104 protein-coding genes (2 of these 104 running past the window's edge) are annotated in these 114483 nt (G+C 72.1%); 59 read left to right on the plus strand and 45 right to left on the minus strand.

Annotated features, from left to right (window positions below; translation table 11 throughout):
- Positions 1-66, plus strand: the 3' end of a protein-coding gene (locus HHX35_RS44570) for a glycosyltransferase (protein ID WP_182898547.1). The gene continues 3357 nt to the left of window position 1, outside the view; 66 of the gene's 3423 nt are visible here — the last part of the coding sequence; the start codon falls outside the window, past its left edge; the stop codon is at positions 64-66.
- A gap of 24 nt (positions 67-90) precedes the next feature.
- On the opposite strand, the gene HHX35_RS09825 is transcribed toward HHX35_RS44570, so the two are convergent.
- Positions 91-498, minus strand: a complete 408-nt coding sequence (locus HHX35_RS09825) for a DUF3592 domain-containing protein (RefSeq protein ID WP_182898548.1) — start codon at positions 496-498, stop codon at positions 91-93.
- A 110-nt stretch (positions 499-608) separates the two neighbouring features.
- Positions 609-1451 carry a hypothetical protein gene (locus HHX35_RS09830; RefSeq protein ID WP_182898549.1) on the minus strand — a complete coding sequence of 281 codons (843 nt, stop codon included), beginning with the start codon at positions 1449-1451 and terminating at the stop codon, positions 609-611.
- 126 nt (positions 1452-1577) lie between these two features.
- Between HHX35_RS09830 and HHX35_RS09835 the strand changes: the two genes are divergently transcribed.
- Both HHX35_RS09835 and HHX35_RS09840 read left to right on the plus strand, forming a co-directional pair.
- On the plus strand, positions 1578-4505 hold the full coding sequence (locus tag HHX35_RS09835) for a bifunctional glycosyltransferase/CDP-glycerol:glycerophosphate glycerophosphotransferase (protein WP_182898550.1): 2928 nt from the start codon (positions 1578-1580) through the stop codon (positions 4503-4505).
- Positions 4502-6178 (plus strand): glycosyltransferase family 39 protein, encoded by a 1677-nt coding sequence (locus HHX35_RS09840; protein ID WP_182898551.1) that lies wholly within the window; start codon positions 4502-4504, stop codon positions 6176-6178. The genes HHX35_RS09835 and HHX35_RS09840 overlap by 4 nt, the downstream gene beginning before the upstream one ends.
- On the opposite strand, the gene HHX35_RS09845 is transcribed toward HHX35_RS09840, so the two are convergent.
- Positions 6145-7725, minus strand: coding sequence for a stealth family protein (locus tag HHX35_RS09845; protein ID WP_182898552.1), 1581 nt, complete (start codon positions 7723-7725; stop codon positions 6145-6147). The two genes, HHX35_RS09840 and HHX35_RS09845, sit on opposite strands and share 34 nt — an antisense overlap.
- Before the next feature lie 154 nt (positions 7726-7879).
- Here HHX35_RS09845 and HHX35_RS09850 point away from each other — a divergent pair, with 154 nt between their 5' ends.
- Both HHX35_RS09850 and HHX35_RS09855 read left to right on the plus strand, forming a co-directional pair.
- Positions 7880-8770, plus strand: coding sequence for a CDP-alcohol phosphatidyltransferase family protein (locus tag HHX35_RS09850; RefSeq protein WP_182898553.1), 891 nt, complete (start codon positions 7880-7882; stop codon positions 8768-8770).
- Between the two features lie 124 nt (positions 8771-8894).
- A complete protein-coding gene (locus HHX35_RS09855) occupies positions 8895-9935 on the plus strand; it encodes a sulfotransferase (protein WP_182898554.1) in 1041 nt (346 codons plus the stop codon).
- A 92-nt stretch (positions 9936-10027) separates the two neighbouring features.
- On the opposite strand, the gene HHX35_RS09860 is transcribed toward HHX35_RS09855, so the two are convergent.
- The 5 genes from HHX35_RS09860 to HHX35_RS09880 all read right to left on the minus strand — a co-directional run bounded on the left by HHX35_RS09860 (position 10028) and on the right by HHX35_RS09880 (position 15386).
- A complete protein-coding gene (locus tag HHX35_RS09860; RefSeq protein WP_182898555.1) occupies positions 10028-11023 on the minus strand; it encodes a sigma-70 family RNA polymerase sigma factor in 996 nt (331 codons plus the stop codon).
- Between the two features lie 170 nt (positions 11024-11193).
- Positions 11194-12186, minus strand: a complete 993-nt coding sequence (locus tag HHX35_RS09865) for a zinc-binding dehydrogenase (RefSeq protein WP_182898556.1) — start codon at positions 12184-12186, stop codon at positions 11194-11196.
- 131 nt (positions 12187-12317) lie between these two features.
- Positions 12318-13415: a LacI family DNA-binding transcriptional regulator gene (locus HHX35_RS09870; RefSeq protein ID WP_182898557.1), complete on the minus strand. Its 1098-nt coding sequence runs from the start codon at positions 13413-13415 to the stop codon at positions 12318-12320.
- 24 nt (positions 13416-13439) lie between these two features.
- Positions 13440-14318: a PfkB family carbohydrate kinase gene (locus tag HHX35_RS09875; RefSeq protein WP_182898558.1), complete on the minus strand. Its 879-nt coding sequence runs from the start codon at positions 14316-14318 to the stop codon at positions 13440-13442.
- Between the two features lie 66 nt (positions 14319-14384).
- Positions 14385-15386, minus strand: coding sequence for an SIS domain-containing protein (locus HHX35_RS09880; RefSeq protein ID WP_182898559.1), 1002 nt, complete (start codon positions 15384-15386; stop codon positions 14385-14387).
- Positions 15387-15773: 387 nt separating this feature from the next.
- Here HHX35_RS09880 and HHX35_RS09885 point away from each other — a divergent pair, with 387 nt between their 5' ends.
- Genes HHX35_RS09885 through HHX35_RS09900 form a run of 4 tightly spaced genes read left to right on the plus strand, consistent with a single transcriptional unit; the run spans position 15774 to position 19664 of the window.
- Positions 15774-17099 carry an ABC transporter substrate-binding protein gene (locus tag HHX35_RS09885; protein WP_182898560.1) on the plus strand — a complete coding sequence of 442 codons (1326 nt, stop codon included), beginning with the start codon at positions 15774-15776 and terminating at the stop codon, positions 17097-17099.
- A 14-nt stretch (positions 17100-17113) separates the two neighbouring features.
- The gene (locus HHX35_RS09890) at positions 17114-18001 is read left to right on the plus strand and encodes a carbohydrate ABC transporter permease (RefSeq protein WP_182898561.1); all 888 of its coding nucleotides are present in this window, start codon (positions 17114-17116) and stop codon (positions 17999-18001) included.
- Positions 17998-18831: a carbohydrate ABC transporter permease gene (locus tag HHX35_RS09895; RefSeq protein ID WP_310738994.1), complete on the plus strand. Its 834-nt coding sequence runs from the start codon at positions 17998-18000 to the stop codon at positions 18829-18831. Before HHX35_RS09890 ends, HHX35_RS09895 begins: the two co-directional genes overlap by 4 nt.
- Positions 18828-19664, plus strand: a complete 837-nt coding sequence (locus HHX35_RS09900) for a sugar phosphate isomerase/epimerase (protein WP_182898563.1) — start codon at positions 18828-18830, stop codon at positions 19662-19664. The genes HHX35_RS09895 and HHX35_RS09900 overlap by 4 nt, the downstream gene beginning before the upstream one ends.
- On the opposite strand, the gene HHX35_RS09905 is transcribed toward HHX35_RS09900, so the two are convergent.
- The 8 genes from HHX35_RS09905 to HHX35_RS09940 form a co-directional block, all read right to left on the minus strand.
- A complete protein-coding gene (locus HHX35_RS09905) occupies positions 19651-20532 on the minus strand; it encodes a pyridoxamine 5'-phosphate oxidase family protein (RefSeq protein WP_182898564.1) in 882 nt (293 codons plus the stop codon). The genes HHX35_RS09900 and HHX35_RS09905 overlap by 14 nt on opposite strands.
- Before the next feature lie 2 nt (positions 20533-20534).
- Entirely contained in the window at positions 20535-20978 is a 444-nt protein-coding gene (locus HHX35_RS09910; protein ID WP_182898565.1) for a VOC family protein, read from the minus strand.
- A gap of 91 nt (positions 20979-21069) precedes the next feature.
- Complete coding sequence (locus tag HHX35_RS09915) at positions 21070-23685, minus strand: FtsX-like permease family protein (RefSeq protein WP_182898566.1); 2616 nt, start codon at positions 23683-23685, stop codon at positions 21070-21072.
- Complete coding sequence (locus tag HHX35_RS09920; protein WP_182898941.1) at positions 23682-24365, minus strand: ABC transporter ATP-binding protein; 684 nt, start codon at positions 24363-24365, stop codon at positions 23682-23684. Before HHX35_RS09920 ends, HHX35_RS09915 begins: the two co-directional genes overlap by 4 nt.
- A gap of 56 nt (positions 24366-24421) precedes the next feature.
- Positions 24422-24958: a PadR family transcriptional regulator gene (locus HHX35_RS09925; RefSeq protein WP_182898567.1), complete on the minus strand. Its 537-nt coding sequence runs from the start codon at positions 24956-24958 to the stop codon at positions 24422-24424.
- Between the two features lie 70 nt (positions 24959-25028).
- The gene (locus HHX35_RS09930) at positions 25029-25616 is read right to left on the minus strand and encodes an ABATE domain-containing protein (RefSeq protein ID WP_182898568.1); all 588 of its coding nucleotides are present in this window, start codon (positions 25614-25616) and stop codon (positions 25029-25031) included.
- A gap of 61 nt (positions 25617-25677) precedes the next feature.
- On the minus strand, positions 25678-25884 hold the full coding sequence (locus tag HHX35_RS09935; protein ID WP_139573565.1) for a hypothetical protein: 207 nt from the start codon (positions 25882-25884) through the stop codon (positions 25678-25680).
- A complete protein-coding gene (locus tag HHX35_RS09940) occupies positions 25874-27835 on the minus strand; it encodes a PspC domain-containing protein (RefSeq protein WP_182898569.1) in 1962 nt (653 codons plus the stop codon). The genes HHX35_RS09935 and HHX35_RS09940 overlap by 11 nt, the downstream gene beginning before the upstream one ends.
- A 142-nt stretch (positions 27836-27977) precedes the next feature.
- Between HHX35_RS09940 and HHX35_RS09945 the strand changes: the two genes are divergently transcribed.
- Genes HHX35_RS09945 through HHX35_RS09960 form a run of 4 tightly spaced genes read left to right on the plus strand, consistent with a single transcriptional unit; the run spans position 27978 to position 32053 of the window.
- Complete coding sequence (locus tag HHX35_RS09945) at positions 27978-29153, plus strand: PspC domain-containing protein (RefSeq protein ID WP_396780095.1); 1176 nt, start codon at positions 27978-27980, stop codon at positions 29151-29153.
- A complete protein-coding gene (locus tag HHX35_RS09950; RefSeq protein WP_030508417.1) occupies positions 29150-29788 on the plus strand; it encodes a response regulator transcription factor in 639 nt (212 codons plus the stop codon). Before HHX35_RS09945 ends, HHX35_RS09950 begins: the two co-directional genes overlap by 4 nt.
- A 57-nt stretch (positions 29789-29845) precedes the next feature.
- Positions 29846-31306 (plus strand): glutamate-cysteine ligase family protein, encoded by a 1461-nt coding sequence (locus HHX35_RS09955; protein WP_182898571.1) that lies wholly within the window; start codon positions 29846-29848, stop codon positions 31304-31306.
- A 60-nt stretch (positions 31307-31366) separates the two neighbouring features.
- A complete protein-coding gene (locus HHX35_RS09960) occupies positions 31367-32053 on the plus strand; it encodes a neutral zinc metallopeptidase (RefSeq protein WP_182898572.1) in 687 nt (228 codons plus the stop codon).
- Positions 32054-32063: 10 nt separating this feature from the next.
- On the opposite strand, the gene HHX35_RS09965 is transcribed toward HHX35_RS09960, so the two are convergent.
- Positions 32064-32648, minus strand: a complete 585-nt coding sequence (locus HHX35_RS09965) for a hypothetical protein (RefSeq protein WP_220505245.1) — start codon at positions 32646-32648, stop codon at positions 32064-32066.
- A 62-nt stretch (positions 32649-32710) separates the two neighbouring features.
- On the opposite strand from HHX35_RS09965, the gene HHX35_RS09970 reads away from it, so the two are divergent.
- Complete coding sequence (locus HHX35_RS09970; protein WP_310739041.1) at positions 32711-33607, plus strand: LysR substrate-binding domain-containing protein; 897 nt, start codon at positions 32711-32713, stop codon at positions 33605-33607.
- Positions 33608-33619: 12 nt separating this feature from the next.
- Positions 33620-34372 (plus strand): CPBP family intramembrane glutamic endopeptidase, encoded by a 753-nt coding sequence (locus tag HHX35_RS09975; RefSeq protein WP_182898574.1) that lies wholly within the window; start codon positions 33620-33622, stop codon positions 34370-34372.
- On the opposite strand, the gene HHX35_RS09980 is transcribed toward HHX35_RS09975, so the two are convergent.
- From HHX35_RS09980 to HHX35_RS09995, 4 genes are all read right to left on the minus strand, one after another.
- Positions 34336-35139, minus strand: a complete 804-nt coding sequence (locus HHX35_RS09980; protein WP_182898575.1) for a response regulator transcription factor — start codon at positions 35137-35139, stop codon at positions 34336-34338. The genes HHX35_RS09975 and HHX35_RS09980 overlap by 37 nt on opposite strands.
- Positions 35136-36296 carry a sensor histidine kinase gene (locus HHX35_RS09985; protein WP_182898576.1) on the minus strand — a complete coding sequence of 387 codons (1161 nt, stop codon included), beginning with the start codon at positions 36294-36296 and terminating at the stop codon, positions 35136-35138. The genes HHX35_RS09980 and HHX35_RS09985 overlap by 4 nt, the downstream gene beginning before the upstream one ends.
- A 9-nt stretch (positions 36297-36305) precedes the next feature.
- Positions 36306-36794 (minus strand): hypothetical protein, encoded by a 489-nt coding sequence (locus tag HHX35_RS09990; protein WP_182898577.1) that lies wholly within the window; start codon positions 36792-36794, stop codon positions 36306-36308.
- A 109-nt stretch (positions 36795-36903) separates the two neighbouring features.
- On the minus strand, positions 36904-37623 hold the full coding sequence (locus HHX35_RS09995; RefSeq protein ID WP_182898942.1) for a PIG-L deacetylase family protein: 720 nt from the start codon (positions 37621-37623) through the stop codon (positions 36904-36906).
- A gap of 66 nt (positions 37624-37689) precedes the next feature.
- Between HHX35_RS09995 and pcrA the strand changes: the two genes are divergently transcribed.
- Positions 37690-39963: a DNA helicase PcrA gene (pcrA, locus tag HHX35_RS10000; protein ID WP_182898578.1), complete on the plus strand. Its 2274-nt coding sequence runs from the start codon at positions 37690-37692 to the stop codon at positions 39961-39963.
- A 107-nt stretch (positions 39964-40070) separates the two neighbouring features.
- Here the strand turns inward: pcrA and HHX35_RS10005 are convergent, their stop codons facing one another.
- Positions 40071-40976, minus strand: a complete 906-nt coding sequence (locus tag HHX35_RS10005; protein WP_182898579.1) for a hypothetical protein — start codon at positions 40974-40976, stop codon at positions 40071-40073.
- Between the two features lie 326 nt (positions 40977-41302).
- Between HHX35_RS10005 and HHX35_RS10010 the strand changes: the two genes are divergently transcribed.
- The 4 genes from HHX35_RS10010 to HHX35_RS10025 all read left to right on the plus strand — a co-directional run bounded on the left by HHX35_RS10010 (position 41303) and on the right by HHX35_RS10025 (position 45756).
- Positions 41303-41704 carry a cobalamin B12-binding domain-containing protein gene (locus HHX35_RS10010; protein WP_076433118.1) on the plus strand — a complete coding sequence of 134 codons (402 nt, stop codon included), beginning with the start codon at positions 41303-41305 and terminating at the stop codon, positions 41702-41704.
- A 157-nt stretch (positions 41705-41861) separates the two neighbouring features.
- Positions 41862-43043 carry an ADP-forming succinate--CoA ligase subunit beta gene (gene sucC / locus HHX35_RS10015; protein WP_182898580.1) on the plus strand — a complete coding sequence of 394 codons (1182 nt, stop codon included), beginning with the start codon at positions 41862-41864 and terminating at the stop codon, positions 43041-43043.
- Positions 43043-43918 carry a succinate--CoA ligase subunit alpha gene (sucD, locus tag HHX35_RS10020; protein WP_079318281.1) on the plus strand — a complete coding sequence of 292 codons (876 nt, stop codon included), beginning with the start codon at positions 43043-43045 and terminating at the stop codon, positions 43916-43918. Before sucC ends, sucD begins: the two co-directional genes overlap by 1 nt.
- Before the next feature lie 176 nt (positions 43919-44094).
- Positions 44095-45756 (plus strand): DUF6350 family protein, encoded by a 1662-nt coding sequence (locus HHX35_RS10025; RefSeq protein ID WP_182898581.1) that lies wholly within the window; start codon positions 44095-44097, stop codon positions 45754-45756.
- Here the strand turns inward: HHX35_RS10025 and HHX35_RS10030 are convergent.
- The 3 genes from HHX35_RS10030 to HHX35_RS10040 form a co-directional block, all read right to left on the minus strand.
- On the minus strand, positions 45735-46142 hold the full coding sequence (locus HHX35_RS10030) for a MerR family transcriptional regulator (protein WP_182898582.1): 408 nt from the start codon (positions 46140-46142) through the stop codon (positions 45735-45737). The two genes, HHX35_RS10025 and HHX35_RS10030, sit on opposite strands and share 22 nt — an antisense overlap.
- Positions 46143-46161: 19 nt before the next feature.
- The gene (locus tag HHX35_RS10035; RefSeq protein ID WP_182898583.1) at positions 46162-47193 is read right to left on the minus strand and encodes an NADP-dependent oxidoreductase; all 1032 of its coding nucleotides are present in this window, start codon (positions 47191-47193) and stop codon (positions 46162-46164) included.
- Between the two features lie 144 nt (positions 47194-47337).
- Complete coding sequence (locus tag HHX35_RS10040; protein ID WP_182898584.1) at positions 47338-47742, minus strand: hypothetical protein; 405 nt, start codon at positions 47740-47742, stop codon at positions 47338-47340.
- Between the two features lie 167 nt (positions 47743-47909).
- On the opposite strand from HHX35_RS10040, the gene purN reads away from it, so the two are divergent.
- The 4 genes from purN to HHX35_RS10060 all read left to right on the plus strand — a co-directional run bounded on the left by purN (position 47910) and on the right by HHX35_RS10060 (position 51283).
- Positions 47910-48566 carry a phosphoribosylglycinamide formyltransferase gene (gene purN, locus HHX35_RS10045; protein WP_182898943.1) on the plus strand — a complete coding sequence of 219 codons (657 nt, stop codon included), beginning with the start codon at positions 47910-47912 and terminating at the stop codon, positions 48564-48566.
- The gene (gene purH / locus HHX35_RS10050; RefSeq protein ID WP_182898585.1) at positions 48563-50104 is read left to right on the plus strand and encodes a bifunctional phosphoribosylaminoimidazolecarboxamide formyltransferase/IMP cyclohydrolase; all 1542 of its coding nucleotides are present in this window, start codon (positions 48563-48565) and stop codon (positions 50102-50104) included. The genes purN and purH overlap by 4 nt, the downstream gene beginning before the upstream one ends.
- A 127-nt stretch (positions 50105-50231) precedes the next feature.
- Positions 50232-50399 carry a hypothetical protein gene (locus tag HHX35_RS10055; protein ID WP_167769247.1) on the plus strand — a complete coding sequence of 56 codons (168 nt, stop codon included), beginning with the start codon at positions 50232-50234 and terminating at the stop codon, positions 50397-50399.
- A gap of 38 nt (positions 50400-50437) precedes the next feature.
- A complete protein-coding gene (locus tag HHX35_RS10060) occupies positions 50438-51283 on the plus strand; it encodes a bifunctional methylenetetrahydrofolate dehydrogenase/methenyltetrahydrofolate cyclohydrolase (protein ID WP_182898586.1) in 846 nt (281 codons plus the stop codon).
- Between the two features lie 130 nt (positions 51284-51413).
- On the opposite strand, the gene HHX35_RS10065 is transcribed toward HHX35_RS10060, so the two are convergent.
- Positions 51414-52667, minus strand: a complete 1254-nt coding sequence (locus tag HHX35_RS10065) for an alpha/beta hydrolase family protein (protein WP_182898587.1) — start codon at positions 52665-52667, stop codon at positions 51414-51416.
- A gap of 174 nt (positions 52668-52841) precedes the next feature.
- Here HHX35_RS10065 and HHX35_RS10070 point away from each other — a divergent pair, with 174 nt between their 5' ends.
- Positions 52842-54626 carry a phosphatidylglycerol lysyltransferase domain-containing protein gene (locus HHX35_RS10070; RefSeq protein ID WP_220505246.1) on the plus strand — a complete coding sequence of 595 codons (1785 nt, stop codon included), beginning with the start codon at positions 52842-52844 and terminating at the stop codon, positions 54624-54626.
- Here HHX35_RS10070 and HHX35_RS10075 read toward each other — a convergent pair.
- Together HHX35_RS10075 and HHX35_RS10080 are read right to left on the minus strand one after the other, a co-directional pair.
- Complete coding sequence (locus tag HHX35_RS10075) at positions 54565-55239, minus strand: hypothetical protein (RefSeq protein ID WP_182898589.1); 675 nt, start codon at positions 55237-55239, stop codon at positions 54565-54567. The two genes, HHX35_RS10070 and HHX35_RS10075, sit on opposite strands and share 62 nt — an antisense overlap.
- Positions 55240-55402: 163 nt before the next feature.
- Positions 55403-56059 (minus strand): FHA domain-containing protein, encoded by a 657-nt coding sequence (locus HHX35_RS10080; protein WP_139573538.1) that lies wholly within the window; start codon positions 56057-56059, stop codon positions 55403-55405.
- A gap of 181 nt (positions 56060-56240) precedes the next feature.
- Here HHX35_RS10080 and HHX35_RS10085 point away from each other — a divergent pair, with 181 nt between their 5' ends.
- From HHX35_RS10085 to HHX35_RS10100, 4 genes are all read left to right on the plus strand, one after another.
- Positions 56241-57362, plus strand: a complete 1122-nt coding sequence (locus HHX35_RS10085) for a citrate/2-methylcitrate synthase (protein WP_182898590.1) — start codon at positions 56241-56243, stop codon at positions 57360-57362.
- Between the two features lie 46 nt (positions 57363-57408).
- Positions 57409-57693: a DUF3017 domain-containing protein gene (locus HHX35_RS10090; protein ID WP_139573536.1), complete on the plus strand. Its 285-nt coding sequence runs from the start codon at positions 57409-57411 to the stop codon at positions 57691-57693.
- Positions 57694-57800: 107 nt separating this feature from the next.
- A complete protein-coding gene (locus HHX35_RS10095; RefSeq protein WP_182898591.1) occupies positions 57801-59018 on the plus strand; it encodes an NADP-dependent isocitrate dehydrogenase in 1218 nt (405 codons plus the stop codon).
- Positions 59019-59347: 329 nt separating this feature from the next.
- On the plus strand, positions 59348-61480 hold the full coding sequence (locus HHX35_RS10100; RefSeq protein ID WP_182898592.1) for a serine/threonine-protein kinase: 2133 nt from the start codon (positions 59348-59350) through the stop codon (positions 61478-61480).
- A gap of 28 nt (positions 61481-61508) precedes the next feature.
- Here HHX35_RS10100 and HHX35_RS10105 read toward each other — a convergent pair whose 3' ends face one another.
- A complete protein-coding gene (locus HHX35_RS10105; RefSeq protein ID WP_182898593.1) occupies positions 61509-62045 on the minus strand; it encodes a PadR family transcriptional regulator in 537 nt (178 codons plus the stop codon).
- A gap of 56 nt (positions 62046-62101) precedes the next feature.
- Here HHX35_RS10105 and HHX35_RS10110 point away from each other — a divergent pair, with 56 nt between their 5' ends.
- Positions 62102-63541, plus strand: a complete 1440-nt coding sequence (locus HHX35_RS10110; protein ID WP_259404948.1) for an MDR family MFS transporter — start codon at positions 62102-62104, stop codon at positions 63539-63541.
- Positions 63542-63762: 221 nt separating this feature from the next.
- Positions 63763-64527: a CARDB domain-containing protein gene (locus HHX35_RS10115; RefSeq protein ID WP_161627935.1), complete on the plus strand. Its 765-nt coding sequence runs from the start codon at positions 63763-63765 to the stop codon at positions 64525-64527.
- A gap of 50 nt (positions 64528-64577) precedes the next feature.
- On the opposite strand, the gene galE is transcribed toward HHX35_RS10115, so the two are convergent.
- Positions 64578-65531, minus strand: coding sequence for a UDP-glucose 4-epimerase GalE (gene galE / locus HHX35_RS10120; RefSeq protein ID WP_182898595.1), 954 nt, complete (start codon positions 65529-65531; stop codon positions 64578-64580).
- A 163-nt stretch (positions 65532-65694) separates the two neighbouring features.
- On the opposite strand from galE, the gene HHX35_RS10125 reads away from it, so the two are divergent.
- The 3 genes from HHX35_RS10125 (at position 65695) to HHX35_RS10135 (ending at position 69200) form a co-directional block, all read left to right on the plus strand.
- A complete protein-coding gene (locus HHX35_RS10125; protein ID WP_182898596.1) occupies positions 65695-67008 on the plus strand; it encodes a hemolysin family protein in 1314 nt (437 codons plus the stop codon).
- A 134-nt stretch (positions 67009-67142) separates the two neighbouring features.
- On the plus strand, positions 67143-68156 hold the full coding sequence (trpS, locus tag HHX35_RS10130; RefSeq protein WP_182898597.1) for a tryptophan--tRNA ligase: 1014 nt from the start codon (positions 67143-67145) through the stop codon (positions 68154-68156).
- Positions 68157-68237: 81 nt separating this feature from the next.
- A complete protein-coding gene (locus HHX35_RS10135) occupies positions 68238-69200 on the plus strand; it encodes a YihY/virulence factor BrkB family protein (protein ID WP_259404949.1) in 963 nt (320 codons plus the stop codon).
- Positions 69201-69210: 10 nt separating this feature from the next.
- Here the strand turns inward: HHX35_RS10135 and HHX35_RS10140 are convergent, their stop codons facing one another.
- Positions 69211-69816, minus strand: coding sequence for a TetR/AcrR family transcriptional regulator (locus tag HHX35_RS10140; RefSeq protein WP_182898598.1), 606 nt, complete (start codon positions 69814-69816; stop codon positions 69211-69213).
- 117 nt (positions 69817-69933) lie between these two features.
- On the opposite strand from HHX35_RS10140, the gene HHX35_RS10145 reads away from it, so the two are divergent.
- Positions 69934-70794 (plus strand): SDR family oxidoreductase, encoded by an 861-nt coding sequence (locus tag HHX35_RS10145; RefSeq protein ID WP_182898599.1) that lies wholly within the window; start codon positions 69934-69936, stop codon positions 70792-70794.
- On the opposite strand, the gene HHX35_RS10150 is transcribed toward HHX35_RS10145, so the two are convergent.
- Positions 70791-72050, minus strand: a complete 1260-nt coding sequence (locus HHX35_RS10150; RefSeq protein WP_182898600.1) for a D-alanyl-D-alanine carboxypeptidase family protein — start codon at positions 72048-72050, stop codon at positions 70791-70793. The genes HHX35_RS10145 and HHX35_RS10150 overlap by 4 nt on opposite strands.
- A gap of 94 nt (positions 72051-72144) precedes the next feature.
- Between HHX35_RS10150 and HHX35_RS10155 the strand changes: the two genes are divergently transcribed.
- From HHX35_RS10155 to HHX35_RS10205, 11 genes are all read left to right on the plus strand, one after another.
- Positions 72145-72345, plus strand: a complete 201-nt coding sequence (locus tag HHX35_RS10155) for an SCO4848 family membrane protein (protein WP_079316017.1) — start codon at positions 72145-72147, stop codon at positions 72343-72345.
- Positions 72346-72411: 66 nt separating this feature from the next.
- Positions 72412-73584, plus strand: coding sequence for a glutamate--cysteine ligase (locus HHX35_RS10160; RefSeq protein ID WP_139573522.1), 1173 nt, complete (start codon positions 72412-72414; stop codon positions 73582-73584).
- A gap of 239 nt (positions 73585-73823) precedes the next feature.
- Positions 73824-75065 carry an amidohydrolase gene (locus tag HHX35_RS10165; protein WP_182898601.1) on the plus strand — a complete coding sequence of 414 codons (1242 nt, stop codon included), beginning with the start codon at positions 73824-73826 and terminating at the stop codon, positions 75063-75065.
- Between the two features lie 44 nt (positions 75066-75109).
- Entirely contained in the window at positions 75110-76516 is a 1407-nt protein-coding gene (locus HHX35_RS10170; RefSeq protein ID WP_182898602.1) for a serine/threonine-protein kinase, read from the plus strand.
- 92 nt (positions 76517-76608) lie between these two features.
- Positions 76609-77649: a BMP family protein gene (locus tag HHX35_RS10175; RefSeq protein ID WP_220505248.1), complete on the plus strand. Its 1041-nt coding sequence runs from the start codon at positions 76609-76611 to the stop codon at positions 77647-77649.
- A 168-nt stretch (positions 77650-77817) separates the two neighbouring features.
- Entirely contained in the window at positions 77818-78885 is a 1068-nt protein-coding gene (locus HHX35_RS10180) for a BMP family protein (protein ID WP_259404950.1), read from the plus strand.
- A gap of 101 nt (positions 78886-78986) precedes the next feature.
- Entirely contained in the window at positions 78987-80522 is a 1536-nt protein-coding gene (locus tag HHX35_RS10185; RefSeq protein WP_182898947.1) for an ABC transporter ATP-binding protein, read from the plus strand.
- Positions 80519-81649, plus strand: coding sequence for an ABC transporter permease (locus HHX35_RS10190; RefSeq protein WP_182898603.1), 1131 nt, complete (start codon positions 80519-80521; stop codon positions 81647-81649). Before HHX35_RS10185 ends, HHX35_RS10190 begins: the two co-directional genes overlap by 4 nt.
- Positions 81650-81837: 188 nt before the next feature.
- Positions 81838-83109 (plus strand): ABC transporter permease, encoded by a 1272-nt coding sequence (locus HHX35_RS10195; RefSeq protein WP_182898604.1) that lies wholly within the window; start codon positions 81838-81840, stop codon positions 83107-83109.
- Positions 83106-83495, plus strand: a complete 390-nt coding sequence (locus HHX35_RS10200) for a cytidine deaminase (protein WP_139573516.1) — start codon at positions 83106-83108, stop codon at positions 83493-83495. Before HHX35_RS10195 ends, HHX35_RS10200 begins: the two co-directional genes overlap by 4 nt.
- A 10-nt stretch (positions 83496-83505) precedes the next feature.
- Entirely contained in the window at positions 83506-84789 is a 1284-nt protein-coding gene (locus tag HHX35_RS10205; RefSeq protein WP_182898605.1) for a thymidine phosphorylase, read from the plus strand.
- Positions 84790-84806: 17 nt separating this feature from the next.
- On the opposite strand, the gene HHX35_RS10210 is transcribed toward HHX35_RS10205, so the two are convergent.
- From HHX35_RS10210 to HHX35_RS10220, 3 genes are all read right to left on the minus strand, one after another.
- Positions 84807-85439 carry a LysE family transporter gene (locus tag HHX35_RS10210; RefSeq protein ID WP_182898606.1) on the minus strand — a complete coding sequence of 211 codons (633 nt, stop codon included), beginning with the start codon at positions 85437-85439 and terminating at the stop codon, positions 84807-84809.
- 70 nt (positions 85440-85509) lie between these two features.
- Complete coding sequence (locus HHX35_RS10215; protein WP_182898607.1) at positions 85510-86055, minus strand: helix-turn-helix domain-containing protein; 546 nt, start codon at positions 86053-86055, stop codon at positions 85510-85512.
- Between the two features lie 30 nt (positions 86056-86085).
- Positions 86086-87066 (minus strand): helix-turn-helix transcriptional regulator, encoded by a 981-nt coding sequence (locus HHX35_RS10220; protein WP_182898608.1) that lies wholly within the window; start codon positions 87064-87066, stop codon positions 86086-86088.
- A 58-nt stretch (positions 87067-87124) separates the two neighbouring features.
- Between HHX35_RS10220 and HHX35_RS10225 the strand changes: the two genes are divergently transcribed.
- Positions 87125-88327, plus strand: a complete 1203-nt coding sequence (locus HHX35_RS10225) for an MFS transporter (RefSeq protein ID WP_182898609.1) — start codon at positions 87125-87127, stop codon at positions 88325-88327.
- Between the two features lie 72 nt (positions 88328-88399).
- Positions 88400-89218, plus strand: coding sequence for a VOC family protein (locus HHX35_RS10230; protein WP_182898610.1), 819 nt, complete (start codon positions 88400-88402; stop codon positions 89216-89218).
- A gap of 19 nt (positions 89219-89237) precedes the next feature.
- Here the strand turns inward: HHX35_RS10230 and HHX35_RS10235 are convergent, their stop codons facing one another.
- Complete coding sequence (locus HHX35_RS10235) at positions 89238-90446, minus strand: sensor histidine kinase (protein ID WP_182898611.1); 1209 nt, start codon at positions 90444-90446, stop codon at positions 89238-89240.
- A gap of 223 nt (positions 90447-90669) precedes the next feature.
- Entirely contained in the window at positions 90670-91128 is a 459-nt protein-coding gene (locus tag HHX35_RS10240) for a MarR family winged helix-turn-helix transcriptional regulator (RefSeq protein WP_182898612.1), read from the minus strand.
- A gap of 103 nt (positions 91129-91231) precedes the next feature.
- Here HHX35_RS10240 and HHX35_RS10245 point away from each other — a divergent pair, with 103 nt between their 5' ends.
- A complete protein-coding gene (locus HHX35_RS10245) occupies positions 91232-92650 on the plus strand; it encodes an MFS transporter (RefSeq protein WP_240808817.1) in 1419 nt (472 codons plus the stop codon).
- 134 nt (positions 92651-92784) lie between these two features.
- Here the strand turns inward: HHX35_RS10245 and HHX35_RS10250 are convergent, their stop codons facing one another.
- The gene (locus HHX35_RS10250) at positions 92785-93663 is read right to left on the minus strand and encodes a GNAT family N-acetyltransferase (protein WP_182898613.1); all 879 of its coding nucleotides are present in this window, start codon (positions 93661-93663) and stop codon (positions 92785-92787) included.
- Between the two features lie 131 nt (positions 93664-93794).
- Between HHX35_RS10250 and HHX35_RS10255 the strand changes: the two genes are divergently transcribed.
- The 4 genes from HHX35_RS10255 to HHX35_RS10270 all read left to right on the plus strand — a co-directional run bounded on the left by HHX35_RS10255 (position 93795) and on the right by HHX35_RS10270 (position 98077).
- Positions 93795-94148, plus strand: coding sequence for a cupin (locus tag HHX35_RS10255; RefSeq protein WP_139573504.1), 354 nt, complete (start codon positions 93795-93797; stop codon positions 94146-94148).
- Positions 94149-94199: 51 nt separating this feature from the next.
- A complete protein-coding gene (locus tag HHX35_RS10260; RefSeq protein WP_182898614.1) occupies positions 94200-95288 on the plus strand; it encodes an adenosine deaminase in 1089 nt (362 codons plus the stop codon).
- Positions 95285-95866 (plus strand): PH domain-containing protein, encoded by a 582-nt coding sequence (locus HHX35_RS10265; RefSeq protein WP_182898615.1) that lies wholly within the window; start codon positions 95285-95287, stop codon positions 95864-95866. The genes HHX35_RS10260 and HHX35_RS10265 overlap by 4 nt, the downstream gene beginning before the upstream one ends.
- Positions 95867-95935: 69 nt before the next feature.
- The gene (locus tag HHX35_RS10270) at positions 95936-98077 is read left to right on the plus strand and encodes a histidine kinase (protein WP_220505249.1); all 2142 of its coding nucleotides are present in this window, start codon (positions 95936-95938) and stop codon (positions 98075-98077) included.
- Between the two features lie 47 nt (positions 98078-98124).
- On the opposite strand, the gene HHX35_RS10275 is transcribed toward HHX35_RS10270, so the two are convergent.
- On the minus strand, positions 98125-98733 hold the full coding sequence (locus HHX35_RS10275) for a DNA-binding response regulator (RefSeq protein ID WP_285781549.1): 609 nt from the start codon (positions 98731-98733) through the stop codon (positions 98125-98127).
- Between the two features lie 98 nt (positions 98734-98831).
- On the opposite strand from HHX35_RS10275, the gene HHX35_RS10280 reads away from it, so the two are divergent.
- The 3 genes from HHX35_RS10280 to HHX35_RS10290 are packed head-to-tail and all read left to right on the plus strand — an operon-like array spanning position 98832 to position 103452.
- Positions 98832-99566, plus strand: coding sequence for an ABC transporter ATP-binding protein (locus HHX35_RS10280; RefSeq protein ID WP_182898617.1), 735 nt, complete (start codon positions 98832-98834; stop codon positions 99564-99566).
- Entirely contained in the window at positions 99563-101959 is a 2397-nt protein-coding gene (locus HHX35_RS10285) for an FtsX-like permease family protein (protein WP_182898618.1), read from the plus strand. Before HHX35_RS10280 ends, HHX35_RS10285 begins: the two co-directional genes overlap by 4 nt.
- 41 nt (positions 101960-102000) lie before the next feature.
- Positions 102001-103452 carry an alpha/beta hydrolase gene (locus HHX35_RS10290; protein ID WP_182898619.1) on the plus strand — a complete coding sequence of 484 codons (1452 nt, stop codon included), beginning with the start codon at positions 102001-102003 and terminating at the stop codon, positions 103450-103452.
- Positions 103453-103458: 6 nt separating this feature from the next.
- Here HHX35_RS10290 and HHX35_RS10295 read toward each other — a convergent pair whose 3' ends face one another.
- The 3 genes from HHX35_RS10295 to HHX35_RS10305 are packed head-to-tail and all read right to left on the minus strand — an operon-like array spanning position 103459 to position 106406.
- Positions 103459-105093 carry a phospho-sugar mutase gene (locus tag HHX35_RS10295; protein ID WP_182898620.1) on the minus strand — a complete coding sequence of 545 codons (1635 nt, stop codon included), beginning with the start codon at positions 105091-105093 and terminating at the stop codon, positions 103459-103461.
- A 9-nt stretch (positions 105094-105102) separates the two neighbouring features.
- Complete coding sequence (locus HHX35_RS10300) at positions 105103-105900, minus strand: purine-nucleoside phosphorylase (protein WP_396779991.1); 798 nt, start codon at positions 105898-105900, stop codon at positions 105103-105105.
- A 53-nt stretch (positions 105901-105953) separates the two neighbouring features.
- Complete coding sequence (locus HHX35_RS10305) at positions 105954-106406, minus strand: gamma-glutamylcyclotransferase (RefSeq protein ID WP_139573495.1); 453 nt, start codon at positions 106404-106406, stop codon at positions 105954-105956.
- Positions 106407-106546: 140 nt separating this feature from the next.
- Between HHX35_RS10305 and HHX35_RS10310 the strand changes: the two genes are divergently transcribed.
- Positions 106547-107941 carry an NAD(P)H-quinone dehydrogenase gene (locus HHX35_RS10310; protein WP_182898622.1) on the plus strand — a complete coding sequence of 465 codons (1395 nt, stop codon included), beginning with the start codon at positions 106547-106549 and terminating at the stop codon, positions 107939-107941.
- Between the two features lie 21 nt (positions 107942-107962).
- Here HHX35_RS10310 and HHX35_RS10315 read toward each other — a convergent pair whose 3' ends face one another.
- A complete protein-coding gene (locus HHX35_RS10315) occupies positions 107963-109132 on the minus strand; it encodes an MFS transporter (protein WP_182898623.1) in 1170 nt (389 codons plus the stop codon).
- Between the two features lie 46 nt (positions 109133-109178).
- Here HHX35_RS10315 and HHX35_RS10320 point away from each other — a divergent pair, with 46 nt between their 5' ends.
- Positions 109179-110207 (plus strand): ROK family transcriptional regulator, encoded by a 1029-nt coding sequence (locus tag HHX35_RS10320; RefSeq protein ID WP_182898624.1) that lies wholly within the window; start codon positions 109179-109181, stop codon positions 110205-110207.
- An 11-nt stretch (positions 110208-110218) separates the two neighbouring features.
- Here the strand turns inward: HHX35_RS10320 and HHX35_RS10325 are convergent, their stop codons facing one another.
- Together HHX35_RS10325 and HHX35_RS10330 are read right to left on the minus strand one after the other, a co-directional pair.
- On the minus strand, positions 110219-111460 hold the full coding sequence (locus HHX35_RS10325) for a pentapeptide repeat-containing protein (RefSeq protein WP_182898625.1): 1242 nt from the start codon (positions 111458-111460) through the stop codon (positions 110219-110221).
- Positions 111461-111650: 190 nt separating this feature from the next.
- Positions 111651-113048, minus strand: coding sequence for a hypothetical protein (locus HHX35_RS10330; protein WP_220505301.1), 1398 nt, complete (start codon positions 113046-113048; stop codon positions 111651-111653).
- A 256-nt stretch (positions 113049-113304) separates the two neighbouring features.
- On the opposite strand from HHX35_RS10330, the gene HHX35_RS10335 reads away from it, so the two are divergent.
- Positions 113305-114483, plus strand: the 5' portion of a protein-coding gene (locus HHX35_RS10335) for an asparagine synthase-related protein (protein ID WP_182898627.1). It continues 732 nt past the right edge of the window; the window shows 1179 of its 1911 coding nt (coding positions 1-1179); the start codon lies at positions 113305-113307; the stop codon falls past the right edge of the window.

Genomic DNA, 114483 nt, shown 5'->3' on the forward strand with positions numbered 1-114483 from the left:
GCGAGGTATCGGCCGATGGCCGACGGGCAGGCCGCCCGCCGGGTGGTGGACGCCCTGTTCGGCTGACCGCCGCGACGCGGGTGCCGCCAATCAGGTGACGGCGGCGCCCAGCATGGCGAGGCCGATGGCGAGGAAGACGCAACCGGCGATCACCAGTGCCACCGATCCGGCCAGGCCGCGTCCCGACGAGGTGTCCATCCGCGCCTTGCGCGGGTCGTCCGGGTCGTACAGCACGACGACCTGGCGGCCCGTGAGGCTGAAGATCTCGAAGGAGCCGCCCCTGGTCTGGCCGACGGTCTCGATCTCGGCGCCGTCGAGCGTGCGGAAGCGCAGGATCGGAAAGTACTCGTGGGAGTCGGTCCTCCATACCCGGTGGCTGCCGACGACGATCCCCGGCACCCGGTGTGCCGAGGCGAGGAACGCCCGGCCGCTCCGGAACTGGTGAATCCCGCCGGCGATGAACGCCACGCCGAACGCCAGGGCGAAAATGCCGAACACCGGTCGCGCCCTCCCCTGCGATGCGGACGGCGGCGCCTCCGGCCGCCCAGGCCCGATCCCCTCGCCGGAATCTACCGGGCCCTGCCGAGCCCGGAAAGATCGGTTGACGATCAGGGGTCGAAAACGTCTATCGCGCCCATGGCGATCCTGGCCCGCACGTCCTCCACCGTCATCGACTGTCCCGAGGCGCCGCGCACCAGCACCGGCCAGTGCGCCGCGGCGGCCTCCACCAGTTCGGCCGCCAGCACCTGCGATCCGGGCGTCTCGAACACCTCCAGCAGCACGCAGGTGCCGGGGGCGTCTCCGAGCGTTTCGCGGGTGACCGAGGCGGGTCCGGGCGGGGTGGCCCGCGCGTCGGCCAGCTGAACCCAGACCCGGGCGGGCCCGCGTTCCAGCAGCGCGTCCGCCTCCTCGCCGTGGCCCGCCAGGCCGCCCAGTGACCGGACGAGCCGTTCGACGTGCCGGGGCGTCACATCAGGGGGGAGCGCCATCGTCACGAGGGCGACCCGGCCACGGCGCGCCGCGGCGGGGGACGGGTCGTGCCATGTCGCGGCGTCGAAGAAGCCCGCCCGCCGCTTCGCCAGCCGCCGGTGGAACTGCTGGACGGTGAGGATCTCGCCGCCGAAGTCCCTGACGAGCAGCGGCCAGCGATCGGCGGCCGCCAGCACGATCTCGGCCGCGAGCCACTGGCTCCCGGGCTCGCTGGTCATCTCGAGGACCAGAGCGGACCGGGGCGGCAGGTCCAGCGCGGACGCGTACGCGGCCCGGAGGTCCTCGTAGCGGAGCAGCCCCGGGTCGAGCCACGCCCAGACGGTTCCCCCGTCGCGTTCGAGGACCGCGTCGGAGTAATCGGGCGAGCCCTGGCCGGCCTCGCCGCCCAGCGACTCGACCAGTTCCCGTACGTCGCCGGACGTGACGTCCGCCCCGAGGACGACGATGACGTTCCTCGACACCCGATCCCCTCCCCATCGCTCGGTGGACCTCCCCGCTCGGCTCGCGGGTCAAGAGGCCGTAAAGCGACCGTAAGGCAATGGGGATGGGCCGGGTGGCGTGCCGCCGCGCGTCGGCATCCTGACGGCGTGACGGTGTCTGCCAGGCTCTCGGTGGTCGTCCCCCTGCACGGCGGGGAGGAACACGCCGAGGAGTGCCTCGAATCCCTGCGCGACCAGACCCTGGACGACATGGAGGTGATCCTCGTCGGCCGTCCGCGGGGCCTTCGCCCGCCCGACCACAGGTTCACGCTTCTCACGCTCGGCGACGGCGGCGACGACCCCGGCACGGCGCGCAACGCGGGGGCGGCGTTCGCCACCGGGCGCTACCTCGCCTTCGCCGACCCCGGCTCGGTCGTCCCCGCGGACGCCTACCGCGCGCTGGTCGGCGCCCTCGACCACACCGGGTCCGACCTCGCCTGCGGCCGGATCCGCACCTGGACGCCGTACGCGCCGGACCAGGCGCCCGTCCCGGCGCAGAAGGCCAGGCTGCGCACGCACATCACCCGGCATCAGAAGCTGCTGGACGACCCGCGGGCGGGCGGCACGGTGTTCCGCCGGGACTTCTGGACCCGGCACGGGTTCGCCTTCCAAGCGGGCCTGGGCGAGGACTTCCCGGTGACGATCCCCGCGCATGTGCTGTCCACTTCGGCCGACGTGCTCGGCGACGTGGTCTGCCTCACGCGCGGGTCCCGGCCGCCGGCCGACCCGCTGCGCCGCCTGGAGGCGATGCTGCAGGTGTCGGACCTGCTCGGACGGCACGCGCCCCAGTTGCGCACGGCCTACGACCTGCGCCTGGCGGAGGGCCCCGACCTCGACGCCGTGCTGGAGGCCGTGCGCGACCGGGTTCCCAACCGGCTCGCCGAGGTCCTGGGCCGCCTGGGCCGCCTGGACCCCGGGGCGGTGGAACGGCTGCCGGTCCTCAGGCGGCTCCAGATCCACCTCGCCGCCCACGGCATGATCGGCGAGCTGGCGGAGCTGCGGACGTTCGCCGCGTCGGAGATCAGGCACAGGGGCGTGCTCCGGCGGGGGCTGCGGCCCCGCCGCTGGTATCTCGACTACCCCTTCCGCCGCGACCCCCGGCTCCCGCGCCCGCTGTTCGACGCCACCCGCGACCTGCGGCTCGTCGCCTACGTGGACGACGTACGCCACGCGGACGACAGGCTCGCCCTGACCGGCCACGCGTACATCGCCCACCTGGACAGCGGGCGCAGCCGGATCGAGCTGTGGCTCCAGCGGGGGGAGGAGCGGATCACCCTGCCGGTGCGGCGCACCCGCAGGCCCGACGTGACCGCCGACTCCCGCCAGTCGGTCGCCTGCCACGACGACTCAGGCTTCGAGACCGTGATCGCCCTCGACACCCTGCCCGCCGGCCGGTGGGCGTTGCACGCGCGGGTCCGGGCGCGGGGTGTGACCCGGGTGGGCCGGGCGAGCGGAGCCCCGGGTGAGCGCGTCTTCGACGCCGGCAACGTGCGCGTCTCCCTCACCCGGGACCGCGGGCTGACGCTCGGCCCCCGCGCCGCCGGCGGCCCGCACCCCGACCCCGGCGGCCACGTCAGCACGGTCAGGTGGACGGAGTCCGGCGAGCTGGTCCTGGAGGGGACGGGCCGGAACCCGGCCGGCCGGATCGTCCTGGAGCGCGGCGCGGAGCGGCACTCCTGGCCGGTCCGCCAGGACGAGGAAACGTGGACGGCCGCCGTCGGCAGGACGTCCGAAGGGCTTGCGCTCCGCAGCGGGACCTGGCGGGTGCTCGCCTCGTCACCGGCGGGCGGGGACGAGCGCGTGCGCCTGAGCGCGGCCCTGATCGCCGACCCGCCGCGGCCGCGGGTCACCGGGTTCCACGAGATCTCCGTCCGCACCTCCCGCGACGGCGACCTGAGCCTCGCGGTGCGCCCCGCGCTCGGCCCGCACGAACGCGGGCCGTACGCGACGCGCAGGCGGCGGGCGGCGGCGCCGCGACGCACGCTCCTGCGGGACGCGGCGGTGTTCGACAGTTACGGCGGGGGGCAGTACTCGTGCAATCCCCGGGCCGTCTCGGAGGAGCTGGCGCGCCGCCACCCGGACCTCGAGATCGTCTGGGTCACCCGGGACGGGCAGTTCACCGTCCCGCCGGGGGTGCGCCTGGTCCTGTACGGCTCCCGCGAGCACGAGGAGGCGCTGCGCACCAGCCGCTTCGTGGTGGCCAACCGGCGCACGCAGCCGGGGTGGTATCGCAAGCCGCGCGGGCAGACGGTCGTGCAGACCTGGCACGGCACGCCGCTCAAGCGCCTGGGGCTCGACCTGGAGGGCATGCCGTACGCGCAGCGGGTGCCGCGCGACGAACTGGAGCGGCAGGTGGCGACCTGGGACCTGCTGCTGTCGCCGAGCCCCTTCGCCACCTCCGCGCTGCGCGGCGCGTTCGGCTACGAGGGGGAGATCCTTGAGTCGGGCTATCCGCGCAACGACGTGCTGTTCGATCCGGCACGCGCCCGCGCGGCCCGGCGGCGGCTGGGCCTGCCGGACGACCGGCGGATCATCCTGTACGCGCCGACGTGGCGGGACGACGACACCACCGGGCGGCTCGCGCTGGACCCGGTCAGGGCGGCAGGGGCGCTGGGCGACGACGACGTGCTGCTCGTGCGGGCGCACTACCTGGTGGCGCGCGACATGGCGATCCCGAACGGCGACCGCATCCGCGATGTCTCTAGATTCCCGGACATGGCGGATCTCTTGGCCGCCGCGGACGTGCTGGTCACCGACTACTCGTCGGCGATGTTCGACTTCGCGTGCACCGGCAGGCCCATGGTGTTCTTCACGCACGACCTGGAGCGCTACCGCGACGAGGTGCGCGGCTTCTACTTCGACTTCGAGGCCGAGGCCCCCGGGCCCGTCCTCGGCAGCGCCGACGACGTGCTCGACGTGCTGCGGTACGGCGACCTCGGGCAATTCGCGGCCCGCTACGAGCGGTTCGCCCACAGATACTGCCCCTGGGACGACGGGCACGCCTCGGCGCGCGTGGTCACGCGCATGCGGCCATGACCCGCCCGTCCCGGCACGCCGCCGGCCATTCGCCCCGCCGTACGGCCGAAGCGCCGTCGCGACGCATCGCGCCCGAGGGCCCCGCGGCGTGCCCGGCCGAGGTGCCCGAGCGGGCCGCCCGGCTGGACCGGCCTTCCGTCGTGATCGTCGTGCCTGCCGTTCTCGCGCTGGCCGCCGGGTTGTCGGACCTCGGCGGGCCGCCGCCGTGGCGGGACGAGGCGGCCACCGTCAGCGCGGTCGGCCGCACCCTTCCCCAGCTGGCGCACCTGCTGCAGTCGGTCGACGCGGTGCACGGCCTGTACTACGCGCTGATGCACGTCGTCGCGGGGCTGTCCGGCACCGCCGAGGTGCCGCTGCGGATCCCGTCCGTCGTCGCGGGCGCGCTGGCCGCGGCCGGGACCGGCGCGATCGGCCGCGCGCTCGGAGCCCCCCGGGCGGGCCTGTACGGCGGCGTGCTGCTGGCCCTCATGCCCATCTTCTCCAGGTATGTCCAGGAGGCTCGGCCCTACGCGATGACGGCGGCGGCGGCCGTCGGCGTGACCCTGCTCTTCCTGCGCGTGCTGCGGTCGCCCACGTCGGCGGTCCTGGCGGCGTACGCGGCGGCGCTGACCGTGCTGGCCTACCTCAACCTGTTCGCGTTCCTGGTCGTGGGGGCGCACGGCGTCGCGCTGATCCTGTCGAGGGGACCGTTGCTCCGGTGGGCGTGCGCGGCGACGCCGGCGCTGGCCGCCGTGGCGCCGCTGGCCTGGCTCGGCTCCCGGCAGAGCGCGCAGGTGGGCTGGATACCCCGGCCGGGCGTGACCGATGTCGGCAGGCTGGCCGTTCAGCTGTCCGGCGACCTCGGCGGGGCGACGGGACCCGGAGTGGCCCCCCTGACCTGGGCGCTCGCGCTCTTCGGCCTCGCGTACGCCGCGGTCGTGGGCGTCCGCCGCGCTCGCGCGGCCCGTCGCACAAAGGATCCCGCGGAAAGGCCCGCTGAGACGCCGGCCGGAGAGCGTGCCGAGACGCCCGTTGAAGAGCAGGCCGAGACGTCCGCCGCACTCGTGCGGCTGGCGCTGCCGTGGCTGCTCGTGCCCGCGCTGGTGCTGCTGACGGTCTCCTGGGCCGTCCATCCCGTGTACGTGTTCCGCTACGTCTTCTGCTGCGTCCCAGCGGCGGCGCTGCTCGCCGGGGCGGGCCTGGCCGCGCTGCCCCCCGGCCTCGCCGCCGCCGTGCTGGCCGCCTGGCTCGGCCTGTCGGTTCCCGGGCAGCTCGCCACGCGCGGCCCGGACGGCAGGCAGGACGACCCGCGGCCGGTCATGGCGCTGCTCGCGGCCGAGGCGCAGCCGGGCGACGGGGTGCTGTTCGTCCCCGCCAAGGTCAGGAAGTACGAAGCGGTCTACCCGTCGGTCTTCGGCGGGCTCCGCGACGTGGCGCTGGCCCGGTCACCCGAGCAGGACGGCAGCTTCCCGGGCCGCGAGGTGGGCACCCGGGTGCTCGCCGCCCGGCTCGACGGGCTGCGCACGCTCTGGGTCGTCGGCCACACGGGCAAGAACGCGATGCCCGCCCGCAGGCGCGCCCTGGTCGCCCGTTCGTTCGCCCCGGCCGGCCGCTGGACCTTCCGCGGCCTGTTCGTGGACAGGTACGTCCTGCGGCACGCTCACCGCTCGAACGGCGCCGGGGTGGGGAAGTAGGCATCCAGGAACCGCGCCAGCAGCGCGTCCTGGTCGACGGTCGTGGGGGCGGTGTCGTTGAGGCAGAACACGTCGTGCCTGCGCCGGGCCAGCATGCGGCGCAGCTTGGCCGGCGTCTTCGGCAGCGACAGGTCCACGTAGGTGTAGTCGACCGTGCCGGGGACCGCCCGGCCACTCAGGTAGCCGTAGTAGTGCGCCAGCGAGGACACCACCGAGATGTCCCGCGACGTGCGGAACCTGCTGCGGGCGGTCGCCGCGAACTCCGCCGCGAAACGCCCCTCCAGCTCGTACATGAGCGACCGGCGCAGCGCGTACGGCACGTGCTTGAGCTTCTGCGTGATCGTTCGGCCGGTCAGGTTCTCCAGGATGCGCCGGTTGTTCATGCCCGCGGCGTGGACCGGGGACTCCTCGGTCTCCGGTACGCCGAAGGGCACGTGGACGGTGCTGGGGAAGAAGCGGGTGATCCCGTTGCCCTCGAAGAACGTCCGGGGAGGCAGCGGCCGCCCCATGAAGAAGTCGTCGTTGAAATACAGGAAGTGCTCGCTGAGCCCGTCGATGTGGTGAAGCTGCGTCTCGATGGCGTGGGAGTTGAACACCGGCAGCATCGACGGATCGGTGAAGATCTCCTTGTGGTCGACCACCGCGACCATGGGGTGGGTGGTGTCGAGCCACGACGGTGTCTGGCCGTCGGTGACGATCCAGATCCGGTTGATCCAGGGGGCGTACATCAGCAGGGAGCGCAGCGAGTAACGCAGCTCGTCCCTGCTGGTGAACCGTGCCTCCGTGGTCGCCATCTCGCTCAGCGGGGCGCCGGTGCGCAGCGCCTCGTCGCGCTCGGCCTGGTCGCGGCGCGCCCGCCAGGCCGGGTCGCCGCCGTCCACCCACGTGTAGACGGCGTCGATCGGGAAGTCGATGTCGTCCAGCAGCCGCCGGACGAACTCCGGCCGGGTGCGGTAGGCGCGGGCGCGGCGGGCGGCGCACGCCAGCGGCGTGAACAGCTCCTCGCCGCCGTCCACGGTGGGGCCGTCGGCGGGGACGCGGTCGCAGGCGGGGTTCGGCCTCGGGGCGACCAGCTCGTCGCCCTCCCGGGCCCAGAACTCCAGGTCGCACCCGTTCTCCGGACCGAGCATCAGCGTGCGCGAGGGGCTGGCGAAATACATGGCCAGCCGCACGACCTTGGCGTCGCCGAGCAGCGCCGCCGCCCGCCGCACCGGGCGCATCCGGCCCGCGTCCGCCTGGCGCGCCCGCGCCCCCTGCCTGCCGTACGGCTGCCGCGCGGCGAACAGCGGATGACCGCCGGCCGCGAGCGCGGCGAACGCGCGCGTGCGGTCGTCCTCGGGCACGGCGATCACCGGCGGCCGGTTGGGCAGTGGGCGCACGCAGAAGTACGGCACATTCGCCTCGGTCAGCAGGGCGCACACCACGTCCAGCGTCTCGCGCTGGGCCTGGAGCGGACCCGCGTCCGCCCGGATGAGCGCGGCCCGCGGCGCGGGCTCCCAGGACGGCAGCCGCCCCTGCAGCCGCCGGTACAACGTGACAACGGGCATGGTCTCCCCCTCGAACACGGACTGTAACCGATCGGCGACCGGATTGGCGCAGGGTTTACGTAGATGAGGGAGACGGTCAAGAACCGGCAATGAGATGCCCTGCCTGTTACAGAAGAGCAGGCCACGGCTACCGCTTGTAGTCATTCTTGCCTGCATGGGAGGCTTCACGCTGGACGACATACTCGCGACGCGCAAGCCGAGAGACTCGTGGTGGACCGTCTTCATGGTCGATCCGCTCGCCTGCCGGCTCGCGCTGCTCGTGGCCAATCACACATCGATCACGCCGAACGGGCTGACCCGGCTGTCCATGCTGATCGGCTTCGCCTCGGCGGCCGCCTTCGCGGAGGGCATGCTCGTCGCCGGGGCGGCTCTGTTCTATCTGAGTTTCACGGTCGACTGCATGGACGGCAAGATCGCCAGGCTCAAGGGCACGGGGACGCCCTTCGGCCTGTGGCTCGACTACGTCGGCGATCGGGTGCGGGTGGTCTGCTGCGCCTTCGGGTGGGGGTTCGGGGAGTACACCCGCACGGGCGACACGGACGTGGTGCTCGCCGCCGTGGGCGTCGTCGTGCTCGACCTGTTCCGCTACATCAACGGCCCCCAGCTGAAGCGGGTCAAGGACGCCACCCGCGCGCTGCTCGAGGCGCGGCTGGACGGGCAGTACGTCCTCGCGGAGAGCGTCCTTCGCTCCCGGCCGCGCACCGAGCTGGGGCAGGCCGCCGCGGAGTTCGGCGGGGTCGCCGCCGACGACGGCGCGACGGTGGTCGACCTGCAGAAGGCGTTCCATGCCCGCTTCCCCTGGTATGACCGGTTCCGCGTCTTCCTGGTGCGGCATCGGGTGCGCACCCACGTGGTGAGCGGCATCGAGTTCCACGCCGCGGTCTTCGTCGTGGGCCCGCTGTTCGGTCCCAAGGCCCTGGCGCCGGTCTCGATCGTGGCCGGCGCGCTGCTGCTGGCGTTCGAGATGAGCCTCGTCTACCGCGTCTGGCTGGCAGCACGCCAGGTGCCCCACACCGCCGCCGAGAAACAGAAGATCCTTGTCTGACCGGCCGTCCCGGCCGGATCCGCACGCTCGTACGGCGTGACGCCGTAGGACCCGCGTCACGAGCCGCGCCCGGGGGAGGGCGGCGGCCTGGCGTCTGGCAATTTCACCACGGGGGATAGAACTCATGCATTCGGACAGACCTGTCTTCGTCGTCGGCTGCCCGCGCTCCGGCACCACCATGCTGCAGCTCATGCTGCACTCGCACCCGCGCATCGCGGTCCCGCCCGAGACGCGGTTCCTCGTCCCGGCCTACTTCTCCCGCCGGGCGTACGGCGACATGCGGCTGGCCGACAACAGGCGCAGGCTGGCGACCTGGATCGCCGAGGGCCGGACCACGAAGTTCCACGAGCTCGGGCTGAGCCGCCCCGACTTCGTCCAGGCGGCCATGCTCGGCCCGGGCAGCTTCGGCTCGGTCGTCGGCATGGTCTTCAAGTGCTACGCCGAGCGCTTCGGCAAGCCGCGCTGGGGCGACAAGCGGCCCAGCTACTACCGGCACGTCGAGATGCTGATGCGGATGTTCCCCGACGCGCAGTTCGTCCACCTCGTCAGGGACGGCCGCGACTGCGTGGCCTCGCTCAAGCAGATGCCCTGGTACAAGGCGGACGCCGTGCACGCGATGGCCAACTGGGCCGAGGCCGTCGACTTCGGCCGCCGGCACGCGCGCAAGCTGCCGGCCGACAGCTTCTACGAGCTGCGGTACGAGGACCTCACCGCCGACCCGGAGACCGAGCTGAAGAAGCTGTGCGTGTTCATCGGCGAGGACTACGACCCGGCGATGTGCGATCCGCGCCACATGGCCGAGCTGGCCGTACCCAAGCACAAGGTGTGGCACAGCAACACGCACGAGGAGGTGACCACCGCCCACTCGGGCAAGTGGGCCTCCCGGCTGGAGCCCTGGGAGATCTCGCTGTGCGAGGAGGTGCTCGGCGAGCGGCTCACCGCGTACGGCTACGAGCTGAGCGGCGCGCGCAAGCCCGACCGCGAGCACGTCGCCGCGTTCAAGGCGGCGGCGGCCAAGCGGCGCGCGGCGCGGCTGCGCAAGTACAACCGCGACCGGCTCACCCGGCTGCGCGAGCCCGGTCCGATCGCCGCGCTGCTGACGGAGGGCCAGCGGCGGCTCGCCGGCCTGCCCCAGCAGCGCTCCTACGAACTGGTCCCCCGCTGACGGCTGGGCCGTGCCGTAAGAGCAGCGGCACAGCGGGAATCGGCCGGAGCGCATCGTGTACGTGGTCGGCTCCGGCTGTGCCCGTCGGCGGGTCAGTGCGCGAGCGCGTCCGGGAAGCCGAACGTCGCCACCAGTGCGGGATCGTGGAACTTGATCACGCGGGAGATGCCGGTGGTGGTGGGGGCCAGCACCACGACGCCGGCGGCTCGGAGCACGCCGTCGGCGTCCCGGTGGTACACGACGGCGGAGGGTTGGCCGTTGGCGGTGGTCGCGATCATCCGCCAGTCGCCCGGTGCGCCCAGCACGTACGCGTCGAGCATGTGGACGCACCTCGCCCGGCCCGACTGCCAGTCGCGGAATGGCGTCGCCTCCAGCGTCGCGTCCGTGCGCAGCACCTGTTTCAGCAGGCCGACGTCGGAGCGCTCGAAGGCCGCGATGTAGCCGTCGAGCAGCGCGCGTGCCCGTGGGTCTGTCGGTTCGAGCAGCTCCGCGGCCTCGGGCTCCAGTTCGTCGAGCCGGGCGCGGGCGCGCTGCAGGCCGCTCTTCACCGCCGCAGTGGTGGTGTCGAGGATCTCCGCGGTCTCGGCCGCCGAGAAGGCCAGCGCTTCACGCAGGATGAGAATCGCACGTTGGCGGGCGGGCAGGTGCTGCAGGCTGGCGATGAGCGCCAGCCGCAGCGACTCGCGTTCGACGACCACCGCGGCCGGATCGTCGGCGGGCGGGGCGATCCATGCGTCCGGCAGCGGTTCCAGCCACGAGACCTCGCCCGGCGCAAGAGGACTCGGCGGGCGATCGGGTCCGTCGTACGGGCCTGTCAGACCCGAGGGCAGCACCCGGATCGGGCGCGGCTCCAACGCCGTCAGGCAGGCGTTGGTGGCGATCTTGTAAAGCCAGGACCGGATCGACGCCCGGCCCTCGAATCCGGAGTAGGACCGCCACGCCCGTAGATACGTCTCCTGCACCAGGTCCTCGGCGTCGTGCGCCGAGCCGACCATGCGGTAGCAGTGCGCCAACAGCTCCCGGCGGAACCGCTCGGTCTCGGCGGTGAACCGGTCGTGATTCGGTGCCGCCCGCGGATGCGATGTCACGCCGAGAGCCTCGCGATCTTCGGTCGCCGGTTTCTGTCGATCTCCGTATCCTCTCGCAGAGGCGGCGTTCGCGATCAGACCTCGTCGAGCTGCAGGATCATGCCGCGGAAGGTCGCGTAGCGGGCCAGGTCCGGTGTGCGGCGTCACCGGCTCGCTACCAGGGGGGTTTCTCAGGGCAGCAGGGCCAGCTTGCCGATGGTGGCTCTGGTTTCCAGTTCCGCGAGCGTTTTCGGGCCGTCGGCCAGTTCGTACGCGGTGGGCCGGCCGGGGGCGAGCACGCCGGCGGCGATGAGCGCGGACAGCTCACCCACGACCTCGCCGAAGATCTGCGGTGCGGCCTGGATCAGCACGCCGATGTTGAGACCGATGACGTGGACCTGGTGCTTGTACACCAGGTCCCAGTTGGTGATCGCGGCTTCGCCGCCTGCGAGGCCGTAGACGACGACACGGCCGGTGACCCGCTTGGCGGCGGCCAGGCCGGCCTTGAAGGTGGCGCCGCCCGCCGACTCCAGCACAAGGTCGGCGCCGGCGCCGCCGGTCAGCCGCAGCACCTCGGCGGCGAGGTCGCCGCCGAGGGAGTCCAGGATGTGGTCGGCCCCCAGTGCCAGCACTGTCTCGTGCTTGGCCGGCGAGGCGGTGGCGATGACCGTCGCGCCGTAGTGTTTGGCCATTGTGACCGCGGCCTGGCCGGTCGCGCCCGCCGCGGCGTGGATCAGCACGGTCTGCCCTGCGGTGATTCCGCCCAGAGGCTTGAGAGCGGCCAGCGCGGTGGGCCAGTTCACGGCCAGGCCGAGCGCCTGCTGCTCCGTCCAGCCGGGGGGCACCGGCATCGCCGCGGCCGCGGGCATCACCATGTACTCGGCGAAAGCGCCGTTTCCGACGCCGGTGACGCGGGTCCCCGGTCGCGGACCGGTCACCGCCTCCCCCATCGCGACGACCTCACCGGCGGCCTCGAAACCGGCCAGGTACGGCGGCCGCGGGCCGTCCAGGAACGTGCCGTGGGACTTCGAGATGTCGGCGAAGTTGACCCCGGCGGCGGTGACGCGGACCAGGACCTCGCCCTGGCCGGGGCTCGGCACTGGTGCGTCGGTGATCAGGCGCATGTCCTGCGGGCCGTTGAGAGAAGTCTGCTGCAGCGCGCGCATGGTCGCGGGAATGCTCATTGACGATCGGCTTTTCTTTCTCGGCGTACATGAGAGAGATCGGCCCGGCACGCGGGCCGATCTCTCTCATGTAGACCCCGGCCACCACCAAAAGGAATCGGCGCTCCATCGCCTCGTAGGCCGGGTCCGATTCAGACGCCAGGCGGGGGGCCGACCGACGACCGCACGATGAGGCGCGAGCGGAGCGTGTGCGTCTCGCGGCCGGCCTCGGCCCCCTGCACGATGTCGAGGAGCACCTCGGCCGCCTTCGCGCCGAGCTCGTGCACCGGCTGCGCGATCATCGTCAGCGGCGGATCCATGACCGCCGCCCAGGCGCTGTCGTCGAACCCGATGAGCGCGACGTCGCGCGGATAGGAGAGCCCGGCGGCCCGCAGGGCGCGCAGGGCCCCCGTCACCGCCTCGGTCTCCGTGCAGAAGAGCGCGGTGATGCGGTCGGGCAGGCTGAGCATGCGCGCGACCTCCTGGGTCACCCGCTCCTCGACCTTGCGCCCGACCATCACCAACTCGGGGTCGAAGGGGATCCGCGCGTCGTCGAGCGCGTCGAGGTAGCCGCGCAGGCGCTCGCCGTCGGTCCACAGGTTGCGGGACGCCGCCGCCAGCAGCTCGCGCCGGGTCGCCGGCGGTTGCGCCATGGGCGGTCCCCACACGAAGCCGATCCGCCGGTGCCCCGCCGCGATCAGCCGCTCGACCGCCTCACGCGCCGCGTCGCGGTTGTCGATGACAACCGCGTCGAGGTCGAGCGCCGGGATGGCCCGGTCGACCAGGACGACGGGGACGCCGCGCGTCAGCGCCTCCTTGACGTGGCCGACCTCCCGGCCGCTGACCGCGGCGGACGCGATGATCATGCCGTCGACGCGCTTGTCGATCAGCACGTTGGTGGCGGCGACCTCCTCGTCGAGGTCCTCGTAGGTGCTCAGCACGATCGTGTCGAAGCCGCGGGCCCGGGAGGCGTCGCAGACGCCGCGGACCAGTCCGGCGAAGAAGGGGTTGCCGATGTCGGCGACGATCACCCCGATGGTGTGGCTCACACCGGTCGACATGCTGCGGGCGAGGGCGTTGGCGCGGTAGCCGAGCTTCTCGGCCGCGGCGAGCACGCGTTGGCGCAGCTCCGGGCTGACGTGTCCATACCCGCCGAGCGTGCGGGCGGCGGTCGCCCGCCCGACTCCCGCCTCGGCCGCCACCTCGGAGATCGTCACCCGCCCGGCGGCCTGGCTCCGCTCAGCTGGCATGGCTGGCGTTCCTCCCTCTCGATCTCAGGGCAGCTTAGTGAGAACGGGCCGTCCGTGGCCGAACGCGCCCTCCACCAGGCATTGCTCGTAGGCCGACCGCGCGCCGTCGTGGAGCGCGCGCTTGACGGCGTCGCGGTCCGGGGACGTGCCGGTGGTCCAGCCGCCGCGCAGCAGCGAGACGGCGAACCCGGCGAGGAAGGCGTCGCCGCAGCCCATCGTGTCGACCATCAGGCCGGGGTCCTCCACCCGGCGCGCGGCGGTCGCGACCGTGACCCTGCCGTCGTGCGCGATCGCTCCCTCCACACCGCGCGTGGCCAGCGCGAGCCGCGCGCCGCGCCGTACGGCCTCGGCCAGCAGCGCCCGCGTGGCGGCCTCGTCGAGGTGTGAGCACGACAGCAGCACCAGGTCGGCGTGCGGGCAGATCCGGTCGAGGTAGCCGGGGGTGCGGAACTCGTCCTCGCTGGACAGGTCGAAGCTCACCACCGGGCCGAGCCCGGCCAGCTTGGGCAGCTCGGTCTCGCTTCGGGAGTACACGCTGGAGTGCACCAGGTCGAAGGAGGCGGCGTACCGCAGCAGGTCGTCGCCGAGGACGAGCGGCTCCCGCAGCGTGACGCCGCCGCCGTTCCAGCCGAGGAAGACGCGGTCGCCGTCGTCCACGCGCAGGGTGGAGACGCCGCTCTCGCCGGTCCGCACGACGCAGTGGTCGATCGCCACTTCCTGGGCGGCGATCGAGGTACGCAGGAAGTCGCCGAGCTCGTCGTCGCCGAACACGCCCAGGTAGGCCGCCTGGAGGCCGAGGCGGCGGGCGTAGACGGCCACGTTGACGCTGTTGCCGCCCGGGTACTCCACGCCGCGGTCGACGAACCGGTCGACGATGTTGTCGCCGAAGCCGAGGACTCTCAAAGGACTCTCCTGTGGACGGGCCCCCGCGCAGGCACGCGCGAGGGCCCGGAAGGGGGGACGGCGGGGTCAGTAGTCCATGACGCGGTAGTAGCGGCGCAGGTCGAGCGAGTGGTCGCGCACCCGCTCCAGGTGCTTGCTGACGCGGCTCATGACGGTGTCGAGGACGAGCGGCGCGAGCAGGCCGCGGAACTCGGGGCTGATGCCGTCGAGCGGGTAGTCCTTCGTGTCGAAGACCGTGACGTCCTTGGAGATCCGCTTGGCGAAGGCCTCGGCGCGGTCGGTGAGCGCCCTCGCCTCGTCCTCGCCCTGGAAGACGAGCACGCTGGTGTTCTCTTCGAGCAGTTCGAGCGAGCCGTGGAAGAACTCGGCGCTGTGCACCCGCGTGGTGCGCAGCCACTGCATCTCCTCGAGGATGCACATGGAGTAGAGGTAGGTGAACCCCCACAGGTTCCCGCCGCCGATGAGGAAGTAGTAGTCGCTGTCCTTGTGGGCGTCGGCGAACGCCTCCGCGACCGGCTCGGCCTGCTTGGAGACCTCCAGGAGGATCCGCGGGATGTCGTCGAACTCGGCGGCGAACTTCTCGTAGCCGTCGAACTCGCCCCGCCGCGACAGCAGCCGGCCCATGAAGAGCAGCATCTGCATGTCGAACGGCCACGTCTTGGGCTCGGTCAGCAGCGCGAGGTCGACGTTCTGGGCGATCGGTGAGTCGGGGTAGCCGGTGAAGCCGACGGTGTAGGCGCCCTTCGACCTGCAGAACTCGATGGCCCGGACGACGTCCTCGGTGGTGCCGGAGACCGAGGTGAAGATGGCCACCGAGCGCTCGCCGAGCGCCTTCTCGTCCGCGGCGACCAGTTCGGCCGCGATCACCGCGCGCACGTCGAGGGTGGACCGCTGGCGAGCCAGGCGCTCGTACGGCCACATCTGGGCGTAGGTGCCGCCGGCGCCGACGAGGTAGAGGTTGTCGAATCCCCCGTCCACGAGCCGATCGACCAGTTCCTCGATCTGCGGGCGCAGCGCCACCGCGCTCGCCAGCTGGGAGAGGAATTCCGGCTCGTTGAATCCGAGCATTGTCGCGTCCTTTCGGGATCACCTGCGGACCGGCGGCGCCCCTGCTGCCTGATACCGGTATCACGCCGGGGTCACGCTGGCACAGGTGAACGTACGACGTCAACACCGCGACCTTTTTTCTCGCACTCAGGCGGCATCTAGCTGCTGTTTATGGCCTCACGCGGTCCTGGGGGCGTCGCGCGGGAAAAAATTCTTGAAACTAGGGCTGGTACCGGTATCAGATGCTCTGTACAGTCACCCCACACCAGGCGGGTCGTGCCGCGGCGCGTCCCGGCGGATCCCGGTGTCATGGCAACGCGGTGCCCGGCGGATCCCAGGGCCCCGGCACCGGCGGTCCTCCCTCCGCAGCCGGACCAGCCCCAGACAGACCAGAGAGAGAGGAAGCCCATGCGCCCTCGCGCACTGACGACGTTCGCGGCACTCGCCGGGACGTCGGTGCTCGCCCTCGCCGGGTGCACCGGCGGCGGGCAGGCGGACAAGGCTCCCGCGGCCGACGTGACCGCCGCCCCCGACTACTCGGGCACCCTGAGCATCCTCACCAAGTTCGCCGGAGAGCCGCTGGAGCCGTACTTCGAGGACCTGGCCGCCGAGTACGAGAAGCTCCACCCCGGGGTGAAGATCCAGCTCATCCAGGAGACCGACCAGAGCATCAAGGACAAGACCAAGACGCTGACCGCGTCGAACGCCCTGCCGGACGTCTACTTCACGTGGACCGGCAACTGGGCGGAGAACTTCGTCCGCGGCGGCCGCGCGGCCGACCTCACCAAGGTCGTCGGGCCGGGCACGGAATGGGGGAAGACCTTCAGCGAGGGGGCGCTGTCGGCCTTCGCCTACGACGGCAAGTACTACGGGATCCCGCTGTACGGCAACGGCAAGTTCATGGGCTACAACAAGGCCGCGTTCGCCAAGGCGGGGGTGAAGGTGCCGGCCACCTTCGAGGACCTGATCGCCGCCTGCGGCCCGCTGCGCAAGGCCGGGTACGAGCCGATCGCGTTCGGCAACAAGGACGGCTGGCCGGCCCTCCACTACCTGCAGCAGATGTTCGCCTACGACGTGCCGTGGGACACCCTGCAGGCCGACCTCAAGCCCGCGACGGCGAAGCTGGACGACCCGGGCTACGTCACCGCGCTGACCCGGTTCAAGACCCTCGTCGACACCTGCACCGACACCAAGAGCGGCACCAACGGCGTGCTGTACAGCTCGGCGCAGGAGAAGTTCGCCGACGGCAAGGCGGCCATGTACTACCAGGAGATCCTGGAGTTCGACAACGAGACCGCCAAGGGCAAGCTCCCCACGGACGACTTCGGCATCTTCCAGTTGCCGGCGCCGCAGGGGGCGAAGGGCGACCCCACGGTGATCGAGGGCGCGCCCGAGGGATACCTGGTCAACGCCGCCTCCCCGCGCATCCCGCTCGCGGTCGACTTCATGAAGTTCGTCACGAGCGTGAAGAACGCCAAGACCCTGTCGTCCCCGCCGTACGGCCAGCCCAGCACGGTCATCGGGGCCGTCACGCCCGAGACCTCCAGCAAGGCGGTCTACGAGGGCGTCGGGCTGGTCAACAAGGCGCCGAAGCTGGCCGCCTGGCTCGACACCGTCACCGTGCCCGACGTCGCCGACGCCTGGCTGTCCGGAGGCGAGGCGCTGATCACCGGCGGCAAGACCCCCGAGCAGGTGCTCGACAGCGTCCGCCAGGCCTCGGCGTCGGCGAAGTAGCCGAAGGAGAGCAGGTGCGCACCATCGGCAAACGGGCGCTCGGGCTCGCGTGGGTCGTTCCCGCCCTCGTGCTGGTCGGGGTGTTCGTCTACTTCCCGCTGGCCGAGAACCTCGGGTTCAGCACGCTCAAGTGGGACATCTACAGCGGCAGCCAGGAGTACGTCGGCTTCGCCAACTACACCAAGCTCGTCGAGGACCCGGTCTTCTGGCGGTCGCTCGGCAACAACGTGCTGTACGCCGTGGTGTCGATCGTGTTCCAGGTGTTCGGCGCGCTCGTGCTGGCCGCGCTCATCGAAGGCGTGCGCAGCGAGCGGTGGCAGCGCCTCCTGCGGGCGATCTACTTCATCCCCTCCGCGATCTCGCTGACCGTCGCCGGCCTGCTCTTCTACTTCATCTACGAGCCCGACCTCGGCCTGCTCAACCACCTGCTGCAGGCGGTCGGCCTCGGCGGTCTCGGCCACTCGTGGCTGGGCGAGGAGAGCACGGCCATGCCGGCGATCATCGCGATGAGCCAGTGGCAGGGCTTCGGCTACTCCACGCTGCTGTTCGCCGTCGCCATCCAGCGGATCCCGCGCGAGATCTACCAGGCGGCGGCCCTCGACGGCACCGGGCCGGTCCGCCGCTTCTTCCACGTGACCGTCCCCCTGGTGCGAGAGATGACCGGCGTGATGTCGATGGTCACGATCTCGGGGGCGTTCCAGGTGTTCAACGAGGTCATGGTGATGACCAGCGGCGGGCCCGACAACTCGACCCAGGTGCTGGGGACCTGGCTCTACCGCAGCGGCTTCGTCCGCAACGACTTCGGCTACGCCGCCGCGATCGCGACCGTCATCTTCGTGGTCACGCTCGGCATCGCCGTCGCGCAACTGTGGGTCGCGCGCAGGAGAAGGGTGGCGTGGTGAGTCGCATCGGCTTCCTGGGGGCGGTCGCCCGGGTGTTCCTGTGGGCGTTCCTGCTCTGCCTCGCGGCGGTGGTGGTCTATCCGCTGCTGTGGATGGTGCTCAACGGGTTCAAGACCAACGGCGAGATCTTCGGCAACCCCTTCTCGCTGCCCTCCCACTGGAGCTTCGACAGCTACCAGAAGGCCTGGAACCGCGGGGTGAGCAACTATCTCACCACGAGCGTGCTGGTCACCGTGACCTCGACGGTCGCGACCGTGTTCGTCAGCGCGTGGGCCGCTTACGGCCTCACCCGCGTGAACATCCCGTTCTCCAAGCTGACCACGGGGATCATCCTCGGCGGGCTGATGCTCGCCCCGAGCGTGGCGCTCGTGCCGCTGGTGAAGATGTTCCAGGCCATGGGCCTGTACAACAGCTTCTGGGCGCTGCTCATCCTCTACACGGCCTTCCGGGTGCCTTTCACCACCTTCCTCATCCGGGCGTACATGCTCGACCTGCCGCGGGAGGTGGACGAGGCGGCCGAGATGGACGGCTGCGGCCGGTGGACCGCCTTCTGGCGGATCATCCTGCCCATGTGCAAGCCGATCATCACCTCGACCGTGCTGCTGCACATCCTGTTCGCCTGGAACGAGTACCTGTTCGCGATGGTCTTCACCAGCGGCGCGGGCGTGCAGACCCTTCCCGTCGGCCTGATGAGCCTGATGAGCAAGCACGGCACCGAGTTTCCCGTCGTCTTCGCCGGCATGGCGATCGCGGCCTTCCCGGTCGTGCTGCTGTTCTTCGCCGGGCAGCGTTACATCGTCAAAGGACTCGCGGACGGAGTCGGAAAATGAGTTCCATGCCCCTCATCACCGGATCGAACTTCTCCTATCAGCACCTGCCGTTCGAGCGGTTCCTCGACGACGCCGCCGACCTCGGCCGCGAGGAACTGGAGCTGTGGGGGATCGCCCCCCACTTCCACGTGCCGCAGGTGAGCGACGCCGAGGCCCGCGCCGTACGCCGCCGGGCCGCCTCGCGCGGCCTGCGGGTGCGGTGTCTCACGCCCGAGCAGGTGATGTACCCGGTCAACATCGCCTCGGCCGACACGCGGCTGCGTGCCTCCAGCATCGCGATGTTCCGCCGGGCGGCCGAGCTGTGCGCGGAGCTCGGCGCCGAGTTGCTCCTGCTCACGCCGGGCCGGGGCTACGAGGACGAGCCGGTGGAGGCGGCGTGGCGCAGGTCCGCCGACGCGCTCGCCGAGATCGCCGGATATGCCGGGGGGTTCGGGGTGACCTGCGTGCTCGAACCGCTCCAGCGGGTGGAGTCGAACCTGCTCAACGACTCGCGGGCGCTCGCCCGGATGCTGGACGAGGTCGGCGCGCCGAACCTCGCCGCCGTGCTCGACACCGTGGGCATGGCGGTCGCGGGGGAGAGCGTGGACGACTACTTCGACGCGCTCGGCGACCGGGTCCGCCACGTGCACCTCATCGACGGCCGCCCGGCCGGGCACCTGGCGTGGGGCGACGGGGAGCTGCCGCTGGCCGGCTACCTCGCCGCATTCTCCCGCCGCGATTATGACGGGTTCATGACGTTCGAGCTGTTCGGCGACGGCACGTACGCCTTCGCCCCCCGGCCCGTCGTCGAACGCTGCCTTTCCGCCGTGGAGGCCGCCCTCACGCACCCCTGACGGGCGGGTTGAACCGGGAGTACTCCTCGAACGCCCAGCGCAGCGGGCTCGCGCCGCCGACCTGGAGCACTTGCTCGACGTCGAACGTGACCAGCCGCTGCGCGCCCGGCACGTCGCCCGGGTCCCACTCGACCCGCGCCCTGCCGGTCAGGTGCAGCGCGTCACCGGTGGTCCAGTCGAGGAAGAGCAGGCCCGCGGCGGAGTTCAGCTCCAGGTTGCCGAGCGTCATGTACATCAGGTTGCCGGCGTAGTCGGGCCAGACGAGCCGCCGGTCGTCCACCACCTCGACGAACCCGGGGTTGCCGCCCCGGTGCGAGACGTCCGAGCCGAGCCCGGGCGCGTGCGTCGCGACGAAGAAGGTGTCGGCGGCTCTGATCCACTCCCGCTGGGCCTCCGACAGGCGGTCCCCGGACCGTGACGTCCGCTCACCGGGCTCCAGGTCCTCCGTGATCGTACGCTTCTGCAGATATTTGGGGCAGTTGGAGTACACCTGCTCGGTCCGTACGATCAGGCGGTCGCCGTCCCTCCGGGCCCGCCCGTTGACCCGCATCCGGCGCCGGGACCACGGCTCGACGGCCAGCATGCCGATGTCGTGCTCGTCGTCGAACAGTCCCGCGAGCGGTGCGCCGGGCACCGCGTCCACGAGGATCGTGCGGTCGCCGGCCGGCGTGACGAAGCCCGGCCGGCCGGTGAGCGGCGCGGCCCACACCCGGCCTTCACGGTCCTCCGCGCCGATCACGACCATGCGCTGGGACTCCAGGAACCGCGCCGCGACCTCCGGGATCTCGGCCCGTACGCGGGCCGACCCGTGCTCGGCCAGCCGGACACCCGTGCGGCGCTGGACCGCGATCTCTCCCGCGTGCCGCATCTCTAGAAGAAGCCGCAGGTCGGGGCGTCGGACCGGGGAGCGGGGCGCTCCTCGGCGCCGCTCGGCGCGTAGATCTCCAGCCGGATCCCGTCGGGGTCCTCGAAGAACAGGCCGCCCGAGGAGCCGCCCTCGCGGTGCGGGACGATGCCGCCGTGGTGGATCGTCGCCCCGGTCTCCCGTACGACGGCCTCCGCCCTGCGTACGGCGTCGATGTCCGGCACCTGGAAGGACAGGTGGTGCAGCCCCGGCAGGCCGGGGGCGAACCTGCCCTCGCTCTGCTGCCACAGCGTCAGCACCAGCGTGCCGTCCTGGGCGAGGAACGCGTACCGGCGCGCCTCGTCGGCCGACTCGCCGGCCACATCGAAGCCGAAGACCTTGCGGTAGAAGCCGACCGACCTGTCGAGGTCGGAGACGTTCAGCCCGACGTGCCCCGTGGTGAAGCTCATAGCCTGCCCCTCCATGACGAGATCTAACGGATGGTTCCGTTAGGAGATGAGAGCAGACTAACGGGATCTCGCGGGAAAGTCCATTAGAAGATCAGGTGACCCTTCGCCGGGGGAGTGGCAGCCGTGATCGCGTGAACACCGCGCCGCCGAGCGCGGCCAGCAGCGGAAGCACCACGACCAGCAGTCCGACGAGCGCCCAGGGGATCGCGAACGCGGGCGCGGCGCCCGCCGGCACGATCGTCGTCACTCCGTCGGCGCGCAGGAACGCCACCGGATGGGATACGCCCTGCCGGGCCGCGGCGATGCCCGGAGCGAGGCCGGCGAGCACGCCCGTGACCGAGGCCAGCAGTGCGATCACCAGGGCCTGCCCGGCGACGACCGCGCGTTTCACCCGTGGGGCCGCCCCCACGGCCGACATGGTCTCCAGGTCGGGACGCGCCTCGGCGGCGGCCAGCATGGTGGCGACGAACGTCATTCCCAGCACGAGGACGGCCGCGGCGATGCCCAGCACGATCAGGATGATCGTGTCGTCGGGAGCCTCCGGCACCTCGAGTCGCACGGTCGCCTTGCCGGTGATCCGCTCCACCTTCGCGGTGATCCGCTCCGCCGTCGCACTCGGGGTGCGGAAGTCCGCGGGGTCCACCACGAGCATGGTGGTGATGGTGGCGTACCCGTTCTTCGCGGCCACCTCGGGCGCGACGACCGCACGGGCCCAGCCCTCCCCGTTGGCCCGCACGCCGGCGGCGGGCAGCGTGAGCGGCACCGAATCGCCCGGCCCGGCCACGGGGATCAAGTCGATCCTCAGCCGTCCGTCCCGGATCACGGCCGGGTTGAGCACGACGGCCTTCCCCTCGTGGAGTGCCGCCACCGCCCGGGGGTCGTCGCGCCGTAGCACGTAACGGAGCAGGTCGTCGGTCCCGACCAGGAGGCCCCCGGATTGGCTCGCGTCCGACCACTCCACTCTGCTGACGTCGGGGGCGGTGTCCGGCACCGAGGCGTACATCGGGACGCCGGACCTCGACGTGAGCGTCCGCACCTCCACCAGCGGCACACCGGCGGGCAGTTCCTCGCGGACGGCGGAGCGGACGCGGTCCCAGAGCCCGGGAGTGAGGTCCGGTCCGGCGATCCACAGGGCTCCGGTGGGCGCCTGGGGGTAGTCCTGCACGTACACCGGTTTCTGCGCGAGCCGGCTCTGCCAGGTCACCCCCACCGCCGTGAGCGCCACGACCGCGGTCATCACCGCGGCGACGGCGGGCGCCGTACGGCCCCTGTTGCGTACGGCGTCCCTGGCGGCGAACCGGAGCGGCAGGGGGAGCCGGGCGGCGAGCCGGGCCGCCGCCGCGATGAGCACCGGCGTCAGGGCGACCAGGCCGAGCTGGGTGACCAGGGCCGAGGTAGCGATCCAGCCGAGCTCGTGACCGCCGCTCACGATGGTCGCCGCCGTGCCCGCGACGACGAGCGCGATCCCGAGCAGCGGCCGGCCCGCGCGCTCGCGGCCCCGCTCGCGCCTGCCCGACAGCACGGCGACGGGGTCCGTACGGCTCGCCGCGACGGCCGGGGCGAGGGCGGCCAGCAACCCGGCGACGACGCCCAGCACCGCGGCGGTGGCGACCGCCGCCCAGGGGACGGCCAACGGGGGGAGCAGGTAGCCCGCCCGCCGCTCCAGAGCCGGTCTCGCGAGCCAGGCCGCGCCGACGCCGAGCGCCGCGCCGACCACCGAGGCGGCGACGCCGAACAGCAGGCCGTCGGCGAGCGCGATCGTCCGCAGGTGCGCGGGGGAGCCGCCCTGGACGGCGACCAGCGCGAACTCGCGAGACCTCCGCAACCGCCCCACGGCGAAGGCCGGCCCGGCCAGCAGGACGACCTCCAGCAGCATGATCGCGACCCACGGCGCGCTCTGCGGGAGGGAGGGCCCGCGCGGCGACGGCTCGTCCGGCCTGACCCGGTCGAGGACGGCGCGGCTGACGACGGCGAGGCCGCGCGCGTTGAGCCTCCGCACGTCCGCCCACGTCACCGGACGCGGAGAGTCGACGAGCCAGCCGCGCGACATCAGCAGGGGATTCATCGGCCCGAACGCGGTGTCGGGCAGGCTGCCGGGGAAGACCGTGAGGTCGGGCGAGGTCCCCGTCAGGTCGAACAGGGCGACGCCGACGACCCGGAGCGGCCGGCGTGCCTCCCCGGCGAAGAGCGTGACGCCGGGAGCCATGTCCGGGCGCAGCATCGCGGCGGAAACGACGGCCTCGCCGGGAGCGGTGGGAAGCCTGCCCTCGGTGAGCCGGAAGGTGCCCCTGGACATCGGATCGCGTAGATCGACCTGACGGATCTGTCCCATCCCGTACCCCTCCGGAGTGAGGTAACGGACGTTTCCCTGGGCGACCGGGATGACCCGGCTGCCGGGCGCGAGGACCGTCGTGATCTCGGCCCCGGTGAAGGGCGTGTGCTTCCGTCCTGGCTCCCAGGAGACCTCCTCCGCCCAGGCGTCCTGCCTGAGGTTCACCCACTCGTGGGCGCCGGTCATCAGCGCGTCGGCCTGCCCGAGGGGGTAGTGCTGACGGTCGGGCACCGGTCCCGGGCCGAGGACGGCGGTCAGCACGAAGGCGGCGAGGGCGACCGGAAGCCCGATCATCGCGAGGATCAGCGCGCTGCGCCACTTGGACCGCCGGGCGTTGCGGCGGGAGATCCGTAATGACGCTCTCAGCCCACTCATCGGGCGGTCTCCATCCCGGCGGCCGCCGAGTCGACGATCTGCCCGTCCTTGAGGAAGACGACGCGGTCGGCCCAGGCGGCGTAGCGCGGCTCGTGCGTGACCAGCAGCACGGCGGCCCCGGCGTCGGCTCGCTGCCGGAGCACCTGGATGATCTCGTCGCCCGCCCGGGTGTCGAGGGCGCCGGTCGGCTCGTCCGCCAGGAGCAGCCGCCGCTCCCCGACCAGCGCGCGGGCGATGGCGGCCCGCTGGCGCTGGCCGCCCGACAGGTCGTCGGGGAACCGGTCGCCCAGGTCGGCGAGCCCGACCTCCTCCAGCACCGCGAGGGCCTCCCGCCTGGCCTTCGCCGTACGGACGCCGTCCAGCTCGCGCGGCAGCGCGACGTTCTCGGCGACGGTCAGCGACGGGATGAGGTTGAGGTCCTGGAAGACGTATCCGGCGCTCCTGCGGCGCAGCTCCGCCAGTTGCTTCGGCGCCAGATCCCGCAGCTCGCGGCCTTCGAGCGTCACCGACCCCTCCGTCGGGCGGTCCAGCCCGCCCGCGAGGTTGAGCAGGGTGGACTTGCCGGACCCGGACGGGCCCATGACCGCGACCAGCTCCCCGGCGGCGACGTCCAGGCTGACGCCCCGCAGCGCGTGGACGGCCCCCGGCCCCTCGCCGTGGACGCGTACGACGCCGGTCATGCGGACGACCGGCTCGCCGTCCGGCGCGGGTAACCGGTCCGGAGATCGGTTTTCGGTCACGGATTCTCCTCGGAGGGACGGGCGAGGACGGCCTCGCAGTGGTCGAGCCAGCGCTGCTCCGCCTCGGCATGGAAGATCATCGAGTCGATGACCAGGCGCTGTGCGGCCTCGGACGACGCGTCGAGGCTCCGCAGGGCACGAGTGAGCTCCTGCAGGCCCCGCATCGTCGCGGACCGCTGGGCCCGGATGACCGCCGCCACGTCCACGCCGGGCGTGGTGACCGCCATCGCGAGCTTGATGACGAGCTCGTCGCGGGGCCGGTCGGCCCGGGAGACGGGTTTGGCGAACCACCGGTCGAGCTCGTCGCGGCCTTCGGGGGTGATCGCGTAGCGGACCCGGCCCTGCTCGTTCTGGTCGCCCTGGTCGTCGCGGGACACCAGGCCGTCGCGTTCGAGGCGGGACAGCGTCGTGTAGACCTGTCCGATGTTCAGTGGCCAGGTCTCCGCCGTGGACGCCTCGAACTCGGCCCTGAGCTGATAGCCGTAGCGCGGGCCCCGGCTCAGCAGGGCGAGCAGGCCGTGTCGTACCGACATGAATACTCAGTATGCATACTGAGTATGCCCCTGTCAGCGCCGGGATCGGAAAGGGTGGCTGTGGAGGGGGTCAGACGTTCTTGTGCTGGCGGTAGTGACGAGCCGCGCGGGCGCGGTTTCCGCAGGCCACGGAGCACCATTCCTGGCGCGGGTGCTCCCTGACGAAATACAGCACACACCGGGGGGCCGGGCAGGCGCGGAGTTGCTCCCGGTGCGGCCCGCCCAGCAGGTCGACAGCGGCGGCCGCGAGGGCCGCGCGCAGGCGGGCGGAGTCGCCGGCGGCCCGCGCGGGCAGGGTCCGGGCGCGGGGCGCCTCGTCCGGCGGCCATTCGAGCCGGGGGGCGACGGGCACCGCCGCAGCGGTGGCGTTCACGAGATCGAGGGAGGGCTCGAAGGCCGGCAGCCGGGCCGCGTCCGCGCCGCTCGCCGGCCCGGGGGACACGGCCCGGGCGAACAGCGCGCGGATCGCCTGTCGCAGCGCCACGACCTCGTCACGCATCTCGGGAGTGGCGACGAACGTGGCGGGGTCGATGTCGAGCTCGGGCGCGTGGTCGCCGACCCAGGCGGTAAGGCCGCCGACGTCCTCCAGCGCGTCCACCGGGCCGGACCGGTCCGCACGGATGGTGCTCACGAATTCCAGGGCCAGCAGCGAGGACATCGGTTCAGTCTAACGCGGCCGGCCGGGCGTACCCGTGAGACCGGGAGGCCGCCGGGAGGCTTCAGCGGCGGATGGCCTTGGCGAGGATGGCGACGAAGGCCGCGAAGCCCAGCCCCCCGACGAGCACGGGCGCCATGATGACGGCGTCGGGATCGGGCCCGGTCAGGTAGCGGATGCCCATGCCGATGAACAGCAGGCCGCACAGCAGGCACATCCAGTTCGTACGGTGCACCCGGCGCGGGCGCTCGGGTCGCGACTCAGGCCGCACGGCGCACCTCCACGTCGCCGAGCCCGGCCTTGACGTGCAGCTCGATCGTCGGCACGTCGCCCTCGACGGGCGTCTCCGGCTCGAGGACGCGGTCGAACCGCACGTCGCTGCCGTCCTCGACCTTGTGGTCGATCTTCACCTCGCCCAGCTTGGCGGAGCCGTGCACCTCCACGCGGGCGGTCGTCGGGACGATCACCGTGAGCTGCCCCATCGACACCGAGGCGTCGAATCTGACCCGGCCGCCCGGCTTGAGCGTCACGTCGCTCAGGTCGAGCTTCCCCTCGCCGATGCCCAGTTCGTAGGCGCCGGGCGACTGGACGGAGCCGACAGGGTGCCAGACGAAGCTGCCGACCTTGCGGGGGATGCCGTTCACCGTCGAGCTTCCCACCAGCACGAGGGCCACGATCGTCCCCGCCGCGATCAGCGCCGCGCCCCGGCCGAACCACGCCGCGACCAGCAGGCCAGCCCCGATCGTGACGAGAACCGCCCCGCCGACGACCGGCAGGCCGACCGAGCCGGAGCCGGTCCGCTGCATGGTGACCATGATCCCTCCAACGATCAGGGCGAGGCAGATGGTGAGGCCGCTGACGAACGACCTGGGACGCTTCGGCTTCGCCGGCCGCGCGAGCGGCGGCGTGGGCGGGGCGTAGGGGCTCGGCGGGGGGTAGGGCGACCCGTAGGGCTGGTACGGCTCCCGCCTCGTGAAGGGGCCGTGGGGGGCGAAGGGCTCTCCGGCTCCGTAGCCGTGCCCTCCGGCTCCGTGCCCCCGCATGCCGTGCCGGTGGTCCTGGGCGCCGCTGTCACCGTACGCGCCCGCCCGTGCCTCGCGAGCCAGGTCGGACAGCCTCCGGTAGCCGTCGCCGGCGGGAGGCGCGGAGACGGAGGGCCCAGGCACTCCGGGAGCCCAGCCGGCCGGCGTCCCGTGGACGTCCGATCCCACGGCGTTAGAGCCTGGGACGTTCGGGTCCGGGGTGTACGACGTGCCGGGGGCGGGCTCCGCGGCCAGCCGGTTGACGGGTTCGAAGGGCCGGGTCGGCGGGTCGCCGTCGGCCCGCCCCGCCGGTGTCGCCGTGTCCCCCGCGACCGCCTCCTGGACGAGCGTGTCGTCCACGGCCTTCGGGGCTGCTGCCACCGGGTCCTGGATGACCGTGTCGTGGATCGCGGTGTCGTCCACTGCCGCGGCCTGGACCATCGTGTCCTGGATCGCGGTGTCGTCCGTGATTCTGTCCGTGACTCTGTCCGCGGCCGGGCCGGGGGCCGCGGTGTCCGCCGCGGGTGCCTGCGCTGTGGCTCCCTGTGGCGCCTGCGCGGTGTCCCCCTGCGGCGCCTGTGCCTGCGGCGCCGGGGTCTCCCGCAGCGGCGTCTCCGCCATCGGCGCTTGCGCCCCGGGGGCGCCGGCCGATCCGTACGGCTCCCTCGCGGGCGGGGGGGTGAAGGGCGCGAACGGCGAGAAGTTCGGGGTGGCCCGGGTCATGCCGCGCCGTCCGGTCGCCCGATCGGGCATCGACTTGGCCATCGTCAGCAGGTCGACGCCGCGCGCGTGGGCGGCCATCAGCACGATGGCCAGCAGCGTGCCGACCACGATCGTGCCGCGGTTGATCCCTCCGGAGGCGACGTTGATGATCAGGCCGAACGCGAAGACCGCGGCCAGCAGCGCGAGCACGGTCTCGGCGTCGAACAGCCGCCGGGTCCACTGCTCCAGGTGACCGGGGCCGCCGCCCGGCTGGCGCATCAACAGGAACGCCGCGACGTACAGCATGACGCCGATGCCGGAGGCGAGGACAAGCACGGCGAAGCCGACCCGGAAGAGCACGGGGTCCATGCCCGTGAACCTGCCGAGGCCCGCGCAGACGCCCGTGATCATGCGCCCGTCCCGGGAGCGGCTCAGCACCTTCTCGGGCTCGGGCGTGCCGGCGGAGTCGGGAGCAGGGGTCGGTGGTGCCTCGGTCATGGTCCCATCCTGGCCTCGCCCGCCGTACCCCTGCCATCGGGGGAACCCCTGACTCGTCCCCGACCCCTCAGGGGCGGCGTCAGGGCATGCCCTGATGCGCTCATCGTCGGTGACGTGTGACGATGCTTCCGAGATGTCTGAGATGACTAACGCCCCCGCGGCGTACCCCCGCATGGTCCGGCCCGCCTCGGGCCGGGTGGTCGCGGGCGTCGCGCAGGGTGCCGCCGCCCAGCTGCGGCTCGACCCCGTCGTGCTGCGCCTCGCGTTCGTGCTGCTCACCGTCGTCGACGGGCTGGGCGTCGTCGCGTACGCCGCGCTGTGGATGTTCACCCCCAAGGAGGAGGTGAAAGGCCGCGAGCCGGCCCGCGAGTGGGGCCAGCTCGCCGCGTACGGCGTGCTGTGGCTGGCGCTGGCGGGCTTCGCCTGGATGACGGGCGCCTCCAGCGGCGGATTCGGCACGTGGCCGATCGCGGTCGGCGGCATCGGCGCGCTGATCCTGTGGCAGCAGGCCGACCCGGGACGGCGGCAGCGGTGGATGTCGGGCGCGGTCAAGCAGGTCAGCACGACCTGGGTGCGCACCGGCATTGGGGCGCTGCTCGTCGTCGTCGGCGCGATCGGCTTCCTGGCCGCGAGCGGCGAGCTGGCCAAGGCCGGGACCGGGCTCGTGTTCACCGCGGTCGTCGTCGGCGGCATGCTGATGATCGCGGCGCCCTGGCTGGCCTCGCTCGTGAAGGAGCTCCAGCGGGAGCGCACCGAGCGCATCAGGCAGGAGGAGCGGGCCGAGGTGGCCGCCCACGTCCACGACTCGGTGCTGCACACGCTGACCCTCATCCAGCGCAACGCCCACGACGCGCGGGAGGTCGCCAGGCTCGCCCGGTCGCAGGAGCGTGAGCTGCGCAACTGGCTCTATCAGCCCAAGCAGGACGCCGACGCCACCCTCGCCGCCGCCGTGCGGCGGGTCGCGGCCGAGGAGGAGGACGCCCACGGCGTGCAGATCGAGGTGGTCTGCGTGGGCGACTGCGAGCTGAACGAGGGCCTGGTGGCCCTGCTGCACGCCGCCCGGCAGGCGATGGTCAACGCGTGCAAATACAGTGGGGCTCCGGTGGTCTCCGTCTACGCCGAGGTCGAGCCCGACGAGGTGACGGTGTTCGTCCGGGACCGGGGCAAGGGCTTCGTGCTCGACGACGTCGCCGGGGACCGGATGGGCATCCGCCAGTCGATCATCGGCAGGATGGAGCGCAACGGGGGAAGTGCCCGGGTCAGGACCGAGCCGGGCGACGGAACCGAGGTCATGCTGACCATGAAGAGGGAGCAATGAAGACCGTACGCGTGCTGATCGTCGACGACCACCGGCTGTTCCGGTCCGGCGTGCGGGCCGAGCTGGGACCGTCGATCCAGGTGATCGGCGAGGCCGAGGACGTGGAGTCGGCGGTGACGGCGATCGGCGAGCTGCAGCCCGACGTGGTGCTGCTCGACGTGCACATGCCGGGCGGCGGCGGCCAGGAGGTGCTGCGGCGCGTGCTCGGCTCCGGCTCCCAGGTGCGCTTCCTCGCGCTGTCGGTGTCGGACGCGGCCGAGGACGTGATCGGGGTCATCCGGGGCGGCGCCCGGGGCTACGTGACCAAGACGATCAGCGGCGCGGAGCTGACCGACGCGATCATCCGGGTGTCCGATGGCGACGCGGTGTTCTCGCCGCGGCTGGCCGGGTTCGTCCTCGACGCGTTCGCCTCGACGGAGGCCCCGCCCATCGACCCGGAGCTCGACTCGCTCACCCAGCGGGAGCGTGAGGTGCTGCGGCTGATCGCCCGGGGTTACGCCTACAAGGAGATCGCCAAGGAGCTGTTCATCTCGGTGAAGACCGTCGAGACGCACGTGTCGAGCGTGCTGCGCAAACTGCAGCTGTCCAACCGCCACGAGCTGTCGCGCTGGGCCACCGCCAGACGTCTGGTCTGAACCCATCTGTGGGGACCCGTCTGGTGCGATCGCCCCTTGACGTGCGACGCTCAGTGGATGGGCCGTGACGTACCCTCCGTCTCCTTCAGCCGGGAGGACCGCCGTCGCTACCGGGACAAGGTGAAGCTGTCGCTGGACGTCCTGGCCGGGATGCTGCGGGAGTCGCGGTTCGGGTTCGACCGGCCCCAGATGGGCCTGGAGATCGAGCTGAACCTGGTCGACTCCAGGGGCGAGCCGGCGATGAAGAACGCCGAGGTCCTGGCCGCCATCGCGGAGCCCGACTGGGCGACGGAGCTGGGCCAGTTCAACGTCGAGATCAACATTCCGCCGCAGGTGCTGTCCGGCGAGGGCAGCCGCCTGCTGGAGGAGTCCGTACGGCTGCGCCTCAACCGGGCGCAGGAGCGGGCGGCGCGTGTCGGCGGGCAGCTCATGCTGGTCGGCATCCTGCCGACGCTGCGCGAGAGCGACGTCAGCGAGGGGACGCTGTCGGCCAACCCCCGCTACAAGCTGCTGAACGAGCAGATCTTCGCCGCCCGTGGCGAGGATCTGCACCTCATGATCGAGGGGGTGGAGCGGCTCGACACCTACGCCGACAGCATCACCCCCGAGGCGGCGTGCACGAGCGTGCAGCTCCACCTGCAGGTCAGCCCCGAGACGTTCGCCGACCACTGGAACGCGGCCCAGGTCATCGCTGGTCCGCAGGTCGCGGTCGCGGCCAACTCGCCGTTCCTGTTCGGCAAGGAGCTGTGGCGCGAGACCAGGATCAGCCTGTTCGAGCAGGCCACCGACACCCGGCCCGAGGAGCTGAAGGCTCAGGGCGTGCGGCCGCGCGTCTGGTTCGGGGAGCGGTGGATCACGTCGGTCTTCGACTTGTTCGAGGAGAACGTCCGCTACTTCCCCGCACTGCTGCCCCTATGCGACGAGGAGGACCCGAGGCGGGTCCTCGACGAGGGCGGGGTGCCCGAGCTGCACGAGCTGCGCCTGCACAACGGCACCGTCTACCGATGGAACCGGCCCGTCTACGACGTCTCGGACGGCGTCCCCCACCTGCGGGTGGAGAACCGCGTGCTGCCCGCCGGGCCGACGGTGGCCGACATCGCCGCCAACGCCGCGTTCTACTACGGGCTCATGCGCGTGCTCCCGGCGGCCGAGCGGCCCGTGTGGACGCGCATGTCCTTCGCCGCCGCCGAGGACAACCTCCGCAACGCCGCGCGGCACGGCCTCGACGCCCGCCTCTACTGGCCGGGCCTGGGGGAGGTGCCCGCCGCCGAGCTGATCCTGCGCAGGCTGCTGCCCATGGCCTACCACGGGCTCGACCTGTGGGAGGTCGACCCGGTCCAGCGCGACCGGCTGCTCGGCATCATCGAGCGGCGCTGCGTGACCGGGCGTACGGGGGCGGACTGGCAGGTCAGGACGGCCCGCGCGTTCGGCGGGGACCACGAGGCGCTGCGCCGCATGACGCTCCGCTACCTGCAGCACATGCACACCAACGAGCCCGTCCACACCTGGGGAATGTAAAACTCTCGCGTTCGGCGAGAAGCGCAAATCTTTGCCGCCTAAATGGGTATTCACATTCAAATGACCCGCCGAACACTGGCCGTGCTGCTGCTCCTGGCGGTCCTCGTCGCGTCCTGTGGCACGCTCACCGGCTCCCCGCCCGACCGGGCCCAGCCGGGGGACGCGGCATCCCGGAAGACGCCGTGCGAGAGCACCGGCGACGACTTCCCCGGCGACGTCAAGCTGGCCCGGTGTCTCACCGAGTGGTTCTGGTCGCAACGTTTCCAGGAGAACGGCGGGACCTACCGCCCGATCACCCGCTTCGTCGCCTATCAGGGTGCCAACGGTCCCGACTGCGGTGGGCAGGCGGCCGTGCCGGAGAACGCCTTCTACTGTCCTTACGGCCATTTCATCGCCTACGACGCGGCCTGGCTCAAGGCGATGTACGACCAGATGGGCGACGGGGCGGTCTATGTCGTGATCCCGCATGAATTGGGGCACGCCGTGCAGGCCCAGCTCGTCGAGGACTTCCGCTTCAACGTGGAGCGGGAGCTCCAGGCCGACTGCTACGCGGGCGCCGCGCTGAGCGGCCTGATCCGGGTGGGAGTGCTGAACACGGAGCAGGGCGACGAGGAGGAACTGCTCGCCAACCTCCAGGCGGCGGGCGACCCCACCGACATCTGGCTGGCGCCGGACGCCCACGGCACCCCGCGACAGCGCCAGCAGTACTTCGCCCACGGCTACACCGAGGGAATGGGGACCTGCTGAGGCCATCTCCTCACGGCCGGTCGAGCTCGGCGAGTTCGTCGGCGGTGAGCGTCGGCTCGGCGGCCCCGGCGAGCGCCTCCTGGACGACCGACGGCAGCCAGTCGGCGACGTGAGAGAAGCGGAAGCCGAGAGCCGTGGCGCGCCCGTTGTCCATGGCGTAGCCGCGGTCGAAGGAGAACGGCGAGGTGTCCTCGCCGACCGCGTACACGGGTTCACCGATGGCCGCGCACAGTTGCCGTACGTCCAGGGTCCCGTGCGAGGCGGCGTTGACCGGGCCGGTGAAGTCCGCCCGCGCGGCCCAGGCGAGGAACCGCGCGATCTCCCGCTCGTGGATGAACGACGCCGGCCGGGGATCCTCATGCACGATCACCGGAAGGCCGGCCCGGATCCTGCGGACGTAGTGCGCGAGCCTTCCGGTGAAGTCCGCGCCGCCGAGCACGTGCGCGGTCCGGACGCTGACGAAGTCGAACGCCTCGTCACGAGTGAAGACCGTGACCGCCGTCCCCGCGTCCCGCAGGTTCTCGATCAGCCGCCTGCCGAAGTATCGGCTCCCGCCGATGATGCACATCTCGCTCACGACCACCAGAGTGTCCACGTATAGTCGTCAGCGGTAGTGGCGATCTTCTTAGCCAGTCGTAAGGAAAACTGTTGATCGACGTGCACCGGCTCGGAGTTCTGCGTGAGGTCGCCCGCCACGGCAGCTTCAACCGCGCGGCCGCCGCCCTGCGGTTCACCCCTTCGGCCGTCTCACAGCAGATCGCCGCACTGGAACGCGGCCTCGGCGTCCCCGTGGTGCAACGCAGCACGCGAGGGGTGGTCCTCACCGAGCCGGGGCGCATGCTCGTCGATGCCGCCGAGGCCATCGCCGCCGAACTGTCCGACGCCCAGGAGCGCATCGACCGGCTCTCCACCGCGCGGGCCGGGTTCACGATCGCGGCGTTCGCCAGCGGGGGCCGCCGCCTCCTGCCGCCGGCGCTCACCCGCTTCGTCGCCGAGCACCCCGAGGCCGAGCTGACGATCCTCGAACGCGAACCGGAGGACAGCCTGCCCCTGATCCGGGAGGGCCGCGCCGATCTCGCCCTCGCCTACCACTTCGACGGGCCCCCGCCCGTCCGTCCCGGTGACCGCTCCGGCATGAACTGGACCCCGCTGATCGCCGACCCGCTCCGGGTCGTCCTCCCGCGTACGCATCCTCTGGCCGGGCGCGCCCGCCTTCATCTGGCCGAGCTCGCCGCCGAACGCTGGATCCTCGGATGCCTGAAGACCGTGGACCTCCTTCGCCGCTACGCCGAGCTGGCGGGCTTCGAGCTGCGGATCTCGTGCAGCGCCACCGACTACTTCTTCGCGCAGTCCCTGGTCACCGCGGGCGTGGGCGTCGCGCTCATCCCGGAGATCTCGCTCACGCCGGGCCTCGACGTGGTCGCGATCCCCCTTGAGCCGCCCAGCCCGTCCCGTTTCATCGGCATCGCGACCTCCCGTCGCCACCGCGGCGCCGCCCAGCCGTACGTCGACGCGCTGCGCGGGCTCCTGTCGGAGGGGGCCGGTCATGAGTGAGGTGGAGGACGGATGAAGCCTGCGACGGTGGCCTGTCTCGGGGTGCTCACGGCCGCGAACGTGCTCAACAACCGGGTCGCCCGGCAGTGGGCGCCGCTGACCTCGGCGGCCGCGACCGGCACGCTGCTGCTGATCGCCCGCGGGGAGGGGCTGACCTGGCGGGAGCTGGGCTTCCGCCGCGCCCGCGCCGGCGCCGTGACCGGGGGCGCGCTCGCCGCCGGCGTCGCGGCCGTCTACGCGGCGGGCGTCGCCCACCCCCGCACCCGCGCGCTGTTCCACGACGAGCGCGCGCTGGCGCTGTCGCGCCGCCGGGTGCTGGAGGAGGCCCTGGTCCAGGTGCCCTTCGGGACCGTGCTGCTGGAGGAGGTGGGCTTCCGCGGCGCGTTGCCCGCCCTGCTCGGCCGCTCGCTCCCGCCACGTACGGCCGTCGCCGCCTCGGCCGCGCTGTTCGGACTGTGGCACGTGTTGCCCGCCATGGACATGGCCAGGGCCAACCCCGCCCTCGGCCGGCTGACCGCCGGGGAGACCCCGGACGAGGCCGCCGGCCCCATGAAGACGGCGCGGCTGGAGACGGGACGGCTGGTGGCGGGGACGGTGGCGTCCACCGCGGTCGCCGGGCTCGTCTTCCACGGGCTGCGCCACCGCGCCGGGCTGCTCGCGCCCGCGCTGCTCCACCTGGCGACGAACTCCCTCGGCTACGCCGCCGCCCGGGTGGCCCGCCGCCTGGATCAGCCCTCGCGGGGGTCGGCCAAACCGGTCCGGTAGGCGTACGCGACCGCCTGGGCGCGGTCGCGCACCCGGACCTTGGCGAAGAGGTTGTTGATGTGCGTCTTGACCGTGGCCTCGCTGATGAACAGGCCGGCGGCGATCTCGGCGTTCGACAGGCCGCGCGCGATGAGCCGCAGGACCTCCGCCTCGCGCGGAGTCAGCCCGTCGGGCGGCGTACCGGCGTCTGGCGACGTCCCGGCGTCCGGGGGCGTCCCCGCTCCCGGCCTCCGGCCCGCCCGGGTCGTCTCGCGGGCGTGGCGCGGCGAGAACCGCGACCGGTGAGCCGGCGCGGCGGCCGGGCCGGGCGTCTCGCCGGGGGGCGCGGTGCCGGTGTCGCCGCCCGCGCCGGTGACGGTGTTCAGAAGGCGGCGCTGCACGCCGGGGTCGAGCTGCGCGTCGCCGTTCATCACCGTGGTCACGGCGCGGGCGATCTCCTCGGCGTCGGCGCTCTTGGTGAGGAAGCCGCGCGCCCCGGCGCGCAGCGCGGCGAAGACCGACTCGTCGTCGGTGTACGTCGTGAGCACGACGACCTGGGTGTCCGGAAACTCGGCGCGGATCCTGCGGGTGGCCTCGACCCCGTCCATCCGGGGCATGCGCAGGTCCATGAGCACCACGTCGGGCCGTTCGTCCGCGACCAGGCGGAGCGCGGCCTCGCCGTCGGACGCCGACCCCACCACCTCGATGTCCGGCAGCAGGCCGAGCAGCAGGACGAGCCCGTCGCGCACCACGGCCTGGTCGTCGACCACGAGCACGCGGGCGGTCATGCCGGCACCCGCAGCCGGACCAGGAAACCGTCCTCGGTCTCGCCCGCCTCCAGGGTGCCGCCCAGGAGTTCGGCGCGCTCGCGCATGCCCACGAGACCGTATCCTCCTCCCGGCGTCCCGGGCTCGTCACTCGGGGGGTTGACGACCTCCAGTTCGCACTCCCGGTCGCCGAAGTTCAGCCTCACGGTGGCGGGGGAGCCCGGGGCGTGCCGCCGCACGTTGGTGACGGCCTCCTGGGCGGTGCGGATCATCGCCAGCTCGGTCTCGGGCGGCAGGCGGCGTTCGACCCCGGAGACGACGACGGCGCACTCCTCACCGGTCGCGTCGCGGAACTCCTCGGCGAGCGCGTCCAGCGCGGCGGGCAGCGGCTGGGCGTCGTCGCGGAGCGCGGCCACGGCTCTGCGCGCCTCTTCGAGGCCCTGCTTGGCCAGCTCGCGGGCGCGTTCGACCCGGTCGAGGGCCTCCTGCGACCGGTCGGCGCGCAGCAGCAGCCGGGCGCCTTCGAGGTGCACGATCTGCGCCGACAGGGAGTGCGCGAGGATGTCGTGGATCTCCCTGGCGATCCGGGCGCGCTCGGCCAGCACGGCCTCGCCCGCCTGGGCGGCAGTGGCGGCCCTGCGCTGCCTGATGGCGTAGGCGACCGCGAAGACCACGCAGATCGACACGCACAGGCTGAGGTCGCGCTGGTGCGCTTCGGGGGTGATCGGCGGCGGTAGCAGTCCCGTGACGCTCGATCCCAGGCCCGCGAGCGCCAGCAGCAGGAGCGGCAGCGACCGGCTGAGCGGGTGCCGTACTGCCGCGGCCCCGACGCTGAACATGAGCACGGCGACGGCCGGGCCGCTGTCCGAGACCATGTCGAGGGCGATGGTCGCCACGAGGGTGAGCCCGATGAGGACGGCCTCCGCCGGGCCGTCGTTCCAGCGTCCGGGGAGGATCGCCCGCAGCCGGATGACGACCATGAGGGTCAGTGTGACGGCGATCGCGGCGGTCAGCGCGGTGACGGCGAGCCGGTCGCCGGTCAGGCCGAACCCCGGCGGGCTGGTCCCCTGCCCGCCGACCAGCAGGGCGATCACGGCCAGCCGCAGGCACGCGCCGGCGATCGCGTTCCTGCGGCGGGATTCCGGGCCGGCCTCGGCATGTCCGTCACGACTGGGCACGCCCCGACGTTAGCGGGCCGTCTGGACACCCGGCACGGGGACGGTGGGCAGGGCGCTCGCCCGCCGGGCGACGACGAGGAACTGGACACCGAGGGTCACCCCGACGAACAGGAGCACGGAGGTCTGCGACGAGGCGAGGCCGAGCAGGGAGGTCAGGGCGATCATCGCCACCCGCACGGCGACGGAGCCCACCCAGGCGATCAGGGTCGCGACGCCGCCCTGCGACCACGCCACGCCGTGCTGGTCGCGCCACACCCGCGTCGTCATGGCCCGCAGCACACCGAGGCCGGCGGCCACGAGGAGTTCCGCGACGAGCACGGCGAGGCTCAGCGCCGTGTGACGGGGGTCGACGAGCCCGCCGCCGCTGAAACCGGCCAGGACCATCACGGCGGCGATGATCAGGCCCACGGGCCTGGCGACGGGCCTCGGCCTCATCTGCCGGTAGATCACGAAGGCGACGACGGCGAGGGCGAGGACGACGATCTGCGTGGTTTCCATGCGCATGACGGTAGGAAGACCGGGCGCGCACCGGATCGGCGCGCGGGTGGAGAACCGGGGTGGAGATCAGGCGATCTCCACCCGGGGGTGGAGGACCGGTCCGCCCGGCTCAGGCGGTGATCACCCGCTGGAACGCCTCCGCGTACGAGCCCTCGGGGAGGCCCGCGGCGGCGGCGTGACCGGAGAGCATGCCCCTGATCATGCCGTCCAGGTCGGGGATGTGCGAGGTCTGGCTCTCGTGCGCGCGCAGCGCGGCGATCTTGCGGTCCACGGTCAGGGTGACGTCGACGTAGTGGTCGGGGGTCATGCCGCCGGTGAGCCACACCTCGCGGACGGTCCAGGCCTCCAGGCCCTCGTCGGCGAGCAGCTCGGGGAAGGCGTAGGGATTGCGGGCGTCGGGGTAGACGGCGTCGAGGGTGGCGCCGCCGACCGCGCGGTGGTCGGGGTGGCTCGGACTGATCCGCGCGTAGTTGCGCTCGGGGGTCGAGGTGACGACCAGGTCCGGTCGCACCTGGCGGATCACCCGGGCGATGTCCCGCCGCAGGCCGAGGGTCTGCTCGACCGCGCCGTCCTGATAGCCGAGGAAGCGCAGGTCGCTCACGCCCACGCACTTGGCCGCGGCCGTCTGCTCGGTCCGGCGCAGCGCCGCCATGCCGCCGTTGTCCATCGCACGGTCGAACCCGCCCGCGTCGCCATCCGTGACCAGGCAGTACGCCACCTCGGCCCCCGCCTCGGTCAGCCGGGCGACCGTCCCCGCCGCGCCGAAGTCGATGTCGTCGGGGTGTGCGACGACCACCAGCACCTTCTTGATATCCGCCTCGTCCAGCACGAGCAGCCCCTCCTCATGGTCCGGCACATCACCTTAAACGTGACTTGCCGGGCGAGTGGGCTCCGAATGTCGGCGCGCGGCCATAACCTAAGGAGAGTGTCCACCCGAGCCGCCACTCATCCGTTGCTCGACGGCCTCAACCCGCAGCAGCGGGACGCCGTCACCCACCAGGGCAGTCCGCTGCTGATCGTCGCCGGGGCCGGCTCCGGGAAGACCAGGGTGCTGACGCATCGCATCGCCTACCTGCTGGCGGAGCGTGACGTCCAGCCGGGGGAGATCCTCGCGATCACCTTCACCAACAAGGCCGCCCGGGAGATGAAGGAGCGGGTCGACAGACTCATCGGGCCGCGGTCCAGGGCCATGTGGGTCATGACGTTCCACAGCGCCTGCGTGCGGATTCTGCGGCGCGAGGCCAAGCGGCTGGGTTTCTCCTCCAGCTTCTCGATCTACGACCAGGCCGACTCCCAGCGGCTCATGGCGATGGTGTGCCGTGAGCTCGACCTCGACCCCAAGCGCTACCCGCCGCGGTCCTTCTCGGCCCAGGTCAGCAACTTCAAGAACGAGCTGATCGACTACGAGACGGCGGCCGACCGGGCCTCGACCCATCTGGAGCGGACGCTCGCCGAGGCGTACCGCACCTACCAGCGGCGGCTCACCGAGGCCGGCGCGATGGACTTCGACGACCTGATCATGCTGACGGTCACGCTGTTCCAGCTCTTCCCCGATGTGGCCGAGCACTACCGGCGGCGGTTCCGGCACGTGATGGTCGACGAGTATCAGGACACCAACCACGCGCAGTACATGCTGATCCGTGAGCTGGTCGGACGGCCCGAGGTGCGCACCGCCGACGGTGACGTGGTGCGGGAGGGCGTCGAGCCCTCCGAGCTGGTGGTCGTCGGCGACGCCGATCAGTCGATCTACGCCTTCCGCGGCGCGACGATCCGCAACATCCTGGAGTTCGAGCGCGACTATCCGGACGCGCGGACGATCCTGCTGGAGCAGAACTACCGCTCCACGCAGACGATCCTGAACGCCGCCAACTCGGTCATCTCTCGCAACGAGGGCCGTAAGCCGAAGAACCTGTGGTCCGACCAGGGCGCGGGCTCGAAGATCATCGGCTATGCGGCCGACAACGAGCACGACGAGGCCATGTTCGTCGCGCAGGAGGTCGACCGGCTCGGCGACGACCACGGCGTCACCCCCGGCGACGTGGCGGTCTTCTACCGCACGAACGCCGCCTCCCGCGTGTTCGAAGAGATCTTCATCCGCACGGGCCTGCCGTACAAGGTCGTGGGCGGGGTGCGGTTCTACGAGCGCAAGGAGGTCAAGGACCTGCTCGCCTACCTGCGGGTCCTGGCCAACCCGAGCGACACGGTGTCGCTGCGGCGCATCCTCAACGTGCCCAAGCGCGGCATCGGCGACCGCGCCGAGGCGATGATCGAGGCGTTCGCCAACCGGGAGCGCATCGCCTTCTGGGAGGCGCTGCGCCGGGCCGACGAGGCGCCGGGGGTGGCCACCCGCTCGCTGAACGCGATCCGCGACTTCGTCACGTTGCTCGACGAACTGCGCGGCAAGGAGCTTCCGCTGTCCGACCTCGCGGAGGAGGTGCTGAGCTCCACCGGCTACCGGACGGAGCTGGAGACCTCGGGCGACCCACAGGACGAGAGCCGGCTGGAGAACCTCAACGAGCTGATCTCGGTGGCCGCCGAGTTCGAGGAGGCGAACCCGGAGGGCACGCTCGTCGACTTCCTCGAGCAGGTCTCGCTGGTCGCCGACGCCGACCAGATCCCCGACGGCGACGACAGCGGCGGCGTGGTCACGCTGATGACCCTGCACACCGCCAAGGGCCTGGAGTTCCCCGTGGTGTTCCTCACGGGCATGGAGGACGGCGTCTTCCCCCACATGCGCTCGCTGAGCGACCCGAAGGAGCTGGAGGAGGAGCGCAGGCTGGCGTACGTCGGCATCACCCGGGCCAAGGAACGGCTCTACCTGTCCAGGTCGGCGGTCCGTTCGGCGTGGGGCGCGCCCTCGTTCAACCCCGCCTCGCGCTTCCTGTCCGAGGTGCCGGGCGACCTGGTCGAGTGGCGCGGCGACCCGGGCAAGACCGCCTGGTCCGCCGCGACCTCCCGCCCGGCCGCCCGTACGGCTCCCGCGCAGAAGACCGGTGGCCGGCAGATCCCGAACCTGTCGCCGGGCGACAGGGTCACCCACGACACGTTCGGGCTCGGCACCGTGGTGGCGGTGGACGGTCAGGCCGAGAAGACGCGCGTGAAGATCGACTTCGGCAGCGAGGGCGAGAAGACCCTGCTTCTCGCCTACGCCCCGATCGACAAGCTCTGATCGGCGAGCTCTGACCGGCCCCACGGCCCCCGGCGGCCGTGCGGACCGCCGGGGGCCGAGGGCGTGTCATGGAGTCCGGGTGGCCGCCGTCAGGGCCGGCCGCCGGTTCAGTCGTTGGGCAGGATGACGGTGCCCGTCGTGTCCGGCACGTCGCCGTCGAGGTCGGTCAGGTTGGCGACCTGGCTCTTCGGCGGCGCCTTGACCGTCACCTTCTTGCCCCAGCCGGCGTACGTGGTGTCGTCGGTGAGGGTGAAGGTGACGTAGTCGTCCTTGACCTTCGTCTTCAGGTCGGCGGTGGCCGAGGCGCGGCGGACGAGCTGGTCGGAGCCGATCCACAGCTTCCAGGACACCACGGTCTTGGCGGGGTTGGATCCCAGGCCGCCGAAGCTGTCCTTGATGCCCGGGCTGACCTTCATGAGCTGCGCCAGCGTGATCGTGCCGCGGTAGAGCGTGGTCTTCGCACCGTTGACGCTGCCGCCCGGTCCCTTGGCCCTGGTGGTCGCGAGGACCGTCTTGAGGCTGCGCCAGTCGATGGGGTTCACGAACTCGCCCAGGCTCGACGAGGAGCCCGGCCGCTGTCCGGGGAGGCGCAGCCAGCTCTTGCCCTCGGGCAGCAGGCTCGAGAAGACCCCGCCCGAGAGGTAACCCGTCCCGCCGATGACGATCGAGTGAAGGGGCTTCTCCGCGTCCTTCAGGTCCTCGTCTTCTTTCTTCAGCAGGTCGCTGTACTTCATCTTCTGCGTGCTGTCGGAGGCGACGACGCCGGACCGGCCGAAGGCCATTCCGCCGTTCGAGGTGAATTTGACGGCCGTGACGCCGGCCATGCTCAGCGTGCCCGAGGAGACGAACCGCACGCCGTGGCCGGCGGCGAACTGCTGGCGCAGCGCCGCCACCGGGTCGGCGGCGGGGGCCTGCGCCTGAGTAGAGGTCTGAGCCTGCGCGGGGGCGGCGACGGCGGGCGCCACGAGGGCGGCCGTCGCGGCGCACGCCAGCGCCATGAGTGCTCGCTTCAAGGTGATTCCTCCCGTAAGTGCCCTCATGATCACGAGGGCAGCCGGGGAATCTTCTCGAACCATGATCACAGGAAAGTCACGATAATCCACATTTCCTGTGAGTCTTCAGCTAGTGGCCCGTTATGCCAGTTGATTATCAATTCGCCGCCACGAAACGTTTGATTGCGGGCCATCGAACTCCTCGCCGTATCGAGAGCCGGGACTCGTGGACGGTCCGCATGCGCTGCGGCGGGAGCGGCCGGTGGGCGGCTGACGCGGGGCCGTTCGGGGGCCGGGCCCCGGGCGGCGGTTACGCTTCGGGCAGCGGGCACCGTAGGGAGGTCTTCATGGCAGGCAGGATTCGGGTCGTCGTCGCGAAGCCGGGGCTCGACGGGCACGACCGCGGAGTCAAGGTGGTGGCGCGGGCGCTGCGCGACGCGGGCATGGAGGTCATCTACACGGGGCTGCATCAGACCCCGGAGCAGATCGTCCGTACGGCGATCCAGGAGGACGCGGCGGCGATCGGGCTGTCCATCCTGTCCGGCGCGCACATGACGCTGTTCGCCCGGCTCTTCGAGGTCCTGCGTGAGGAGGGCGCCGAGGACATCGTCGTGTTCGGCGGGGGCATCATCCCCGAGGCCGACATCCCCGAACTCGCGAAGATGGGGGTCGCCAGGATTTTCACGCCCGGGTCCACGACGCAGGAGATCGTGGAATGGGTCCGTTCGGCGGTCCCAGCCACCGTTTAGGTATTTTGCCCAACCTTGCCGTACATGAGAGTTGTTGGCAAGGCTCCAGTGGGACCCGACGACGCGCCCACGCTCGTACGGGGACTAGGCTTCATGCGCGGAAACGCCGGGCGGGACGACGGCGCCCGGCCTCGGACATCAAAAGGGACGGACCCTCGTGGACCTGTTCGAACATCAGGCGAAGGAGCTCTTCGCGGAGTACGGCATCCCGGTGCCGCGCGGAATCGTCGCGCACACCGTGGAGGAGGCGCGGGCGGCTGCCGAGCAGCTCACCGGACGCGTTGTCGTCAAGGCCCAGGTCAAGACCGGCGGGCGCGGCAAGGCCGGCGGCGTGAAGGTGGCCGACGACGCCGCCGACGCGCAGGCGAAGGCGACGCAGATCCTCGGCATGGACATCAAGGGCCACACGGTCCACAAGGTCCTGATCGAGGAGGCCAGCCAGATCGCGGAGGAGTACTACTTCTCCTTCCTTCTCGACCGTGCCAACCGCACCTTCCTCGCCATCTGCTCCGCCTCCGGCGGCATGGACATCGAGGAGGTCGCGCACACCGCGCCGGAGAAGGTGGCGAAGGTGCCGGTCAGCCCGCTGACGGGCGTCGACCGCGCCAGGGCCCGCGAGATCGCGGTGGCGGGCGGCCTGCCGCAGCAGGCGCTGGACGGCGCCGCCGAGCTGATCGAGAAGCTCTGGGCCGTCTTCGTCGACGAGGACGCCTCGCTCGTCGAGGTCAACCCGATGATCCTGTCGGCCGACGGCCAGGTGAAGGCGCTCGACGGCAAGGTCACCCTCGACGACAACGCGAACTTCCGCCAGGCGGAGCACGCCGCGTACGTCGACAAGGCCGCGGAGGACCCGCTGGAGGCCCGGGCCAAGGAGAAGCACCTCAACTACGTCAAGCTGGACGGCAACGTCGGCATCATCGGCAACGGCGCGGGCCTGGTCATGTCCACGCTCGACGTCGTGGCGTACGCGGGTGAGGAGTTCACCGGCCAGCCCAAGCCGGCCAACTTCCTCGACATCGGCGGCGGCGCCTCGGCCGAGGTCATGGCGAACGGCCTGGAGATCATCCTGTCCGACCCGTCGGTGAAGTCGGTCTTCGTGAACGTTTTCGGCGGCATCACCGCCTGCGACGCCGTCGCCAACGGCATCGTCTCGGCCTTCCAGCTCTTGCAGAGCCGGGGCGAGGAAGTGACCCACCCGCTGGTCGTCCGCCTGGACGGCAACAACGCCGCCCTGGGGCGGCAGATCCTGGCCGACGCCGCGCTGCCGCGGGTCGAGCTGGTCGACACCATGGACGAAGCGGCCAAGCGCGCCGCCGAGCTCGCCGCGGTAGGTGCGTAATGGCTATCTGGCTCACCGAGAACAGCAAGATCATCGTTCAGGGCATGACCGGTGGTGAGGGCACCAAGCACACCCGCCGCATGCTCGCCGCCGGCGTGAAGGTCGTGGGAGGCGTGAACGCCCGCAAGGCCGGCATCACGCACGAGGGCCTTCCGGTCTTCGGCACGGTCAAGGAGGCCATGGAGCAGACGGGCGCCGACGTGTCCGTCGTCTTCGTGCCCCCGGCCGCCACCAAGGCCGCCGTCCGCGAGGCCATCGACGCCGAGATCCCGCTGTGCGTGGTCATCACCGAGGGCGTGCCGGTCCACGACACGACCGAGTTCTGGGCGTACGCCGTCTCCAAGGGCAACAAGACCCGCATCATCGGCCCGAACTGCCCCGGCATCGCCTCGCCTGGCGCCTCCAACGCGGGCATCATCCCGGCCGACATCACCACCAAGGGCCGCGTCGGCCTGGTGTCGAAGTCCGGCACGCTGACCTACCAGCTCATGTACGAGCTGCGTGACATCGGCTTCTCCACCTGCGTCGGCATCGGCGGCGACCCGGTCATCGGCACGACGCACATCGACGCCCTCCAGGCGTTCCAGGAGGACCCGGAGACCGACGCGATCGTGATGATCGGCGAGATCGGCGGCGACGCCGAGGAGCGCGCGGCGGCCTACATCGACGAGCACGTGACCAAGCCGGTCGTCGCCTACGTCGCCGGGTTCACCGCGCCCGAGGGCAAGACCATGGGCCACGCCGGCGCGATCGTGTCCGGCTCCGCCGGCACCGCCCAGGCCAAGAAGGAGGCCCTGGAGAAGGTCGGCGTCCGCGTCGGCCGCACGCCCAGCGAGACCGCCCGCCTGATGCGCGAGATCATGTCCAGCCGCTGATCGCGCGTACATCCGACTGTCGTCCGCGACCTTGCGCTCCCACCGCCGCGGTGGTGCGAGCGCAAGGTCGCGGTCGTTTTCGGGCCCGGCCGGTACGCGTGCCAATGCGTCCGGATTGCGTACTCCTCGGCGTGGCGACGTGGAGGGAGGCCGCGGGGCTGGGATGATGCGGTAGCGTGACGGGCCTTCTCGATCAATTCAGGACCGCTCCCCGCGCCGTGCTCGGCCGCATGGGCGGCGGCGACGACGAGGAGACCCGCCGTCCGCTCCCCGTCTCCGGCATGCTGGCCGCGGTCGGGACGCTCGGCGTCGGCCTCGCCGTGCTCACCACGCTCACGCTCATCGGCTGGATGGCCGCGCCCCGCGGGCCGTTCGGCGAGGGCCTGCCCGGCGTCTTCCGCACGGCCTGCCAGCTCTGGCTCGCCGCCCACCACGGCGGTTTCGCGATCCCCGGCGGCCGGGTGGGCCTGCTGCCCATCGGCCTGATGATCCTGCCGGGGGTGCTGCTCTACCGGGCCGGCCTGTGGATGGCGCGGGACGCCGACCTGCGGGTGCGGATGCCGGCCCGGCTGCCCAAGGGCACGCCGCGCGACCTCGAGAACGCCCGGCGCCGCGCCCAGCTCGCGCTCATCGCCCAGGCCGGCATCTCACTGGCCGCGCCGTACGCGCTGCTCGCCGGGGTGATCGCCCTCGTCTCCGGCAACGAGGTCATGCGGCCGTTCCTGGGGGAGGCGTTGATCAGCCACCTGCTGCTGGCCTTCGTTTCCGGTTCGGTGGCCACCGCCCGCACGATCGGGCCGTGGCGGTCGATGCTGCGCCTGCTGCCCGAGCGCCCGCGGTCGCTCGTGGTCGGCACGGCCGTCGCGACCTCGCTGATGCTCGTGGCCGGGGCCGTGCTGGTCCTCGGGTCGGTGGTGGTCAACTTCGCCCGGATCCAGCAGATGTCGGAGGTCCTCAGCCCCGGAGTGGTCGGCGGCCTGCTGCTCCTGCTCCTGGAGGTCCTCTACTTCTTCAACGCCGTCATCTGGGGCATGGCGTACATCTCGGGGCCTGGGTTCGCGGTGGGCGCCGGGACGCTGGTCGCTCCCACCGGGGTCAAGCTGAGCGCGGTGCCCATGCTGCCGCTGCTGGGCGCCCTGCCGTCGTCCGGCGCCGCGCCCGCCTGGGTCATGGGCGTGATCGCGGTGCCGTTCGCGGCCGGGGCGGTCGCCGGCGTGGTGACGGCCCGCGTCGCGCCGACCCCGTCGATCGAGGCCGCGCCGCTGTGGGGGTTCGTCTGCGGGATCACCTCCGGCCTCGTCGCGGGAACGCTCGCCGCGCTGTCGGGCGGCCCGCTCGGCGGGGCGGGCCTGGCCGCGGTGGGGCCGTCTCCCTGGGAGGTGGCGCTGTCGGTCACGCTCGAGGTCGGCGTGGCCGCCGGCATCTCGGCCGGCATCGCGAACTGGTGGCTGATCTCCCGGCGGCCGGCCACCCCGCCCGAGCCGGTGCGGAAGGCCGGCGCCGTGATCGCCAAGGCGGCCGGGCGGGTGCGGCCCGCCCGCGGCGCCCACCTGCCCGGCCACTGGCTGGACGCCACCGAGGCGGACACCCAGCCGATCCCGGTCATCAGGGACGACTGGACCGACGAGCACGCCGCGGCGGCGGCGGAGACCTTCGACGACATGGGCACGCGGCGGGCCGGCGCCATTCCCCCTATAGCCGATATCCCGCGCAAACCGGCCGCGAAGCGTCGTGCCCCGAGCCCCCCGCCGAAGCCGCGCAAGGACATCGTGGACGAGAGCGACGACCGCGGGGGTCACGTCATCTACGTCGATCCCTACGCCTGGGACCGCGACTGAGCCCTCCGAGGCGGCTCGGCGACGGCCGAGGCGAGGCGGTCCCGCAGGTCCGTCAGGCGGGCGATCTCGGCGTCCAGGGCGGCGATCCGGCGTTGCACGACGCCGCTTCCGCCGCCGCTGCCGCCGGAGCAGCCGGGGCTGCCGTACGGCGGGAGCGTGTCGCCCTCCAGCAGGTCGAGGCGGTCGGCGCAGCGGGCGACGTCCTCGATGGTCAGGCCGAGGGTGAGCAGCTGGCGCACCAGGCGGATGCGGGCGATGTCCCGCGGGCCGTACTCCCGCTGGCCTGACGAGGTCCGCGGGGGCGGCAGGAGCAACCCGCGCTGCTCGTACAGGCGCAACGCGCGTGGCGTGGTCCCGGCCGCCGCCGCGGCGTCGCCGATCCGCATGAGACCTCCTGTGCCGTGCTCAGGCTTCTACGACGACCGTTCCCACGTGCCGCCCCTCGAACAACTCACGCAACGCCCGCGGCGCGCGTTCGATGCCCGCGATCCGTGTGTGCGGGAAGACGACGGCCCCCGAGCGGAGCCAGGCGCCGAAACGCTCCGTCCACTCCGCGTGGATCTCGTCGCCGACGCCGGTGAGGCCGCGGAGGGTGATGTTCTTGGCGATGAGCTGGAAGGCGTCCAGCTCCACCGGGGCCGTCGTGCCGCCGGACGCGGCCGACAGCTGCGTGGCCAGGGTGCCGACCACGACGAGGCGGGCACCGGGCCGCGCCGCGGCCACCGCCGCCTGAAGCTGCTCGCCGCCGACGGTGTCGACGACCACGTCGACGCCGTCGGGCGCCGCCTCGGCCAGCCGCCCGCTGATCGGGCTCCCGTCGCGGAGCACCACCGCGTCGTAGCCGAGTTCGGCGGTCATGCGCTCGGCCTTCGCCGGTGAGCCGGTGGTGCCGATCACGCGTGCCGCGCCCAACAGCCGGGCGACCTGGCCGGCGAGCGACCCGACGCCTCCGGCGCCCCCGGTGACGAGCACCGTCTCGCCCGCACGCAGGCGGGCGATCCGGGTCAGGGCGGCGTACGCGGTGGCGCCAGAAGCCAGGTGCGCGGCCGGATCGGGCAGGGCGTCCCCCAGCGGCGCGGACACGGGGACCACGGCGTACTCACGCCAGCCCTGGAAGTGCGCGACCAGGTCGCCCGGCCGCAGACCGCCGTCATCCGTGCCCTCGACGAAGGGCGCCGTGACGACCTCGCCGACGGCCGGGCCGAACAGCGCGTCCCCGGGACGAAGCGCAGGGAAGGGCGTGCCCGGCACGCCACCGGCGATCAGTGTGCGCAGCGAAGGGAAGACCTGGAACCAGCGGTTGCGCACCAGGACCTCACCGGCCCCCGGCACGGGCAGCGGGACCTCGGCCACGGTCAGGTGCTCGGGGCCGGGAAGGCCGGACGGAACCTCGGCGAGCCGGATCTCCCGTGCGGCGCGGGGCAGGGTTCGGGGCATGGGGAACTCCTACGGTGTCGGAGGGGAACCGCTCGTGCGGCACAGCCGCACGGGCCCCGCGACGCTAACCCCTGACCCGCGCGTCAAAGGCAAGACCTGTGAGCCGTTCGCGACGGCGCGGACGGCTCACCTGCGGTCGTGCGGTCAGGCGGGCGCCGGGACGCCCGCGGGCCAGGCCACGCCCATCTTCCGCTCGAACGCCCGCATCAGCTGCTCGGAGCAGTCCTGCTGGGCCGTCACCGTGCCCGCGCCCTTGCGGCACTCGTTGTACGCGGTGAGTTCGTCGGAGAAGTAGAGCTGGAATCCCGTGGTCACGATGCCCAGGACGAACGCGAGCGACGAGAGCACGACGGCTCCGGTCGCCATCCCGATCCCGCGTCGTTCGCGGTTGAGCAGGCGCAGGTCACGGATCGCGACGACGATCGCGAACAGTGACAGCGCCAGCCCGGCCGCCGGCAGCATCAGCGTGAAGACGAGCGCCATGATGGCGAGCACGAGGGCCCTGCGCCCTCCGGTTGCAGGGGTCGGCGTCTGTAGGGGTGTTGTCACGGTCTCCTCGCCTCGCGTTCCGCATAGCCCGTCGTAAGTCGTGATGGCCGGCGCCCGATACGCTTTAGCTGCGTCGAGGGACGGCCCTCCACGCTCGACCACTCTCTAAGGAACCATCTCCCGGCAATCACCTGCAAAACGAAGGCAGCTCACGAAGGAGTTCCGCTCTGTCCGTCCGGCTCGTCGTCCTCGTCTCAGGTTCGGGGACCAACCTGCAAGCGCTGCTGGACGCGGCGGCAGACGACGCGTTCGGCGCGACCGTCGTGGCCGTCGGGGCCGACCGCACCGGCATCGAGGGCCTGGCCCGGGCCGAGCGCGCCGGCGTCCCCACGTTCGTCGAGCGGGTGGGCGACCACCCCACCCGGGAGGAGTGGGACGAGCGGCTGGCCGGGCGCATCGCCGAGCACAAGCCCGACCTGGTGGTCTCCGCCGGGTTCATGAAGATCCTCGGCTCCCGCGTGCTGGGCGCGTTCCCCGTCGTCAACACTCATCCGGCGCTGCTGCCCGCCTTCCCGGGCGCGCACGCCGTGCGCGACGCCCTCGCGTACGGCGTCCGCGTCACCGGTTGCACGGTCCACCTCGTCGACGCCGGCGTGGACACGGGCCCGGTGATCGCCCAGGAGGCGGTGCCCGTACGGGAGGGGGACGACGAGGAGTCGCTGCACGAGCGCATCAAGACGGTCGAGCGACGCCTCCTCGTCGACACGGTGGGCCGCATGGCCCGCGAGGGCTGGACCCTGACCGGGCGGACCGTGCGCCTGGGAACGGGACGAGTCGCAGAACAGGCCGCAGAAGGCCCGACACCTGGAAGGATCACGAAGTGACCCGCATCGCCATCCGCCGTGCGCTGATCACCGTTTACGACAAGACGGGTCTCGAAGACCTGGCGCGGGGGCTCGAGGCCGCGGGCGTGGAGATCGTGTCGACCGGCGGCACCGCCGCCGCGATCGCCTCCTACGGCGTGCCGGTCACGAAGGTGGAGTCGCTCACCGGATTCCCCGAGTGCCTGGACGGACGGGTCAAGACCCTCCACCCGCGGGTCCACGCCGGGCTGCTCGCCGACGGCGCCAACCCCTCCCACGTCAAGCAGCTGGAGGAGCTGGAGATCGAGCCGTTCCAGCTCGCGGTGGTGAACCTGTATCCGTTCGCCGCCACGGTCGCCTCCGGCGCCTCCGACGCCGAGTGCGTCGAGCAGATCGACATCGGCGGGCCCGCGATGATCCGCGCGGCGGCCAAGAACCACGGCACGGTTGCCGTGGTCGTCGACCCCGCGGCGTACGGCGAGGTGCTCGCCGCGGTCGCGGAGGGCGGCTTCACGCTGACCGAGCGCAGGAGGCTGGCCGCCACGGCGTACGCGCACACCGCCGCCTACGACGTCGCGGTCGCGTCCTGGTTCGCCAACGTGTACGCGCCCGAGGGTGAATGGCCGTCCTTCATGGGCGCGGCGTGGAAGCGCAAGACCGCCCTGCGGTACGGCGAGAACCCGCACCAGGGAGCGGCCCTCTACACCGGCGGCAAGAACGGCCTGGCCAACGCCGAGCAGCTCCACGGCAAGGAGATGTCCTACAACAACTACGTGGACGCCGACGCCGCCTGGCGGGCCGCCTGGGACTTCGCCGAGCCGTGCGTGGCCGTCATCAAGCACGCCAACCCCTGTGGGATCGCGGTGGGCGCCGACGTGGTCGAGGCGCACCGCAAGGCGCACGAGTGCGACCCGGTCTCCGCCTACGGCGGAGTGATCGCGGTCAACCGCGAGGTGACCCGCGAGCTGGCCGAGCAGATCGCGCCGATCTTCACGGAGGTGGTGGTCGCGCCGTCGTTCGCGGCGGACGCGCTCGAGGTGCTCAGGGAGAAGAAGAACATCCGCCTGCTCGCCTGCCCGCAGGGGCCGTCGAACGTCGCGGAGTTCCGCCGCATCGACGGCGGCCTGCTCGTGCAGACGGTGGACCGGGTGGACGCGCCGGGCGACGACCCGTCCACGTGGGAGCTCAAGGCCGGAGAGGCGGCCTCGCCCGAGGTGCTGGCCGATCTGGCCTTCGCCTGGCGGGCCTGCCGCTCGGTGAAGTCCAACGCGATCCTGCTCGCGTCCGGCGGCGCGACCGTCGGCGTCGGCATGGGCCAGGTCAACCGGGTGGACTCGGCCCGGCTGGCGGTCTCCCGGGCCGGCGAGCGCGCGGCCGGGTCGGTCGGCGCCTCCGACGCGTACTTCCCGTTCCCCGACGGCCTGCAGGTGCTGGCGGAGGCCGGGGTGAAGGCGATCGTCGAGCCGGGCGGCTCGATCCGCGACGAGCTGGTCATCGAGGCGGCGAAGGAAGCGGGCATCACGCTCTACTTCACCGGCACCCGGCACTTCTTCCACTGATCGCGAAGGCCGACGTACCGCCACGGAGAGGCGGCTGTTGGGATGGATGGGGTGAAAAAGGCACGATCACCCCGATGGGGCGGTTAGCCTGAAGCGCCCCACCCCATCCTCCCCACGGAGTCCCTCCATGCCCCTTGATACGATCATGAGCTCCTTCGCGACGATGAACGGCGTGTGGAACAGCCCCATCGCGCTGCTGCCCGTCGCCGCGCTGGCCGCCTACTTCGGTTGGCGGATCGTGGAGTTCATCCCCTTCACCCGCCGGATCATCGAGCGGCGCGAGGGGGGACGGTAAAGCATCCGGAAGGATCATCCGGAAGGACAGGGAGAGCCATGACCGCGCGGCTTCTGGACGGCAAGGCGACCGCCGCCAAGATCAAGAGTGAGCTGGCGGAGCGAGTGAAGGCCCTGGCCGCCCGGGGTGTCACCCCCGGCCTGGGCACGATCCTCGTCGGCGACGATCCGGGCAGCCAGATCTACGTCGCGGGCAAGCACCGCGACTGCGCGGAGGTCGGCATCACCTCCATCCGCAAGGACCTCCCGGAGAGCGCCACCCAGGCGGACGTGGAGGCCGCGGTCGACGAGCTGAACGCCGACCCGGCCTGCACGGGCTACATCGTCCAGCTGCCGCTGCCGCGCCACCTGGACACCCAGGCGCTCATCGAGCGCATGGACCCGGCCAAGGACGCCGACGGCCTCCACCCGGTCAACCTGGGCAGGCTCGTCCACATGGTCGACGCCCCGCTGCCGTGCACCCCGCGCGGCATCGTGGTCCTCCTCCAGGAGTACGGCGTGCCGCTCAAGGGCGCCGAGGTCGTCGTGGTCGGCCGGGGCATCACCGTGGGCCGGCCGCTGGGCCTGCTGCTCACCCGCCGCACGGAGAACGCCACCGTCACGCTCTGCCACACCGGCACCCAGGACCTGGCGTCCCACGTGCGCCGGGCGGACATCGTGGTCGCCGCGGCCGGGGTGCCCCACCTCGTGACCGCCGACATGGTCAAGCCCGGCGCGGCCGTGCTCGACGTGGGCGTCTCCAGGGTCGACGGGAAGCTCGCCGGTGACGTGGCCCCCGACGTACGCGAGGTCGCGGGCTTCGTCGCCCCCAACCCCGGCGGAGTGGGGCCGATGACCCGGGCCATGCTGCTGGCCAACGTCGTCGAGGCCGCCGAGCGGGGCTGATCCACCGCCCGGCGGGATCACCCGGCGCCCCTCCGCGCGCGCCGGGACGCCTCACCCGCGTGTCCCCGGTCGATCACGGGACGTACGGATACCGGTGGCCGCGCGAGGCTCTCACGTCCGCCCCGCCGGCCTACGGCGCCTTCCTCTTCGCGACCTTGTGGGCGAGCGAGTGACGGCCGGGGCGAGGCCGCCGGGGCGATCCGCGGGCCAGGCGCTTGGTTTCCTGTTCGCTCGTGGACCGGGACGGCGTCTGCGCGGGCGCGTGCAGTTGCTGGGCGAGCCAGGGCAGGGCCTGGGGAAGCTCCCTGTTCCAGGTGGCGAAGTTGTGGCCCCCGCTCGGCAGGATCAGCGAGGACGCCCGCATGGGCGCCTTCACGGCCCCTATGAAGTCCGTCGTCGCCCGGTAGTCGGACTCGCCCTGACGGCTGCTCGCCACCAGGACGGACACCGGCGGGGCCGGCAGGTTGGCCAGCCGCCACATCAGGTCGTTCTCGTCCCGGAGCCGCCGGTTCCTGCCGAACAGGTCGCCCGTGGTCACGTCCACCGGGGCGTGGAAATATCCGGACAGGGACACCGCGGCCGAGAACGCCTCGGGGTGCCGCATGGTCAGCTTGAGCGCGCAGTAGCCCCCGGTCGACTCGCCGAGAACGCCCCAGCCGGCGGCTCCGGTGCCGACCCGGAACGTCGCGGCCACCGCCCGCGGCACGTCCGAGGTGAAGTACGTCTCGACCTGCGGCCCACCCGGCACGTCCACGCATTCGGTGTCCCGGGGCGGCGCGACCGTCGGGCGCATCAGCACCAGCACGGTCGGGCCGATCTCGTGGGTGAGGATCGAGGTCGCGGTGAGCGTGGGCATGTCGAGCCGGGTGACCAGGTTCTCCGCGTCGCCCGGATAGCCGGTCAGCCCGAGGATCACCGGGAAGCGCCGGCCGGCGTACTTCGCGTCGAAATACTGCGGCGGCAGGTACACGTACGCCGACGAGCTCAGTCCGGTCCTCGCCCCGGTGATCGTCACCTCCTCCAGGCGCCCCGCGGGCAGGCCGGCCTTCGGCCTGGTGACCTCCACCGGCCTGCTGCCGAGCACCCGGACGAGGCCCGCCCCGCCGGCCGCCGTACCCGCCGAGCCTGCCGTGATCGCGGGCGCGTCGGCCGCGTTCGTCCCCAGCAGGTCGCCCCACGAGCCGAAGAACCCGAAGTACGCGTTGACCACGACGGCGATCGCGAGCAGCAGCAGGGTCTGGTCCGCGACCAGCACGCCCACCCGCGCGGCGACGGAGCGCCAGGACGGCCCGCTCAGCCGGGGCCACAGCCAGACCGTCGCGACCAGCCCGCCGACGGCGAGCGCGACGAACAGGACCTGCACGTGCGCCGTTGTGAGCTCCAAATCCGGCCTCTCCTAAAGTCCCCCGTGGTGCCGGTTCATGTAAAGGTACTCGCGAGGCGTAAGGGAGCGGTTAAGGATCGCGATCCTTGCTCCCGGAGCGGATATCACCATTTAAGGTCTCGTCCCGTGAGCCGTCGGACACACATTTCCCGGAACGGGATAGCGCGTCCATGGGTGCCCGCAGCGGCAGCGTACGCCGCGCTGTTCATCGGCATCCTGGACATCGTCAAAGGCGTGTTCCCGCGCCTGCGCGGAAGCAGGATCAGCGAGATCGCGAGCGTCCTGCCGGGCAGTGTCACCACGCTCGCCGAGACGGCGTCGTTGCTGGTCGGCATTTTGCTGATCATGCTTGCCCACGCTCTCAGGCGGCGTAAGGCACGGGCCTGGCGCGCGGTCGTGGTGCTGCTGCCGGTGGGCACCGTGCTCGAGGGGCTGCACCGGCACCCGGTCGCCGCGTCGGTGTCGCTGCTCCTGTGGGTGGTGCTGCTGGTCAACAGACGGGAGTTCTACGCCCTGTCCGACCCGCGCTCGCGCTGGCGGGCGCTGTGGAACCTGCTGGTGCTCGGCGCGTTCGACGTCGTGATCGGGTGGATTCTCGTCGCCACGCACCACCGGACGGTCGCCGGCCACCCCGGATTCGGCGACCAGGTGCGGCACGTCGTGCTCGGCCTGGTCGGCCTGGAGGGGCCGGTCGTGTTCACGTCCGAGCGCACCGGTGACCTGGTCTACTTCTCGCTCGCCGGGCTCGGCGCGCTCACCGCCGTCACCACGATCTACCTGGCCCTCCGGCCGGAACGGCCGGTCGCGGCGCTCACCGGGGACGACGAGCGGCGTCTGCGGGCCCTGCTCGACCGGTACGGCCGGCAGGACTCGCTCGGATACTTCGCGCTCCGCCGGGACAAGAGCGTGATCTTCTCGCCCAGCGGCAAGGCCGCCGTGGCCTACCGCGTCGTCGCCGGGGTGATGCTGGCCAGCGGCGACCCGATCGGCGACCCGGAGGCGTGGCCCGGCGCGATCAGGCGGTTCCTGGAGGAGGCCAGGCGGCACGCATGGGTCCCTGCCGTGATCGGATGCGGCGAGACCGGCGGCGAGGTGTGGACCAGAGAGGGCGGCCTCGACGCGCTGGAGATCGGGGACGAGGCCGTCGTGGAGGTGGCCGCCTTCACACTGGAGGGCCGGGCCATGCGCAACGTGCGCCAGATGGTCAAGCGGGTGGAGCGGCTCGGCTACACCTGCCGGGTGCGGCGGGCGGGCGATCTGAGCGAGGCGGAGCGCGAGCGCATCCGCAACGCGGCCGACTTCTGGAGAGGCACTGAGACCGAGCGGGGCTTCTCGATGGCGCTCGGCCGGTTCGGCGACCCCGCCGACGCCGGCTGCCTGGTGGTCACCGCCCACCGGGCCACGCCCGAGGGCGAGGAGCCGCCGGGCGGGGACATCCGGGCCGTCCTGCATTTCGTGCCCTGGGGAGCCGACGGCATCTCCCTCGACCTCATGCGGCGCGACCGCGAGGCCGACCCCGGGCTCAACGAACTGCTGATCGTGCGGGCCCTGCAGGCCGCGCCGGACTTCGGCGTGACCAGAGTGTCGCTGAACTTTGCGATGTTCCGCTCCGCGCTGGCGCGGGGAGAGCGGCTGGGGGCGGGGCCGGTGCTGCGCGCGTGGTGCGGCATCCTCGTCTTCCTGTCCCGCTGGTTCCAGATCGAGTCGTTGTACCGCTTCAACGCCAAGTTCAGGCCGCTGTGGGAGCCGAGGTTCCTGGTCTATCCGACCGCCCGCGATCTGCCGCGCATCGGCGTCTCCGCGCTCCAGGCGGAGGCGTTCCTCACGCTGCCGGGCCTGGGCTGGGGGAGCGGCCTGTTCCAACGGTGGCGCCGCCCTCAGGCCGTCCCTGACGCGGTCACCGGCGGCAGACGCCGGGGAGGTCGCAGAGCTTGGCGGCCATCGTCCGGGCGTCCTTGATCAGCGGGCCGAACTGGGAGAGCGGAAGGCTCTTGGTCACCAGGCCGGTCCTGACGTAGACCGCCACCGCGCTCCCCTTGCGGACGATGACGGTGCGGGAGCGGTTCTCGAAGAAGAAGCCGCCGACCCGGAGGGCCTCGTCGCCGACGTCGGTGCTCTTCCACGTGTACGAGTGACGGTTCGGGCCCCGGCCTCCGGTGCCGCATTCGGCCAGGTCGGCGCGTACGGACTTCATCGCCGCCTTCGCGGCCCGCTCCGACGGGTAGAGCACGACCTGCTCGCTCCGGTAGACGGTCTCCGCCACATAGGTGAACGTGCGGCTCGCGCTGCGGCCGTCGCGGGCGGTCCTGCGGCCGCACGGGTTCACCTCAAGGGGCTTCTTCAGGCTGTCGGTGAGCTTCAGGTGCTCCCACGGCCTGCGCGGGCCGTTCACCTTGGCCTCGTCCAGCAGGAACCCCTTGGGCAGCGTGGCCGCGCCCGGCGCCTGGCCCGCGCCCGTCACCGCAGCCGTCACGCGCGCCACCGGTGCCGCGACCGCGTGACTCGCGCCCATGCCCGTAGCCGTCACCGTCGCCGCGGCGGCCGCCGCCACGGACGTCAGAACCCTGCGCATCGCACGCTCCCTTGCCGATCGGTTGTCATCCCGTTCGACGGGGCCTTCGCGGATTTTGTTCGGCACGTTGCCCGCCACGCTCCGGCCACGGGCCGTTCGGAACGCTCCATCGGCCGCCGGGGTGGGACGGCTTCCGCCCCCCGGCGGCCGGTGAGCCGCTGGTTCAGGACGCTCGGCGGCCCGCGCCGGCGCGAGGCTGCGGTTCCGGCTCGGCCGGTCCGGTCGCCCGCTGCGGCGGCACGACCGGCGTGGGCCGCACCAGGCCGAGGGCGACGACCTCGTTGGCGAGCCGGGTGCGCCGGTTGGTGCCCTCCGGGATGCGGAACTTCTGGTAAAGCCGCAGCAGATGCTGCTTGACCGCCGCCTCGGTCACCACGAGGTCGTCGGCGATCTCCCGGGCCGTCGCGGGCGCCACGAACGCCTCGTCGGACAGCGCGGGACGGCACAGCGAGGTGAGGACGTCGACCTCCCGGCGGGTGAGCTCCGGCGCGGCGGCGCGGCGCAGCTCGACCTCGGGGGCGAGGTCCTCCCGCGGGATCCCGCCGACGCGGGCCCGGGCGGCTCCGAAGGAGACGACGTCGCCGTCGTCCAGCACCCTTCTGGCGATCGGCCTGCCGTTCACCCGTGTGCCGTTGCGGGACAGGCCCAGGTCCACGACGTACAGGTAGGGCCCGCGACGGACGAATTCGGCGTGCAGCCGTGACACGCTCGGATCCGTCAGCCGGATGTCCACGCCTCGGCCGCGGCCGATCGTGGTGACGTCGGGGCGCAGCGGCACCACCTCGCCGCTGTCCTCGATCCGTATGAACGGCCCCTCCACGGCAGTTCCTCCCCAGGTAGCCCGCCGTTACTTTCCCTATAGCTGCGGCTTACCCACCCGTGGCGAGGGGGAATCGCCTTTGCCATGAGCAGAATCAATCCTGAAATTGGTCTGGACCTTTGAGGGGCGCTTTACCTGCTCACGGGTAGACTTCGGGCGGAGATAAGCGGAGGAAACACTTATGGCGGACAAGCCCACCAAAGGCCTCGCCGATGTCGTCGCCGCGTCCACAGCGCTCAGCGACATCGACGGCAAGGCCGGCCGTCTCTTCTACCGGGGATACGACATCCACGACCTGGCCGGCCACGCCACCTTCGAAGAGGTGGCCCACCTGCTCCAGCGCGGCACGCTGCCGACCCGCCGGCAGCTCGCGGACTACGGCGCGGAGCTGGCCGAAGGCCGCACCCTGGGCGCGCTCGTCGAGAGCAACATCTCCGAGATCGCCGGGAAGCAGGGGCCCATGGAGGCGCTGCGCACCCTGGTCTCGCTGGCCGGGGCCGACGACCCGGACAAGGACTCCAACGCCGCCGACGCCAACCGCCGCAAGGCCGCCAGGCTCACGGCGCAGCAGCCGGTCCTCGTCGCCCGCTACCACGCGGCCAGGACGGGAGCGGACATCCCGGCGCCCGATCCCGAGCTGAGCACCGCCGCGAACTTCCTGCTGCAGATCACCGGCCGCCGTCCCGAGCGGCGCGAGGTCGAGATCTTCGACACCTGCCTGGTGCTGCACGCCGACCACACGATGAACGCGTCCACGTTCGCCGCCCGCGTGTGCGCCGCGACGCTGTCCGACATGCACTCGGCGATCGTCGCCGCCGTCGGCACGCTCAAGGGCCCCCTCCACGGTGGGGCGAACGAGCAGGTCATGCGTACGCTGGAAGCGCTGGACCCACGTGGCGTCGCGCAGGCCGTACGGGACAAGCTGGCGGCGGGCGAGAAGATCATGGGATTCGGGCACCGCGTCTACAAGACCGAGGACCCCCGTGCGACGCACCTGCGGCGGATGTCGCAGGAGCTGGCCGAGGCCTCGGGCGACGACACCTACTACCGGATGTCGCGGGAGATGGAGGAGGTCGTCTTCGCGGACAAGCACCTGTACCCGAACGTCGACTTCTACGCGGCGACCGTCTACCACTACCTCGGCATCCCGACGGACCTGTTCACGCCCGTGTTCTCGGTCAGCCGGATGTCCGGATGGACCGCCCACGTGATCGAGCAGCACGCCGACAACCGGCTTATCCGGCCGGACAGCGAGTACATCGGCGAGCGCGACCAGAAGTGGGTGCCCATCGACGAGCGGTGAGAGTGAGGAACGCGCCGAGGACCGCAGTGGCAGGCATGGGAGAGACGTGAGAACGAGTGAGAGCACGGCCTGGGGGCCGTACCTGCTGGTGGTGGCGGGTGCGGCCGCCGGGCTGTGCGTGATCGGCCTGGGTGTGCCGGTGCCCGCGGGCGGTGCGATCATGGGATGTGGCTTTCTCGCCGGATCCCTGGTCCGGGTGACGGTCTCAGAACGGCGGGCGGGCGCGCTCGCGGTGCGCAGCAAACGGATGGACGCGCTCACGCTGGCGGCGTTCGGCGCGGCGCTCGTCATCGGCTCGCTGCTCATGCTGCTGCAGCTGCACGACTCGTAGGGACACGACCTCGTCGCGGACTTACCACAGCCGTCCGATAGCCTCAACGGCCAGTGAGCCTCAAAAAGGACGTGCTGGCCAGTTAATTCAGAAGGGGAACCCCACGCATGCCCAAGATCAAGGTAGCGGGCCCGGTCGTCGAGCTCGACGGCGACGAGATGACCCGGATCATCTGGCAGTTCATCAAGGACCAGCTGATCCTTCCCTACCTCGACGTCGACCTGAAGTACTACGACCTCGGCATTGAGCACCGCGACGCCACCGACGACCAGGTCACGATCGACGCCGCCAACGCCATCAAGCAGTACGGCGTGGGCGTGAAGTGCGCGACGATCACGCCGGACGAGGCCCGCGTCGAGGAGTTCGGCCTGAAGAAGATGTGGAAGTCCCCGAACGGGACGATCCGCAACATCCTCGGCGGTGTCATCTTCCGCGAGCCGATCATCATGTCGAACATCCCGCGGCTCGTGCCCGGCTGGACCAAGCCGATCGTCGTCGGCCGTCACGCCTTCGGCGACCAGTACCGCGCCACCGACCTGAAGATTCCCGGCGAGGGCACGCTGACGCTGACGTTCACGCCGAAGGACGGCAGCGAGCCGATCGAGCTCAACGTCTTCGACTTCCCCGGCTCCGGCGTCGCCCTGGCGATGTACAACCTGGACGAGTCGATCCGCGACTTCGCCCGTGCCTCCATGCGGTACGGCCTCAACCGCGGCTACCCGGTCTACCTGTCCACGAAGAACACGATCCTCAAGGCGTACGACGGCCGGTTCAAGGACATCTTCGCCGAGGTCTACGAGACCGAGTTCAAGGCCGACTTCGAGGCCGCCGGGATCATCTATGAGCACCGCCTGATCGACGACATGGTGGCCGCCTCCCTGAAGTGGGAGGGCGGGTACGTCTGGGCCTGCAAGAACTACGACGGCGACGTCCAGTCGGACACGGTGGCGCAGGGCTTCGGCTCGCTCGGCCTCATGACCAGCGTGCTCATGACCCCCGACGGCCGCACCGTCGAGGCCGAGGCGGCGCACGGCACGGTCACCCGCCACTACCGCCAGCACCAGCAGGGCAAGCCGACCTCCACCAACCCGATCGCCTCGATCTTCGCGTGGACCCGCGGCCTGCAGCACCGCGGCAAGCTCGACAACCAGCCCGAGGTCATCGACTTCGCGGAGAAGCTGGAGCAGGTCTGCGTCGAGACCGTCGAGGGCGGCCAGATGACCAAGGACCTCGCGCTCCTGGTCGGCGGCGACGCCGAGTGGCTGACCACGCAGGACTTCCTCGCGGCGCTCGACGAGAACCTCAAGAAGAAGATGGCCCAGTAACGAAAGCTGTAACGAAACGGGCCTCTGCCTGCGGTTCCACCGTCAGGCAGAGGCCCGTTCGCCACTCTGGGCCGTCTGCGGGCCTCAGGCATCCCGGACGGCTCCGAACACGGCCGCGACGGCATCTTCCGGCGTCCCCCAGCGCAGAGTGGTCTCTACTGGTGGCAAGCGAGGGCCGTCCCGACGTTTCCGGGTGGCCCCTTTAGTCACTTCGAGGTAGGGACCGCTCGCTGCTTTGTCACGGTTTCCTGACGTCACGGCGCGGTATCGAGCCGCGGAACCGTCGCACGGGGGCCGTAAAGTTCTGCTGGCCGGTACTTTGCCGAATCGTGGGGAACGGGATGCCGCAGATCGCGCCGTTGCAACCGGGGGATCCGACCAGGCTCGGTCCCTTCGTGCTGTCCGGCCGTCTCGGTGAGGGCGGGCAGGGCGTGGTCTACTTCGGCCAGGACCAGGCCGGCGAGCGGGCCGCGGTCAAGCTGCTGCACGTCAAGTTCTCCGGCGACGCGACCGCCAGGTCCCGCTTCGCGCGGGAGCTGCGCGCCGCCCAGCGCGTGGCGAGCTTCTGCACCGCCCGGGTCCTGGCGGCCGACCTGGAGGGCGACACGCCGTACATCGCGAGCGAGTTCATCGACGGGCGGTCGCTGCGTGATGCCGTCGAGGAGAACGGGCCGCTGACCGGCTCGGGCCTGGAGCGACTGGCGGTCGGCACGGCCACCGCGCTCACCGCGATCCACCAGGCGGGCATCGTCCATCGCGATTTCAAGCCCGACAACGTGCTGCTGGCCGTGGACGGCCCCCGGGTGGTGGACTTCGGCATCGCCCGCATCCTCGACTCGACCGCCACGATCACCAGCCGGGCGATCGGCACGCCCGCCTACATGGCGCCCGAGCAGATCTCCGGCGGCAGCGTCGGGCCCCCGGCCGACGTGTTCTCCTGGGCCTCCACGATCGCGTACGCCGCGACCGGCGACGTCGTGTTCGGCGGCAAATCGATCGCGGTCGTGCTCAACCGCATCCTCAACCACGACATCGACACCGGGATGCTGCCCGAGCCGCTCGGCGGAGTGGTCCGGGCGTGCCTGCGCAAGTCGCCGGACGAGCGGCCGACGGCCGACCAGATCCTGCTGCGCCTGCTGGGCCGCGCGGTGTCGGGCGACGCGTCGGCGGTCGTGCTGTCCGAGGGGGCCGCGCACGCGGCCGACCCGGACGCCACGCGCCTCGCGCGCACGGGTCCGGGCCGCGCCCTGGCGACGGGCGCGGGCCCCCGACCGGCGGGCGGCGCGCGGACCGGGGACGGCGCGGGACCCGGAACCGGCGCGCGGAGCGGCACCGGCGGCCACGCCGGGAACGACGTGCCGACCGGGGCGTCCCGATCGGCCCTGTCGTCCTCCGGCCCCACCGACCCCAGGTTCGGTGGCGCCCCCCGCGAGGGTGCGAACCCCGGCGCTCAGGGGGCCGTACGGCCCGGCGCGGGGGAATCCGATGCGACGGGGCCCGTGCCCCGGATCGGGTCGGCCGGGACCGCGCCGGACGCGACCGGCCGGGCGCGGCGCCGCAGGAGGGGCCTCGTCGGCGTGCTCGCGGCCGTGCTCGCGGTCGTGGCCGCCGGGGGCGCCGTCATCGCCGCCAAGACCGGCTTCGCGTTCGGCGGCGCGCCCGAGGACGGCGGCACCGGAGACGCCGTGGTCACGCCGCGGCCGAGCCCGACGTACGCCTCCGTCTACGAGAAGGCGCGGCGGACCGGGCGGCTGACGATCGGCGTGCGGTGGGACGTGCCCGGGGTCGGCCTGGAGCAGGCCAGCGGGTTCAGCGGGTTCGACGTGGACGTCGCGACGGCCATCGCCAGGAGCCTCAAGGTTCCCGCGAACGGGATCACCTTCCGCAGGGTCGGCGTCAACGACCGGGTGCGCGCGCTGACCGACCACGCTGTGGACATGGTCGTCGCGACCTACTCCTACGACGACAACCGCGGCGACGCGGTCACCTTCGCCGGGCCGTACTACACGGCCCACGGCGACCTGCTGGTGCTCGCCGGTTCGCGGATCAAGAAGCTGGAGGACCTGGCCGGGCGCCGGATGTGCGCGCCCGCCGGCAGCACCACCGCCCGGCTCGTCGCCGACAAGGCGAACGTCGAGCAGGTCCGGGCGGGCAACTACGCCGAGTGCATGGATCTGCTGACCTACGGCAAAGTCGACGCCGTCCCGGGGGACGACCTCATCATCGCCGGCTTCGCCGACCGCGTGGCGAGCCTGAAGCTGTCGGTGCTCGGCCTGCGGCTGACCGACCAGCGCTACGCCGTCGGCCTGCCCAGGAAGGACGTGCGCACCTGCCGGGCCGTGGAGGACGCGATCAGCCGCATGTACGGCGACGGCACGATGCGTGACCTGCTGCGCAAGCACTTCGGCAACGTCGCCTTCGATCCCGAGCGGGACGCGCCGCCCAAGCTCGCCTGCAGGTAAGCCCGGCTGCTCATCCCCGGGCCGGCGGTCAGGCCTGGCGTTCGAGCTGGGCCATGGCGTCGTTCGCCCACTTCAGCGTGGTGCGGGTCTGCCGGATGCCGAGGTCCAGGGCGAGGTCGCCGAACTTGACCCCGGAGGCCCCCTCCGGGACGGGGAGGGCGTGTTTGGCCGCCCACATCGCCTCCAGCTCGGCCAGCTTCTGTTCCACGTACGCCTTCAGCCGTTCCAGCACGTCCAGCGCTTCGCCGGGGTCGAGCAGCGGGAGCAGGAACGCCTGCAGCGCGACCTCGCTGCGCGCAGGACCCATGGGGTCGTGTCCGATCAGCCAGGCGCGCAGCTCCGCGCGGCCCTCCGACGTGATCGAGTAGATCTTGCGCCCCCGTGCGCCCTCCGCCTCCACCGTGACCAGCCCGTCGCCGGTCATCTTCGCCAGTTCGGGATAGATCTGGCTGTGCCCCGCCTGCCACACGTGGGCCACCGACCTCTCGAACCCTTTCGTCAGGTCGTAGCCGCTCGCCGAGCCGTAGGCCGTCAGCAGACCGAGAAGAGCGATGCGCAGGGACATGCCCCTCACTATACCTCCGGATTGACATGTCAAAGCTTACATGTCACCTTCGACATATGCGATCCAGAAACGGACTCCTCCTGTTCGCCGTGCTCGGCGGCATGTTCCTGGCGATGCTCGACCAGACGATCGTCGGCACCGCGCTGCCGAGGATCACCACCGAGCTGGGCGGCACCGGCCTCTACACCTGGGTGGTGACCGCCTACCTCCTCACCTCGACCGTCACGGTCCCGCTCTACGGCCGGCTCTCCGACGCGTACGGGCGAAAGCCGCTCCTGCTGGTCGGGGTGGTCCTGTTCCTGCTCGGCTCGATCCTTTCCGGGGCGGCACAGAGCATGGGGCAGCTCATCGCCTTCCGCGGCGTGCAGGGGCTCGGCGCGGGCGCGCTGCTGCCGCTGTCGCTGGCGCTGGTGATCGACCTGTTCCCGCCGGAGCGCAGCGGGCGGGTGCAGGGCGCCCTCGGCGGCGTCATGGCGCTGAGCTACATCGCCGGGCCGTTCCTCGGCGGCCTGTTCACCGACCACGCGAGCTGGCGCTGGGCCTTCTACGTGAACGTCCCGATCGGCGCCGTCCTCGTGGCCATCATCGTGTGGCGGCTGCCGCACCGGCCGGGGCACGGCGGGGCGCGCCCCGACTATCTCGGCATCGCCGTGTTCAGCGCCGCGATCAGCGCCCTGCTCGTCGGACTGACCGAGAAGGGGATCGACGGCCACACCTGGACGAGCGGGCCGGTGATCGGGCCGATCGGCGCGGCGCTGGCGCTTCTCGTGGTGTTCGTCCTCGTCGAGCGGCGGGCCGCGGAGCCGATCGTGCCGCTCCACCTGTTCGCGAACGGCACGTACTCGCTGGTCAACGTCGCGTCGTTCTTCACGGCGTTCTGCATGTACGCCGGGGTGGTCTTCCTGCCGCGCTACTTCCAGGAGGCGCACGGCCTGAGCGCCACCTCCTCGGGGCTGCACATCTACCCGCTGATGCTGGCGATGGTCGTGGGCAGCGCGGTCACCGGCGCCCTCATCTCGCGCACGCGCCGCTACAAGCCGTGGCTGGTGATCGCGCCGGTCTTCCTCGTCGCGGGCACGGCGCTGTGCGCGAACCTCGAGGTCGGCACCTCGACCCCGCTGCTCGTCGCCTGGATGGCGCTGATCGGGCTCGGCATGGGGCCCATGCTGTCCGGCCTCACCGTGGCGATCCAGACATCCGTCCCGCCCCGCTACATCGGCACGGCCAGCGCGAACCTGACGTTCTTCCGGCAGGTCGGCGGCTCGGTCGCGCTGGCCGTCGCGGGCACGGCGTACACGTCGGTGGTGACGCGGGAGGCGCCCGTGCACGGTATGCCCGCGGCCCACGCCGCCGCGACCGCGACGGTCATCCCCTGGCTGGGGGTCGTGGGCGCGGTCGTCGCCCTCCTCGCGCTCGCTCTGCTGCCCGGTGTCGATTCCCAGGGCGGTGTGCGGCCCGACGGGCCCGCACCGCAGCAGGACCTCGTCGCGGCGTGAGACGGGTGTGAGACGGCACTTCAGCGGCGCTCCGAGCGGCGTGTCGGACGGTGCGCGGGGCCCGTCCGACACGGTTGAATTGATCTCAAGCGTTCGGGGGAGCGGCAGTGGGTCGTAGGGTCGTCACGGGTTTGGTCTGTGTGTTCGTCGCCGGAGCGCCGCAACCGGCGCTCGCCTTCTCCGGGGAGGCGCCACCCCGGCCGGCGCCGGTGAAGGAGCCGTTGCGAAATCCGTGGGGCACGGCCGATCTCGCGGTCGGCATCACCGCCTCGCCGAAGGTGGCGCAGCCGGGGCAGCCGTTGACCTACCACGTCACCGTGCACAACAAGGGCCCGGGGGACGCCGTGCTGCCGACGCTGCGGGTCGCGCTGCCGAAGGACTTCCAGATCGTCAACGTGGGCGTGGCGGAGTGCGAGCCCGGCCGGGCGCGCAACCGGGTCGTCTGCCACTCGTCCGACGACGTCCTGCCCGGCGGCTCTGGCGACATGACGATCACGGGGGTGATCGCGCCGGGAGCGCACGGCCCGCTGCGGGCGCGGGCCGACCTGTCCTCCGAGGTGCTCGACCAGGACGAGGCCGACAACACGGCCGAGGCGGTGACCAGGGTCGACGAGGGGGCCGACCTGGCGATGCGGTTCCGTTCCTCGACCAGGTTCATCCGCCCGGGCCACTGGTTCTCCGTCCGGGCGGAGGTGCGCAACCGGGGGCCGCGCGTCGTGCGGGACGCCTACGTGTTCTTCCAGCCGCGCGAGGCCCGGCTGCTGTCCGCCAGGGGCGGGCGCTGCCGGGGGAACCGCCAGTTCGTGGGATGCTCGCTGCCGCCGATCAGGTCGGGGTCGCGCGGGCTGCTCGAACTCGTGTTCCGGGTGCCGTCCCGGGCCTCGCACGCCGTGGCGACGATGGCCACCGTCTATTCGCGCCGCTACGGCGACCGCCGCCCGGCCAACAACAAGGCGAGCGTACGGGTGGCCCTGCGCCGCGCCTGACCCGGCGGCGCGCCGTCAGCCGGGCCGCCGGTTCACAACCGGGGACGGGTTCAGGCGGGCTTCGTGGAGGCGGTCCAGGCGTCGGCGACCATGTCCCGCAGCGCCGCGTGAGCCGGCTTCCAGCCCAGCTCGCGCCGGATCTTCTCCGACGACGCCACCAGTACGGCCGGGTCGCCGGGACGGCGCGGCGCGACGGTGGTCGGGATGGGGTGCCCGGTCACCTCGCGGCAGACGTCCACGACCTCCTTGACCGAGAAGCCCGTGCCGCTGCCGAGGTTGTAGATCCGGTGCTCGCCGGGCGTGCAGGCGTCCAGGGCGAGCAGGTGCGCGCGGGCGAGGTCGGCGACGTGGACGTAGTCGCGGACGCAGGTGCCGTCCGGAGTGGGGTAGTCGGTGCCGAAGACGCTGACCGACTCGCGCTCGCCCAGGGCCACCTTCAGGACGTTGGGGATCAGATGGGTCTCGACCGTGTGCCGCTCGCGGAACTCGCCGTACGCCCCGGCCACGTTGAAGTAGCGCAGGCTGACCGCGCCGAGGCCGTACAGCTCGGCGAAGGCGGTGAGCGCGGTGTCCACGGCGAGCTTGGACGCGCCGTAGGGGTTGCCCGGGCGGGTCGGGTCGGTCTCCAGGATGGGAGTGCGTTCCGGCTCGCCGTAGGTGGCGGCGGTGGAGGAGAACACGATCCGGTTCACCCCGGCCTGCCGCATGGCGTCGAGCAGCGCGAGCGTGCCGCCGAGATTGTGCGACCAGTACAGCCCCGGCTTCTCGACCGACTCGCCCACCAGAGACTTGGCCGCGAAGTGGAGCACGGCGTCGCACCCTTCGGACAGCACGCCGCCCGCCTCGGTGATCGACGCCTGCACGAACGCGGCTCCGGGCGGCACGGCGTCGGCGTGCCCGGTCGACAGGTCGTCGAGCACCGTGACCTCGTGCCCCTCCTCCACGAGTTGCGCCGCCACGACGCTGCCGATGTACCCGGCTCCACCAGTAACCAGCAGCTTCACTGTTTGCTCCTGTTCAAAAGTGTTGGATTATGTACGTCCAGGGCCTAGCTTACGCGCTTCCCATGAGGAGCGGGTTAAATGCCACCAGTACCGCAATCTCAGCAAGTGGCAGGAGATTGCGACGACCGGCCTGGCCTGCCTGACACCCGAACGGACTGATGACGTGAGCAACGTCGCGGTGACCATCGCCTTGGTCCTGATATTCATCCTGATCGGCGGATTCTTCGCCGCGGCCGAGATGGCGATGGTCTCGCTGCGGGAGAGCCAGATCCGCCGCCTGAGCCGCGACGAGGGACGCCGCGGCGCGCGGGTGCAGAAGCTCGCCCGCGACCCCAACCGCTTCCTGTCGGCCATCCAGGTCGGGGTGACCGTGGCGACCGTGCTGTCGGCCGCGCTCGGCGCCGACGCGCTGGGCCCGCGATTCGCCCCGGTCCTGGAGCAGTGGGGCCTGCGGCCGAGCGTGGCCGCGCCCGTCGCGTTCGTGGCCGTCACGATGGCCATCTCGTACGTGACCCTGGTGCTCGGCGAACTGGCACCCAAGCGGCTCGGCCGGCAGCGGGCGGAGAACCTGTCGCTCGTGACCGCCCCGCTGCTCGACCGGATCGCGACGCTGTCGAGGCCGGTGATCTGGCTGCTGTCCAAGTCGACCAACGGCGTCGTACGGCTGCTCGGCGGCAACCCGTCCGCCGACAGGGCGGCCATGACCACCGAGGAACTGCGCGACATGGTGGTGGGCCACACGGACCTCACCCAGGACGAGCGCGACGTGATCGCCGAGGTGTTCGCGGCGGGCAAGCGGCAGCTCAGGGAGGTCATGCTGCCCCGCACGGAGGTCGAGTTCATGGCGGCGGACACCCCGCTCGCCGAGGCCGCCGTGCTCGCCGCGGCCATGCCGCACTCCCGGTTCCCCGTCTACCGCGACACCTACGACGACGTCATCGGGTTCGTCCACGTGCGGGACCTGCTCGACCCGGTGCGCACCGGGCGGCTGGAGCCGATCAGCGAGGTCGTGCCGATCCGCCCGGTCAAGCTCGTGCCGGCGAGCAAGCGGGTCCTGGCCACGCTCGCGGAGATGCGCGACGAGGGCCACCATCTCGCCATCGTGGTGGACGAATACGGCGGCACCGACGGCATCGTGACACTGGAGGACCTGGTCGAGGAGCTCGTGGGCGACATCCGCGACGAGTACGACGAGAGCGGCGACGCCGTACGCGTGATCGCCGGAGACGTGGAGGTCGAGGGACTGGTCAACCTGGACGAGTTCCACACCCAGACGGGCGTGCGGCTGCCCAGCGGGCCGTACGAGACCCTGGGCGGATACGTCATGGCATCCCTCGGCCACCTGCCCCAGCGTGGCGAGGTCGCCGAGGCGCCGGGCGTGAAGCTGACGGTGACGGAGATGGACGGCCGCCGCGTCTCCCGCGTCCGCGTCACCCGCACTCCCCCCGAAGACGCGGCGCCCGCGGCGGCCGGCTGAGCGGCGGGCGTGTGCGGGGGCCGGCCGAGTGCTTTCCCGGCCGGCGTCCAGGAGAGGCGTCCCCGGCGGGGACGGGGCCCGCGCCCTGGCCGCGTCTGTCGCGGGCAGCCCGCGACTGCTGACAGAATTGCCGTATGGCTCTTGCTCGCGTCCTGTCCGGTATCCAGCCCACCGCCGACTCGTTCCACCTGGGCAACTATCTCGGCGCGATCCGTCAGTACGTGGCACTGCAGGACACCCATGAGGCCTTCTTCTTCATCGCGGACCTGCACGCGCTGACCGTCGCGCCCAAGCCCGAGGAGCTGCGCCGGCGCACCAGGATCGCCGCCGCCCAGCTGTTCGGCGCGGGGCTCGATCCGGAGCGCGCCGCGGTCTTCGCGCAGAGCCATGTGCGCGAGCACAGCGAGCTCGCCTGGTATCTGATCTGCCAGACCGGCATGGGCGAGGCCGGGCGGATGACCCAGTTCAAGGACAAGTCCGCGCGGTACGGCGAGAGCTCGGCCAGTGTGGGCCTGTTCACCTACCCCATCCTCCAGGCGGCCGACATCCTGATCTACCAGGCCGACCAGGTGCCGGTGGGGGTGGACCAGAAGCAGCACCTGGAGCTCAGCCGCGACCTCGCGCAGCGCTTCAACAGCCGCTACGGCCAGACCTTCAAGGTGCCGAGCCCGTACATCCTCAAGGAGGTCGAGAAGATCACCGACCTCCAGGACCCGACCGCCAAGATGTCCAAGTCGTCGTCGAGCCCGCAGGGCATCCTCGACGTGCTGGAGGAGCCGAACGCCCTGCGCAAGAAGATCATGCGCGCGGTGACCGACACCGGCAGCGACGTCGTCGCCGACGAGGAGAACAAGCCGGGCGTCACCAACCTGCTGCGGATCCTGTCCGCGCTGACCGGCACGCCGATCCCCGAACTGGAGACGCGATTCGCCGGGCAGGGGTACGGCACCTTCAAGAAGGAGGTCGCCGAGGCCGTCATCGAGACGTTCTCCCCGATCCGGGAGCGTACGGAGAAGCTGCTGGCCGACGAGGCCGAGCTCGACCGGATGCTGGTCGCGGGCGCCGCACGGGCCCGCAAGGTGGCCCGCGAGACGATGGAGCAGGTCCGCGAGCGCCTCGGCCTGCTGCCCACGCCGCACTCCGAGTGAACCGCGTCTGAGACCGCGGCCCCCGCCCCGGGCCGCGGTCGCCGCGCGCATCGAGACGCCTTCTCCGGGTACAAAACGCCGATGGGGATGGCGATGGTCGACCGGGTCACGCGGCGCGTCGACGAAGTCAGGGCGTGGGGCCGGATGTGGATCGAGCGCGACCGGATCCGCTTTCCCTGGTTCGACCACCTCATCAGGACCGTCCAGCGCTACCAGGTGCAGTCGGGGGACCGGCTGGCGGGCGCCTTCACCTACTTCGCGTTCCTGTCGTTCTTCCCGCTGATCGCGCTGGCGTTCGCCCTGTTCGGGTACGTCGTGACGATCCGCCCGGACGCGCTCGCCACGCTCACCGAGGCGATCAACAGCCAGCTTCCCGGGCTCGCCGGGCAGCTCCACATCGACCAGCTCGCCGGGGCCCGGGCCCGGGCAGGGCTGATCGGCCTGCTCGGCCTGGTGTACGCCGGGCTGGGCGCGATGGACGCCCTGCGCGGGGCCCTGCGTACCGTCTGGATGACCTGCGAGCCGCCGCTCAACTACTTCGTCGGCAAGCTCCGCGACCTCGTCGCGCTCGTGCTGATGGGCCTCGCCATGCTGGTCTCGGTGATCGCGAGCGGATTCGCCACCGGGGCCACGAGCACGGTCGCCGGATGGCTCGGCCTGGGCTCCTCGCCGCTGGCCGGCGTCGGGGTCTGGCTCGCCGGGATCGCCGCGAGCCTCGTCGCCGACCTGCTGCTCTTCCTGGTCATCCTCGGCTGGCTGGCCAAGCCGTCCCAGCCGTTCCTCGTCGTGCTCAAGGGCGCGCTGCTGGGCGCGGTCGGCTTCGGCGTGCTGAAGCAGCTCGCGGCGCTGATCCTGTCCAGCACCCTGCGCAACCCGGTGTACGGCACGTTCGCTGTGGTCGTGGGGCTGCTGCTGTGGATCAACCTGTCGGCCCGGGTGATCCTCTACGCCGCCGCGTGGACGGCGACGGCCACGCTGGGCCCGCCGCCCGAGCCCACCCCGCTTCCGTCGCCCGCGATCACGCCCACCACCGGCCCCGCCTGACCGCCCGCCTTCAACGCGGGCGCAACCCGTTGAGCGCGGTCTCCACGACGGTGTCGGCGTACTCGGGGGTGAGCGGGCCGCTGCGCTGGAGCCACCGGTTGAGCAGAGGCCCCCACAGCATCTCGATCGCGACGTCCAGGTCCAGGCCGCCGGACAGCTGCCCGGCCCGCTGCGCGCTGCGCAGCCGCTGCTTCTTCAGCTCCTTCATCGGTCCGTCGAGCCGTTCCGCGTACGCCGCGGCGAGCGCGGGGTCGTGCAGAATCTCCGTGTTGAGCGCGCGCATCGGCTCGTCGTACCGCGGGTCGTTCAGCTCGGCGACCGTGGCGCGCAGGACCGATTTGAGGTCGGCGTCCAGGTTGCCGGTGTCGGGCAGAGCGGGCGAGTCGCCCGTTCCCTCGGAGAGCATGAGGAACGCGTCGAAGAGCACCGCTCCCTTGGAGGGCCACCAGCGGTAGATGGTCTGCTTGCCGACCCCGGCCCGGGCGGCGATCCCTTCGATGCTCAGCTTCGCGTAGCCGACCTCGCCGACGAGTTCGAACGCCGCGGTGAGGATGGCCCGGCGTGAGGCCTCGCTGCGGCGCCTGGTGCCGGGAGCCGTCCCGTGCTGTGCCGTCATGCCGCAGAACCTACCAAAAACGAGACGAGACGATCCGTATTGACAGGGTTCGGCTCTGGACGCCACGATTGCTTCCACGAGACGAGACGTCTCGTTCTAGAGCTGAATGGAGCCGCGATGCGTACGACGACCGCCGATTCGGGACGGGTCTGGTTCATCACCGGTGCGGGGCGGGGTCTCGGCCGGGCGTTCACTGAGGCAGCGCTCGACAACGGCGACCGGGTGGTCGCCGCGACCAGGACCGTCGCGCGGCTGGAGGGCCTGGCCGCCGAACACGAGGACAGGCTGCTCGTGCTCTCCCTGGACGTCACCGACCGTGCGGCGGTCTTCGCCGCGGTCGCTCGGGCGACCGAGCGCTTCGGCCGGCTCGACGTCGTGGTGAACAACGCGGGGATCATGTCCATGGGGATGATCGAGGAGTTCACCGAGGCCGAGGCCCGGGCCCAGATGGAGACCAACTTCTTCGGCGCGCTGTGGGTCAGTCAGGCCGTCCTGCCCTGCCTGCGCGCCCAGGGATCCGGGCACATCGTGCAGATCTCCAGCATCGGAGCGCTCGGCGGCTTCCCCACCACGGGGCTGTACAGCGCGAGCAAGTTCGCCCTGGAGGGCATGAGCGAGGCCCTGGCGATGGAGGCCGCGCGGTTCGGGGTCACGCTCACCATCGTCGAGCCCGGCGGCTACTGGACCGATCTGTACACCAGCATGACCGCGACCACGCCGATGCCCGACTACGCACCCCTGCGGGCGGAACTGGAGAAGCAGTGGGCGGAGGGGTCGGTGGACAGCGATCCCCGGCTGGCCGCCGAGGCCGTGCTGAAGGTCGTCGGCGGCGACGAGCCGCCGCTGCGGCTGCTGCTTGGCGGTACGGCCTACGACCTGGCCTTCGACGTCTCACGCCGGCGGATGGAGACCTGGGCCCGCTGGGAGGCGGTCAGCCGGGCCGCCGAGCACGCCATCCCGGCCCCGCCTGCTCGCTAGCCGTCGGCGTCGCCGGGTGTCCTCCGGCGCCGGCGCAGGCCGTACGCGCCGAGGGCGAGGACCACGAGGGCGCCGCCGCCGATCAGCAGGGGGGTGGTCGCGCCCGCACCCTTCGAGGCGGGGTCCTCTCCGCGCGCCTTGGCCGCACCCGCGTCGGCCGCGCCCGGCGTCGTGGAGGGCCGTACGGCCAGGGGAGAGGAGGAGGGCTTGGGGTCGGGGGCCGGGGTGACCAACTGGCCCACAGGGGCCGCCTTGCCCCTCGCGGCGAAGCCCCAGTCGAGCAGCTTGGAGACCTCCTCCCAGAAACCGCCGGGGTGATGCATGATCACGACGAGGATCGTGTGGCCGTCACGCCGGGCCGCGCCCACGAAGCTGCCCAGGGCCTTGGACGTCCAGCCGTTCTTGACGCCGAGCATGCCCTTGTAGCTTCCCAGGAGCCGGTTGTGGTTGGCCATCTCGTAGTAGGCGGGCGCGGGGGACTCACTGGCCTCGGAGTCGTCGCGGTGCTTCTTCTTCTTTTTCTTCTTCAGGTAGTCCTTGGGCGCGGGGAACTTGGCGACCTTCGTGCTGATGTATTCGCGGAAGTCCGGGATCGCCAGCCCGGCCCGCGCGATCAGGGCGAGATCGTAGGCCGAGCTGCGCTGGCCCGGGGCGTCCAGGCCGTTCGGCGTCTTGGCCACCGTGTCGTACGCCTGGAGTTTGCGCGCCTCCGCGTTCATGTCGGCGAGCGTCTTCTTCAGGCCGCCGTTCGCCTCGGCGAGCGCGACCGCGGCGTCGTTGGCGGACACCATGAGGAGCGCCCGCATGAGGTCGTCGATCGTGTAGATCGGCTCGGGGACGATGCCGACGGCGCTGCCCTCCACGTTGCACGCCTCGTCGCTCGGCTTGACCTTGCGGTTCTTGTCGAGCTTGGGGATCAGCGTCACGGCAGTCAGCGTCTTGAGCGTGCTCGCGGGCAGGTAGTGCCCGTGCGGGTCCTTGGCCGCGAGCACCGCGCCGGTGTCGGCGTCGGCCACGACGTACGCGCTGGCCTCGGTCTTGGGCGGGGGTTTGATCCCGGCCGGCCGGATGATCCCGTGGCCGGCGAGCAGATCCCCGCCTACGGTTCCGTTCCCGGTCACCGCCGTGCCGGTCTCCCGCGGCGTCAGGTCCGGCACGGCCCGCGCGCCCGCGGCGGGAGGGGCGCCGAGCAGCGCCGTCGTCAGCACTCCCGCCGTCGTCACGGTCGCGGCGAGAGCCCGCAGGTTCGTCCCCATAGGTCACTCAGCCTAGCCTTGACTGCCTTCGCATGAAGCGACATATGCCCCAAACGCCACAAGGCCACGCAGGTGGCCGCCCGATACTGTCAGCATGACGAGACGTGTATCGATCTTTCTCGTGGCACTCGCCGCTTTCATGATCTTCGAATGGATCAACCTCGGCTTCAACCTCGCCGACGGGCACGAGACGTCCTTCTACGTCGTCCACGGCGTACTCATCGCGGTGAACATCCTCCTGGCACTGGCGCTCGGGGCGGTCGGCGTGCGGGGATGGATGAAGGGTAGGGCCTGAGCCTGGAACGACCTTGTCCGCTGTGACCTGAGGGTCCACAGGGACCGAACGTGATGGAGGCAAGCTTTGGCGATCGACTTCAATCCCTCGCGTGGCGCGACCCTCGGCGTGGAGTGGGAGCTTCAGCTCGTCGACCGGCATACGCGTCATCTCCGCCAGGACGCCAAGGAGGTGCTCGCCGCGGTTCCCGACCTCAGTGAGGGGCAGCGGCCCAAGGCCATGCACGAGCTCATGCAGTCGCAGGTCGAGATCGTCACCGACGTCTGCCACACGGTGGCCGAGGCGGTGCAGGACCTGAAGAAGAGCATCGGACGGCTGACCGAGGCCGTCGAACCGCGCGGCATCGGGCTCGCCTGCACGGGGACCCACGCGATCAGCGACTGGCGTGACGCGGTGTACGCGCCGAGCCAGCGCTACGTGGAGCTGGTCGAGGACCTGCAGTGGCTCGCCTGGCGGATCCAGACGTTCGGCGTGCACGTCCACGTGGGCGTCAAGGAGCGGGACAAGGTCATTCCGATCGTCAACGCCCTCGCGGCGTACCTGCCGCACTTCCTCGCGCTCACCTCCTCCAGCCCCTACTGGGGCGGGCAGGACACCGGGCTGGCGTCGAGCCGGGCCATCGTCTTCGGCTCGCTGCCCACGGCCGGGCCGCCGCACCTGCTGGCCGACTGGGCCGAGTTCGAGGAGTACATGGACACGCTGCTGCGGGCGGGCACGATCCGCAGCATCAAGGAGGTGTGGTGGGACATCCGGCCGCATCCCGACTTCGGCACGATCGAGGTCCGGATGTTCGACGGCATCCCGACGCCGCGCGAGGTGGGCATGGTGGCCGCGCTGTCCCAGTGCCTCGTGCAGCAGTTCGACCAGCAGATCGACCGGGGGTACAAGCTGCCGCATCCGGCGGCCTGGGTGGTGCGCGACAACAAGTGGCGCGCCACGCGCTATGGCCTCGACGCGGACGTCATCACCGACGACCATGGCTCCACGGCGCCGATGCGCGACGTATTGTATGAACTTCAGCGTGAACTCGAACCCGTCGCCGAGCGGCTCGGCTGTGCCGACGAACTGGCGGTCGTGACCGAGGTGCTGGAGCAGGGGAGCTCATCCGAGCGCCAGCGGGCGATCCTCGCCGACGGAGGGACCCTCCAGGACGTGGTCGACGCCACGGTCATCGAGCTCGCCGAGGACAGGTTCGTCACCTCGAACCCCAACCGTGAGATCGGACAATCGGGCGCCTGACGGGGTAGGCCTGATATGTCCGGCAACAGTGCCTCAGTTCTGACAACGTGCGGAGGCCGGTGTAAATACTGGGCAATCCGCCGTATCGGAGGGTCGCGGCATGGAAGGATTGTGAATGAAGGGTCGGTGGAGGCGAGACGCGCCCGCTCGACCCTTTTGGACTTTTTCGTGACTTTTCATGATCATATGGACGATCCGGTGATCCGTGGCGGGACGGCTCACCGGAGAAGGGAAGACCCGTGGCCACCTCATCGAAGCTCGCAACGCCGGACGCGGCCGTGCCGGGAAGCAACGACCTGGCCGGACAGCTGGCGGAATTCCTTCGCGGGCACAACGATGAGCTGATCGAGTTCCGGCGCGACGTACACGCACACCCGGAGATCGCCTTCAGCGAGCATCGCACGACCGAGAAGATCGCTGAGCGGCTGACGGACGCCGGGCTGACCCCGCACCCGCTGTCGCGCGGCACCGGCCTGTGGGTGGACCTCGGCCGGGACGAGGGCCCCACGGTCGCCCTGCGCGCCGACATCGACGCGCTGCCGATGGAGGACGAGAAGGACGTCCCCTACCGCTCCACGAACCCGAACGCGTGCCACGCCTGCGGCCACGACGTGCACACGGCGATCGTCGTCGGCGCGGGGCTGTTCCTGGCGTCGCAGGCCGACGCGGGAGCGCTCCCCGGCCGGGTGCGGCTGATCTTCCAGCCCGCCGAGGAGGTCGCGGGCGGCGCGCTCGAGGTCATGCGCGACGGCGGCCTCAACGAGGTCGACCGCATCTTCGCGGTGCACTGCGATCCGCGCCTCGACGTCGGTCACGTCGGCCTGCGGACCGGCCCGATCACCGGATCCTGCGACAGCCTGCGCATCCGCGTCGCGGGCCCGGGCGGGCACACCGCCCGGCCGCACCTGACCGTCGACCTCGTCTACGCGCTCAGCAAGATCGTCACCGAGTTGCCGGCCGCGCTGTCGCGCCGCGTGGACCCGCGCTCCAGCCTCAGCCTCGTGTGGGGCCAGATCGCCGCGGGCTCCGTGGCCAACGCCATTCCGGACGTCGGGGTCGCCCAGGGCACGGTCAGGTCGCTCGACGAGGATGCCTGGCACCAGGCTCCCGACCTGGTCAAGGCCCTGCTCGACTCGGTGGCCGGCGCGTACGGCGTGGACGCCGAGATCGACTACCGGCGCGGCACGCCGCCGACGGTGAACGAGGCAACCAGCATCCAGATGCTGCACGACGCGGTCACCCAGATCATCGGCGAGGGGGCGGCCGTGCCCACGCCGCAGAGCCTCGGCGGCGAGGACTTCTCCTGGTACCTCGAGTCGGTGCCCGGCGCCCTCGCCCGGCTGGGCACCCGGCCGGCGGGGGCCGTCGACGAGGTCGACATCCACCGGCCGCAGTTCGACGTGGACGAGCGGGCGATCGGGATCGGCGTCAAGGTCCTCGCCGCCACCGCGCTGACCGCGCTGTGGGGCGGCGCCCGCTGAACCGCGTTCACCGAACCGGCCGAACCCGCTGAGCGTACGCCGCCGTGCCCGACGTCTCCCCCCTGCGCCCCGAGGATCCCCACCGCCTCGGGAACTACCGCCTCGACGGCCGCCTGGGCGTGGGCGGCCAGGGGGTCGTGTTCCGTGGCGCCGGCGCGTCGGGCGGGCCGGTGGCCGTGAAGCTCCTGCACGCGCGGATCGACGACGCCTCCGCCCGGCGCGCCTTCGCCCGTGAGATCGAGGCGGTGCGCCGGGTCGCACCCTTCTGCACCGCCCAGGTCCTCGACGCCGACCTCGACGGCGACCGGCCGTACATCGTGAGCGAGTACGTCGACGGCCCGTCGCTGCGCGAGCACGTGACGGCGGCGGGCCCGCGGACGGGCGGCGACCTCGACCGGGTCGCCGTGGGGACGGCCACCGCGCTCGCCGCGATCCACCGGGCAGGGGTCGTCCACCGCGACTTCAAGCCGGGCAACGTGCTCCTCGGCTCGGACGGGCTGCGGGTCGTCGACTTCGGCATCTCCCGGCTCGCCGACGCCACCGCGACGACCGGGAACCCGGTCGGCACCCCGGCGTACATCGCGCCGGAGCAGCTCGAAGGACGACCGGCCGGGCCGGCGGCGGACGTGTTCTGCTGGGCGCTCACGCTCGTCTACGCGGCGAGCGGGCGGCATGCCTACACCGGAGACACGTACGCGGCCGTCATGGCCCGCATCCTGTACGGCACGCCGGACCTCGGGCCGCTCACCGGTCTGCTGAAAGACCTCGTCGTGGCGTGCCTGGCCGCGGAGCCGGCCGATCGGCCGGACGCCGGCCAGGTGCTGAGCGCCCTGCTCGACCGATCCCCGGGACGGCCGGGTCCGGCGGCGCAGGGTCTGCCCGCGCAGGACCTGACCGCACAGGACCTGACCGCACAGGGTCCGACCACGCTGGATCCCAGCGCTTCCGGATCCGCAGCGGGGCCACGGCGTGAGCCGGAGGACACGCTGCCCGGGGGGTGGACCGACGCCGACCGGGCCGACGCCGAGCCGACCGAACCAGAGCGCCGTCGCGGGCGAGCGCGCGTGGTCGCGCTGGTCGTCTCGCTCGCCGTCCTCGTCGCGGTGGGCGTCGCGTGGGTGCTGACGGCCCGCGAACCCGGGCGCCTGGACGGGACGTGGACGGGTGCCGCCCGCTATCCCTCGGCCGGCCGTGTCTTCCCGGTCGAAATCCGCCTGGCGCCCCCGGCGCGGATGAGGTGGGGCGCCGACCTGCACTGCTCCGGCCGTCTCACCCCCGCGAGCGGGCCGGGTGATGTGCTCGTGCTGACCCTCGACCAGGTGAAGGGCGACGCCTGTTATCCCGGAAGCGTCTCGATCACATGGCGGGGTGAGAGCGCGGCCGACTTCGAGGTGACACGCGCGGGGGAACAGGACGCCCGATACTCGGGATCACTTACCCGCACGAATTAACTCAAATGGGATAAATCTGTCAGAGCCCTTTGTGTGGTGCGTTCTCTGGCGCGCACAACGGGTATCGCGGACGGTGGTACCACCATTCCGGGTTGGAGGTCCGATTGCGGGCGTTCCGGGCGGCGATGGCGGGCGCCGTCGCCGTCGCCGTGACCGCCGCCGCGGGATGCGGCGGCCGGGTGGAGACGGCGTCCTCGCAGACCGGCTCGCTGCGAGTCGGGCTCGTGTACGACATCGGCGGACGGGGCGACAAGTCGTACAACGACGCCGCGGCCGCCGGAGTCGACGAGGCCAAGCGCAACCTGACCGGCCTGCGGGTGCGGGAGGTCGAGGCCGCGCCGGGCGAGCCCGTCGTCCGGAAGGTGGAGCGGGTGCGGGCGCTCGCCGAGGCCGGCTACGACCCGATCATCGCCGTCGGCTACTCGTACGCGCCGGCGCTGGCGCGGATCGCCCCGAAGTTCCCCAGAACGCGGTTCGCGATCGTGGACGAGCCGACGGTGTCCGGTCCCAACATCACGAATTTGCTGTTCGCCTCGGAGCAGGGCTCGTTCCTGATCGGCGCGGCGGCGGCGATGAAGTCCCGCACCGGCGACGTCGGCCTCGTCGGGGGCAACCGGTCGCCGCTGGTCACGAAGTTCGAGGTCGGCTACGTCCAGGGCGTGAAGCACGTGAACCCGCGGGCACGGATCAGGATCGCCTACCTCGCGGGCCCGCACGACCTATCCGGCTTCGAGCAGCCGGACAAGGCGCAGAAGGCCGCGGGGTGCATGTACCGGGCCGGTGCCGACGTGGTCTACCAGGTGGCCGGGGCCTCGGGGGCCGGGGTGTTCCGCGCGGCGAAGAAGGCCGGCGCGTGGGCCATCGGCGTCGACTACGACCAGGCCAAGAGCGCCGACCCGGCCGTGCGCCACGTGATCCTGACTTCGATGATCAAAAGGATCGACGTCGCGGTCTACGACTACCTCGCCGACGTCGCCGACCACACCGTCCGGAGCGGCCGGGTGGTGTACGACCTGAAGCTCGGCGGCGTCGACTACAGCCTCACCGGCGGCCACATCACCGACATCCAGCCGCGCCTGGAGCAGCTCAAGCAGGAGATCATCCACGGCAGGGTCAAGGTTTCCCCAGGCTGACACCGTGGTCACGGTGTGGACTGGGCTCAATAACGGACATGTTGCGGACTGGTGTGCGGGTTTGGTCTATGCAGGTCAAACAACTATCTTCCGTGCAGGGTTGCCGTGCGTTCCTGCGTGCGTGCGACGAGAGTCAGACGGGCGGGGAACGGAAGGGGAGTCACGACCTTGCTCCACAATCGAGTTAGCAGACTGGCCGCCGCCACCGCGGGCGGCGCCTTGCTCATGGCCGCCGCCGCGTGTGGGGGTAGCGACGGCACCACCACGACCGGAGCTTCGGCCGACGCGTCCTCCGCGCCCGCCGCCGCGCAGGTCAAGGTCGGCCTGGCGTACGACATCGGTGGCCGCGGCGACGGTTCCTTCAACGACGCGGCCGCGGCCGGCCTGGACAAGGCCGAGTCGGAGCTCAAGGTCCAGAAGAAGGAGCTGGAGGCCACCCAGGGCGAGACCGACGCCCAGAAGGAGGAGCGGCTGCGCCTGCTCGCCTCCGGGGGTTACAACCCGGTCATCGCGGTGGGCTTCGCCTACTCCGGCTCCGTGGCGAAGGTCGCCAAGGAGTTCCCCGACGTCAAGTTCGCCATCGTGGACGACGACGCGGCCAAGGGCGACAACATCACGAACCTGATGTTCGCCGAGGAGCAGGGGTCGTTCCTCGTCGGGGTCGCGGCGGCGCTGAAGTCCGAGAAGGGCGACGTCGGCTTCGTGGGCGGCGTCGACGTGCCGCTGATCCACAAGTTCGAGGCGGGCTTCAAGGCCGGCGCGAAGGCCGTCAAGCCGGACATCAAGATCCAGAGCAAGTACCTCACCCAGCCCCCGGACTTCGGCGGCTTCGGTGACCCGGCCAAGGGCAAGACGGCCGCGCAGGGCATGTACGACGCCGGCGCGGACGTGGTCTACCAGGCGGCCGGCGGTTCGGGCGCGGGCGTCTTCGAGGCGGCCAAGGCCGCGAACGCGATGGCGATCGGCGTCGACTCCGACCAGGCGGCGCTCCCGGCGTACGCCGACTTCAAGGACGTGATCATTTCCTCGATGATCAAGAAGGTCGACGTTGCGGTCTTCGACTTCCTGAAGAACTACACGACCGGCGCGGTCAAGTCGGGCCCGTCGGTCTACGACCTCAAGGCGGGCGGCGTGGACTACTCCACGACCGGCGGCAAGATCGACGACATCAAGTCGAAGATCGACGAGTACAAGCAGAAGATCATCAGCGGCGAGATCACGGTCCCGACGTCCTGACCTGCGTAATCGAGGGGCCCGGAGCCACCCGCCCCGGGCCCTTTGCTCTACTCTCACTATCACTTGACCGTCACCGGGCACTCCGCGAGGAGGAGGCCGACATTACCGCCGCGACCGTTACGGAACCCGCAGTAGAACTCACCGGGATCACCAAGAGGTTCCCGGGAGTCGTCGCCAACAGCGACATCCACCTCCGCGTCGCCAAAGGGCATATCCACGCCCTCGTCGGCGAGAACGGCGCGGGGAAGTCCACGCTGATGAAGATCCTGTACGGGATGCAGCGCCCCGACGAGGGCGAGATCCGCGTCAACGGGTCGCCCGTGGGCTTCCACACCCCCGCCGACGCCATCTCCGCGGGCATCGGCATGGTCCACCAGCACTTCATGCTGGCCGACAACCTGACCGTGCTGGAGAACGTGGTTCTGGGCAGCGAGCCGCGCCGCGGCGGCCTCGCCCTCGACTTCGCCGCCGCGCGTAAGAAGATCAAGGAGATCTCCGACGCGTACGGCCTGGGCGTACGGCCGGACGTGCCGGTCGAGGACCTGGGGGTCGGCGACCGGCAGCGGGTGGAGATCCTGAAGGTGCTCTATCGGGGCGCCCGCATCCTGATCCTGGACGAGCCGACCGCCGTGCTCGTGCCCCACGAGGTGGACGAGCTGTTCGACAACCTGCGCGGCCTGGTCCGCGAGGGGCTGACGATCCTGTTCATCTCCCACAAGCTGGACGAGGTCCTGCGAGTCGCCGACGAGATCACCGTCATCCGGCGCGGGACCACCGTGGCGACCGTGAACCCCAAGGACGTGACCTCCCGCAAGCTCGCCGAGCTCATGGTCGGCAGCGAGCTGCCCAGCCCCGAGACCCGCGAGTCGACCGTCACCGACGTCGTCGCCCTGTCCGTACGCGACCTGACCGTGCGCACCGGTGACGGGCGTCCGGTGGTCGAGAACGTGAGCTTCGACATCCACAAGGGCGAGGTGCTCGGCATCGCGGGCGTCGAGGGCAACGGCCAGGCGGAACTCGTCGAGGCGATCATGGGCATGCGCCCCTGCGAGGCGGGGGCGCTCACGCTCGGCGGCGCCGACATCTCCCAGTGGTCGACGCTCAGGCGGCGCGCGGGCGGCATCGGCTACATCCCCGAAGACCGCCACCGGCACGGGCTGCTGCTGGAGTCGCCGCTCTGGGAGAACCGCATCCTCGGCCACCAGACCCGCCGGCCCAACGTCAAGGGCCCGTGGATCGACCGCGCCGGCGCGCGGGCCGACACCCGGCGCATCGTCGAGGAGTACGACGTGCGCACCCCCGGCATCGACGTGGACGCGGCCACGCTGTCCGGCGGCAACCAGCAGAAGCTGATCGTCGGGCGGGAGATGAGCGGCGACCCCGTGCTGCTCATCGCCAGCCATCCCACCCGCGGCGTGGACATCGGCGCCCAGGCGGCGATCTGGGACCACCTGCGCACCGCGCGCGCCGCCGGGCTGGCCGTGCTGCTGATCTCCGCGGACCTCGACGAGCTGATCGGGCTGTCCGACACGCTCAAGGTGATCCTGCGCGGCAGGATCGTCGCCGACGTCGATCCCGCGAACGTGACCCCCGAGCAACTGGGCTCGGCGATGACCGGCGCCGGGGAGGGCGTATGAGCGGGTTCGTCGACCGGCTGCTCGGCCGGGTGCGCCTCGGCGGCTGGCTCGCCGTCGCCGCGCCGGTCATCGCGGTCGCCTTCGCGGTGCTGATCACCTCGGTGGTCCTGCTCATCGCGGGCAGCGATCCGGTCGGGGCGTTCACCACCCTCGCCGAGTACGGCACCCAGCCGCGGTCGATGGCCATGATCCTCAACACGGGGGTCATGTACTACATCTCCGCGCTCGCGGTGGCCGTCGGCTTCCGGATGAACCTCTTCAACATCGGCGTGGACGGTCAGTACCGGCTCGCGGCCGTGGTCGCCGCCGGGCTCGGCGGCGCCGCCGTGGTGCCCGGCGTGCTCAACATCGTCCTCGTGATCGTCGTCGCGGTGGTCGTCGGCGCCCTGTGGGCCGCGATCGCCGGCCTGCTCCGGGTGTACCGGGGCGTGAGCGAGGTCATCTCGACCATCATGCTGAACGCGATCGCCACCGGCCTCGGGTCATGGCTGGTCAGCGAGCACTTCGGCGTGCTGACCGGCAACGACCTCGGCACCAGGCCCATCCCCGACGACGCGCACATGCCGGGCATCCCGCTCATCGCCGGCACGCCGGTGCTGGTCAACGGGTTCATCGTGGTGGCGGTCCTGCTCGGCGTCGCGTACTGGGTCGTGCTCAACCGCACCCGGTTCGGCTTCGAGCTGCGGGCGACCGGCAAGTCCGAGTCCGCGGCGGTGGCCAGCGGCGTCAGCGTGAAGAAGATGATCGTCGTCACGATGGTCATGTCGGGGGCGGTCGCCGGTCTGATCGGCATGCCGGAGCTGCTCGGCGCCTCCTACAAGTACAGCAACAACTTCCCGGCCGGCCTCGGCTTCACGGGCATCGCGATCGCCCTGCTCGGCCGCAACAACCCGGTCGGCATGGCGGTCGGCGCGCTGCTGTGGAGCTTCCTGGACAACTCGTCCAACCAGCTCCAGCTGCTCGACATCTCCAAGGAGATCGTCCAGATCATGCAGGGCGTCGTCGTGCTCTCCGTGATCATCGCGTACGAGCTGGTCCACCGCTACCGGATCGTCGCGGAGCAGCGCAGGGTCAGCCGCGAGCTCGCCGCGCCACAGGAGGCGCCGAAGGCGGAGGCGGCGGCATGAGCGAGCGAAGCGAGCGAATCAGTAGGCACTGCGCGTTTCGCGAATGCGACCCCGAGCCGCCAGGCGAGGGGGTGGCATGAGCGAGCGAAGCGAGCGAATCAGTAGGCACTGCGCGTTTCGCGAATGCGACCCCGAGCCGCCAGGCGAGGAGGGCGCATGAGCGGGCCGGACGGAATCGAGGAGACGGCATGACGGCGACGGACCTCCCGGTCGACCGCCCGGTCGAGACGCCGCAGGCGCGGCGCTCCCGGCTGTCGGCGCCGGTGCTCCTGCTCGGCCTGGCCGGGCTCGTGGTGCTGCTGTCGATCGCGCGGCTGGTGACCGGGGCGAACGACATCACCTCGGCGGGCACGGTCAGCGCCGCCCTCGGCCTCGCCGTGCCGATCGGGCTCGCCGGTCTCGGCGGCCTCTGGTCGGAACGGGCCGGCGTGGTCAACATCGGCCTCGAAGGCATGATGGTGCTCGGCACCTGGTTCGGGGCCTGGGGCGCCCTCCAGTTCCACAGCCCCTGGGCGGGCGTGGTCGCCGGCGCCGTCGGCGGGGCGCTGGGCGCGGCGATCCACGCCGTCGCGACCGTGACCTTCGGCGTCGACCACATCATCTCCGGCGTGGCGATCAACATCGTCGGCGTCGGCTTCACCCAGTACCTGTCCCAGCTCGTCTTCGACGGCATGCCGGGCGGCGGGACGAAGAACTCGCCGCCGCTGCCCAAGATGGGCACGGTGAGCCTGGGCTTCCTCGACGACCCGCTGCGGACCGTCGAGGCCAAGCACTGGTTCGTGCTGTCGGACTTCGCGGGCGTGCTGCGGGGCATCACCCAGGGCGTGTCCTGGTTCACGATCCTGGCGATCCTGCTGGTCCCGCTGTCGTTCTACATCCTGTGGCGCACGCCGTTCGGCCTGCGCCTGCGGGCGTGCGGCGAGCGTCCGGTCGCGGCGGAGTCGCTGGGCGTCAACGTCTACCTGTACAAGTGGGCCGCCGTGATCGTCTCCGGCGTGCTCGCCGGGCTCGGCGGCGCGTTCCTGTCGCTGGTGGCCGCGGGGATCTACCGTGACGGGCAGACGGGCGGACGCGGCTACATCGGCCTCGCCGCCATGATCTTCGGCAACTGGCGTCCCGGCGGGCTCGCCGGTGGCGCGGCGCTGTTCGGCTACACCGACGCGCTCCAGCTCCGGCAGGGCGGCATCTCGGTGCACGCGCTGCTGCTCGTCGTCGCGCTGCTGCTCGTCGCCGTGGCGGTCTACCAGCTCGTGCGGCAGCGGCGCGGGGGCGCGGCACTGATCACCGGGGTCGTGGCGATCGCGGTGTTCGTGGTGTTCGCCGTGACGGACACGGTGCCGGAGCAGTTCACCTCGTTCACCCCCCACCTGACCACGCTGCTGGTGCTGTCGCTGGCCTCACAACGCCTGCGCATGCCGGCGGCCGACGGCGTCCCATATCGAAGGGGGCAGGCGAAATGAGCATCGACTGGGAGGCGCTGCGGGTCGCGGCCCGCGAGGCCATGACTCACGCGTACGCGCCGTACTCGAAGTTTCCCGTAGGAGCGGCTGCGCTCGTCGACGACGGCCGGGTCGTGACCGGCTGCAACGTGGAGAACGCGTCGTACGGCGTGGGGTTGTGCGCCGAGTGCGGGCTGGTCTCGGCGCTGCACGCGAGCGGCGGCGGCAGGCTGGTGGCCTTCACCTGCGTGGACGGCCACGGCGAGCTGCTGATGCCGTGCGGCCGCTGCCGTCAGCTGCTGTTCGAACACGGCGGCGCCGAGCTGCTGGTGGAGACGCCCGACGGGCCGATGCGGATGGCCGATTTCCTGCCGTTCGCCTTCGGGCCCGACGATCTGTCGCGATAGAGGGGGAAGTGTGGGGTTCGACGCGATCGAGGTCATCACCGTCAAGCGCGACCGGGGTGAGCTGTCGACCGCCCAGATCGACTGGGTGATCGGCGCGTACACGCGGGGCGAGGTGGCCGACGAGCAGATGTCGGCGCTGCTGATGGCGATCCTGCTCAACGGCATGAACCGCAGGGAGATCGCGGACTGGACCCAGGCCATGATCAGGTCGGGGGAGCGGATGGACTGGTCCTCCCTCGACCGGCCCACGGCCGACAAGCACTCCACCGGCGGGGTCGGCGACAAGATCACTTTGCCGCTGGCTCCGCTGGTCGCCGCCTGCGGCGCGTACGTGCCGCAGCTGTCCGGGCGGGGTCTCGGGCACACCGGCGGCACGCTGGACAAGCTGGAGTCGATCCCCGGCTGGCGGGCGTCGCTGTCGAACGACGAGATGCTCGCCGTGATCCGCTCGGCCGGAGCGGTCGTCTGCGCGGCGGGCGCGGGCCTCGCGCCCGCCGACAAGAAGCTCTACGCGCTGCGCGACGTCACCGGCACGGTCGAGTCGATCCCGCTGATCGCCTCCTCGATCATGTCCAAGAAGATCGCCGAGGGCACGGGGTCGCTCGTGCTCGACGTGAAGGCCGGCTCCGGCGCGTTCATGAAGAACGTGGACGACGCCAGGGAGCTGGCGCGGACGATGGTCGAGCTCGGCACCGACGCCGGGGTGCGCACGGTCGCCCTGCTGACCGCGATGGACCGGCCGCTGGGCCTGAAGGTGGGCAACGCGCTGGAGGTCGAGGAGGCCGTCGAGGTGCTCGCCGGTGGCGGCCCCGCCGACGTGGTCGAACTCACCGTACGGCTGGCCAGGGAGATGCTGGAGGCCGCCGCCGTCCCGGGCGCCAGGGACCCCGAGGAGGCGCTGAAGGACGGCTCGGCGATGGACGCCTGGCGGCGCATGATCGTCGCCCAGGGCGGCGACCCGGACGCGCCGCTGCCGACGGCCGCCGAGTCGGCCGTGGTCGTCGCCCCCGCCTCGGGCACGCTGCGCACGCTCGACGCGCTCAAGGTCGGCGTGGCCGCCTGGCGGCTCGGGGCCGGACGGGCCCGCAAGGAGGACCCGGTGTCGGCCGGCGCGGGCATCGTCCTGCACGCCAAGCCCGGTGAGACGGTCCGCGCCGGAGCCCCGCTGATGACCCTGTACGCCGACGAGGCCGCCAGGTTCGACCGGGCCCTCCAGGCTCTGGAGGGCGCGTACGAGATCGGCGAGGACGGCCTCGGCCTGCTCCCGCTGGTGATCGACCGCCTCACCGCCTGAGGCCGGGAGGGATCGGCTCAGCGGGTGATCAGCAGCGCGCCCATGCCGACGAACAGGCCGCCGGTGAGCATGTCGAGCCTCTTCCGCAGCCGCCGGTAGCCCCTGGTGATCCACGGGCTGCCGGCCAGGAAGGCGACGGCGGAGAACCAGGCGAACGCCACGGCCAGCATCGCGCCGAGCGTGACCGCCCGCATGGCGAGGTCCGTACGGTGGGGGAGCAGGCTGGCGAACAGGGCGCCGAAGAAGACGAGGGCCTTGGGGTTGGCGAGGTTGGTCAGCAGCCCGGCGCGCCACTCGCGCAGCCTGCCCGGACCGTGCGCGGCGACGGCCGGCGCCGCGTCGTCGCCGGCCGGGGACGACTGCTTGCGAGCGGCGCGGATGGTCGCCACGCCGAACGCGACGAGGAACAGGGCGCCGGCGACGCGGGCGGCGATGTAGAGCCACTCGAACCGCTGGATGAGCACGGTGACGCCGAACAGACCGGCGACCGCCCACACGCCGATGCCGGTGACGACGCCCGCGGCCGCGCGTACGCCGCTGCGCCGCGACCCGCCGGCCGAGTGTCTGAGCACGATGAGGAAGTCGGGACCCGGGCTCATCACCACCAGGATCCAGACGCCGAGCAGGGGAAACAACGGCAACCACGACATGGGCGGGTCCTTCCTGGCCGGGCTCGGCCGGCTCTGGACGGGTTCGGCGGGGAGGCGGGGGCGGCAGGGCTCAGCCGGCCACGGGCGAGGCGATGACGACCGTGACGTCCGCCGGGGCGTCGCCGGTGCGGTAGCGGTGCGGGCGGTCGCCCGCGAAGGCCAGCAGGTCGCCCGGCCCGAGGAGGCGCGGGTCGTCGTCCGGGCCGGCCGTGACCTCGCCCGAGGAGACAAGCAGGTGCTCGACGGTGCCGGGCGCGTGCGGGACGCCGTCGAGGTCGGTGTGCGGGGGCACGCGCAGCCGCCACAGCTCCAGGCTGTGCCCGCTGCCGATCCGGCGCAGCAGTTCGCGTGTCGGGCCGTCGGCGGCCGCGGGCGTCGAGGGCAGGTGGACGGGACCGGCGTCGGTGTCCCTGGTCAGCAGGTCGGTCAGGGGGATGTGCAGCGCCAGGGCGACGGCTTCCAGCGTCTCGATCGTCGGATTGCCGGTGCCCGCCTCCAGGCCGGACAGCGTCGCCTTGCCGAGACCGGCACGGCGGGCGAGCTCGGCCGCGCTCATCCCGCGCTGCGCCCGGCGCAGCCGGATCTGCGCGCCGATCGCCGCGGCCGCCCCGCTCATGACGGCATCTTCAACGGAACCATATGTTCACTATAGCGAACGATACTCCGCGTCGCTCGCCGCGAGGGCGTCGCCGAGGGGCGTGCGGTAGTACAGGACCGACCGCCCGGCCCGGCGGCGCCGTACGAGACCGGCGTCGAGGAGCACCTTGAGGTGGCGGCCCACCGATCCCAGCCCCTGGCCGGTCAGCGCCACGAGATGGGTCGTGCTCTTCGGCGCGGAGAGCAGCACGAGCACCCGTGCCCGCGCCGGGCCGAGCAGCCTGCCGAGCGTCTCGGGCGCCGGCGCCCGGTCCGGCTCGGCCAGCGTTCCCGAGCAGGGGTAGACCAGGGCGTAGTGCCGGCCCGCCGTCCAGGCGGTCCACGCCTGGCGGGGAGTGACCGGGACGAACATCAGCCTCGCCCCGCCGATCTGCCTCGGCGGGTAGTCGTAGGTGTTGATCTGCAACCGGTTGCCGCCGAGCCAGCGCATCCCCTTGCGCATGTCGTTCAGCGCGGCGGCCCAGCCGCCCTGGCTGACATGGCCCACGCGGGCGACGATGTCGGCCTCCATGATCCGCCGACGGCGCGGCCAGTCGGGCAGCACGGTTCGCGTCCACACCCACTCCAGCAGGCCGGCCGCGCGTTCGGGCAGGTCGGGACGGCGCAGCGACTCCGGCAACGGGCCGCGCAGCGCCACCTCGATGTCGGCGTGCGCGGTCTCGGGCGGGGTCGCGCGGACGCGGGCCAGTTCCTCCTCGAAGGCCGGCTCGCCCTCGCCGGTCGGAGCGGGCGTGAGGAAGTCGGCGGTCCAGTTGCGTCCCCGCGCGGCCCGCAGCAGCAGCGCCGTGATCGGGTCGCCGGCCAGGCGGGACCGGTAGGCGGGCAGGTGGGCGTCGAGCCATGCCCGCTCGCCCGGATGCGCGGCCGACGCCCTCTCCAGGGTGAACAGGCAGGCGGTGGCCTCGGCCAGCGGGGAGATCACGAACCGGCTCTCCGCGAGGGTGTCGGCGTTGACCAGCCACCAGCCCATGTTTCGCCTCCCGGCGAAAGAATAACGGCGGAGCGCGGCGGTGATCGAGGCTCCCGTCATGCGCACATACCGGGAACTGTTTCGCACCCCCGAGTTCACGCCCCTGTTCACCGTCGCGTCCGCGCAGGTGGCGGCCTCGACGGTGAGCGGCCTGGCGCTCGGCACGCTCGTGTACGGGGCGACGGGGTCGCCGCTGCTGTCGGCCCTGAGCATGTTCGGCTCGTCCTTCGCGCAGGTGCTCGGGGCGACGGTGCTGCTGTCGGCCGCCGACCGGCTGCCCCCGCGCGCGGCGATGGCGGCGCTGGCGCTGGTCCACTGCGCCGGCACGGCCGCGCTCGCCGTGCCCGGGCTGCCGCTGTGGGCGGTGTTCGCGGTCGTCCTCGGCATGGGGCTCGCCGCCTCCCTCGGCGGCGGAGTCCGGTTCGGGCTGCTCAACGAGATCCTGCCCAGGGACGGCTACCTGCTCGGCCGCTCGGTGCTCAGCATGTCGGTCGGCGTGCAGCAGATCATCGGCTTCGTCACCGGAGGCGTGCTCGTGACCACGCTGTCCCCGCGCGGCACCCTGCTCGCGGGGGCGGGGTTGTATCTCGCCGCCGCGGTCGTCGCCCGGTGGGGGCTCACGGCCCGCCCGCCCCGCGCGCAGGGACGGCCCTCGCCCGCGGAGACGTGGCGGATCAACCGCGCGCTCTGGTCGTCAGGGATGCGCCGCCGCCTCTACCTGGCCCTGTGGGTGCCGAACGGCCTGATCGTCGGCTGCGAGTCGCTGTACGTCGCCTACGACTCCCGGCACGCCGGGCCGCTGTTCGCCTGCGCCGCCGCCGGGATGCTCGCCGGTGACACGCTGATGGGGCGGTTCGTCCCCAGGCGGTGGCGCGAGCGGCTGAGCGCTCCGTTGCGGCTGCTGCTCGCCGTGCCCTACCTGGTCTTCCTCTTCCACCCGTCCCTGCCGGTCGCGGTCGCCGCCGTCGTGCTCGCCTCGGCCGGATATTCGGCCAGCCTCCTGCTCCAGGAACGCCTCATGGCCGTCACCCCGGAGGAGATGAGCGGGCAGGCGCTCGGGCTGCAGTCGTCCGGCGTGCTCACCATGCAGGGGGTCGGCGCAGCGGTCGCGGGGGCGGTGGCCCAGTTCACCTCGGCCGCGGCCGCCATGGGTGTGATGGCGGTGGCCTCCGTCGCGGTCACCCTCGCGCTGGCGCCCGGCCTGCGGGCCGACGAGGCCGCGGAGGTCCGCTCCTCCGCGCCTGCCGGGAGGGCGGCGTGATCGGCCGTACGAGACGGTGTGCCAGGGTGGTCCTGCCGTGCCGGACCGGCCGGACGCGCAGAGGGGAGAGCCATGTCCGATCAGCGGGGCATCCGGCATGTCGAGATCGGCGTCGCCGACCTGGCCCGCTCGCTCGGCTTCTACCGCGATCTGCTCGATCTCGCCCCCGCCGAGGGGCCGGCGGGAGGTCCGGGTGTCGCCTGGCTGGCGGCGGGGTCCGTGCTGCTCAAGCTGGTCGAGACGGGCGACGGCGATCTCGGCGGCTGGGTGAACGACGACCTCCAGCGCGGCATCCGGCACATCGGCTTCAAGGTCGGCGACGTCGATCTGCGGGCCGAGCGCGTCCGCGACGCCGGGGTGCCCTTCACGCTGCCGCCGCTCGACGCGGTCGGCGGCGTGCGCATCGCGTTCTTCCAGGACCCGGACGGCACCCATCTGGAGATCACGGACAACTATCTGCGGTATCACCGGGTCGCCTCGCCGGAACTGGCCGAGCGGGAACGGCTGGCCGCCCTGAGCAGGCCGCGTACGGCCCCGCCGGTCTTCGACCACGTGGCGGTCACGTCCGCCGACCTCGACGTCGCGCTGGCCTTCTATCGGGACACGCTCGGCTACGAGGTCGTCGGCCAGATCACGCAGGACCAGGACCCGCGAGGCTTCCTGATCACGTACCTGCTGGCCGGGGACGCGGTCCTGGAGGTGTTCACGTTCACCGCCCCCACGACCGCGAGCCCGTGGACCCCCGACCCGTGCCGGCGGGGGTTCCGGCACGTCGCCGTCGCCGCCGAGGACCCGGAGGAGGCGGCCCTGCGGCTGACGGAGGCGGGCGCGAGGGTGGCTCGGAACGATGTGCTGGTGGACGCGGACGGCGTGCCCCTCGTGATCGTCTGACCCCGCCGCATTCCCGTGGTCAGACGTGGGGCCGGGTGTCGACCGGCAGCGGGAGCAGGGCCTCGACCACGGTTCCGCCGCCGGGCCGGGAGGTGATCGCGCAGGTGCCGCCGAGTTCGGCCGCACGCTCGCGCATGGAGACCGTCCCGACTCCGGCACGTGCCGTCGAGGGCGGTCCGGCGCCGTCGTCGCCGACCCGGACCCGCAACGTGCCGGTCCCTGTCACCTCCACCTCCACCTCCGCCGCGCCGGCGCGGGCGTGCCTGCGGACGTTGGTGAGCGCCTCCTGGACGATGCGGTAGACGGCCGTCTCCACGGCGGACGGCAGGCCGGCCAGGTCACCCGACACCGTGACCCGGGTCGCGGGCGGCCCCTCCCCGGCGAGTGCCAGGATCGCCCCTTCCAGCCCGAGGTCGTCCAGCGCCGGGGGACGCAGGCCGTACACGAGCCTGCGGATGTCTCCCGCGACGGCGTCCATCCCCGTGCGCAGGTCGGCGAGCAGGTGGTCGGCGGCCTGCGCCGAGTCCCGCAGCGTGATCCTGGCCATGTTGATCGTCATGGCCATGGTGCTCAGCGTCTGTCCGAGGCCGTCGTGCAGGTCGCGGCGGATCCGCCGGCGTTCCTCCTCCCGCGCGGCCAGGACGCGCTCACGCGAGCGCCGCAGATCGGCGGACACCCGCACCGCGTGCGCCGCGTCCGCGGCGTAGGGGGCGAGAGCGGCCAGCACCCGGTCGTGTGCGAGAGCGAACCGGCGCGGTCCCCGCGAGCCGACGAGGAGGCTGCCCACCAGCTCGCCGTGCCAGACGAGCGGGATCCGCCGGGGATCGGCGCCGACGTCGCCGCTCTCCAGACGGCCGGGCAGCCCGTCGGTGACCTCCACGGCCACGCCGGTGACGCCCAGATTGTCGCGGAGTGCGGTGACCACGGACGCCAGCGCCTCGGCCGGCCCCGCCTGACGCAGCCGTTCGACGAGCCCTTCGGCGAGGAGCCGGGTATCGCCCGCGCCGCCGTACGGCGTGCGCCGCGCCCGCCGCCGCAGCGCACGCCACAGGCGGGGGAGGAGACCGCCGGACAGCCCGGCGGCCAGCACGCCCACGAGCCCGGCGGCGCCGACGCCGGCCAGGTCGAGACCGGTGACCGGCGAGGCGGCCGTAGCGGGGACGAGCATGCCGGCAGGTGCGATCGCGGCGGCCGGTGCCGCCAGGCCGATCACTGCTGAGGCCCACATGGCCTGTGCGGGGTGGAGGACGAGCTCACGACGGGTACTCCTCGGTGGCCGCGGACCATCCGCCGCCTACCGAAAACGATGACCGAGCTCCGTCCCGGTCCGCATGAGTCCGCCGTCCCCTTCCGGGCATGGCAGTTGTCCCGTCCGGATGGGACACAGCCCGCATGGGGCACCGCGGGCGGGCGCGTCCTGCCCGCTCACGTGCCGTGGGCGGCGCCCCCGCTCAGAGGGGGCGAGGCGCCTCGTCCGGGACGGGCGGCGCGTAACCGGCGTTCACGAGGTGGGGGAACAGGTGCGCGGACAGGACGGCCCGATGGGTGGGGGTCGCCTCCGCGTGCCGTCGCCGGCCCTCCTCAGTGACGTGCACGAACACCCCGCGCCGGTCCGCCTCGCACAGCGCGCGGGCGACCAGTCCCTCGCGTTCCAGGCGGGCGATGAGGCGCGACAGAGCGCTCTGGCTCAGGTGGACCTGGTGGGCGAGCTCCTGCACGCGGAACTTGACCGTCCCCGGCTCCGCGCAGGAGAACTGGCCCTCCACGAGGCGCTCCAGCACCTCGAACTCGCTCACGCCGAGCCCGTGCTTGTCGCTCAGCTCCCGCTCCAGCGCGCACGACACCTCCGCGTGCCGGGCGAGCAGCTCGCGCCAGGCCATGACCACAAAGCCGGTGTCGATGTCGTTCATGCGAGACCGCCTTTCTCGGCGCGACTATACCATGCGTGCGCATTAGATGCAACGGCATTAATTGCTTGTGCATTGAATGCATGTGCATGTAAGTTTCCGTGCCATGACTTCCTCCACTCGGGACGAGCGCTGGGGGGCCCGCCTGTGGGGTGCCCTCACCGTCCTTTGCGCCGTCGTCTTCCTCGACGCCCTTGACGTGTCGATGGTCGGGGTGGCGCTCCCGTCCATCCAGGCCGATCTCGGGATGTCCACCTCATCGCTGCAGTGGGTGGTGAGCGGCTACGTGCTGGGATACGGCGGTCTGCTGCTGCTCGGGGGCCGGACCGCCGACCTGCTCGGCCGCCGCCGGGTGTTCCTGACCGCCCTGGCCGTCTTCGCGGTCGCCTCGCTGCTCGGCGGGCTGATGAGCGACGGGACGCTGCTGATCGCGGCCCGTTTCGTGAAGGGCGTCAGCGCCGCGTTCACCGCACCCGCCGCGTTGTCCATCATCACCACGACCTTCGCCGAGGGTCCCGCCCGCAACCGGGCCCTGAGCATCTTCACCGCCTGCGGCGCCAGCGGGTTCTCGCTCGGACTGGTCCTGTCCGGCGTGCTCACCGAGATCGGATGGCGCTGGACGTTCCTCATGCCGGTGCCCGTCGCGATCATCGCTCTGGTGGCGGGGCTGCGGCTGCTCGAGCGGGGCGAGGGGCGCGGCGAGGGCGGCCACGACCTCCTCGGCGCCGCGACCATCACCGCCGCCATGCTGCTCCTGGTCTTCGCCGTGGTGGAGGCGCCCAAGGTGAGCGTGGCGCGCACCGTGCTGTCGCTCGCGGGGGCCGCCGCCCTGTTCGGCCTGTTCGTCTGGCTGGAGCGCCGGGTGCGGCACCCGCTGGTCCGGCTCGGCATCCTGCGCTCCGCGCCGCTCGCCCGGGCCAACATCGGCCTGGTCATCCTGTTCGGCTCGTACGTCGGCTTCCAGTTCGTGGCGATGCAGTACTTCCAGAACCTGCTGGGCTGGAGCGCCCTGCAGACCGCCCTCGCGTTCCTTCCGGCGGGGCTGCTGGTCGCGATCAGTTCGACCAAGATGGGCGGGTTCGCCGACCGCTTCGGCACCGCGCGGCTGATCGTGGTGGGCTCGGTGGCGCTGCTCGCGGGGTACGCGGTGTTCCTGCGGGTGGACCTCCACCCCAGCCTGCTCACGATGGTGCTGCCGGGCATGGTCCTGCTGGGCATCGCGTTCGCGCTGTCGTTCCCCTCGCTCAACATCCAGGCGACCGCCGGGGTCGGCGACGAGGAGCAGGGGCTCGCCTCGGGCCTGCTGAACACCTCCGGCCAGGTCGGCGGAGCCGTGGTGCTGGCGATCGTCACCGCCGTCCTGACCTCGGGGGCGGACGGCGGCGACCCGATCGCCCGCTTCCGCGCCGCGATCGTGGTCTCGGCCGGGTTCGCCCTCGTCGGCCTGGCCGTCGCCCTCACCGGGCTCCGGTTCCGGCGGCAGCCGGTCGAGGCACGGGAGGAGCCGGTGCTGGAGGCGGTCTGACCCGTCCGCCGGTTCCCCGCCGTGGTGGGAGGAGGGGCGTCCCGTTCGCCGGGGCGCCCCTTTCCGCCGTCCGCGTGGCCGCCGGAGCCGGCGCGCCGCGCCGGACCCCGAGGCCGCCGTCCGCCTCTGTCCGGTCAGCCGAGCGCCGACATGAACGAGGCGACGAGACGGGACCGGTCGCCGGGGAGCGCCCGCCCCCCGTGGACCATGAACGACGTCGTGGAGGACTGCGGCACGCCGCGCCCGGCGATCCACGAGATCAACTCCTGGCGGCGGTGGTCGAGGTCGATCCTGATCCGGATGTCCGCGTCCCGGGCCAGATCGGTGATGAGGGCGCGGGCGGTCTCGTCGTCCTCCGCGACGACCGGCCCGACGAACAGCCGGTCGCCGCTCCGCCAGGCCGCCCCGTAGCCGGTGATCTCGCCGTCCCGCTCGGCGATCCTGACCTGCTCGGCGAAGGCGAACAGGCGGGCCAGCAGGCGCGACCGGTCGGCCCCGAAGACCTCGATGTCGAGGGCGCACAGCGCGGCCAGGTCCCTCCCGGGCTCGGCGAGCCGTGAGGCGCTCCGCCCGGGATCCGACCCGCCGTACGGGTCGTCGCCGGCGTCGAAGCGGCCGACCCGGGCCTCGATCACGCCGACCGTCTCGAAGCCGAGCTTCTCGTACAGGGGCCGGCCGTACTCCGTCGCGCACAGGAACAGGGTCGCGTCGCCGGCCTCCGCGAGGACGTGGTCCAGGAGACGGCGTCCCAGCCCTCGCCCGCCGTAGCGGGAGGCCACCAGCATCATGCCGACCGCGGCCGCCGTCCTGCCGTAGCGGGTGAGGACGACCGTCCCCGCCAGTCCGCCGCCGTCCGGCGCGTCGACGCCGAAGCCCTCGCCGTTCTCCAACAGGAGCCGCCACTTGCGCTCCTCCCTCGGCCAGGAGCGGTCCTGCGCGAGGTCCAGGCAGTGGGGCAGATCTGCGAGGCCGAGGCGGCGGACAGGCAGGGCGGACGGGTCTGCGGGCTTCATGGGCACCTTTCCCTCGACGGCCCTCCGACGGTAGCGCCCCCGGCGCCCCGGCCGGTGGCGGAGCGCCGCTGAAGCGTAGTGCGGATATGCGCATATGACGTTATTCCGGATCAACTGACACACTGGGCGGCATGGTCAGGAGGATCGAGGGCCCCACCCGCATCCCGGTGCCGGGCGGCAAGGTCATTGACGAGTACGTCGGGCGCGTCAACAGCGGCGACGAGCAGGTCTCCATCGCGCACATGGTGGCCCCGCCCGGCTGGGAGGAACCCGCGCAGACCCCGGAGTTCGGCGAGTACACGCTCGTGCTCAAGGGGTCGGTCGTCGTGGAGCACGCGGGCGGCACGACCGTGGTCGAGGCGGGCCAGGCGTTCGTCAGCGAGCCCGGCGAGAAGATCCGCTACAGCTCGGGGCCGTCCGGCGCGGAGTACGTGGCGGTCTGCCTGCCCGCGTTCTCCCCGGACACCGCCAACCGCGAGGAGTGAGCGCGGCCAGGCTTAGGATTGCCGGAAGAACGACAGCGGCGAGGAGGGTGCATGACCAGGCTGCCCACGCTGGAGGAGATTCGCAGGGCGCCCAAGGTGCTCCTGCACGACCATCTCGACGGCGGGCTGCGGACCGGCACGATCGTCGACCTCGCCCGCGAATGCGGCCACACGCTGCCGACGTACGACCCGGGTGAGCTGGCGATCTGGTTCAGGGAGGCCGCGGACTCCGGTTCGCTGGAGCGCTACTTGGAGACGTTCTCGCACACCGTCGGGGTGATGCAGACCCGCGAGGCACTGGTCAGGGTGGCCGCGGAGTGCGCCGAGGACCTGGCGGACGACGGCGTGATGTACGCCGAGGTCCGGTATGCCCCGGAGCAGCACACCTCCCGGGGCCTGTCGCTCGACCAGGTCGTGGAGGCCGTGCTCGAAGGCTTCCGGCTCGGCTCGGCCGGGCCCGACGGCACGCCGCGGATCCGGGTGGGCACCCTGCTGACGGCCATGCGCCACCAGGCCCGCTCGATGGAGATCGCCGAGCTCGCCGTACGCTACCGGGACCTCGGCGTGGTCGGGTTCGACATCGCCGGAGCCGAGGCCGGCTATCCGCCCACCCGGCACCTGGACGCGTTCGAGTACCTCCAGCGGGAGAACGCCCACTTCACGATCCACGCGGGGGAGGGCTTCGGGCTGCCGTCGATCTGGCAGGCCATCCAGTGGTGCGGCGCCGACCGGCTCGGCCACGGCGTGCGGATCATCGACGACATCACGGTGTCGGACGACGGCGAGGCCAAGCTCGGCAGGCTGGCGGCGTACGTCCGCGACAAGCGGATCCCGCTGGAGATGTGCCCGACCTCGAACCTGCAGACCGGGGCGGCCCCGTCGATCGCCGAGCATCCGATCGGCCTGCTGCGCCGCCTGTACTTCCGGGTGACGGTCAACACCGACAACCGGCTGATGAGCGGGACGAGCGTGTCGCAGGAGTTCGCCAAGCTGGTCGACGCCTTCGGCTACGACTGGGACGACCTGCAGTGGTTCACGGTCAACGCGATGAAGTCGGCCTTCATCCCGTTCGACGAACGGCTCGCGCTGATCAACGGTGTGATCAAACCTGGCTACGCGCAGATGAAGTGGCGCGCATGAAGCCGCAGGTCTTCCGGTCGAAGGCGGCCTGGCTCCTCGGCTGGCTCTGGATGCTGTTCGCCGCCTGGAACGTGTGGGACCTGACGGCCCACGGCCACCTGCCCAGCGCGCTGATCGCGGGCGCGGTGCTCGGCGTCATCACGGCGCTGGTCTTCGTGATGGCGCTGCGGCCCGCCGTCGTCGTCGAGGAGGGCGGCGTCCGCGTGCGCAACGTGCTGAGGAACGCCTACGTCCCCTGGAGCGGCGTGGACGACGTGTCCGTGACCAATGCCATCGTGATCGAGTCCGGGGACACCACGGTGCGCTGCTGGACGCCCACGGCGACGGCCCGCGAGCGGGTCAGGGCCGCGGGGCGGGCCGCGAAGGCGGCCAAGTCGGCGAACAAGGCCGAGCGGGCGGCGGCCGAGGCCGTCGGCGCCCGCACCCATGCCGACTGGGTGGCCGACCAGCTCACCGAGATGAGCCGGTCCCGCCGGGAGAGCTCCTCCGGCGAGACCGGCGTCACCTGGTCGCCGTCCGCCCTGGCGGCCGTCGCCGCCGCGGTCGCCCTGGTCGTGGCCGCCTTCGTCGTCTCCTGATCACGTAGAGGGACCGGGATCGGGGGCCGTGCGAGGCCGGGGCGGTAATCGTTTGCCGAAGGGGTCTGAGTGCGTCTGGCGCGAGTGATCGTCGTCGTTGTGCTCGCCGCGCTCGCGAGCGTCTACGTGGTCGCGGGTGCGCCGATCGCGCTGGCGGTGCTCGGCGTGCAGGTCCTCTACCTGCTCACGCTCAGGAAGTGGTGGCTGCTGGCCGCGCAGGCCGTCCTCGTCTACACGGCGAGCGTCGCCGGCGGCGTCTCCACCGGGATCCTGGGGTTCCTGGCCGGTTCGCTGCTGCTGACCCGTGCCCATCGTGATACCGCGCGCGTGCTCGCGCCGCTCGTGGTGGCGAGCGCGGCGCTGATCGACGCCGCCCGCGGCGGGGCGACGGCCGACGCGACGATCACCGTGGTGCTGGTCTCGCTGGTCGTCTTCGGCCTCACCCGGCTCGTGGAGCGCGCGGGCGAGATGCACGCCGCCCGGCTCTCGCTGGCCGCCGCGGCCGTGGCCGCCGAGCGGCTGCGCCTGGCGGCCGAGCTCAACGACGGCCTCGGGCGGAGCCTGGAGGTGATCGTCGAGGGCGGCCGCCGCGTGCTCGCGGAGCCGGACGGCGCGGCCGAGGTGCTGGCCTCGGTGACCGCCACCGCGCGTGCGGCACTGACCGACGCCCGCGCCGCCTCAGCGAACTACCGCGCCACCTCCCTCGCTCCCGAGCTGGTCACGGCGCGGGCGATGCTCGACGCCGCGGGAATCGCGGTCGAGGTGCGTGGCGGCCACACCGAGCCGCTCGGTCCCGGCGGGGCGCTGCTGGCCAGCGTGCTGCGCGAGGCCGTCACCGACGTCGTACGGCGGGGCACCGCCCGGCTGTGCGTCATCGAGACGAGCGAGCAGGGAGACGAGCAGGGGGACAGGGTGCGGCTGCGGGTCGTCGACGACGGCCACCGCACCGCCGAGGGCCCCGACTTCGACGGCCTCCGGCTGGAGGAGGCGGGTGGCACCCTCACCACCGGTCTGTCCTCCTCCGGACGCTTCGTGGTGGAGGCGACGCTTCCCCGCGGCCCTTCCATCGAGGCGGCGCCCGGCGAGACGGGCGCCGGCGACGCCCGCGCTCCCGAACTCCCGGCGGACCGAAGGCGGCGACGGCCCCTGCCGAAGCTCGCCCACGACGCGTCGTACGCGGTGTCGGTCACGGTGCTCGCGGCCGTCCTCGTGGGCTTCAGCGTCAAGGCGCTGCTCCAGCTCTCCGGCGCTCTCGTGATCCCGGCCGCGGCGTGCCTCGCCGTGATCGTCGTCATGCAGCTCCGCTCCGTCAACGGGCGTCACATGGCGGCGCTCACCGTGATGGCGGTGCTCACGTACGCGCCCATCCCGGTCTTCGGACCCGTCTGGCTCGGAGCGGCGGGCTTCCTCGCCGGACCGGTCCTGCTCGCGTTCCCATGGCGGGTGGCGTGGCCGATGGCGGCGGCGATCGTGGCGAGCGTCGCCGGGGCCGGGATGCTGTTCGGCCTGCCCGCCCCCGTCCTCGCCAACAGCACGGTCAGCGCGCTCGTCACCGGGCTGGTGGTCTACGCCCTGCTCCGCCTGGCCCAGATCGTGAAGGAGCTCCAGGCCGCGAGGGAGAGCCTGGCCCGCTCCGCGATCGTGGAGGAGCGCCTGCGGGCCGCCCGCGACCTGCACGACCTGCTCGGGCACTCCCTGGCCGCGATCCTTCTCACCTGTGAGCTGGCCCGTCGCCTGAAGTGCCCGCGGGAGCGTGTCGAGGAGATCGTCGCCATGGCGGAGGGGGCGCAGGCGGACCTGCGCTCGGTGTCGGGCGAGCAGCGGGAGCTGTCCCTGGCGGCCGAGGTGGAGTCGGCGCGCACGGTGCTGTCGGCCGCCGGGATCCGGGTGACCGTGGAGCCGGTCGAGCCGAACCTGCCCGCGGAGGTCGAGACCGTGCTGGGCACCGTGCTCAGGGAGGCCGTGACGAACGTGCTCAGGCACAGCGAGGCCCGCCACTGCGCGATCACGATGCGCGCCGACGAGAGCGGGCTGCGGCTGCGGGTGCGCAACGACGGGGTGAGCGCGGGAAAGACGCGGCGGGGGTCGTCCGGCATCGGCAACCTGACCACCCGCCTCGCCGCCCTGGACGGCCGGCTGACCTCGCATGTCGACGGCGACCGATTCACGCTGGACGCCTGCGTGCCGCACCGCGCGCCGGTGCCCGCCTAGATCCAGCCGGCCCCTGGATCCAGCCGGCCCTTAGATCCAGGCGGCCCTTAGATCCAGCCGGCCTCGGTGGCGATGCGCACGGCGTCGGTCCGGTTGCGGGCGTTGAGCTTGGTGACGATCACGGTGAGGTAGTTGCGCACGGTGCCCGCGGCCAGGTGGAGCCGCGCGGCGATGTCCGTGGCGTCGGCGCCGGAGGCGGCCAGGCGGAGCACGTCCGCCTCGCGCGGGGTGAGCGGGTTGTCGGCCAGGTCCCAGGCGGTGACCGCGAGCGAGGGGTCGAGCACGCGCTCGCCGGCCGCGATCTTGCGGATGGCGGCCACGAGTTCGTCCGGCGGCGCCGTCTTCAGCACGTATCCGGCGACACCGGCGCCGAGGGCGCGGCGCAGGTGACCCGGCTTGCCGTACGCGGTCAGCATGAGAGCGCGGCAGGCGGGCAGGCGCGTGCGGAGCTCGGCGGCGGCCGCCAGGCCGTCCAGCCTCCCGGGCATGTCGATGTCGAGGACTGCGACGTCGGGGCGGTGGACCAGCGCGGCGGCCAGGGCGGCCTCTCCGGACTCCACGGTCGCGACGACTTCCAGGTCCTCCTCCAGCCCGAGCAGGGCGGCGAGGGCGCTCCTGATGACGTGCTGGTCCTCGGCAAGGAGTACGCGAATCACGCACATATGTCTACCAGTGTCCGGATCATGAGGACGTCATGGGCAGGAGGTGAAGCCGTCTCTGGGCCGCATGTCCGCTGGTCGGCAGGCTTGAGCACATGACAGAGGTGCTTCGACTTGACGCGGTGAGCAAGGTGTACGGAAAGGGACAGGGCGCGGTGGCCGCCCTGCGTGAGGTCTCGGTGAACATCCCGGGCGGGAGCTTCACCGCCGTGATGGGACCGTCGGGTTCGGGCAAGAGCACGTTCTTGCACTGCGCTGCGGGGCTGGACACGCCCTCCTCCGGCTCGGTGCGGCTTGGCGGCACGGAGCTGTCCGGCATGGACGAGACCCGGTTGACGGAGCTGCGCAGGCAGCGGATCGGCTTCGTGTTCCAGGCGTTCAACCTGGTCTCGTCCCTGACCGTGCTGGAGAACATCACGCTGCCGATGCGGCTGGCCGGGGCACGGGTCGACCGGGCGTGGCTTGAGGAGATCGTCGGGCGGGTGGGGCTCGCGGGCCGCACCGGGCACCGCCCCGCCCAGCTGTCCGGCGGGCAGCAGCAGCGGGTGGCCATCGCCAGGGCGCTGGTGACCCGGCCGCAGGTGGTCTTCGGCGACGAGCCGACCGGCGCGCTCGACACGATGACGGCCCGTGACGTGCTCCGGTTGCTGCGGGAGGTGGTGGAAAGCCTCGGCCAGACCGTGGTGATGGTCACCCACGACCCGGTGGCCGCCTCCTACGCCGACACCGTCCTGTTCCTCGCCGACGGCCGGATCGTGGACGCGATGGCCGCGCCGAGCTCCGAGATGGTCGCCGAGCGCATGACGAGGCTGGGGGCGTACGCGGCATGATCACCGGACTCGCACTGAAGACCCTGCGGCACCGCAGGGCGGCGTTCGCGGGGGCGTTCGTGGCGCTGGTGTGTGCCGCCGCGCTGGTCTGCGCGTGCCTGATGCTGCTGGAGACCGGCCTGCGGGGCGGGGTCGCGCCGGAGCGCTACGCGGCGGCGCCGCTGATCGTCGCCGGCGACCAGAACGTCCACGAGACCGTGACCAAGTCCTCCGGGAAGGTCAAGACGAAGGCCAAGCCGCTCTCGGAGCGGGTCTGGATCCCCGCGGCGGCGGCCGCGAGGCTACGCGGCCTGCCGGGCGTCTCGAAGGTGCTGACCGAGGTGACGTTCCCCGTGAACGGACACGCACTCGGGCACGGGTGGGAGTCGGCGGGGCTCACGCCGTTCGCCATCGCGCAGGGACGCCCGCCGCGTGAGGACCACGAGGTGGTCGTGGACGCCCGCTCCGGCCTGTCCGTGGGCGCGGCCCTGCGCGTGCGGGGCGAGGCGTACCGGGTCGTGGGGGTCACCGCGCAGGCCCTGCCGAGCCAGGACACGGTGTTCTTCTCGACGTCCGAGGCCCGCCGGCTGGCCGGACGCCCGGGCCTGGTGACCGCGATCGGCGTGTTCCCCCGAGTCGATGTGTCGTCGGTGCTCTCCACAGAAGAGCGCCTCGTGGCTCATACGGGGGACGAGCGCGGCACGGTGGAGTTCCTCGACGCGGAGCAGGCGCGGGTGCGGCTGATCAGCCTGGGCGGCGCGCTGGGCGGCACGTCCCTGCTGGTGGCGATCCTCGTCGTGACCGGCACCGCCGCCCTCGCGGTTCAGCAGCGACGGCGCGAGATCGCCCTCCTCCGTGCGGTCGCCGCCACGCCCGGGCAGGTGCGCAGGCTGCTGGGCGGCGAGTCGCTGCTGGTCGGCCTCGCGGCCGGCGTCATCGGATCGGCGGCCGGCATCGCCCTCGGGTTCTGGCTGCGCGGCCGGTTCGTCGAGCTGGGCGCCATGCCGGAGAACCTGCGCCTGGTGGTCAGCCCGTTCCCGGCGGCGGCCGCCCTGCTGGCCGCCGTGGCGGCGGCCTGGGCCGCGACCCGCCTCTCGGTCCGCCGGACCGCGCGGATCCGTCCCGTCGAGGCGTTGGGCGAGGCCGCCATGGGCGAGGGCCGCCTGCCCCTCGGCCGGTCGATCGCGGGCGTCCTCTGCGTCGCCGGCGGGATCGTGCTGACGCTGGTGCTGTCGGGACTCGAGACCGAGGCGGCGTCGAGCCCCGTGACGATGCTGACCGCGCTCGTCTGGACGGTGGCCGTCACCCTGCTCGGACCGGTGCTCGCCCGCGCCGCGACCGCCCTGCTCGGCATCGCGCTGCGTGCCTCCCGCGCCGGATACCTGGCGGCGCGCAACCTGCGGACGGGCCCGGGACGGATGGCCTCCGTGATGGCGCCGCTGACCCTTCTGGTGGCCATGACCTGCACCATCCTGTTCACCCAGACCACGATGGGGCACGCGTCGGCCGCGCAGGCCGCCGCCGGCACCCACGCCGACTACGTGGTGAGCGGCGCGACGGCGGACGCGGTGCGCCGCGTGCCGGGCGTGAAGGCGGTCACCTCGGTGGTGCGCACCTCCGTGCGCGTCGGGCTGGACAAGTACGGAGCGCAGGGCGTCGACGGCGGCGAGCGGCCGATCGGGCAGGCCGTGGACCTCGGCGTCGTGTCCGGCTCGCTCGACGGGTTCGGCGCCGGGTCGGCCGCGCTGAGCGAGTCGGCGGCATCCAGGCTCGGGCTGTCGGTCGGCGAGGCGCTCAAGCTCACCCTTGGCGACGGGACCCCGGCGGAGCTGAAGGTCGCGGCGATCTACTCCCGCGGCCTCGGCTTCGGCGACCTGACCCTGCCGTACGCGCTGGTGGCCGGTCATGTCGACGATCCCTCGGGCACCCTGCTCGTCGAGGCCCCCTCGGTCTCGCGTGCGGCCCTGGCCGCCGTGGCACCGCTGGTGTCGCCGGCGGAGGGGACCGGGACGCAGACGCCGAACGCCGAGGTCGACTACGTGGCCATGGGCCTGATCATCGCGTTCAGCGCGATCGCCGTGGTCAACACGCTGGCCATGTCCACCACGGACCGATCGCGGGAGCTGGCCCTCCTCCGCCTGGTCGGCGCGACCCGGCGGCAGGTGCTGCGCATGCTCCGCCTGGAGACCCTGACCGCGCTGATCGTCTCCGTGCTCGCCGGGACCGGCATCGCGCTGATCACGCTGTCGGCCTTCAGCAGGGGGATGACCGGGTCGGCCCTGCCGTACGTCCCCCCGGCCGGCTACGCGCTGGTGATCGCCGCCGTGGCCGCGCTCGCCCTGGTCGCCACCAGCCTCCCCGCGCGTCTCGCCCTGCGCGCCCGCCCGGCCGAGACCATCGGCGCCCGCCAGTAACCGGGCCGCCGCACCCCCACACGAATCGAAAGCCGAGAATCATGAACCGCATCGCCTCGATCGGCGCAGCCGCCCTGATCTCCCTCACCGCTACCCCGGTCGCGGCTCACGCCGCCACGACCTGGACCTCCTGCGGCACCGCCGCCGGGCTGGACCCCCGCCAGGAGTGCACGACGCTCCAGGTCCCTCTCACGTACGGCAAGCCGGGCGGCACGCTCTCCCTGGCCGTCTCCCGGATCCGTACGGCGCGGCCGGGACTGCGCAGGGGCGTGCTGCTGCTCATCCCCGGAGGACCGGGCAGCCCGGGCCTGAGCAGACCGAGCACGATGGCGAAGCGCCTGCCGAGCGCCGTGCTCGACCGTTACGACCTGGTCGGCTTCGACCCTCGGGGCGTCGGCCAGAGCTCGCCCGTCTCCTGCGGGCTCGCGCACGACGACCTGGCGCCCAGCCGGCTCAAGCCCTACCCCTCGGCCGGCGGTGACATCGGGGAGAACGTCGCGTACGCCCGCAGGTTCGCCGAGGCCTGCGCCCGCAACGGCGGCCCCGTGCTGCGCAGCATCAGCACGCGCAACGAGGCCAGGGACATCGACGCCATCCGCCGGGCCCTCGGGGAGGACCGCCTGTCCTACTGGGGCGTCTCCTACGGCACGTACGCCGGGGCCGTCTACGCCACGATGTTCCCCGGCAGGACCGACAGGGTGATCCTCGACAGCAACGACGATCCCGACCCGCACAAGGTCGCCCGCGGCTGGCTGGCCAACTACTCGGTGGGCGTCGAGGACCGCTTCCCCGACTTCGCGGCCTGGGCCGCCGCCCGTGACGACGAGTACGGCCTGGGGACGGACGCCGCGGCGGTCCGCCGCACCTTCCTGGACCTCGCCGAGCGCCTGGACCGCGCCCCGATCCCGTGGTCCGGCGCCAATCCACCGCGGCTCGACGGCGCGGTCCTGCGGGAGACCATGCTGAACGCGTTGTATTCCGACACCGGGTTCCCCACCCTGGCCGGGCTCATGCGGGCGGGCCTCGGCTCGGGGCCCCTCCCCGAGCCCTCCACCGCGCCGGACGCGGCGCTGCAGAACGCCGCGGCCTCGGTGGCCGCGACGATCTGCGACGACGTCGAGTGGCCGAGCTCGGTCGACCTGCACCGGCGGCTGGTGGCCCGCGACCGGGCGGCTCACCCGCTCACCGGCGGCATGCCGGTGAACATCGGTCCCTGCGCCTACTGGCCCTACCGGCCGGCGGAGGCGCCGGTGCGGGTCACGCCGCAGGGACCGTCCAACGTGCTGCTCGTGCAGAACCTGCGCGACCCGGCGACGCCGTACAGCGGCGCCCTGCGGATGCGCGAGGCCTTCGGGAGCCGGGCGCGCATGGTCGCCGTCGACTCGGGCGGGCACGGGTCCTACCTGGTCAACGGCAACGCATGCGGTGACGACGCCGTCACCACGTTCCTGGTCACCGGCAGTCGGCCGGCCCGGGACACGATCTGCCGGTAGGCACGCTCAAAGGCCGAGGGCGACGGCGAGGTCCTTCTTCAGGTCCTCCAGGTCCTGCGCGGCCCGGACCCGGGCGGGGGCGACGTCGTCGCCCTCGACCGGTACGACGACCTCCAGGTAGCACTTGAGCTTGGGCTCGGTGCCGCTGGGCCGGACGACGATTCGGGCTCCGCCGGACAGGCGGTAACGCAGGCCCTCGGTCGGCGGCAGCCCCGCCACCCCCTGGGACAGGTCCTCGGCCGACTCCACCGTCCGGCCCGCCAGCTCCATCGGCGGGTGCGTACGCAGGCGCTCGATGGCCTTCGCGATCAACGACAGGTCATCGACCCGGACGGAGAGCTGGGCGGTCGCGTGCAGGCCGTAGCGGCGGGCCTGGTCGTCCAGCAGGTCGAGCAGCGACCTGCCGTCCCGCTTGGCCGCCGCGGCCATCCCGGCCACGGTGAGGGCGGCCCCCACGCCGTCCTTGTCGTGGACCGGCGGTCCGGCGTCCGATCCCACGCTGTAGCCCAGCGCCTCCTCGTAGCCGAAGACCAGCCCCGGGCCCGTCTTCATGATCCACTTGAAGCCGGTCAGCGTCTCGGCGTGTCGCACGCCGTGACCGGCGGCGATCTTGGCGAGCAGCGACGACGACACGATCGAGGTGGCGACCAGCCGGTCGTCGCCCGCGGTGTGCCGCAGCACGTGCTCGGCCAGCAGGCCGCCCACCTCGTCGCCGGTCAGCATGCGGTAGCCGCCGCCCGGCAGCGGGGTGCCCACCGCGCAGCGGTCCGCGTCCGGGTCGTTGGCGATCACCAGGTCGGCGCGGGTCGCGGCGGCGAGTTCGAGCGCGAGGTCCATGGCGCCCGGTTCCTCCGGGTTGGGGAACGCCACGGTGGGGAAGTCCGGGTCGGGCATCGCCTGCCGGCTCACCGTGACCGGCACCTCGAAGCCCGCCACGCGGAACGCCTCGGACACGGTCGCGCCGCCGACCCCGTGCAGCGGCGTGTACGCGACCGCGATCTCGCGGGCGTCGCCGATCGGGAGCGCGGCCAGGGCCCGCAGGTACGGCACGACGATGTCGTCGTGGTCGAGGGTCTGCCAGTCGTCGCCCAGCGGGAGGGCGTCCACCCGGCCGACCGCGTCGATGGCGGCGGAGATCTCCTGGTCGATCGGCGGCACGATCTGCGCGCCGTCGCCCCAGTAGACCTTGTAGCCGTTGTCCTGGGGAGGGTTGTGCGAGGCGGTGACCATGACGCCCGCGTCCGCGCCCAGGTGGCGCACGGCGAACGCCAGGACAGGGGTGGGCCACTTGCCGGCCATGAGCGAGGCGCGCAGGCCCGCCCCGGTCAGCACGCGGGCCGTGTCGGCGGCGAACACGTCGGACTTGTGCCGCCCGTCGTAGCCGATCACCACGTGGCGTCCCGGCCCGAGGACGCGGGCCAGCCCGGCGGCCGCCCGCATCACCGTGACCCGGTTCATCCGGTTCGGCCCGGCTCCCAGCGCGCCGCGCAGGCCCGCCGTGCCGAACTCCAGCTTCGCGCCGAAGCGGTCCTCCAGGGCGGCCGGATCGCCGCGTTCCAGGAGCGCGTCGAGCTCCGCCCGCGTCTCGGGATCGGGGTCCTGGTCACGCCACTCTTCGGCGAGCCGTACGAGATCGGTCATGGATGCCCCCTACAGCTTGTCGACGACCTGGGCGAGCAGGACGCCCATCCGGGCGGCCGTGGCCCGGCCGACCTCCAGGACCTCCTCGTGGTTGAGCGGCTCGCCCGCCAGGCCCGCGCCGGGGTTGGTGACCAGGGAGATCCCGAGCACCTCCGCCCCGGCCTCCCGGGCGGCGACCGCCTCAAGCACGGTCGACATGCCCACCAGGTCGCCGCCGAGCGTGCGCAGCATGCGGATCTCCGCGGGCGTCTCGTACGTCGGGCCGCGGAAGGCGACGTAGACGCCCTCGGCCAGCGTGGGGTCCACCGCGCGGGCGAGGTCGCGCAGGCGCCTGGAGTACACCTCGGTGAGGTCGATGAACGTCGCGCCCGTGATCGGGTTGTCGCCGGTGAGGTTGATGTGGTCGCTGATCAGGACGGGGTCGCCGACCTTCTGGGTCTCCGGCCGCAGCCCGCCCGCCGCGTTGGTCAGCACCACCGTGCGCACCCCGGCCGCGACGGCCGTGCGCACCCCGTGGACCACCGGCTCCACCCCGCGGCCCTCGTACAAATGCGTACGTCCAAGGAAGATCAGGGCGTTGAGCCCGGCGGCCGTGCGCACCGCGCGCACCGTGCCCGCGTGACCGGCGACCGCCGGAGGGGAGAACCCGGGCAGTTTCGTCACCGCGAGCTCGGCGACCGTCTCGCCGATCGCGTCCGCGGCCGGGACCCAGCCCGAGCCCATGACGAGGGCGACGTCGAAGGAAGGGATGCCGGTGAGGTTCCTCAGCGTGGTCGCGGCCTCGGCCGCCAGGTCATATGGGGTCACTTTGCTGAGGGTACAGAAGAGCATGAACCCGGCCGATAAGAGCCGGGCCCGTGTCAGTCGCCGAGCTTCTTACAGGGACGGGTGCGCAGCGAGGTGACGTAGTCGTCGGGCGCGCCCGCCTTCTCGGCGGCTTCGGCCAGGATGCCGATGTAACGCGCCGACGGCAGCCCGCCCTCATAGGAGTTCAGCACGTACGACCAGGCGAGCACGTCGCCCTCCAGTGTCGCGACGCGGAGCCGGAGCTTCCGGTAGAGGCCGAGGTCGGTGCCGATCCAGCGGTCGAGGGATGCCTCGTCCCACTCCGGCACGTCGTACAGGACGACGAATACCTGCTCGTCGGCGTCCTCGACTATCGTGGCGAGAGCGCCCTCCCAGCTGACGTCCTCGCCGCCGAAGGTGAGCCGCCAGCCCGGGAGCCAGCCCGTTCCTCGCATGGGCGAGTGGGGAGCCCACTCCGCCATCTGCTTGGGGTCCATGTTGCTGCCGTAGGCCGCGTAAACAGGCACGGCACACAAGCCTAAACCAAGATCCCGAAAGTTGGACGGGGAGCGCGCGCACGGGGGTGTGGCGAGAAAAATCCGCGTAGTCAGCCCGTTACGCGCACCTCGCCGGGAATGCGAAGCCAGGATGCGGGACAATGGAGCATGTGACAAGGATCGTGATCATCGGTGGTGGCCCCGGCGGATACGAGGCGGCTCTGGTCGCCGCGCAACTGGGCGCCCAAGTCACCGTCGTGGAGGAGGAAGGACCCGGCGGGGCGTGCGTGCTCACCGACTGCGTGCCGTCCAAGACCCTGATCGCCTCCTCCGTCCGCAAGCAGGCGCTTCTCGACGCGTCGTCGCTGGGGGTCCGCTTCGACGGCGGCCCTGACCACGACGCCGGCGGCGTCGCCGTGGACATGATCGACGTGAACAAGCGCGTCAAGGAGCTCGCGCTGGCGCAGTCGAACGACGTCGCCGCCCGGCTGGCCGCCGAGGGCGTCGAGGTCATCCGCGCCCGGGGCCGTCTGGTCGATCCCCAGGTGGTGCGCGCGGGCGACCGCACGATCCGGGCCGACGTGGTCATCGTGGCGACCGGCGCCCACCCCCGCGTGCTGCCCGGGGCGGAGCCCGACGGCGAGCGCATCCTCAGCTGGCGCCAGCTGTACGACCTGGAGGAGCTGCCCGAGCACCTGATCGTGGTCGGCTCCGGCGTCACCGGCGCCGAGTTCGCCGGCGCCTACCGGTCGCTCGGGTCGGAGGTCACGCTGGTCTCCTCGCGCGACCGGATGATGCCCAACGAGGACGCCGACGCGGCCGAGGTGCTGGAGGAGGTCTACCGGCGCCGCGGCATGAACGTCATGGGCCGCTCGCGCGCCGCCTCGGTCAAGCGCACCGAGCACGGCGTCGTCGTGACCCTGGAGGACGGCCGCACCGCCGAGGGCAGCCACTGCCTCATGACCGTCGGCATGGTCCCCAACACGTCCGGGCTCGGGCTGGAGGACAACGGCGTGCGGCTCGACCGCAACGGCTTCATCGAGGTCGACAAGGTGTCGAGGACCTCCGCGCCCGGCGTGTACGCCGCGGGGGACTGCACCGGCGTCCTGATGCTCGCCTCGGTCGCCGCCATGCAGGGCAGGATCGCGGTCTGGCACGCGCTCGGCGAGGCCGTGCAGCCGATCAGGCTGGCCACGGTCGCCGCCAACATCTTCACCGACCCGGAGATCGCCGCCGTGGGCGTGTCGCAGCGGCAGATCGAGGCGGGCGAGATCGAGGCGAACGTCGTCAAGCTGCCGCTGGCCACCAACGCCCGGGCAAAGATGCAGGGCTTCAACGACGGTTTCGTGAAGCTGTTCTGCCGTCCGAACACCGGCATCGTGCTCGGCGGCGTCGTGGTCGCCCCGCGCGCGTCGGAGCTGATCCTGGCCCTGTCGGTGGCTGTGCAGCACCGCCTGACCGTGGACCAGCTCGCGCACACCTTCGCCGTCTACCCGTCGCTGTCGGGCTCGATCACCGAGGCCGCCCGCCGCCTCATGTCCCCGCTGACCGCCGGGGGCATCTGACCCGCCCCGCTCCACGCCGGGTCAGTCCGCGCACGCCGCGCCCACGGGGACGCGGGCTGCGGCAGCGCGTGGGCTCAGCGCGCGCGCCGGCCAGATCATCGCTCCGACCATGCAGGTCACCAGGGCGAACGCGAACGGGAAGGCGAACGCGCCGGCCAGCCAGCCGATGACGGAAGGCGCCACGAGTCCCGACATCCAGGTGATCGTCGCGACCCCCGCGACGCCCTCCGCGGGGGTCCGGGCGACCTGGCCCGCCGCCGCGAACACCAGGGGCACGACGACGGCGACGCCGGCGCCGAACAACGCGAACCCGGCGATCACCGGTGCGGGAGTGCGGAACGCGACCACCGCCACGCCGCCGAGCACGGCCGTGACGGCCCCCGCGCGCACCGTCGCGACCGGCCCGAGCCTGCGCACCGCGAAGTCTCCGGCGAGTCGCACCGTGACCATGCACGCGGTGAACACGGTGAAGCCCGCCGCGGCGAGGCCCGCGCCCGCCCCGGTCACGTTCGTGAGGTAGATCGCCGCCCACTGGCCGCTGGCCCGCTCCGCGAAGGTGGCGAAGAAGCCGATCAGGCCGATCAGCAGGACGGCCCTCGGCGGCACAGTGAAGCGGGACGGCGGCTTCTCGTCCGGCGCGGGCGTGTCGTCCAGGAGCACACGGCTTCCCACGGCGCCCACGGCGATCAGCGCCGCCGCCATGAGGGTGAGATGTGCGCGCGCGTCCAGGCCCGCCTGCGCCGCGGCGGCCCCGATGCCCGCGCCGCAGAGGTTGCCGACGCTCCACATGCCGTGCAGGCCGGACATGACCGAGCGGCCCAGTCGCCGTTCGACGAGCACGCCCTGGGCGTTCATGGCCAGGTCGCACATGCCGGCGGCGGCGCCGGACAGGAGGAACGCGGGCACCAGCCACAGGGGCCCCGGCGCCAGCACGGGCAGGACCAGTGTCGCGCACCACAGGGCCAGCAGGGTCCGGGTCGTCGCCTTGGCCCCGAAGCGGTAGGCCAGCCGCGCCGTCATCGGCATCGCGAGGAACGAGCCGATCGGCGGGCAGAGCAGGACGAGCCCGAGAGCGGCCGTGCCCAGGCCGAAGTGGTCCTGGAGCCACGGCATCCGGGTGGCGAGGGTGCCCGCCACCGCTCCGTGTACGGCGAAGACGAGGGCTGTGGCCCGTTGATGTCTGTCTCGCATGGAGATAAATTAACAGGCAGGGTTCCTGATAAAAAGAGGGTTTTTCATGAAGACCGCGACACCCCAGCTCGCCCGGGCCATCAACGACCGGCTCGCGCTCGACCTGCTCCTGGAGCGCGGCCCGCTGACCGCGCCGCAACTGCGCGCGCTCACCGGCCTGTCCCGCCCGACCGTGTCGGACCTGATCGAACGCCTCCAGGTCAACGGCCTGATCCAGGTCACGGGGGAGAGCGGCGGCGACCGGCGCGGCCCCAACGCGCGGCTCTACGGGATCGTCGCCGACCGGGCATTCGTGGGCGGGGTGGACGTGCGGCGCGACGTCGTCAACGTCACGGTCGCCGACATCGCCGGCGTCACCATGGGCGAGGCGACGCGGCCGATCGGGGAGAACCTTCCCGCGCTGGTCGCGGAGGCGCTCACCGAGGCGGCCGGCTCACGTCCTCTGCACGCCGTCGTGATCGGTGCGCCCGGCATGGTCGACCCGCAGACCGGAGACCTCGCGGCCGGGAACGCGGAGCCCGCCTGGCGACCCGGGCTCCTCCCGGCTCTGCGCACCCTGGTCGACGCGCCGGTCATCATGGAGAACGAGGTCAACCTGGCCGCCGTCGCCGAGCACGCCACCGGGGCGGCCGCCGGGCGGGACGACTTCGTCCTGCTGTGGCTGGGCGACGGCGTCGGCGCGGCCGTCGTGCTGGACGGCAGGCTCCGGCGGGGCGCATCCGGCGGCGCCGGCGAGATCGGCTTCCTCGGCCGGCTCGACATCAAGGTGTGCGACCTGCTGGGCGCGCAGGCCGTACGCGGACTGGACCTCCCGGCCCTGGCGGAGAGGGTCGCGACGGCCGCCTTCACGCTCGTGGCCGTGCTCGACCCCGGCCTCGTCGTCCTCGGCGGCGCCACCAGCCTGGCGGGCGGCGATCCGCTGGCGGCCCTGGTCGCCGAGCGCCTGGCGGAGGTCTCGCCCGTCCCCGTGCACGTACGCGTGAGCGGCATCCCGGACAATCCCGTCCTGAGGGGCGCGGTCTCCACCGCCCTCTCGATCGCTCGCGACGCCGTCTTCGGGCAGGGCCGCCGGTGAGCTCGCCGAGGTCAGCGGTGGCCGCCCGTGGCGGACAGCCGTGACCTGACCTCGTGCAGCGCCTGCCGTCCCCGTGCGACCGCCGTGGCCGCCGCCCGCAGGTCGTAGGGCGTCTGGGCGACGTTCAGCGCCTGCTTGGCCGCCTCGTACGCGTCGAGTGCCGCGCGCCACTCATGTGTCGGGCCGCTGACCTGGTTGATCTTCATCTCGAAGTCGAGGGCGTCGATCTCCTCGCCGAAGCGGGTCACGTCCTCCTCGGCGGCGTGCCTGGCCACCGCCATCTCGGCCACGAACCGCTCCTTGCGCCGATGCGCGACGCCCCACAGGATCAGCGTCAGGCTCAGGCCGAGTCCGGACACGACGACGAGGATGAGCGCGGGCGACGGGCCCCTCGGGCGGACGGCGTTCGCGGGCACGTCCTGCTCCCAGGAGGTCGTCCTGTCCGCGGCCGGTTCGTCTCCGGCGGCGGCGCCGGGCGCGACGGCGTCGTCGGGGAGGTTGACCGGCGTGCCCCGCGCCCCGGTGAGGTCCACGTCGTCGGCCTGGGTGAAAGAGGCCTTGTCGACGTTCGCCCCGTGGAAGTCCGCACCGTCGAGTTCGGCCTGGGTGAACTCCGCCTCGGACAGGTCGGCGTCCTTCAGCGAGGCGTGCTCCAGATGAGCCTGGCCGAGCTTGGCCTCGCCGAGCTTGGCCCGGGTGAAGTCGGCCTTACGGCCCTTGATCTGCCCGAGCGTGGCGTCCTTCAGGTCGGCGTCCACGAGACTCGCGTCGGTGAGGTCGGCCTGGGTGAGCACGGCCCGGGTGAGGACCGCGCCGGTCAGGTCGGAATGCGGGAACTCGGCCTGCACGGCGTCCGCGTCGGTGAGGACCGCCCCGCGCAGGTTCGCCCGCTTGGCCTGCATCTGGCCGAGGTCGGCCTCGGTGAGGTCGGCGCCGCGCAGGTCGGCGTAGTCGAGATGCGCCTGGCCGAGGTCGGCCTCCTTCAGCGAGGCCTTGCGCAGGACGGCCCCGGTGAGGTCCTTGCCCGTCAGGTCCACCCCGTCCAGCTTCGCGCCGGTGAGGTCGGCGCACCGCATGACGGGGGGGAGGGCGGCGCTGGTGAGGTTCCTGCCGTGCAGATCGACGCCGCTGCCCGGCTTGCAGGGCGCGGCGGCCGCGTGAGCGGCTGTCGCAGGAAGCGACAGGAACGCGAGCGACAGGAACGCGAGCGACAGGAACGGGGCGGCGACGGAGAGGGGGGCGAAGCGACGCACGGGGGCCTCCTGAGGGGAACATCCCGAGTCTCCCACGCGATCTTTAATCGCACTTGCAATCCGCTGACCGGCCCCGCGACGCCGGCTGTGGTGCACGTGGCCGCAACCCGTGGTCGCGGCCCCCGACATGACGAAGGGGCGGACCCCCGGGTCCGCCCCTCGTCGATGCCGTGCAGAAAGCGCTCAGGCGTTACCAGTCGCCGCCGCCGAAGTCTCCTCCGCCGAAGTCGCCGCCACCCCAGTCGCCGCCTCCGCCGAAGTCACCGCCACCTCCACCGAAGTCGCCTCCGCCGCCCCAGTCGCCACCGCCGGACTCCACGCCCGCGGCGTAGCCGGAGTCGTAGCCGGCGCCGTATCCGCCGTGACCCCAGCCGCCGAACGCGTTGCCGAGCATGGTGCCGACGAGCATGCCGGTCAGCAGGTCGCCGCCGCCGAAGCCGCCGTAGTAGCCGTACGCGTAGGGCTGGTAGGCGGGACCGGCGTCCCAGTAGGGCCTGCGGTGGCCGTTCACCATGACCTCGCGCATCTGCGGGTCGAAGCCGCGCTCCACCGCCTCGGCGTCCGCCGCGCAGGCGGGGACGTCGCGCACCGCGCCGCCGGGGGGCGCCCAGCGCACGTTGCGGACCGACGGGCCGTGCTGCGGGTTGAAGAAGCACGGCGGGAGCCGCTCGGGCAGCGGCTGGTTGTTCACGCGCGCCTTCACGCAGGCCAGCGCGTAGCGGCCGTCCTCCAGCGTCGAGGTCACCGTGCGCAGGTCCTCGGGCCGCTTGATCCCGTCCAGCTCGGTCTTGGCCCGCTCGTAGGAGTCGAGCGCGCGCTGCCAGTCGCTCGCCGTCTCGGCCTGCGGGAGCATCTTGACGTCCACGTCGAGCGCGGTGATCTCCTCACCGAACTTCGTGACGTCCTCCTCGACCGTCTGCTTGACGGCGGCGAGCTCGGCGGCCTCACGCTCCTCACGCTTGCGCTTGTTGCGACGTCCGATGATCCACAAACCGGCACCTCCCACAACCGCGATGCCCAGGATGCCGACGAGCACACCCGAACCGCCGCCGCCGCCGACCGTGCTGCCCTTGGCGCGGGCGCCGTTGACGTCGCCCTCGCGCACCAGGTTCACCCGGTTGATGAAGTCCTTCATGCCGGTGACCACGTCGCTGTTGGAGCTGGTGGACAGCCGGGCCAGCACGCCCGGCGCGTTCCTGGGCAGCTCGGTCGACCCCGCGAACAGGCTGTTGCCGTCGAGAAGGGCCACGGTCGCGCTCGACCGGCCGGCCTTGTCGAGCTCCGACAGGAGCTGCGGGATGTAGGTGCTCACCTGGCTCGTGCTCACGGTGCCGTCGGGCATGGCGACCACGTAGATCTTGGACTTCGAGTCCTTCAGCGCCTGGCGGATCTCGTTCTGCTGGCTCGACGAGAGCGGAGACCCGCTCTGGACGAACAGTGGGTCTTTGGCGTTCTTCCAGGACGACAGGACCGTGGTCGGGTCCGGGGGAGCCGCCGCCATTGCGGACGGCGCGAGCGCGAGCAGAGTGATGAGTCCGGCGAGCAGCGCCGCCAGGGCGGCCCCCACCCGGCCGAGCGGTGTCTTCATGGTCACGGCTTCAAGCCTCCTTCGCCCTACAGGACGAACGGCAGGGCGCGATGGTTCCTCCACAAAAACCTATCGTTCCGCACCCGGGTGGCGGCATGCGTCCTCCTGCCGACGAATGACGGTGGCGTCGGCCGCCGAACCGTCCGCCGCGATCTCGCATCGAACCCCTCATGGATCGAAGACGTGATCAAGGAGTTGCCTTGCGAGGCGTTGCGACAACGACGGCACGACCCGTCTCTTTCGGGTGAGGTGGCGGATGCGCGTTTACTTGGGCATCGCCGCCAAGCGGGCCGGTGCGCCGTTGCCTCCCGTGGGGCTCGCCGCGGCCCGGGCCGCGATCGGCCGTGCCTTCCCCGTGCCCTCCGAGACCGTCACCGCGGAGGAGTGGCGGTCCGTCGCGGGCGACGTGGCGCTGCTGTCGTGGTCGAACGAGCCCGGGGACGGCGCCCTGCCTCTCCTGATCAGGGGCGAGCGGGTCACCGGTGTCACCGGTCACCTCGCCGACCCCGCCGATGCCGCACGCCTGTCGGCGGCCGGTCGCCTGGGGGAGACCGCGTGCCGTACGGGCGGCTGCTTCTCGGTGTTCCGCGCGGGGGAGGGCGAGCTGACGGCCGCCACGGGGATGACGGCGGCCTGCCCGGTGTTCCACGCGGAGACTCCGGACGTCCACGTCGTCGGAAACCGGGCGCTGCTGGTTCACTTGGTCGCCCGCGCCGTGGTGACGGGCGCGGCCCGTCCGGCCCTCGCCTGGAACCTCCCGGCGCTGCAGTCCATGGTCCGGATGGGCTACTTCCTGTCCGACGAGACCCCGTTCGACGGGGTGCGGGCGCTGCCGCCGGCCACCGAGATCGGCATCGTGCGGGGGCTGGGGGTGACCGGCGAGACCCCGCCGCCGGAGGCGCGGCCCCGGCCCGGCTCCGCGCGTGGCGTGCGCGCCCAGGCCGACGAGCTCGCCGCGGCGCTGCTGGCCGCCGTGCGGCCGCTGGCGGCCGTTACGGAACCCGTACGGCTGTCGCTCACCGGCGGCAGGGACAGCAGGCTCCTGGCCGCGCTGCTCCATCACGCGGGCATCCCGTTCACCACGGCCACCTCCGGGCGTGAGGGAACCGCCGACGTCGTGCTGGCACGGCGCGTCGCCGCGGCCCTCGGTGTGGAGCACCGGACGGTCGAGCCGAAGCGGTCGGCGGACGCCGCGCACCTGGTCGTCGCCCACCCCAGGGTCCGCGCGCACAACGTCGTGCACGTCTGCGAGGGCATGCTGTCGGCGTACGAGAACGTGCCGGAGGCGGCGGGCTTCGACCCGAGGCCGCGGATGTCCGGGCACGGCGGAGAGGTGCTGCGGGCGGGATTCCTCCACAACCAGGAGGACCTCGCCGTCACCGCCATGCGGCGCAGGATCGAGGGATTGTTCACCAGGAACGCCGACCTGCTGAGC

The organism is Microbispora sp. H10830, from assembly GCF_014161375.1.
In the GTDB taxonomy this organism is placed as follows: Bacteria; Actinomycetota; Actinomycetes; order Streptosporangiales; family Streptosporangiaceae; genus Microbispora; species Microbispora catharanthi.

Coding starts and splice junctions, on each gene's coding strand:
- HHX35_RS09840 (WP_182898551.1), top strand. CDS start 4,502: ATGACCCGCCCGTCCCGGCACGCCGCCGGCCATTCGCCCCGCCGTACG.
- HHX35_RS09845 (WP_182898552.1), bottom strand. CDS start 7,725: ATGCCCGTTGTCACGTTGTACCGGCGGCTGCAGGGGCGGCTGCCGTCC.
- HHX35_RS09850 (WP_182898553.1), top strand. CDS start 7,880: ATGGGAGGCTTCACGCTGGACGACATACTCGCGACGCGCAAGCCGAGA.
- HHX35_RS09855 (WP_182898554.1), top strand. CDS start 8,895: ATGCATTCGGACAGACCTGTCTTCGTCGTCGGCTGCCCGCGCTCCGGC.
- HHX35_RS09865 (WP_182898556.1), bottom strand. CDS start 12,186: ATGAGCATTCCCGCGACCATGCGCGCGCTGCAGCAGACTTCTCTCAAC.
- HHX35_RS09870 (WP_182898557.1), bottom strand. CDS start 13,415: ATGCCAGCTGAGCGGAGCCAGGCCGCCGGGCGGGTGACGATCTCCGAG.
- HHX35_RS09880 (WP_182898559.1), bottom strand. CDS start 15,386: ATGCTCGGATTCAACGAGCCGGAATTCCTCTCCCAGCTGGCGAGCGCG.
- HHX35_RS09885 (WP_182898560.1), top strand. CDS start 15,774: ATGCGCCCTCGCGCACTGACGACGTTCGCGGCACTCGCCGGGACGTCG.
- HHX35_RS09900 (WP_182898563.1), top strand. CDS start 18,828: ATGAGTTCCATGCCCCTCATCACCGGATCGAACTTCTCCTATCAGCAC.
- HHX35_RS09905 (WP_182898564.1), bottom strand. CDS start 20,532: ATGCGGCACGCGGGAGAGATCGCGGTCCAGCGCCGCACGGGTGTCCGG.
- HHX35_RS09910 (WP_182898565.1), bottom strand. CDS start 20,978: ATGAGCTTCACCACGGGGCACGTCGGGCTGAACGTCTCCGACCTCGAC.
- HHX35_RS09915 (WP_182898566.1), bottom strand. CDS start 23,685: ATGAGTGGGCTGAGAGCGTCATTACGGATCTCCCGCCGCAACGCCCGG.
- HHX35_RS09920 (WP_182898941.1), bottom strand. CDS start 24,365: ATGACCGGCGTCGTACGCGTCCACGGCGAGGGGCCGGGGGCCGTCCAC.
- HHX35_RS09925 (WP_182898567.1), bottom strand. CDS start 24,958: ATGTCGGTACGACACGGCCTGCTCGCCCTGCTGAGCCGGGGCCCGCGC.
- HHX35_RS09930 (WP_182898568.1), bottom strand. CDS start 25,616: ATGTCCTCGCTGCTGGCCCTGGAATTCGTGAGCACCATCCGTGCGGAC.
- HHX35_RS09940 (WP_182898569.1), bottom strand. CDS start 27,835: ATGACCGAGGCACCACCGACCCCTGCTCCCGACTCCGCCGGCACGCCC.
- HHX35_RS09945 (WP_396780095.1), top strand. CDS start 27,978: ATGACTAACGCCCCCGCGGCGTACCCCCGCATGGTCCGGCCCGCCTCG.
- HHX35_RS09950 (WP_030508417.1), top strand. CDS start 29,150: ATGAAGACCGTACGCGTGCTGATCGTCGACGACCACCGGCTGTTCCGG.
- HHX35_RS09955 (WP_182898571.1), top strand. CDS start 29,846: ATGGGCCGTGACGTACCCTCCGTCTCCTTCAGCCGGGAGGACCGCCGT.
- HHX35_RS09960 (WP_182898572.1), top strand. CDS start 31,367: ATGACCCGCCGAACACTGGCCGTGCTGCTGCTCCTGGCGGTCCTCGTC.
- HHX35_RS09975 (WP_182898574.1), top strand. CDS start 33,620: ATGAAGCCTGCGACGGTGGCCTGTCTCGGGGTGCTCACGGCCGCGAAC.
- HHX35_RS09980 (WP_182898575.1), bottom strand. CDS start 35,139: ATGACCGCCCGCGTGCTCGTGGTCGACGACCAGGCCGTGGTGCGCGAC.
- HHX35_RS09990 (WP_182898577.1), bottom strand. CDS start 36,794: ATGGAAACCACGCAGATCGTCGTCCTCGCCCTCGCCGTCGTCGCCTTC.
- pcrA (WP_182898578.1), top strand. CDS start 37,690: ATGTCGGCGCGCGGCCATAACCTAAGGAGAGTGTCCACCCGAGCCGCC.
- HHX35_RS10010 (WP_076433118.1), top strand. CDS start 41,303: ATGGCAGGCAGGATTCGGGTCGTCGTCGCGAAGCCGGGGCTCGACGGG.
- sucD (WP_079318281.1), top strand. CDS start 43,043: ATGGCTATCTGGCTCACCGAGAACAGCAAGATCATCGTTCAGGGCATG.
- HHX35_RS10030 (WP_182898582.1), bottom strand. CDS start 46,142: ATGCGGATCGGCGACGCCGCGGCGGCGGCCGGGACCACGCCACGCGCG.
- HHX35_RS10035 (WP_182898583.1), bottom strand. CDS start 47,193: ATGCCCCGAACCCTGCCCCGCGCCGCACGGGAGATCCGGCTCGCCGAG.
- HHX35_RS10055 (WP_167769247.1), top strand. CDS start 50,232: ATGCCCCTTGATACGATCATGAGCTCCTTCGCGACGATGAACGGCGTG.
- HHX35_RS10060 (WP_182898586.1), top strand. CDS start 50,438: ATGACCGCGCGGCTTCTGGACGGCAAGGCGACCGCCGCCAAGATCAAG.
- HHX35_RS10075 (WP_182898589.1), bottom strand. CDS start 55,239: ATGCGCAGGGTTCTGACGTCCGTGGCGGCGGCCGCCGCGGCGACGGTG.
- HHX35_RS10085 (WP_182898590.1), top strand. CDS start 56,241: ATGGCGGACAAGCCCACCAAAGGCCTCGCCGATGTCGTCGCCGCGTCC.
- HHX35_RS10095 (WP_182898591.1), top strand. CDS start 57,801: ATGCCCAAGATCAAGGTAGCGGGCCCGGTCGTCGAGCTCGACGGCGAC.
- HHX35_RS10105 (WP_182898593.1), bottom strand. CDS start 62,045: ATGTCCCTGCGCATCGCTCTTCTCGGTCTGCTGACGGCCTACGGCTCG.
- HHX35_RS10110 (WP_259404948.1), top strand. CDS start 62,102: ATGCGATCCAGAAACGGACTCCTCCTGTTCGCCGTGCTCGGCGGCATG.
- trpS (WP_182898597.1), top strand. CDS start 67,143: ATGGCTCTTGCTCGCGTCCTGTCCGGTATCCAGCCCACCGCCGACTCG.
- HHX35_RS10135 (WP_259404949.1), top strand. CDS start 68,238: ATGGGGATGGCGATGGTCGACCGGGTCACGCGGCGCGTCGACGAAGTC.
- HHX35_RS10140 (WP_182898598.1), bottom strand. CDS start 69,816: ATGACGGCACAGCACGGGACGGCTCCCGGCACCAGGCGCCGCAGCGAG.
- HHX35_RS10145 (WP_182898599.1), top strand. CDS start 69,934: ATGCGTACGACGACCGCCGATTCGGGACGGGTCTGGTTCATCACCGGT.
- HHX35_RS10150 (WP_182898600.1), bottom strand. CDS start 72,050: ATGGGGACGAACCTGCGGGCTCTCGCCGCGACCGTGACGACGGCGGGA.
- HHX35_RS10155 (WP_079316017.1), top strand. CDS start 72,145: ATGACGAGACGTGTATCGATCTTTCTCGTGGCACTCGCCGCTTTCATG.
- HHX35_RS10190 (WP_182898603.1), top strand. CDS start 80,519: ATGAGCGGGTTCGTCGACCGGCTGCTCGGCCGGGTGCGCCTCGGCGGC.
- HHX35_RS10195 (WP_182898604.1), top strand. CDS start 81,838: ATGACGGCGACGGACCTCCCGGTCGACCGCCCGGTCGAGACGCCGCAG.
- HHX35_RS10200 (WP_139573516.1), top strand. CDS start 83,106: ATGAGCATCGACTGGGAGGCGCTGCGGGTCGCGGCCCGCGAGGCCATG.
- HHX35_RS10210 (WP_182898606.1), bottom strand. CDS start 85,439: ATGTCGTGGTTGCCGTTGTTTCCCCTGCTCGGCGTCTGGATCCTGGTG.
- HHX35_RS10215 (WP_182898607.1), bottom strand. CDS start 86,055: ATGAGCGGGGCGGCCGCGGCGATCGGCGCGCAGATCCGGCTGCGCCGG.
- HHX35_RS10220 (WP_182898608.1), bottom strand. CDS start 87,066: ATGGGCTGGTGGCTGGTCAACGCCGACACCCTCGCGGAGAGCCGGTTC.
- HHX35_RS10225 (WP_182898609.1), top strand. CDS start 87,125: ATGCGCACATACCGGGAACTGTTTCGCACCCCCGAGTTCACGCCCCTG.
- HHX35_RS10230 (WP_182898610.1), top strand. CDS start 88,400: ATGTCCGATCAGCGGGGCATCCGGCATGTCGAGATCGGCGTCGCCGAC.
- HHX35_RS10235 (WP_182898611.1), bottom strand. CDS start 90,446: ATGTGGGCCTCAGCAGTGATCGGCCTGGCGGCACCGGCCGCCGCGATC.
- HHX35_RS10240 (WP_182898612.1), bottom strand. CDS start 91,128: ATGAACGACATCGACACCGGCTTTGTGGTCATGGCCTGGCGCGAGCTG.
- HHX35_RS10245 (WP_240808817.1), top strand. CDS start 91,232: ATGACTTCCTCCACTCGGGACGAGCGCTGGGGGGCCCGCCTGTGGGGT.
- HHX35_RS10250 (WP_182898613.1), bottom strand. CDS start 93,663: ATGAAGCCCGCAGACCCGTCCGCCCTGCCTGTCCGCCGCCTCGGCCTC.
- HHX35_RS10255 (WP_139573504.1), top strand. CDS start 93,795: ATGGTCAGGAGGATCGAGGGCCCCACCCGCATCCCGGTGCCGGGCGGC.
- HHX35_RS10260 (WP_182898614.1), top strand. CDS start 94,200: ATGACCAGGCTGCCCACGCTGGAGGAGATTCGCAGGGCGCCCAAGGTG.
- HHX35_RS10265 (WP_182898615.1), top strand. CDS start 95,285: ATGAAGCCGCAGGTCTTCCGGTCGAAGGCGGCCTGGCTCCTCGGCTGG.
- HHX35_RS10280 (WP_182898617.1), top strand. CDS start 98,832: ATGACAGAGGTGCTTCGACTTGACGCGGTGAGCAAGGTGTACGGAAAG.
- HHX35_RS10285 (WP_182898618.1), top strand. CDS start 99,563: ATGATCACCGGACTCGCACTGAAGACCCTGCGGCACCGCAGGGCGGCG.
- HHX35_RS10290 (WP_182898619.1), top strand. CDS start 102,001: ATGAACCGCATCGCCTCGATCGGCGCAGCCGCCCTGATCTCCCTCACC.
- HHX35_RS10295 (WP_182898620.1), bottom strand. CDS start 105,093: ATGACCGATCTCGTACGGCTCGCCGAAGAGTGGCGTGACCAGGACCCC.
- HHX35_RS10315 (WP_182898623.1), bottom strand. CDS start 109,132: ATGCGAGACAGACATCAACGGGCCACAGCCCTCGTCTTCGCCGTACAC.
- HHX35_RS10320 (WP_182898624.1), top strand. CDS start 109,179: ATGAAGACCGCGACACCCCAGCTCGCCCGGGCCATCAACGACCGGCTC.
- HHX35_RS10330 (WP_220505301.1), bottom strand. CDS start 113,048: ATGAAGACACCGCTCGGCCGGGTGGGGGCCGCCCTGGCGGCGCTGCTC.